Below are 113104 nucleotides of genomic sequence, written 5' to 3'. Positions count from 1 at the left end.
TGGCAGCCTGTAGCGCATGCTTTTGCCGACCACGCCGAGTACAGCGCGGCGACGTTGAATTTCATGCCGCCGCTGCCATTGGTCATGACTGAAAAGGATGCGGTGAAATGCCGGTCCTTCGCGGCACAAGACTGGTGGTACCTGGCGGTGGATGCGGTGCCATCACCGGCTTTCGTGGCCTGGTTCGATACGCAGCTGATGCGGCTATTACCCGCACGTCTTTTGCCTTAACACGCTTTATCCAGGGAGTTTTCATGGACACCAAACTGCTCGATATCCTTGCTTGCCCGGTCTGCAAAGGCCCGCTCAAGCTCAGCGCCGACAAAACCGAGCTGATCAGCAAAGGTGCCGGCCTGGCTTTCCCGATCCGTGATGGCATCCCGGTGATGCTCGAAAGCGAAGCCCGTACCCTGACGACCGAAGAGCGCCTGGACAAATGAGTACGGCTTTCACTGTGGTGATTCCGTCGCGTTTTGCGTCCACCCGCTTGCCGGGCAAGCCGCTGCAAATGATCGCCGGCAAGCCGATGGTCCAGCATGTCTGGGAACAGGCCAGCAAAAGCGGTGCCGAGCGTGTCGTGGTGGCCACTGATGATGTGCGCATCGAAGAGGCCTGCAAGGCCTTTGGCGCCGAAGTGGTGATGACCCGGGTCGATCACAACTCCGGCACCGATCGCCTGGCCGAAGTCGCCACCCTGTTGGGGCTTGCGCCGGACGCCATTGTGGTCAACGTGCAGGGTGACGAGCCGCTGATTCCGCCGAGTGTGATCGATCAGGTCGCCGCCAATCTGGCGGCCCACACCGAGGCCCGCATGGCCACCCTCGCCGAACCGATTGAAGACGCCGAAACCCTGTTCAACCCTAACGTGGTCAAGGTCGTCAGCGACCTGGACGGCCTGGCGCTGACGTTCAGTCGTGCGACCTTGCCATGGGCGCGTGACGCCTTTGCCAAGAGCCAGGACCACTTGCCGGCCGGTGTACCGTACCGCCGTCATATCGGTATCTATGCCTACCGCGCCGGTTTCCTGCACGACTTCGTCAGTTGGGGTCCGTGCTGGCTGGAAGACACCGAGTGCCTGGAGCAGTTGCGCGCCCTGTGGCACGGCGTGCGGATCCATGTCGCCGATGCATTGATTGCCCCACCGCCGGGGGTCGACACGCTTGAAGACCTCGAGCGCGTTCGTCGCCTGCTGGAGGCCTGATGCGGGTTTTGTTTGTCTGCCTGGGCAACATCTGTCGTTCGCCCACGGCCGAGGGTGTGCTGCGGCACAAACTGCGTGCAACGGGGCTGGCCGATCAGGTCGAAGTGGCTTCCGCGGGCACGGGTGACTGGCATGTCGGCAAGGCGCCGGACAAGCGAAGCCAGGCAGCAGCCTTGCGCCGTGGCTATGACCTGTCCGTGCAGCGCGCCCGGCTGGTGACGCGCGCGGATTTCTCCAGCTACGACCTGATCCTGGCCATGGACAGCAGCAACCTGCGCAACCTCAAGGCCTTGCAGCCGGCAAAGGGCAGGGCGGAGCTGGATCTGTTCCTGCGCCGTTATGAGTCGAGCGTGGACGACGTGCCGGATCCTTATTACGACGGCGAGCAAGGCTTCGAGCAGGTGCTGGACCTGATCGAGCAAGCCTGCGATTTGCTGGTGATTGAATTGAAGGGACGCTTATGACTTTGCACCTGCAGCCGCAGGTTTCGCTCAAGCCGTTCAACAGCTTTGGCGTGGATGTTCGTGCGCAGCTGTTCGCGCAAGCGCACAGCGATGCCGATGTGCGCGAAGCGCTGGCGTATTCGCACGCGCAGGCGATACCGCTGCTGGTCATCGGCGGTGGCAGTAACCTGTTGCTGACGGCGGATATCCCGGCGTTGGTGCTGCGCATGGCCACCCGGGGCATTCGTCAAGTGAGCGACGATGGCCGTCGGGTAGTGATCGAGGCCGAGGCGGGTGAAACCTGGCACCCATTCGTGCAGTGGACCCTGGCACAGGGGTTGTCGGGCCTTGAGAATCTCAGCCTGATTCCCGGGACGGTCGGTGCGGCGCCGATGCAGAACATTGGCGCCTACGGTGTGGAGATCAAGGACGTGTTTGCCGGTTTGACCGCACTGGATCGCCAGACTGGCGAGTTGCGGGATTTCACCCTGGCCGACTGCAACTTTGCCTACCGGGACAGCCTGTTCAAGCAGCAGGTTGGCCGCTGGCTGATTTTGCGGGTGCGCTTTGCCCTGGATCGCGTCGAGCATTTGCACCTGGAATACGGTCCGGTGCGTCAGCGGCTGACCGAGCAAGGGATCGAACACCCGACCGCGACGGATGTCAGCCAGGCGATCTGCAGCATTCGCAATGAAAAGCTGCCCGATCCCGCGGTACTGGGCAATGCCGGCAGCTTCTTCAAGAATCCGTTGGTCCCGGCCGCGCTTGCTGCCGAACTTCGACTCGCCCATCCGGGCCTGATCGGTTATCCGCAAGCCGACGGTCAGGTCAAGCTGGCGGCCGGCTGGCTGATCGAGCAAGCGGGCTGGAAGGGCTTTCGCGAGGGGGATGCGGGTGTGCATCGCTTGCAGTCGCTGGTGCTGGTCAACTATGGCGCCGCCACCGGGCTTGAATTGCTCGGCCTGGCCCGGCGCATTCAGAAAGACATTGCCGAGCGCTTCAACGTCGCGCTGGAAATGGAACCCAACCAGTATTGAGGCAGGCTTCAAGTTTCAAGCTTCAAGCCGAACGCCGACCTATGTAGGAGCGAGCACGCTCGCGATGTATTCAAGAGCAACGCGTTCAATCAGAAGGTACGCGTTATCGTTAGCGTCCATCGCGAGCACGCTCGCTCCTACATACGCATGCCAAAGCGGGGCTTTTTTGGCTGATGTCGGGCTAACCTGGCCTGCTGGCGAAGCCACGGCTTCGCAAGAGTGCCCGTTAGCCAGAGTCAATCTGCGCGTACCGAACCGTTGCAGTGCTGCGGTGGATTGCTCTATCCCATAACCCTTCCGATAGGCAGGCGTGCCCATGATTACCCTGAAGCTCAATGGTCAAGATCCTCAACAGGATGTCGTCGAGGAGGTGTCGTTGCTCTGGGCAATCCGTGACGCGTCCGGATGCAGTGGTCCCCGGTTTGGCCGACGGCAGGCTGAAGCCTGATGGTGGGCGCAATCATTCTCGCGGCCGGACAGGGCAGTCGTTACCGTCAGGTGGCGGGTGCCGATCAGGACAAGCTGTTGGCGCTGTGCCAGGGGCGCGACGGTGTTGTCCGGCCGGTGATCGAGCAAGCGCTGCGCAATGTGCCTGCACGTGTCGGAAGGCGGGTGCTGGTGACTACCCCGGATCGCCCTGAGGTGGCGCGACTGGCGCGAGCGTATGGCTGTGAAGTACTGCTGCTGGCGTCGACCGGAATGGGGGACAGCCTGGCGGCGGCCGTGGCTGTTTGTCCGGCGCTTGAGGGCTGGCTGGTGGTGTTGGGGGATATGCCGTTTATCTTGCCATCGAGCATCGAGCGGATTGTTGACGGCGTTGCAGTCGACACCATCAGTGTGCCGGTGCAGGGGGGCGAGTTTGGGCATCCCGTGGGATTCGGGCGGACGTTCGGCAAGGCGTTGATGGCGTTGTCCGGGGATCGTGGAGCCAAGCCGTTGTTTGCTTCGGCGAAGGTGGTGGAGGTGGCGGTGGAGGATCCTGGAGTGCTTTGGGATGTTGATGTGCCAGGGGCTCTGGTCTTCAAGTAGTCCCGGCGCTGTTTCATTGAAGGTCGGCGGTGACGTATAAAAAAGCCCCGCCTGGGTTACCAGGCGGGGCTTTTCAGTGGTGGACGGAATCAGGCGAGCGGTTTAGGCTCGTGCTCTTTTTCCAGGGCCTCGGGTTGTTGCTCTGCCGCTTCTTCGAAGGAGCGCAGGTTTTCGTCGATGGTCGGGGCGGCGGGTTCGGCAGTGACTTCGGCGGCCGGAGCAGGTGCTGCTTCCACCACTTCAGCCACGACGGCCGGTGCAGCAGCGGCTGCCAGTTCGGCTTCCTTCTGCAGGCGCTCGGCTTCACGCTTGCGACGACGCACTTCACGTGGGTCGTTCGGCGCACGACCATTTTCGGTCAGGGCGCTGACAGGGGCAGCTTCGACAACCGGTGCGGCCACTTCGGCAACCACTGGTGCCTCTACTGGCGCAGGTTCGGCAGCAGCGGCCACTTCGGCAACCACTTCAGCAACCGGTGCCGGTGCTTCGACGGCAACAGGCTCGGCAACCCAGTTGAATGCGGTTTGCTCTTCACGAACTTCCGGTGCCTGTTCAGCGACTGGCGCTTCAACGGCGGTAGGAGCTTCAACCGCAGGCTCTGCAATCGCGACGGGGGCTTCAGCCGCAGCTTGCACTTCAGGCTGGGCTTCAACCACTGGAGCAACTTCTACAGCAGGAGCGGCTGGCGCTTCGACTGGAGTGGTGGCTTCCACGACTGGCGCTTCAACCTGGGCCGTTTCTTCCTGGGCGGGTGCTTCAGTCGCGGCGGCAGTCGCACGTTCAGCCTGTTGGTGAGCCTGGGCTTCAGCAGGCGCGCTGATTACAGTGCTGGCAACGGCGGCGGTCACGGCCAGGCCGGCAGCCAGTTCAGTGCCCGTTGGCTCTTCGCTGCCTTCGGTCTCTTCCGGGCCTTCGATCACGTTGCCGTTGGCATCACGCTGACGCTCGCGACGGTTGCTGCGACGACGCTGACCGCGGGAGCGGCGGCGTGGACGATCGCCTTCGGCGTTTTCCTGGCCATCTTCCTGCAGTTGCTCTTCGTTGGTCGGCAGCTCTTCTTCGGCAGCAGCGGCGACAGCCTGTTCAGCACGTGGTTGACGCTCTTCACGCGGTGGGCGTGGCGCGCGTTCTTCGCGTGGCGGACGAGCCGGACGCTCTTCAGCGACAGCAGCAGCGGCTGGCGCGGCTGGCACGGCATCCAGCGGTTCGCGCAGTTCACGCACCGGGCGCTCTTCGCGCTCGCCACGTGGCTTGCGGTCTTCGCGCGGAGCGCGTGGTGCACGCTCTTCACGAGGTGGGCGAGGTGCGCGTTCTTCGCGAGCGACCACCGGGGCCTCTTCGCGGGCTTCGCGTGGCTGGCGTTCTTCGCGTGGCTCACGTGGTGCGCGCTCTTCGCGCGGTGCACGTTCTTCACGTGGCTTGCGCTCTTCATCGCGGCGGCCGTTACGGCTGCGGCTCTGCTGGCGACCGGTGCGACGTTCTTCGTTGCGTGCCGGACGCTCGGCAGCAGGCTTTTCAACCACAACCGGAGCCGCTGGCTCTTCCTTGGTGGCGAACAGGCTGACCAGCGACTTCACCAGGCCTTTGAACAGGCTTGGTTCAGGGACGGCAACCGGCGTAGGGGCTGGGGCCGGAGCAGCTACTTCGGTTGGAACCGGAGCATTGGCGCGGGCCGGAGCAGTTTTCACTGCCGCTTCCTGGCGAACCAGGGTGCGGGTTGCAGCGGCCGGCTGGACGTCTTCGACTTCGGCGGCAGCAGCGGCGATTTCATAGCTCGACTGGCCGGTAGCGGCTTCCGGGCTGTCATCGCGCAGGCGCTGAACTTCGAAGTGCGGCGTTTCGAGGTGATCGTTCGGCAGAATGACGATGCGGGCACGGGTGCGCAGTTCGATCTTGGTGATCGAGTTGCGTTTTTCGTTGAGCAGGAACGCAGCCACCGGGATCGGCACCTGGGCGCGAACTTCGGCGGTGCGGTCTTTCAGGGCTTCTTCTTCGATCAGGCGCAGGATCGCCAGCGACAGCGATTCGACGTCACGGATGATGCCGGTGCCGCTGCAGCGCGGGCAGACGATGCCGCTGCTTTCACCCAGGGATGGACGCAGGCGCTGACGGGACATTTCCAGCAGGCCGAAGCGCGAGATGCGACCGATCTGCACGCGTGCGCGGTCGGCTTCCAGGCATTCGCGGACTTTTTCTTCCACGGCGCGCTGGTTCTTGGCAGGGGTCATGTCGATGAAGTCGATGACGATCAGGCCGCCGATGTCGCGCAGGCGCAACTGACGGGCGATTTCTTCGGCAGCTTCAAGGTTGGTCTGCAGGGCGGTTTCTTCGATATCGCTGCCTTTGGTAGCGCGCGCCGAGTTGATGTCGATGGACACCAGGGCTTCGGTCGGATCGATAACGATGGAGCCGCCGGAAGGCAGTTCAACGACGCGCTGGAAGGCGGTCTCGATCTGGCTTTCGATCTGGAAACGGTTGAACAGCGGAACGCTGTCTTCGTACAGCTTGATCTTGCTGGCGTACTGCGGCATCACCTGGCGGATGAAGGTCAGGGCTTCGTCCTGGGCTTCAACGCTGTCGATCAGCACTTCGCCGATGTCCTGGCGCAGGTAGTCGCGGATCGCGCGGATGATCACGTTGCTTTCCTGATAGATCAGGAACGGCGCGGAACGATCCAGGGACGCTTCCTTGATGGCGGTCCACAGTTGCAGCAGGTAATCGAGGTCCCACTGCATTTCTTCGCTGCTGCGGCCAAGGCCGGCAGTGCGCACGATCAGGCCCATGTCGGCCGGGGCAACCAGGCCGTTCAGGGCTTCGCGCAGTTCATTGCGTTCTTCACCCTCGATGCGACGGGAGATACCGCCAGCACGCGGGTTGTTCGGCATCAGTACCAGGTAGCGACCGGCCAGGCTGATGAAGGTGGTCAGGGCGGCGCCCTTGTTGCCACGTTCTTCTTTTTCCACCTGAACGATGACTTCCTGGCCTTCGCTCAGGACGTCCTTGATGTTGACGCGGCCTTCAGGGGTCTTCTTGAAGTATTCGCGGGAGATTTCTTTGAGGGGCAGGAAGCCGTGGCGCTCAGAGCCGAAATCGACAAAGGCAGCCTCAAGGCTTGGTTCGATGCGAGTAATCCGGCCTTTATAGATGTTGGCCTTCTTCTGCTCGCGTGCACCGGATTCGATGTCCAGGTCGTAGAGGCGCTGGCCATCTACCAGTGCAACACGCAACTCTTCGGGTTGAGTTGCGTTAATCAGCATTCTTTTCATGTAGTACCGTCGGTTTCCGGGCTGCCGGAAACGGCGTTCGGCACACACGACTTCTCACGGTCGGTGTCAGGTGCGTCGGGAGTGGTTGGCCATTCCCGTGTCCAGCGATGTCCGGCCAATGTGGGCCTTCGTCGCGACGTACGCGTCCTGCTTGCTGTGGCTACTTAAGCACTCAGTCAGGAGGAGGAATCAACCGGCGACTGTGGACGAGATGAAGCGTCTAAATATAAGCCTAGTGCTACACGGTCCGACGGTTGTGCATCTCCACCCTACACGTATCCCTGATAATTCGGGTGCTGCCGCGCGCAGAATCCGCAGCGGGTTGGCATTTACCGTGTTCTCCAAAGGGGAGTCCACGCTCATGGCTACTCAAGACCGGGTGAGGGCGTTTTCGCCAGCACCCGGCTGTAACAGGCGTTGTTTCCGAAGCATTCGCTCAAGGTCTGATTCGAGACTGACTGCACTTTGTGAACTGGCCGTAAATATCGGCGTAACTGACGAATGGTACCGTCTGGTTGCGCTCGCTTCAGGCCTCATGTCACCTGCGCTTGTTACAATCACGAACCTTCCGATCGATGCGAAAGCCCCGTAGGACGGCCTCGCGTCCTGATGAATTGCGTTGGTCAGGGCCGGCAACTTGCCGTTTGTCCTCTGTCCAGGCCGCTTTTGGCGGCGTTCGCGACTATAGCAGCAATGATTAAGTGCTTCAATTCCATAAAAAATTGTTATCATTCCCGCCATGACGACTACAGCCCCCTCGACCCCAGCCGTACAACTGCTTGAGGTCTCGCCGGAATATGCCGGCCAACGTATTGATAACTTCCTTCTTGCTCGGCTCAAAGGCGTGCCCAAGACCTTGATTTACCGCATTTTGCGTAAAGGCGAAGTGCGAGTGAACAAGGGGCGGATCAAGCCCGAGTACAAGCTGCAGGCGGGCGACATTGTGCGCGTTCCGCCGGTTCGCGTGCCTGAGCGCGACGAGCCGGTGCCGCTGGCGCAAGGTCTGTTACAGCGCCTGGAAGCCTCGATTGTCTTCGAAGACAAGGCGCTGATCGTGATCAACAAGCCTTGCGGTATCGCTGTGCACGGTGGCAGCGGCCTGAGTTTCGGAGTGATTGAAGCCTTTCGTCAGTTGCGCCCGGATGCCAAGGAGCTGGAACTGGTCCACCGGTTGGACCGCGACACCTCCGGGCTGCTGATGATTGCCAAGAAGCGCAGCATGTTGCGCCATCTGCATACCGCCTTGCGCGGTGACGGCGTGGACAAGCGCTACATGGCGCTGGTGCGTGGCAATTGGGCGTCCTCCATCAAGAGTGTTCGTGCGCCGTTGCAAAAGAGCAACCTGCGCTCCGGCGAGCGCATGGTGGAAGTGGATGAGGAGGGCAAGGAAGCGCTGACCTTGTTCAAGGTACTGCGTCGCTTCGGTGATTTCGCCACCCTGGTCGAGGCCAAGCCGGTTACCGGGCGTACCCATCAGATTCGCGTCCATACCCTGCACGCTGGCCACTCGATCGCCGGAGACAGCAAGTACGGCGACGAGGATTTTTCCAAGGAGATTCGCGACCTGGGCGGCAAGCGCCTGTTTCTCCATGCCTACATGCTGACCGTGCCGTTGCCCGATGGTGGCGAGCTCAAGCTGCAGGCGCCTGTGGATGAGATGTGGGCCAAGACCGTGGAGCGCCTGAGTGCACCCTGACTACTCGCTGCTGATCTTTGACTGGGACGGCACGCTGGCCGACTCCATCGGGCGGATTGTCGAGGCGATGCATGTCGCCTCCGAGCGGTCGGGTTTTGCATTGTGTGATGACCTGGCGGTCAAGGGAATTATCGGTCTGGGTTTGCCGGAGGCGATTCGCACCTTGTATCCAGAGATCGGCGATGCCGAACTGGTGGCCTTTCGTCAGCACTATGCCGATCACTACGTCGCCCTGGAGTCCGAGCCTTCACCGTTGTTTGAAGGTGTCGCCGAGTCGCTTGAAGCGTTTCGGGCCGAGGGCTATCAATTGGCGGTCGCCACCGGCAAGGCGCGGCGCGGACTCGATCGAGTGCTCAAGTCCCATGGCTGGGAGGCGTATTTCGATATCACCCGCGCCGCCGACGAGACGGCCAGCAAGCCGCACCCATTGATGCTTGAGCAGATTCTGGCGCATTGTGGTGTTGGTGCCGGGCGGGCGTTGATGGTCGGGGATTCGTCATTCGACCTGCAGATGGCGCGTAATGCTGGCATGGCGTCCGTGGCGGTCAGTTATGGGGCTCAATCCATCGAGGCGTTGCGCGCGTTCGAGCCGCGACTGGCCATAGATCATTTTTCGCAATTGCGCGCCTGGCTGGGTCAGCGGGCCAATTAAGTTTGTGTTGGGGTGGATGCAATGACTGACGAATGGAAAGCGCCCGACAAGGCCAAGTCTGAAGGCGGCGAAGACAAGAGCTGGAAGTTGCTGGAGAAGACCCTGCTTGCGGGTGTGCAGGAGCAGCGTCGTTCGCGGCGCTGGGGGATTTTCTTCAAGTTGTTGACCTTTGTTTATCTGTTTGTCGCGCTGATTCTGTTCACGCCGCTGATGGATATGGAGAAGTCCGCGGCGCGTGGTCCGGGCTATACCGCGTTGATCGATATTGCTGGCGTGATAGCCGACAAGGAACCGGCCAGCGCTGACAACATCGTCAGCAGTCTGCGGGCGGCGTTCGAGGACACGAAGGTCAAGGGTGTTGTGTTGCGCATCAACAGCCCGGGCGGCAGTCCGGTGCAGTCGGGTTACGTGTATGACGAGATTCACCGCCTGCGTGGCTTGCACCCGGATACCAAGGTGTATGCGGTGATTTCCGATATTGGTGCCTCGGGCGCTTATTACATTGCCAGTGCTGCGGATGCGATTTATGCCGACAAGGCCAGTCTGGTGGGTTCCATTGGAGTGACGGCGGCTGGTTATGGGTTTGTCGGTACCATGGAGAAGCTGGGTGTCGAGCGTCGCACCTACAATTCGGGTGAGCACAAATCGTTCCTTGATCCGTTCCAGCCGCAAAAAGCTGAAGAGACTAAATTCTGGCAGGGCGTGCTGGATACGACGCACCAGCAGTTCATTGCCAGCGTGAAAAAAGGGCGTGGTGATCGCCTGAAGGACAAGGAGCATCCGGAGCTGTTTTCCGGCTTGGTCTGGTCGGGCGAGCAGGCGTTGCCGCTGGGGCTGATCGATGGCCTGGGCAGTGCCAGTTCGGTGGCGCGGGACGTGATTGGCGAAAAAGAACTGGTCGACTTCACCATCGAGGAGTCGCCGTTTGATCGCTTCTCGAAAAAGCTGGGGGCGAGCGTGGCTGCGCAACTGGCCATGTGGATGGGCTTTCAAGGTCCTGCATTGCGCTGATCGCTGTTTTGTAAAGGAAACCGGCCTCGATGGCCGGTTTTTTTTGCATTGGTCTCAGGGGATTTGCACGCCCTCTGCCAGCAGCATGTCCACCAGGCGTATCAGTGGCAAACCCACCAGGCTGGTGGCGTCCGGGCCCTCGGTGCTTTGAAACAGGCTGACGCCCAGTCCTTCGGCCTTGAAGCTGCCTGCGCAGTCATAGGGCTGCTCGGCGTGCAGGTAGTGCTCGATGCGCTGCGGGTTGAGGGTGCGCATGTGTACGGTGAAGGGGATGCAGTCGAGCTGGCACAGGCCTGTCTGGCTGTTGAAGAGGGCCAGGCCGGTGAGGAAGGTCACGCTGGTGCCGCTGGCGGCCAGTAGCTGCTCGCGGGCCTTCTCGAAGGTGTGGGGCTTGCCGATGATGCGTCCATCCAGTACGGCGACCTGGTCCGAGCCGATAATCAGGTGTGCGGGGTGGCTGTCGGCCAGCGCTCGGGCTTTTTCCTCGGCCAGGCGTTTTACCAGTTCGATGGCGGGCTCGCCAGGCTGGTGGCTTTCGTCGATATCCGGCGACTGGCAGGTGAATGGCAGCTGCAGGCGAGCCAGTAATTCACGGCGATAAACCGAGCTTGAAGCGAGTAATAAAGGCAGCATGCGGCTCTCCAGAAGTCAGCCGATAATTCTAGCGGGGCTTCCAAGTGACGGACAGGGCTGAATTTCCTTTGACATGGGCGGGGGCATCCCTATAATGCTGCGCCTATGTTGAATGACCCGATTCCACCTCACGTTGACCCGCGCAAATTGGCTGATCGTGGCACCACCCTCCAGGGTGAAATGCTGCTAGCCGATTTGGAGAGACTCTGCGACCCGCTTTCCGACACTGTCGGTACGGTGCAGGCTAAATTCGTTTTTGAACGAGATGAACGTAAATCTGTGGTGATCCACAGCTTTATCGACACCGAGGTCAAAATGGTTTGCCAGCGTTGTCTTGAGCTGGTCACCCTGCCGATTCACAGCGAATGCAGTTATGCTGTGGTAAAGGAGGGTGCGAATACCCAGTCGTTGCCGAAAGGTTATGACGTGCTGGAACTGGGCGAAGATCCTTTGGATCTGCAGTCACTGATCGAGGAGGAGCTTTTGCTCGCCTTGCCCATTGTGCCTGCTCATCATCCGGAAGAATGCCAGCAGCCGGCGGGTCTCGATGAGCCCGAACCGAGCGAGGACGAGGTAACGCGGTCCAACCCGTTCAGTGTATTGGCGCAGTTAAAGCGTGACCCAAACGTTTAGGAGTTAATCAATTATGGCTGTTCAGCAGAACAAAAAATCCCGCTCCGCCCGTGACATGCGTCGTTCGCACGATGCTCTCGAGGCAAGCACCCTGTCCGTAGAAAAGACCACTGGTGAAGTTCACCTGCGTCACCACGTATCGCCAGAAGGCGTATACCGTGGCCGTAAAGTGATCGACAAGGGCGCTGACGAGTAATCCTTGTCCGCTCAAGTTATCGCGATTGACGCAATGGGCGGGGACTTCGGTCCCCGCAGCATTGTTCAGGCCAGCCTTGCTTGTCTGTCTACTACGCCCTCGCTGCACCTGACCCTTGTCGGTCAACCCTCCCTCCTTGAAGAATTGATCGCCAGCCAGTCGGCTGTGGATCGCGCACGCCTGACGATTGTGCCGGCCCTTGACGTCATCGGCATGGATGAAAAACCTTCCCAGGCCCTGCGTGGCAAGCCGGACTCCTCGATGCGCGTGGCCCTCGAGCTGTTGCGTGATGGCAAGGTCCAGGCGTGTGTCAGTGCCGGCAATACCGGTGCGCTAATGGCGCTGTCACGTTATGTGCTCAAGACGTTGCCGGGTATTGATCGTCCGGCCATGATCGCGGCGATTCCGACCCAGCGTGGTTATTGCCAGTTGCTTGACCTGGGCGCCAACGTCGATTGCAGTGCCGAGCACCTGCTCCAGTTCGCCGTGATGGGGTCGGTAGCGGCGCAGACTCTGGGTATCGCTCGCCCGAAGGTGGCGTTGCTCAACATCGGTACCGAAGACATCAAGGGCAATCAACAGGTCAAGCTCGCCGCTACGCTGCTGCAAAACGCCCGGGGCCTGAACTACATCGGATTCATCGAAGGCGATGGCTTGTATCGTGGCGAGGCGGATGTGGTGGTGTGTGACGGCTTTGTCGGCAACATCCTGCTCAAGTCCAGCGAAGGTCTGGCGACCATGATTGCCGGGCGCATCGAGGCGCTGTTCAGGAAAAACCTGGCCTCCAGAGTGGTCGGTGCCTTGGCGTTGCCGCTGATGAAACGCTTGCGGGCCGAGCTCGCGCCGGCCACGCACAATGGTGCGAGCTTCCTTGGTTTGCAGGGGATTGTCGTCAAGAGTCACGGCTCGGCGGGTGTGCAGGGGTTCCAGAGTGCCATCCAGCGCGCCTTGATCGAGATTCAGGAAAACCTGCCTGAGCGCCTTCACGGTCGTCTCGAGGATTTGTTGCCTTAGGCATTTTCGTCGGACAATGCTTAAATGTGACCGCTCGGTTCAATTGGCCATCCAACTGTCAGTTTCTTGCGTCCCTCAAATGGGGCGTCAACTCTCCGACGACAAGATCATTAGGGGCTTGTTACATGTCTGCTTCCCTCGCATTCGTCTTTCCAGGACAGGGTTCGCAGTCCCTCGGCATGCTGGCCGAGTTGGGCGCGCAACATCCATTGATCCTCGAAACCTTCAAAGAAGCTTCCGATGCTCTGGGTTACGACCTGTGGGCACTGACCCAGCAGGGGCCGGAAGAGCAGCTCAATCAAACCGACAAGACCCAGCCGGCCATTCTGACCGCTTCGATCGCCCTGTGGCGCCTGTGGCTGGCTGAAGGCGGTGCACGTCCGGCCTACGTTGCCGGTCACAGCCTGGGCGAGTACAGCGCGCTGGTTGCCGCTGGCAGCCTGAGCCTGGGGGCCGCCGTCAAGCTGGTAGAGCGTCGCGGCCAGTTGATGCAGGAGGCCGTACCGGCCGGGCAGGGCGGCATGGCCGCCATTCTCGGCCTGGATGATGCCGACGTGCTGGCAGCCTGTGCTGAAGCGGCGCAAGGCGAGGTGGTCAGTGCGGTCAACTTCAACTCGCCGGGCCAGGTGGTGATCGCCGGTGCCAAGGCGGCTGTCGAGCGCGCCATCGAAGGCTGCAAGGCGCGTGGCGCCAAGCGTGCGATGCCGTTGCCGGTCAGCGTGCCGTCGCACTGCGAACTGATGCGTCCGGCTGCCGAGCGATTCGCCGAGTCCATTGCCGCGATCGACTGGCAGGCTCCGCAGATTCCTGTGGTGCAAAACGTCAGTGCTGCGGTGCCAACTGACCTGGAAACCCTCAAGCGCGACCTGCTCGAGCAACTCTACAAGCCGGTTCGCTGGGTCGAGTCCGTCCAGACACTGGCTGCCAAGGGTGCGACCCAACTGGTCGAGTGCGGTCCGGGTAAAGTCCTGGCTGGCCTGAACAAGCGTTGCGCCGAAGGCGTGTCGACCTCTAACCTCAATACCCCAGATGCCTTCGCTGCCGCCCGTGCAGCGCTGGCCTGAATTAGGAGAAGCTTGCATGAGTCTGCAAGGTAAAGTTGCACTGGTGACCGGTGCCAGCCGCGGTATTGGCCAGGCCATCGCCCTGGAGCTGGGTCGTCAGGGTGCTATCGTGGTTGGTACCGCGACTTCCGCTTCCGGTGCCGAGCGCATCGCGGCAACCCTGAAGGAAAACGGCATTCAAGGCACCGGCCTTGAGCTCAATGTCACCAGCGACGAGTCCGTGGCGGCCGTGCTGGCGAGCATTCAGGAGCAGTTCGGTGCGCCGGCGATTCTGGTCAATAACGCCGGCATCACCCGCGATAACCTGATGATGCGCATGAAAGATGACGAATGGCATGATGTTGTCGATACCAACCTGAACAGTCTGTTTCGCCTGTCCAAGGGTGTTTTGCGCGGCATGACCAAGGCGCGTTGGGGCCGAATTATCAGTATTGGTTCGGTTGTGGGTGCCATGGGCAACGCAGGCCAAGTAAACTATGCAGCCGCCAAGGCGGGTCTGGAAGGTTTCAGCCGCGCGTTGGCGCGTGAAGTGGGCTCGCGCTCGATCACGGTCAACTCGGTGGCTCCGGGGTTCATCGATACCGATATGACCCGTGAGCTGCCTGAAGCGCAGCGTGAAGCCCTGCAGACGCAAATTCCGCTGGGCCGACTGGGGCAAGCTCAAGAGATCGCGTCCGTGGTCGCTTTTCTTGCGTCGGACGGTGCGGCTTACGTTACTGGGGCTACAATCCCGGTGAACGGCGGGATGTACATGAGTTAAATGTGACGGATTGCTTCAAAAAAATGTCATACGAGCTGTCTAAAATCCGTTATAAAGCTGCACTTTATTTATAGGCAGCGGGTCATCAGGGTTTGAGGAGTGAAGCTTTCAGTTGAAAAACCGAAAAGCCTTTCTATACACTTACCCACTGGCCAGCTGCCTGAATTTGTCCATTAGGAGTGAAAACAAGGTATGAGCACCATCGAAGAGCGCGTCAAGAAAATCGTTGCTGAGCAACTGGGCGTTAAAGAAGAAGAAGTTGTGAACACTGCTTCCTTCGTAGAAGACCTGGGTGCCGACTCCCTTGACACCGTTGAGCTGGTGATGGCTCTGGAAGAGGAATTCGAGACCGAAATCCCTGACGAAGAAGCTGAGAAGATCACTACTGTACAAGCTGCCATCGACTACGTTACTAGCCATCAGGCGTAATAGTTTGTAATCGTTGTTCGCTGTCATGGAAAAACCGCACTGCCATCATGGCGTGCGGTTTTTTCTTTAGGTCCGATGCAAAGTCGTCATTTGAAAAAAGGAGAGTGCTGTGTCGCGTAGACGCGTCGTAGTCACCGGTATGGGTATGTTGTCGCCACTGGGCACGGATGTGCCGAGCAGCTGGCAGGGCATTCTGGCTGGCCGCAGTGGCATTGGTCTGATCGAACACACCGACCTTTCTGCCTATTCCACCCGTTTTGGCGGCTCGGTAAAGGGCTTCAATGTCGAGGAATATCTGTCGGTCAAGGAAGCTCGCAAACTCGACCTGTTCATTCAATACGGTCTGGCGGCCGGGTTTCAGGCGGTGCGTAATGCCGGCCTGGAAGTGACCGATGCCAACCGTGATCGCATTGGCGTGGCCATGGGTTCGGGTATTGGCGGTCTGACCAATATCGAAGAAACCAGCCGCACCTTGCATGATTCGGGGCCGCGACGGATTTCTCCGTTTTTCGTGCCGGGCTCGATCATCAATATGATTTCCGGCTTCCTGTCCATCCATCTGGGGACACAGGGGCCGAACTACGCCATCTCGACAGCGTGTACCACCGGTACTCACTGCATCGGCATGGCGGCGCGCAACATTGCCTACGGCGAAGCCGATGTGATGATTGCCGGCGGTTCCGAAATGGCGGCGTGCGGCCTGGGCATGGGCGGCTTCGGTGCCGCGCGTGCACTGTCGACCCGCAACGACGAGCCGACCCGCGCCAGTCGTCCATGGGACAAGGGCCGTGATGGCTTCGTCTTGTCCGATGGTGCCGGTGCGTTGGTGCTCGAAGAGCTTGAGCACGCCAAGGCCCGTGGTGCGACCATCTATGCCGAGCTGATCGGTTTCGGCATGAGCGGTGACGCCTATCACATGACCTCGCCGCCAGCTGACGGTGCGGGGGCTGCGCGCTGCATCACCAACGCGTTGCGCGATGCGCAGATCAACGGCGATCAGGTGCAGTACATCAACGCCCACGGTACCTCGACCTCTGCCGGCGACCTCGCCGAAGCCCAGGCGATCAAGACCGTGTTCGGCGATCACGCCTATAAGCTGGCGGTCAGTTCGACCAAGTCCATGACCGGTCACCTGCTGGGTGCGGCGGGCGCTGTCGAGGCGATCTTCAGTGTGCTGGCCATCAATGGCCAAGTGGCGCCGCCGACCATCAACCTTGATGAGCCGGGCGAAGGTTGCGATCTCGATTTCGTGCCGCACACGGCGCGCAACATGGACATCGACGTGGTGCTGTCCAACTCGTTCGGCTTTGGTGGCACCAATGGCTCCCTGGTGTTTCGCCGGTTCGTCGGTTGATGGACAGCTGGGTCGACGGTCGGCCGGGTGACTCACTGTCGCTGAAAGACCGCGGCCTGGCTTATGGTGACGGCCTGTTCGAGACCATAGCGGTCAAGGGTGGGCAGCCACTGTTGCTGGATCGACACCTGCAGCGTCTGGCTGAGGGGTGTTCGCGCCTGGCAATGGCTGCGGATCACGGGTTGATCCGCAGCGAACTGCTGGCATACGCCGCCGCCCTGGGCGAGGGTGTGCTCAAGCTAATGCTCACGCGTGGTGACAGTCTGCGCGGTTATGCCGCCGACCCCGCGGCTGCGCCCCGGCGAATCCTGCAAGGCAATCCCCCGGTGGTTTACCCGCCTGCCCATGGACAGCAAGGTGTACGGTTGTTTCCTTGCGCGACGCGCCTTTCGATCCAGCCGGCCCTGGCCGGTCTCAAGCATCTCAATCGCCTTGAACAGGTCATTGCCCGTGCCGAATGGCAGGGGGGTGATTGTGCCGAGGGCTTGATGCTGGACCTTGAGGGGCGAGTCATTGAGGGGGTCTTCAGTAATCTGTTCCTGGTGCGTAATGGCGTTTTGGTCACTGCCGATTTGAGTCGCTGTGGCGTTGCCGGCGTGATGCGTGCCGAATTATTGTTTCAAGCCAAGTCTTTGGGAATCCCCACTGAAATCACCGATATCAGTCTCGAACACCTGCAACAGGCTGATGAAGTCTTCGTCTGCAACAGCGTATACGGCATTTGGCCGGTATGCGCTTGTGCTGCGCTGAGCTGGCCGGTTGGGCCGCTCACCCGTAAACTGCAAGGCATTGCCCGCGCGCTACTGGATGCTTGATTCGTGAGACGTAAACTCTTGCTGCTGCTGGAAACCGGACTGGTTCTGGCGGGGCTGCTGCTGGGCGCTTCGGCCTGGAAAATCAATTCGGCGCTGGAGCAGCCGCTCAACATTACTCAGGAAGAGTTGCTGGACGTACCTAATGGAACCACGCCGTCCGGGACGTTCAAGCGTATGGAAGCAGACGGTATCCTCGAGGATGCCTTCTGGTTGCGCCTATACTGGCGCCTCAACCTCGCTACCCAGCCTCTGCACAGCGGTGAATACCGCATGCTACCCGGTATGACTGCGCAAGGCCTGATCGGCCTTTGGCAGCGCGGCGAAGTGGTTCAGTACAGCCTGACCCTGGTGGAGGGCTGGAACTTCCGTCAGGTTCGTGCCGCGTTGGCGAAAACCGACAAGCTGGAACAGACCCTCGATGGCTTGAGCGACGGCGAGCTGATGGAGAAGCTTGGACATGCCGGCGTGTTTCCGGAGGGGCGGTTTTTTCCGGACACTTACCGCTTCGTGCGTGGCATGACCGACGCGCAGGTGCTGGCAAAAGCCTATGACCGACTGGATGAAGTCCTGGCCGCGGAGTGGGGCAAGCGTTCTCCTGATGCACCGTACACCGAACCCTATCAGGCGCTGATCATGGCCTCACTGGTGGAGAAGGAGACCGGTGTACCCCAGGAGCGCGGGCAGATTGCCGGCGTGTTCGTGCGTCGCCTGCAGTTGGGCATGCTGTTGCAAACCGACCCGACCGTGATCTACGGGATGGGTGAGCGTTACAACGGCAAGCTGACGCGGGCGTATCTCCGGGAGCCGACGCCGTACAATACCTACGTGATTTCCGGATTGCCGCCGACGCCGATTGCGATGGTCGGCCGTGAAGCGATTCATGCGGCATTGAACCCTGTTCCTGGCAGCAGTTTGTACTTCGTGGCACGGGGCGATGGCAGTCATGTGTTCTCCGATGACCTGGATGCCCACAACAATGCCGTGCGCGAGTATCAGATCAAGCGTCGCGCGGACTATCGTTCCAGTCCTGCGCCGGACAATGGCGCGGCAGCACCCGATGCGGACGCGCCTGATACTGCCCCAGAGATGGGGCTCGAAGTGCCATCAGCGCTGCCGGCACCTGATGTGCAAGCACCGCAAAGCCCGCAATGACTCTGACTAAGGACTGCCTGTGACTGGCTTGTTTATAACTCTGGAAGGCCCGGAAGGCGCTGGCAAAAGCACCAATCGCGAGTACCTGGCCGAACGCCTGCGTGCCGAGGGGATCGAGGTCGTGCTGACTCGCGAACCTGGCGGTACGCCGCTGGCCGAGCGCATTCGCGATGTCTTGCTGGCACCCGTCGACGAAGTCATGAACCCGGATACCGAGCTGTTGCTGGTGTTTGCCGCGCGTGCGCAGCACCTGGCCGAGGTGATTCGCCCGGCGCTGGCTCGCGGGGCCGTGGTGCTGTGCGATCGCTTTACCGACTCCACTTACGCCTATCAGGGTGGCGGCCGTGGGTTGTCCCTGGAGCGAATTGCTGCCCTGGAAACCTTTGTCCAGGGTGACCTGCGTCCAGACCTGACGCTGGTGTTCGACTTGCCGATTGAAATCGGTATGGCACGCGCCAGTGCCCGTGGTCGGCTGGATCGTTTCGAGCTGGAAGGCCGGGTGTTTTTCGACGCCGTGCGCAATGCGTTTCTCAAGCGTGCGGCAGCCGATCCTGCGCGTTACCTGTTGGTGGATGCTTCACAGCCATTGGCCCAGGTCCAGCGGGCGCTGGACGCGCTGATGCCGCAACTGCTGGAGCGTCATCGTGGCTGAAGCCTATCCGTGGCAAGACAGCCTCTGGCAGCAACTGGCTGGACGTGCGCAGCACGCTCATGCCTACCTGCTCCATGGTCCTGCGGGTATTGGCAAGCGAGCCTTGGCCGAACGCCTGATGGCGCGTTTGCTGTGCCAGCGGCCTGAAGGTCTGGATGCGTGCGGGCAGTGTAAGTCCTGCCTGTTGCTCAAGGCGGGCAGCCACCCGGATAACTACATCCTGGAGCCGGAAGAGGCGGACAAGGCGATCAAGGTCGACCAGGTCCGCGAGCTGGTGAGTTTCGTGGTGCAGACCGCACAGTTGGGCGGGCGCAAGGTGGTGTTGATCGAGCCGGCAGAGTCGATGAACATCAACGCGGCCAACGCCTTGCTCAAAAGCCTCGAAGAGCCTTCGGGCGATACCGTGTTGTTGTTGGTCAGTCACCAGACCAGCCGGTTGCTGCCGACGATCAAGAGTCGTTGTGTGCAGCAAGCCTGTCCGCTGCCAAGCGAGGCCATGAGCCTTGCGTGGCTGGCCACGGCCTTGCCCGGCTGTAGCGAAGACGAGCGCGTCGAACTGCTGACCCTGGCGGCGGGTTCGCCCCTGGCGGCGGTCACCTTGCAGGCCCAGGGTGTGCGCGAGCAGCGTGCGCTGGTGGTCGACGGTGTCAAGAAGTTGCTCAAGCAGCAGCAGTCGCCCACGCAGCTGGCTGAAGGCTGGAATGCGATCCCGCTGTTACTGCTGTTCGACTGGTTCTGTGATTGGTCGAACCTGATTCTGCGTTATCAATTGACCCAGGATGAGGCCGGGCTTGGCCTGGCCGACATGCGCAAGGTGGTGCAGTACCTGGCGCAGAAGTCCTCGAAGGACAAGGTCCTGACTATTCAGGACTGGATCCTTGCCCAGCGACAGAAAGTGCTGAGCAAGGCTAATCTCAATCGTGTGCTGCTGCTTGAAGCCTTGCTGGTGCAGTGGACAGGTTTGCCTGGTCAGCGATGATCGGGGCACCTGCATGAATGAACACCGTCCGGTCGCCATACCCAGGTCGACCGTCCCCTCTCACAGGATGTAGTTTCAGCCTTTTATGCTCGTAGATTCCCATTGCCATCTCGACCGTCTCGATCTCGCCGCACATGACGGCTCCCTGGATGCCGCACTTGAAGCGGCACGCCAGCGTGGGGTCGGGCATTTCCTGTGCATCGGCGTCAGTGTCGATAACGCCGCCGACGTCAAGGCGCTCGCTGAGCGCTATGACGACGTCGACTGTTCGGTGGGGGTTCATCCCCTGGATGTGCAGCCGGACGCGGCTCCCGCGCTGGACTGGCTGCTGCAGGAGCTCAACCACCCGCGGGTAGTGGCCATCGGCGAAACCGGCCTGGACTACCACTACGAGCCTGAGGCGGCCCATTTGCAGCAGGCGTCCTTCCGGCTGCACCTGCACGCCGCGCAACAGACGGGCAAGCCGGTGATCGTCCACACCCGCGGCGCACGTGCCGATACGTTGGCGTTGTTGCGTGAAGCCGCGCTGCCCCAGGCCGGCGTACTGCATTGCTTCACTGAAGACTGGGACATGGCCAAGGCCGCGCTGGACCTGGGCTTCTACATTTCGCTGTCGGGGATCGTGACCTTTCGCAATGCCGATGCCCTGCGCGATGTGGCCAGCAAGGTGCCCGCAGACCGGCTGCTGGTCGAGACCGATTCGCCGTACCTGGCGCCGATTCCGTATCGTGGCAAGCCAAACCTGCCGCAGTACGTGCGGGAAGTGGCAGAGTTCCTGGCGATGCTGCGCGGCGAGTCTTATGAGCGTTTCGCCGAGCAGACCACCGAGAACTTCAGGCGGCTGTTTCCGTTGGCGCACGTCAGGTCGGCTGGCTAAAGGACGCTCTGGGGCGCTCAAATTGCAGGCAAAAAAAACCCGGGTTCTGGGGGGTGAATCCGGGTTAAGACCATTAGGAGTAAAACAAAGGCACGCAGTCCATTGGTACCTATATCGACACGCCACTTGGGGGAGATGACGCGTCGACATTTCAAGTATTGATCAGTATTGCGCCTCGTCCAGTTTGCCCCCTGCGTTTCTTAAACAAATTTGGAATACCGGCGCTTCGCTTGAGTTCTCACTGCCTGGCGATGGACGCAATAATGGCAATAGTTTCGTCGATCACGCGCTTTTCTGTGTAGAAGTGCGGAGAGAAACGAATGCCGGGGCCGCGTGGAATACACACCACTTGCTGGGCTTTCAGGGTCTCGTAAAGCACCTGATTATCGATGCCGTCGATACTGAACGAGAAAATCCCGCCGCGCCGGGCCGGATTCAACGGACTGTGCAGTTTCACGCCGGCAATGGTGCTGAGCCCCTCCTGTAGCCATTGCACCCGCTCGGCAATCAGGGCGGCAACCTGTTCCATGCCGACTTCTTCCAGTAATGACAGGCTGGCCTCCAGGGCCATGGCTCCGAGCATGTTCGGGCTGCCGCACTCAAAGCGTCGGGCACTTTTGGCCGGTTCCCAGGTGGTGCGATTGTAATCGCCCATGTGTTCGAGCATGTGCCAGCCGAATTCATGCAGCTTCAACTGTTCGCGCAGGTCGCTACGCACGTAGAACACCCCAAGGCCTTCTGGCCCCAGCATCCATTTGTGGCCGTCGGCCATGGCGAAGTCGCATTGATAACTCTGGACATCGAAGGGCAGGGCGCCCAGTTGCTGGATGGCGTCGATGCAGAACAGCACATCCTGCTGCTTGCAACCGGCGCCCAGGCGCTGCAGGTCCAGGCGCAGGCCGCTGGCGAACTGCACCGCGCTGACCGACATCAGGCGGGTTCGAGGACCGCAAGCAGTCAACAAGGCACCTTCTGGGTCGTCGCCCTTGAGGCTGACCTGGACCACTTCCACGCCTTGGGCGGTCAAGGCCTCCCAGACGATACGGTTGGAAGGAAATTCTTCATCGCTGATGACAATCTGGTCACCACTGGCCCAGCTCAGTCCGAAGGCGACAAAAGACAATGCCTCGGAAGTATTTTTGACCAATGCGATATCATCCGTCGACGGCGCGTTTAGCAGTCGTTTCAGGCGTTCGCGCAGGCGTTGCTCCAATGCCATCCAGTCCGGATAGTCACGTGCACCCAGTAAAACGTTCTCTTGGGCGAAGCGCGACACGGCTGTTGCGGCGCGGTTTGGCCAGGGTGCGACGGCCGCATGATTCAAATAACGCAGGCCCGGAGCCTGTACAAATTCATCAAGAAACGTAGTCATGGTCGGATGATCCGTGCAATTTGGCGCAATTTAGGCATAATACGCGGCTTCGAATTTTGACCCCTACAGACCTTTTTCTTATGCATAAAGAACCTCGTAAGGTCCGTGAGTTTCGTCGCCGCGAGCAAGAAATTCTCGACACCGCGCTCAAGCTGTTCCTCGAACAAGGTGAAGACAGTGTCACCGTCGAGATGATCGCTGATGCCGTGGGTATCGGCAAAGGCACCATCTACAAGCACTTCAAGTCCAAGGCGGAGATCTATCTGCGCCTGATGCTCGACTACGAGCGTGACCTGAACGAGCTGCTGCACTCTGCCGATGTCGACAAGGATAAGGAAGCCCTGTCCCGGGCCTACTTCGAATTCCGCATGCGCGATCCGCAGCGCTACCGGTTGTTCGATCGCCTGGAAGAGAAGGTGGTCAAGGGCAACCAGGTGCCGGAGATGGTCGAGGAACTGCACAAGATTCGCGCCTCCAATTTCGATCGCCTGACCTTGTTGATCAAGGGCCGCATCAGCGAAGGCAAACTGGAAGACGTGCCGCCGTATTTCCACTTCTGCGCATCCTGGGCGCTGGTGCATGGCGCCGTGGCGCTGTATCACTCGCCGTTCTGGAGCAATGTGCTGGAAGATCAGGAAGGTTTCTTCCAGTTCCTGATGGATATCGGCGTGCGCATGGGTAACAAGCGCAAGCGCGATACCGACACGCCAGGCAGCTGATCCATTCAGCAGCCTTATTGCGCCATGTTTCCCTGTATGGCGCAGTGCCCCGGGAATATACTCAGGCTTAGGTATTGCTAAAACTTGATTTGTGAGTCAAGTTTTAGCTTTTCCGCATCGACTTCCGCCGGAGTGATCCATGATCGTTGACCGACAAGGCAGGCGCTTCCGCAATTTGCGGGTCAGCCTGACTTCCGCCTGCAACTACGCCTGTACCTACTGTGTGCCTAATGGCAAGCGGTTGGTGGCTGCGCAGGATGAACTGTCGGCCGAAGCCATGGCGCGCGGCGTTGCCTATCTGATCGAAGCCGCCGGCATCGAGCGTCTGCGCATTACCGGTGGCGAGCCGTTGGTGAGCCCCAAGCTGGAAGCCTTCATGACGGCGGTGGGGCAGATGGGGCTTGAAGACATCAGCCTGACCACCAACGGACAATTGCTGGCCAGGAAGCTGCCTCTGCTGGTGGATGCCGGCATTCGGCGGATCAACGTTTCCCTTGATACCCTGGACGCTGCCGCGTTTCGCGGTATTGCCCGTGGCGGCGATCTGGCTACCGTGCTCGATGGCATGGGGCAGGCCCGTGCGGCCGGCATCAAGATCAAGGTCAACATGGTGCCGTTGCGTGGGCAGAACCTCGATCAAGTGCTGCCATTGCTCGATTATTGCCTGGAGCGTGGCTATGAGTTGCGTTTCATCGAGCTGATGCGCATGGGCCATTTGGCCAGTGATTCAAACGCGTTCCTGCAACAATTCGTCAGCCTTCAGCAGTTGCTCAGCCTGATTGGCGAGCGGTACGAGTACCTGCAGGCCGACGCCCCTGTGGATGCCACGGCGGTGCGTTATGAAATCCCTGGCCATGGCCACTTCGGCGTGATCGCCAACGAAAGCGTACCATTCTGCCGCACCTGTTCGCGTTTGCGCCTGTCGTCCACGGGCTGGCTGCACGGTTGCCTGTCATCGAGCAACCGCCACTACGTGGGCGACTTGCTGGACAAGCCGCGTCACCAGGCATTGCCCGCGCTCCAGCGCCTGCTGGTAAAAGCCTTGGGCGACAAGCAGGAAGTGGCGTTTTCCGGTGGGGCCACGGTGATGAAGATCATCGGTGGCTGATACAGACCCGAGTGGTAAAAACCCTCATTGATCCTCTGCAAGTGTGCGTGGACTCAAGGACTGGCGCGGAAGCTGCATCCTGCAAAGATTCGCCGGTTTTCCGTCACCGGCTTCTGGAGGGTAGGATGCGTAGCCTGGTTTTGCTGCTGGCCGTTTTGGCACTTGGCGGCTGCATGAATGTCAGCGACATGGGCGAAGAGGCTCGCTATCACATGAGCGATGCGGGTTTGCTCGATCACAGCGACAGCCGTCGCGTGAATAACCTGCGTATTCAGCCAGACTCGTTCATCTACATTGCCCAAGGCCCGTTCGCGCCGCCGGGCAGTGCCGAGCCACGACAGAATGTGGTCGCCGAAGAGGCCTTCAAGGGCTTTATCGAATATTTCCCGATGGTGCGTCGTGCCGCAGGCCCTGAAGGCCTGGATGCCGCCATGGGCGAGGCCCGCGGCCTTGGTGCCCATTACCTGCTGTACACCCGCTTCGCCAGTGCCGATGACCGTATCGGCAACTCGGATGAGTGGCTTGACCAGGAGGCCGTGGACCGCCTGGGGGTCGACAGTGGGGTGATTCAGATCATGTTGATCGAGACCAGCACCCGGTATTTGATTGATACTGCACGGATCAAGAGTCGTGGCGGTTTGCTGACGTTCCATGACAACAGGCCAGAAGATCTGCTGGGCCCGCCGCTTGCGCAATACGCTCGCAGCCTGCTGGGCCTGAGCGATCAGTAGTTCACCGGGAGAGCAACATGAGTGGTTCGCAAAAAGCTAACGATCTGCTGGGGCAAATCCCCAAGTCCAAAGGCTTGCCGCCCGTTCATTTGTGGAACCCCGACTTCTGCGGCGACATTGACATGCGCATCGCCCGTGATGGCACCTGGTTTTACCTGGGCACGCCGATCGGGCGCAAGCCGATGGTCAAGCTGTTCTCCACCATCATTCGCCGTGACGGCGATGATTACTTCCTGATCACTCCGGTGGAGAAGGTCGGGATCAAGGTCGACGACGCCCCCTTCGTGGCGGTGACGCTGGACGTCGAAGGTGAGGGGCAGGCCCAGGTGCTGCGCTTCACCACCAACGTCGATGAACTGACAGAGGCCGGGCCTGAGCATCCGTTGCACGTCGTGATCGACCCGGTCACTCAGGAGCCCGCGCCCTATGTGCATGTGCGCACCAATCTGCAAGCCCTGATCCATCGCAACGTGTTCTATCAGTTGGTCGAGCTGGCCGTGACTCGCGAGATTGACGGCCAGCGCTGGTTGGGTGTGTGGAGTGGCGGCGAGTTCTTCCGTATCGGCCTGGAGCCCTGATTCGGGCGCTGTTTCAGTGCCGCGCCCCGGTTCCGGAACCGCGCGGCGCCAATCAGGCTGGCCAACGCGGTGCTGTTTTGGCACTGGCGGCCAAACCGATTTCTTCGAGTAGGTCGTCGCGAAAACGTTGCAGGCGTTCGTGACGCAGGCGCGCCAGACGCTGGCCGGAGGGCGTCTGAAAGCCGTCGGCAAGGTGCAGCAGCTTGGTCTGGAAGTGATCGAGACAAAAACGCTTGTCGTCGTAGTCCCGTGTGCGGGCCAAGGGGTCCGTGGCATCGTAAAGCGTGCTGCCCATGCGCCCGGCGATGTAAAACGTGCGCGCCACGCCGAGCATGCCGAGGGAGTCGAGGCGGTCGGCGTCCTGAAGGATTTTCGCTTCCAGGGTGACGGGAGTGATGTTCGCCGAAAAACTGTGGGCCTCAATGACGTGGGCAACGGCTCGTACCCTGGGCTCTGGCCAGTCCAGTTGGCACAGGAGGGGCATGGCTTTTTCTGCCGCCAGCCGCGAGGCCTGTGAGCGCAGCGGCGAGTTCTTCTCCACCGCGACGCAGTCGTGCAGCAGTACGCCGGCCAACAGTATCTCAAGATCGCCGCCTTCTTCGGCTTGAATCCTTTGGGCGTTGTGCCATACCCGCTGTAAGTGTGCGAGGTCGTGGGCGCCGTCCTGTGAGGGTTCCAGTGCATGGGGCAGGAGGCTTGAGGCGAGTGTTTGCAGTGGGGCGAAGGCGCTGGCGTGCATGGCTATCCTTTTGGGTGAAGGGCATCGTTCCCTGAACAAAGTTTTGCAGCGACATGTGACGAACGTTGATTGCCGACATAGTATGGCGTTTTCAATCGTTCTCAAGGGACGTTCATGTCGATCGAGATCCGCCCGGCCACACCCAGCGATGCCCCCCAAATCCTGGCCTTCATCACCGAGCTTGCCGACTTCGAGCGGGCCCGCCATGAAGTCATCGCCAGTGTGGCCGACATCGAGCGCAGCCTGTTCAGTGAGGGGGCCACCGCCCATGGCCTGATCTGCCTGCGCGACGGATTGCCGATCGGCTTCGCGGTGTTTTTCTTCAGCTACTCGACCTGGCTGGGCAGTAACTGCCTGTACCTCGAAGACCTGTACATCACTCCCGAGCAGCGCGGTGGTGGCGCCGGCAAACTGTTGCTGCGCCACTTGGCGAAAATCGCCTGCGCCAACGACTGCGGCCGTTTCGAGTGGAGTGTGCTGGAGTGGAACAAGCCGGCGATCGAGTTCTACGAATCCCTCGGCGCGCAGCCACAGGAAGAGTGGGTGCGCTATCGCATGGATGGCAACGTGTTGCGCGACTTCGCCGAGGGTCGTTGATTATCGGCGGCGCAGGTCGCGCATCGGGTGGCGTGAAACCCGGCAAGCCCGGTCAATACAGGGCCGTCCAACGAAAAAGGGCCCCCGTTCGGGAGCCCTTCTTGTTCAAGCGTACGACTTACATGTTCGGGTAAGTCGGGCCGCCGGCACCTTCCGGTGCCACCCAGGTGATGTTCTGCGCAGGGTCCTTGATGTCGCAGGTCTTGCAGTGCACACAGTTCTGGGCGTTGATCTGGAAGCGTTTTTCGCCGTCTTCCTGGGTGATCACTTCATACACGCCCGCCGGGCAGTAGCGCTGCGCCGGCTCGTCGTACAGCGGCAGGTTCTTGCTGATCGGGATGCTCGCGTCGGCCAGCTTCAGGTGGCAAGGCTGTTCTTCTTCGTGGTTGGTCCCCGAGATGAATACCGAGCTGAGCTTGTCGAAGCTGAGTTTGCCGTCCGGTTTCGGGTAGTCGATCTTCTTGCTGTCGGCCGCCAGCTTCAGGCAAGCGTAATCCGGCTTGGTGTCGTGAAGGGTGAACGGCAGTTTGCCGCCGAAGATGTTCTGGTCGATCCAGTTGAAGCCGCCACCGACGATGGCGCCGTACTTGTGGATCGCCGGGCCGAAGTTACGGCTGGCGAACAGTTCTTCGTAGAGCCAGCTGGACTTGAACGACTCCACGTAGCTGGTCAGTTCGTCCGCGCCTTCGGAACCTGCGAACAGGGCATCGGCCACCGAATCGGCGGCGAGCATGCCGGATTTCATGGCAGTGTGGCTGCCTTTGATCTTGGCGAAGTTCAGGGTGCCCAGGTCGCAACCGATCAGTGCGCCGCCCTTGAACACCATTTTCGGCAACGAGTTCAGGCCGCCTTTGCAGATGGCGCGCGCGCCGTAGCTGATGCGCTTGCCGCCTTCCAGGTATTGCTTGAGCACCGGGTGGTGCTTGAGGCGCTGGAATTCGTCGAACGGCGACAGGTAGGTGTTGCTGTAGGACAGGTCGACGATCAGGCCGACCACCACCTGGTTGTTTTCCAGGTGATAGAGGAAGGAGCCGCCGGTGTTTTCGGTGCCCATGATGTCCAGCGGCCAGCCAGCGGTGTGCACCACCAGGCCTGGTTGATGCTTGGCCGGGTCGATTTCCCAGATTTCCTTCAGGCCAATGCCGTAGTGCTGGGCGTCGGCGTCGCTGTCGAGGTTGAAGCGCTTGATCAGTTGCTTGCCAATGTGGCCACGGCAACCTTCGGCGAACAGCGTGTACTTGCCGCGCAGTTCCATGCCCGGGGTGTACAGGCCTTCTTTCGGATTGCCTTCACGGTCAACGCCCAAGTCGCCGGTGATGATCCCGCGAACCACGCCGTTTTCGTCGAACAGGGCTTCCTGGGCGGCGAAGCCCGGGTAGATCTCTACGCCCAGGTTCTCGGCCTGCTGGGCCAGCCAGCGGCACAGGTTGCCCAGGGAGATGATGTAGTTGCCTTCGTTGTGCATGGTCTTGGGCACAAAGAGGTCTGGAACCTTGATCGCGCCATCTTCATTCTTCAGGACGAAGATGTCATCGCGGGTGACCGGAGTGTTCAGCGGTGCGCCGAGCGCTTTCCAATCAGGGAACAATTCATTCAGGGCCCGAGGTTCGAACACCGCGCCGGAAAGAATGTGAGCGCCGACTTCGGAGCCTTTTTCGACCACGCAGACGCTAATTTCCTTACCGGCTTCGGCGGCCTTCTGCTTCAATCGGCAGGCGGCGGAAAGACCAGCGGGGCCGGCACCGACGATGACCACGTCGAATTCCATGTATTCGCGTTCCACAGGTTATCTCCTACTCAAGGCTCAACAGTTTTTTTTCTAATTGGAGGTTTGGCGTCGCATCGATGAATTGCTCCGCATTGCGGGGCAGGGGACAATCGATCCACCACCTTTCTCTCTAGGTGGCGCATTATATCTACACCACTCCCAGCGTCCAATACAAACGTTTGTTTGAATTTGCTGAAAGCCAGATAAATCAAAGAAGCGCGGCTTATAACTGACCATTTTGCCGTATTGACCAGAATAGGCGTTCCGGTCAAGATACGGGCGGTTTTGCGCTCGCCGTAGGCTGACTGTTGGTTTCAAGAGCACCTCTAAAGACAGGGCGAAGGCTGTACAAGGTGACGCGCAACGAGGGTTCGGTGCGAAGTTTACACGCTGCGAAAAGACCTGGCCGATCAGTCGTCGCTGACGAACGGTCATCCCTCTCGTGAGCAGGGTCACCCATTCACATGCCGGCGTTTTTAGAGGTGCCCTTGCGCCGTTGAGCATCAACCGCCAGGTTCGCCTAGGCGACTTTCTTTTCACCGGAGAGTAACGAGGAATCCATGAAGGTTCTTGTAGCTGTCAAACGAGTGGTCGACTATAACGTCAAGGTTCGCGTCAAAGCGGACAACTCCGGCGTCGATCTCGCTAACGTCAAGATGTCGATGAACCCTTTCTGCGAAATCGCAGTGGAAGAAGCCGTACGCCTGAAAGAGAAAGGTGTTGCGACTGAAATCGTCGTCGTCTCCATCGGCCCGTCCACCGCTCAAGAGCAACTGCGCACCGCGCTGGCTCTGGGTGCCGACCGCGCCATCCTCGTCGAATCCGCCGAAGACCTGACTTCCCTGGCCGTTGCCAAACTGTTGAAAGCGGTTGTCGACAAGGAACAGCCTTCGCTGGTGATCCTTGGCAAACAAGCCATCGACAGCGACAACAACCAAACCGGCCAGATGCTGGCTGCCTTGAGCGGCTACGGTCAGGGCACTTTCGCCTCGAAAGTCGAAGTCGCTGGCGACTCCGTTGCCGTGACGCGCGAAATCGACGGCGGTGCACAGACGGTTTCCCTGAAACTGCCGGCCATTGTTACCACCGACCTGCGTTTGAACGAGCCGCGCTACGCGTCCCTGCCAAACATCATGAAAGCCAAGAAGAAGCCGCTTGAAGTGCTGACTCCTGAAGCTTTGGGCGTTTCCACCGCCTCCACCAACAAGACCCTGAAAGTCGAAGCGCCGGCTGCACGCAGCGCGGGTATCAAGGTCAAGTCGGTGGCTGAACTGGTCGAGAAACTGAAAAACGAAGCGAAGGTAATCTAATTATGACTATCTTGGTAATCGCTGAACACGACAACAAGGTTGTGGCCCCGGCCACCCTGAACACCGTGGCTGCCGCTGCGAAAATCGGTGGCGACATCCACGTCCTGGTCTCTGGCCAGAACGTTGGCGCGGTGGCTGAAGCCGCTGCAAAAATCGCTGGTGTGAGCAAAGTATTGGTCGCCGACAACGCGGCTTACGCTCACCAGCTGCCGGAAAACGTCGCGCCGCTGGTGGCCGAGCTGGGCGCTGGCTACAGCCACATCCTGGCTGCCGCCACTTCCAACGGCAAAAACATCCTGCCGCGCGTTGCCGCTGCACTGGACGTTGACCAGATCTCCGAGATCATCTCGGTTGAAAGCGCCGATACCTTCAAGCGCCCGATCTATGCCGGTAACGCCATTGCTACCGTGCAGTCCAACGCCGCCGTAAAAGTGATCACCGTGCGTGCCACCGGTTTCGACCCGGTTGCCGCTGAAGGTGGTTCGGCTGCTGTTGAAGCGGTTGCTGCTGCTCACGATGCTGGCACCTCCAGCTTCGTTGGCGAAGAGCTGGCCAAGTCCGATCGTCCGGAGCTGACCGCTGCCAAGATCGTCGTTTCCGGCGGTCGTGGCATGCAGAACGGTGACAACTTCAAACACCTGTACGCCTTGGCCGACAAGCTGGGCGCTGCTGTTGGCGCTTCCCGCGCCGCGGTCGACGCAGGTTTCGTACCCAACGACATGCAGGTCGGCCAGACCGGTAAGATCGTTGCACCACAGCTGTACATCGCCGTCGGTATCTCCGGCGCGATCCAGCACCTGGCCGGCATGAAAGACTCCAAAGTGATCGTTGCGATCAACAAGGACGAAGAAGCGCCGATCTTCCAGGTGGCCGATTACGGCCTGGTGGCGGACTTGTTCGAAGCCATCCCTGAGCTGGAGAAGCTGGTCTAATCCAGCGGCTTCACTTATAAAGAGCCCGGCCTTCTGGCCGGGTTTTTTATTGTCTGCGATTTACAGAGTGGGGAAACATGCCATGGAGATGCATCGCTTGAGCGGTTGGTCGATGCTGGTGAGCCTGTTGTTATGGCCGGCGCTGTCGGTCGCAGCCGGCAAGTGCGAACGCCTGGTGGTGACCGGCAGCCCGGATGCGCCACCGTATCTGTGGCAGGACCCGCAGGATCCCGCGCACTTGATCGGCAGCAACGCCGACCTGCTGCAGCAGGTGGCGGGGGAGTTGGGGCTCACCGTCGAGCTGCGCTACGCCGGCAAGCGCTCACAGGCAATCGAGGAGGTGCGCAGCGGACGCATCGACATGCTGGCGGACGCGTCATTGATGACCCAGCAGCTGGAGTCGCTTGATTACATTCATCCTGCGCTGGCAGGCAACGACTACCTGGTGTGGACTCGCAATGGCTCGACCCTGGACTACATCGAGGCGAAGGACTTGAGCGGGCACATGGGCGCGGTGTCACAACAGGCGCGGTTGACCCAGGCCTTCGAGGCGTTCGCACGGTCGCAATTGACCCTGGTGAGTACGCCAAACCTGACCCAGGCCTTTCAGAAGCTGGTGTTGGGTGAAGTGGAGTACGTCCTGGCCGGACGCTATGCCGGGATGGCCATGGCACAGACATTGAGCATCGCCAACGATGTGCAGGCTGACCCACAACCGATCGACAAACCAGGGCTGTTCCTGGCCATTTCTCACAACTCGGCCTGCAACGATCCATGGTTGCGCGGACAGTTGGCCAAAAAGATGACAGAATTGCCCGCGTCCGGTCTGACGGAGGCTGTGCTACAGCGCAATCTGGAGCGCTGGAAAGCACATTTGAAACAGCCCGTCAGCACCCCAAAACAGTAGGGATTTTTAGTGACTATTCGACCTCTTTTCGCTGCCCTGGCCGTTACGGCTCTGGCGGGTTGTGCAGCCGATCCGGCGCCGAATGAACAAATGCGTCTGACCGGGCAGGCCCTGGAACAGGCTGCCGCCGTCGGGGCAACCGCCGGGGAAGTGCCTGAGCTGAAACTGGCTGAAGACAAGTACACCCGGGCCAAGGCCGATATGGCCGATCAGTCGTTCAAGGATGCCCGTATGCAGGCCGAACAGGCCGAGCTGGATGCGCGCCTGGCAGAGGCCAAGGTCCTGACCCTGAAAAGCCAGGAACAACTCAACGTGCTCAATACCCGCATCGCTCGCCTGCGCAAGCAGCTGGGAGACGCCCAATGAACCTGAAGAGCGGAGTATTGGGTGGGGTGTTGTTGGTCGGCCTTTACGGTTGCGCGGGCCAGCACAGTGACGTTGCGTTGCAACAGGCCAGCGCTGACTTCCAGAAGGTCAAGGAAGACTCGAACGTATTGCGCATTGCCCCCAAAGACGTGATTCGTGCCGGTGAGTCCCTGGCGCGGGCCGATCGCCTGTCCAGCTACTGGGGCAGTGGTGCCGATGTGCAGCACTACGCCTACCTGAGTCAGCGCTACAGCGAAATTGCCCGCCAGCACAGCGAGAAAGTGCTCAATGAGGAGCGGGCGGCCAAGCTTGAGCTGGAGCGTCAGCGCCTGCAACTGGCGTTGCGCGAAGCCAAGTTGCTCAGTGTGCAGCAACAGGGCAAATGGCTGGAGGAGCAAATCATCAGCCTGGCGACCACCCAGACCGATCGCGGCCTGGTGATGACGCTCGGGGATGTGTTGTTCGACACCGGTGAGGCGGAGCTGAAGAGTTCGGCCAACCGTACCGTATTGAAGATCGTCCAGTTCCTGCAGCTCAATCCCAAGCGCGTGGTCCGCATCGAGGGCTACGCCGACAGCACGGGAGGCAAGCAGGAGAACCGTAAACTGTCCCGCGATCGCGCCCAGGCGGTGGCGAACATGCTGATGGACCTGGGGATTGACGATAAACGCATTCAGGTCGAAGGCTACGGCGATGAATACCCGGTAGAGGCCAACGCGTCCGAGCGCGGCCGCGCGCAGAACCGTCGGGTTGAAATTGTCTTCTCCGATGAAAAAGGCCAGCTAGGCGCCGCCCGCTAAGGTCAGCGTCACTGGAAAACCCGGCCCCCTCAGAGGTGCCGGGTTTTTTTATGCCTGCGAAAGGCTCCACAAAACAGTACAGTTTTTGCTGACACTGCACTGTATGGTCGACTATTGTAGTAACTGTCCCAGTACACTTCCAAACTGTTCCGGTAGTGTTTCACACAAGAATAAAATGCCCGTGAAATCGAGTGCTGCGTCATGACCAATCTTTTGCTCTATCAACGTATCGCTCAGCAGCTCGCTGAGGATATCCGGCGCGGCGTCTATCAGCCCGGCGAACGCGTTCCCTCGGTACGCAAGATGAGTTCGCAGCTCAATGTCAGCCATGCGACCGTGCTTCAGGCGTATGCCAATCTCGAAGATCAGGGGCTGATTCGCGCGCGTCCGCAATCGGGCTATTACGTGCACCAGACACCGGCACTGACAGCGCCGACCCCGGATATCGCCCGTGTCGAGCGTCCTGGTCTGGTGACCCGCAGCAGCATCATCCAGCAAGTGTTGGTGGAATCGCGCCGCGAAGGGGTGTTCCCGCTAGGGGCCGCGGTGCCCAGTGTCGACTACCTGCCGGTGCGGGCGCTGCACCAGCAATTGGCCAAGGTCACGCGCTTTCACAGCCCGCGGGCGTTCAGTTACATGTTCAGCCCGGGCTTCGAGCCGCTGCGGCGCCAGGTGGCGATCCGCATGCGCGATGCCGGGGTGGTGGTCGATCCTAGCGAAGTGGTGATTACCCACGGCTGTGTCGATGCCTTGCAGATGTCCCTGCGGGTACTGACCCGTCCCGGCGACTTGATCGCCGCGGAGTCGCCGACCTACTACGGTTTGTTGCAACTGGCCGACCTGCTCGGGCTCAAGGTGATCGAGATCCCCAGCGACCCGGCCACGGGCATGAGCCTGGAAGCGCTTCAGCTGGCCGCCAACCAGTGGTCGATCAAGGCGTTGGTGCTGACCACGCGCCTGAGCAACCCATTGGGCGGCACCATGCCCGAAGAGCGGCAGAAACAACTGCTGCGTCTGGCGTCGGATTTCGATATCCAGGTGGTCGAAGACGATATCTACGGCGAATTGATGTTCGAGCAGGGGCGCACCAAGTCCCTGAAGGCCTATGACCGGCTGGATCGGGTGATCTACTGCTCGAGCTTTTCCAAGACCTTGTCGCCGGGCGTGCGCATCGGCTGGATGATTGCCGGCAAGTATCAGCAGGAAATCCAGCGCTTGCAGACCTTCAGCACACACTCGGCGTGCAGCGTGACGCAGATGGGGATCGCGGCTTATCTGGAGAACGGCGGTTACGATCGGCACCTGCGTTACATTCGCCAGGAATACCGCAAGAACCTCAGCGCCTTCCAGTTGGCCGTGCAGCAGTATTTTCCGGAAGGCACGCAGATGACCCGGCCCACGGGCGGATTCATCCTGTGGGTCAGCCTGCCGGGGCGGGTCAATACCCAGGAACTGCATGTGCGGGCGCTGCAGCAGGGGATCAGCATCGCGCCAGGGCTGATCTTCAGCAACACCGAGCAGTTCAACCACTGCATCCGCCTCAATTGCGGGACGCCTTGGAACCGTGAGGCCGAGCGCGCGCTGATGACGCTCGGCATGCTTGCCACCCAGCTTTGCCAGGAAACCGCCAGCGGCTTTTGAGGGGGCGGACCGGGTCAATCGCGATGGGCGCTTGTCAGCGACCTTGCAACAAGCGAGCATATGGCCCTCTGCCGTTAGTGCTGTAGGGTCATGAACGCGATTTTTCCTGCTGGTCTGGTGTTGGCTTGCCTGTTGAGTGTCTTGAGCCCGGACGAGGCGCTGGCGGCATCCGCTGCGCAAAGTACCGTGAACCCTGTTGTAACGACGGTTGAGCCGGTGAACCAGGCGCATGTGGCGAAGAAACCGGCACCGCAGAAAGAGCGCCCGCCTATTGCCTCCAAATCCAGGGCCGCCAGTGAGGTGGTCAGGACCACCGAGCTGCCATCGGCCAATGTGGATTTGAGTCTGCCATCCGATATGGTCAGGCAATTGCAGCCGATTGGCAGCCTGCCTCTGGTCAGGCGAGCCCCCTTGCTGCCGCCGCTGTTTGGTGAAAAACCCAAGGAAGAAAGCAAATTTCAGCTCAATGGCCGGCTGATTACCAACGAACTGCAATTGCAGATGCGCAATGAGGATCGGCGGGAAGTCGAGGGCGCGGCGCTGGAATTTCAGTTCAATCAGTGAACGGTGTGACCCCGCACCCCGGCACTTTGTCGCACGACTGACCGGTCACGCGCAGTTGCGTGAAAAACCGCGATCGAGCCAATTTCAAACGACTGTTTTAGCGGTTACTCTAGCCCATGTCATTCAACACATTAGCCGTCGCGAGGAGCTTGACGTCATGAAATGCCGAGAAGGCTGTGGCGCCTGCTGCATTGCCCCTTCCATCAGTACCCCGATTCCCGGCATGCCAAATGGCAAGGCTGCGGGAGAACGCTGTGTGCAACTGTCTGTCGATAATCTGTGCAGCATTTTCGGCCAGCCCGAACGACCCGCAGTGTGCGGTTCGTTTCAGGCGGATGTTGAAGTCTGTGGTGCCAGCAGTGAAGAGGCGATCAGGTTGCTCGGTTGGTGGGAGCAAATGACGGCGGCGTAGTGTGTTCAACGAACGGAACTTCAACAATAAGGAATAAGACTATGGGTTCGCTGCATCGTATCGCTGTGTTGTGTGGTTTGACCGCCGTACTGGCCTCGACCGCCGCTCAGGCCGAAAGCTGGACGGTCGCCAAGAACGAAGATGGCATCAAGATCTCCCTGAGTGAAATACCCGGTTCCGACTACAAGTCCTATCAGGGGGTCACCCTGATGAAGACCACCGTCGCCAAGCTGCGCGCACTGCAGGATGACGTGTCAGGCGCCTGTTCCTGGATTCACGAGTGCAAGACCCAGAAACTGCTCAAGCACGAAGGCGATCAGAGTTGGACCTACACCCAGTTCAATACACCTTGGCCGGTCACCCCGCGTGACTCGGTACTGCAGGTCACTACCGTCGAGAGCGCCGATGGCAGCCTGACCCGTAACCTTGAAGGTATGCCGAAGTACATTCCCGAAGAAAAAGGCTTTGTCCGGGTCGCCCAGGTCAAGGGGTTCTGGAAGTTTGTCCCCAAAGGCGATCAAGTCGAAGTGACCTATCAGGTGCATACCGAGCCGGGTGGCAGCGTGCCGGCGATGGTGGCCAACAAGTTCGTGGTCGATGCGCCCTTCAATACCTTGAAGTCCCTGAAAGAGCGCGCCGAGAAGTGAGGACTGGGAGGTAGGAGCGAGCACGTTCGCTCCTATCGCCGTCGGCAGCGGGAACGATTGCCGGCGATTCGGTGTCGAGATGGTAGTAAGCCCATATGAGGGGTTTATCGAGGAGGCACCGATGCAAAAGTGGGAAATCACCTTCGTTGATAATCATGGTGTGCAAACCGTCGAGCATTTTGACTGTGAGCAAAAGCCTGATATGGAAAAGGCGGCGCAATTGATCCGCACCAGACTCCTCCCGGTCCCGGCTGAACTGGACCTCAATGATCTGGAGGGGCGTATCGAGGATCCCACGCTCAAAAGCCTGAAAGAGCAGAACAGCATCCAAATCCTCAGCATCTCCCTGATTTCTTGAACCCTTCCCGCAACCAGGCCTTGGCAGGCGCTCTGACTTGAGGCTACTCTGCAATCGAGATCAGCGAATGGATCGCTAAGGTCTGGTCTTGTCAGCTACATGCTTGTTTCCCGGCGGCATTTTCTTGCCGTATCGCTCTCACCATTCGGTTGCGGGCGCAGGGAGTACGGAAAGTCTATCCATGGTTTAAGGAGGACGTTTCATGAGCACAGCCTATCAAGAAGACATCAGCAGCAGCGTGCTGCGCCGCATGAAAGAAGGCGGTTTTGATTTTTCCCGGTTCCATCCCATCGAGTTCTACGCCATTTTCCCGGACGAGGAGCGGGCGCGCAGGGCGGCAGGACATTTTCGCGGTGAATCCTTGAATGCACAGATCAGTGTGCGCGACGACGGCGCCTGGCATCTGGAGCTGAGCAAGGTGATGTACGCCACCTATGGCGGTATCGGTGATTTCGAACAGGACTTCGAGGCGGTGGTCGGGCCATTGGGCGGCATTATCGAGGGTTGGGGCGTCAAGCAGGAGGTACGAGGGCTACTCGCATAACACTATGAACAGCGACAACACTCAGCGACGGCTGACCTCAGGGTCGGCCGTTTTCATTTGCCGTTACGGTGTCACCTTCCGTCCCGCCATATGCTTCAGATAGTCCACCAGCATCGTCAGCTCCTCATCGGTCAATACACTGGCCGAAAACCCCGGCATTTTCGCCTGTGGCCATTGACGCAGGCTTTGCGGGTCGCGGATATAGCGCTTGAGGAAGTCCGTGCCAAAGTACTCGGTCGGGCTGTAGGGAATGTTCAGGTCCGGGCCGAACTGCGCATCACCAGCGCCATTGAGGCGATGGCAGGCCAGGCAGTTCTTCTGGAACAGCGCGAAGCCCCGGTTCACCGGGTCACTGGTAGCCAGCGCGGGATCCGGCAGCAGGGCAGGGAAGCGTTGTGCGACCGGCGCCAGGCGCTGGATGCGGGCCACCTGGAAAGGCCACTGCTCGGGGCTGATATGCCCGGCCTCAGGGTCGGTCCACACCAGGTAGAACGGACCGGCGCCCGGTTTGCCCTCCGACAATGCCGGCCACGGCTCGGCCGGGTCTTCGATCGCCAGCCACGCCCGCGCGCCGGTGGTGCCGAGCAGGGGCGCTGCCGACAGTTCGGCGGCGAAACCGTCCAGGGCCACCGCCTGCACATGGTCGTTGGCCTGTACGCCGGTCAACAACGCTGCCAGCGGCACCGCGCGATAATTCATGGTGCGCTTGTAGGAGACATCGTCAGCGATCGTGATGGTTTGCACCCGAGGATGCTTGAGCAGCTCCTCGGTTTTCCAGGTGCGACTGCCGGAGCCCAGGTCGAGCACCAGTTGCGCGGCATACAAGGGCGTGCTGAGCAGCAAGGCCCCAAGCAAAAGAAGCGCTCTCAAGTGATCGCCATCCGGTTGTGGTCATGTCGCCAAGGTTGGCACACGCACACGGAGCCGGAAAGCGAGCACTTCGGTTTTTTCAGAAAGGTACCGCAAATAATCCTGCCCGATTATCCGATGACCTTGGTCAGGTTCGGCAAAATGAGGAGCAGCGTGGTGGCGAATAGAATGAGCCCGGCTTGACGCACTTTCGATTGTTTGAACATGGCTGACCGCCTTTTTTTGTTATTTCCTGAGCGTCGAATGCTTGCCTGCATTTCTCCATGACGGCAAAGCGCTGTAATTCCCTTCATCACGGGTGCCTCGGCAAAACCCGACGACAACCTCGTACGTTTTACCTTAGGGGCCACGCCGACTGTGGTTTAGATCCATTTCGTATCAAACAAGTACAAGTTGCTACTAAAAAAGCATGAGGCCTATTGCCAGCTGCTTTGCCGCCCTTTTGCTAGACAGTTCGGTGACCTGAAACGGTTAATCCGATAGCAGACTACCGTCCGTCTGAGCGTGACCGTCAAGGCCGTTGAGCGCTTCGGTCATTGAATCCGCCGCTGCTGAGCCTAAGGTGAGGACTCGCTGATCTTTTACCTGCCCGGCAGTACGAGGATGTCATGACCCAAGCTTTGATTTTCGATGCAATACGCACGCCCCGTGGCCGTGGCAAGGCGGATGGCGCCTTGCACGGTGTCAAACCGGTGAACCTGGTGGCCGGCCTGCTGGGGGCCTTGCAGCAGCGTACACAACTCGACACCAGCCAGGTCGATGACATCGTGCTGGGCTGCGTCACGCCGGTGGGCGACCAGGGTGCCGACATCGCCAAGACCGCGGCGCTGGTGGCGGACTGGGATGTCAGCGTCGCCGGGGTGCAGATCAACCGATTCTGCGCGTCGGGCCTCGAGGCGGTGAACCTCGGCGCGATGAAAGTGCGCTCCGGTTTCGAGGACCTGGTGGTGGTCGGCGGTGTCGAATCCATGTCCCGCGTGCCGATGGGCAGTGATGGCGGTGCCTGGGCGCTGGACCCGCAGACCAACCTGCACACCCATTTCACCCCGCAAGGCGTGGGCGCCGACCTGATCGCCACGCTCGAGGGCTTCAGCCGGCATGACGTCGACACCTTTGCCCTGCATTCCCAGCAGAAGGCTGCACGGGCGCGGGCAGACGGCTCGTTCAGCAAGTCCCTGGTGCCCGTACAGGATCAGAATGGCATTGTCCTGCTCGATCACGACGAGTTCATCCGCGCCGACTCGACCCTCGAAGGCCTGGGCAAGCTCAAGCCGAGTTTCGAGATGATCGGGCAGATGGGCTTCGATGCCACGGCGTTGCGGGTTTACAGCCACGTGGAGCGCATCCACCACGTGCATACACCGGGCAACAGTTCCGGGATTGTCGACGGTGCGGCACTGATGCTGATTGGCTCCGAAGCCTGTGGGCGGGCACTGGGGTTGCAGCCGCGAGCGCGAATCGTCGCCACGGCCGTCACCAGCACCGACCCGACCATCATGCTCACCGGCCCCGCGCCGGCCACCCGCAAGGCGTTGGCCAAGGCCGGGCTGCGGGTAGAGGACATCGACCTGTTCGAGGTCAATGAAGCCTTCGCCTCGGTGGTGCTCAAGTTCATCAAGGACATGGCCATTGATCCGGCCAGGGTCAACGTCAACGGAGGCTCTATCGCCATGGGCCACCCGTTGGGCGCCACCGGCTGCGCGATTCTCGGCACTTTGCTCGATGAGCTGGAAGTGCGTCAGCAACGTTACGGCCTGGCAACCCTCTGTGTGGGCGGCGGCATGGGCATTGCCACCATCATCGAACGCTACTGAGCCCCCGACTTCAAGGAAACCTGTTCATGACTGATGCCATTCGTTACGAAAAGGGGCCGGACCGGATTGTGGTCCTGACCATCGACATGCCGGGCCAGAGCGCCAACACCATGAACGCGGTGTACCGCGAGGCCATGGCCGACTGCGTCCAGCGTTTGTTGGCCGACAAGGATTCCATCGCCGGGGTGATCATCACCTCCGGGAAAAAAACCTTCTTTGCCGGCGGCGATCTCAACGAACTGATCAAGGTTGGCAAGCCTGAAGCCAAGGCCTTCTACGACAGTGTGCTGCAGCTTAAAGGCCAGTTGCGCGCCCTGGAAACCCTCGGCAAACCGGTGGTAGCGGCGATCAATGGTGCAGCGCTGGGGGGTGGCTGGGAGATCTGCCTGGCCTGCCATCACCGTGTGGCCCTGGACCACGGCTCGGTGCAGATCGGGTTGCCGGAAGTGACCCTCGGCCTGCTGCCGGGCGGTGGCGGGGTGGTGCGCATGGTGCGCATGCTGGGCCTGGAAAAGGCGCTGCCTTACCTGCTCGAAGGCAAGAAAGTCCGACCGTCGCAAGCCCTGCAAGCCGGGTTGGTCGATGAACTGGCGGCGGATCATGCTGAATTGCTGGCCAAGTCCCGGGCCTGGATTCTCGCCAACCCGGCGGCGGTGCAGCGTTGGGATGTGAAGGGCTACCAAATCCCGGGTGGCACGCCATCGCACCCTAAAGTCGCGCAAATGCTGGCCATCGCACCGTCGATCCTGCGCAGCAAGACCCAGGGTTGCATGCCGGCGCCAGAGAAAATCCTCTGTGCGGCGGTCGAGGGCGCCCAGGTTGATTTCGACACCGCGCAGTTGATTGAGGCCCGTTATTTCACCGAACTGACCACCGGCCAGGTGGCGAAAAACATGATCGGCACCTTTTGGTTCCAGCTCAACGAAATCAACGCCGGTGGTTCGCGCCCAGCAGGGTTTGCGCCGCACGTGACGAAAAAGCTCGGGGTGCTGGGTGCCGGCATGATGGGCGCCGGGATTGCCTATGTCAGCGCAGTGGCCGGGATAGACGTGGTGCTCAAGGACATCAGCCTGGCGGCGGCCGAGAAGGGCAAGGCTCATTCGGCGGCGTTGCTGGACAAGAAAGTTGCCCGTGGTCAACTGAGCGCCGAGCAACGAGACGCCACCCTGGCGCGGATCCAGACCACCGAGCAGGATACCGACCTGGCCGGTTGCGACCTGGTCATCGAGGCGGTATTCGAAGACCGTGAACTCAAGGCCCGCGTGTCGTCGGCCGCGCAAAGTGTCGTCGGTACGGACGCGGTGATCGCCTCGAACACCTCGACCTTGCCCATCAGCGGCCTGGCGACCGCGGTCCCGGATCAGTCGAAATTCATCGGTCTGCATTTCTTCAGTCCGGTGGAAAAAATGCCACTGGTGGAGATCATTAAGGGTGCCAACACCAGCGATGAAACCCTGGCCCGTGGTTTCGATTTCGTCCTGCAGATCAAGAAAACCCCGATTGTGGTCAACGACAGCCGGGGTTTCTTCACTTCGCGGGTGTTCGGCACGTTTACCAACGAAGGGATCGCCATGCTCGGCGAAGGCATAGCGGCGCCGATGATCGAAACCGAAGCGCGCAAGGCCGGAATGCCCATTGGTCCATTGGCGATTTCCGACGAGGTTTCCCTTAGTCTGATGAGCCACATCCGGCAGCAGACTGCCAAGGACCTGCAAGCCGAAGGCAAACCGTTGACGGAGCATCCGGCGTTTGCCGTGATCGATCTGCTGCTCAACGAGTACAAGCGTCCGGGCAAGGCGGCGGGTGGCGGTTTCTACGAGTACCCGGCGGGTGCCCAGAAGCACTTGTGGCCGGGACTCAAAGCGCGTTTCGAGCAGGCTGACGGGCAGATTTCGCCACAGGACGTGCGTGATCGCCTGCTGTTCGTACAGGCCATCGAAACCGTGCGCTGCGTGGAGGAGGGCGTGCTGCTGTCGACCGCCGACGCGAACATCGGCTCGATCTTCGGCATCGGCTTCGCCGCCTGGACGGGTGGCGCGCTGCAGTTCATCAACCAGTACGGTGTGCAAGACTTCGTCGCCCGCGCCCGGTATCTGGCACAACAATATGGCGAGCGCTTCACACCGCCGGCCCTGTTGCTGGAAAAAGCGGCCAGCGGCGAACGATTCTGACCGGTTAGCGGCATGCGCCGGGCTTGCCTTGACCCCGGGTTTCAAGGCAGGCTCTGGTGTGTGCGCTATTGCCTTTATCGTGTCAGGTACTTTCTATGTCGTTACGCATCTGCATTCTGGAAACCGACATCCTGCGTCCGGAACTGGTCGATCAATATCAGGGTTACGGGCAGATGTTCCAGCGTCTGTTTTCGCAGCAACCCATCGCTGCCGAGTTCACGGTCTACAACGTAATGCAGGGCCAGTACCCAAGCGACGAGCTGAGTTTCGACGCTTATCTGGTCACCGGCAGCAAGGCCGATTCGTTTGGCACCGATCCCTGGATCCAGACCCTCAAGACTTACCTGCTGACGCGCTATGAGCGCGGCGACAAACTGCTGGGCGTGTGCTTCGGTCATCAACTGCTGGCCCTGTTGCTGGGCGGCAAGAGTGAGCGGGCAACTCAGGGCTGGGGCGTTGGCACCCACAACTACAAACTGGCGGCCAAGGCGCCCTGGATGAACCCGGTGAGGGAAGAGCTGACGCTGTTGATCAGCCACCAGGACCAGGTCACCGCGCTACCGGAAAACGCCACGGTGATCGCGTCCAGCGATTTTTGCCCGTACGCGGCGTACCACATCAACGACCAGGTGCTGTGCTTCCAGGGGCATCCGGAGTTCATTCACGACTACTCGCGGGCGTTGCTGGACATCCGTCAGCAGAACCTTGGCGAGCAGATCTACCAGCAGGGCGTGGCCAGCCTGGCCCATGACCACCATGGCACGACCGTTGCGGAGTGGATGATGCGCTTTGTCGCACACAAGCCCGACGCCGCCACTTCCTGAGGTATCAACTCCTCGCGGGCTTGCCCGCGAGGGGGGCTACGGCCTGAATCTGAACCCGTGCTGAACGCCACCGATATTAATACTCGGGTTGTTGTATACAGGTTTGCTCTTGGTGTACCTGCGGCGTAAGCTGCGCGCGTTTTCATCCTGTTCGGAGGCCCACAATGGCCACGTGTTCCAGTGACAGTTGTCGGCCGGTTTCGATAGCCGGCCACTCCCCGGCAAGATAACGCGCAACGTTCTGTGCCGTTGTCTCGCCACCCAAGCGAGCAGCGGCATCCCGCTCACGGCCTATGCCGGCCGTCCCCGATGCCCCTCTCATCGACAGTCTTGATTGTCGACACCCCAGTTGTTCATGACCGTTCCCCACACTGCGGATGGAACCGTCGTGGGCGCTCAGCGTCCGCTCCCGGGCATGACGCGAAACGAGAAGGGAATACCCCATGCAAGCCATCAATAACATCAACATGACCTCGATGGTCGACACCCTGGTCAGCCTCAGTGCCGCGTTCATTCTGGGCGGGCTGATCGGTTTCGAACGTCAGTACCGCCAGCGTACCGCCGGCCTGCGCACCAATGTACTGGTCGCCGTGGGCGCGGCGATTTTCGTCGACACGGCCAACCGACTCGGTGGCGCCGACGGGGCGGTCAGGGTGATCGCCTACGTGGTGTCCGGTATCGGATTCCTCGGCGCGGGGGTGATCATGCGCGAAGAGGGTAACGTTCGCGGTCTGAATACCGCCGCCACCCTCTGGGCTTCGGCAGCGGTCGGCGCCTGCGCCGGTGCCGACCTGGTGCTGGAAGCCTTGCTCGGCACCTTGTTTGTGTTGGCGGCAAACACCTTGCTGCGACCGATCGTCAACAACATCAACCGCCAGCCGCTGGACGTCATTTCGGCCGAGGTGACCAACATTGTCTATGTGATTGCCCAACGCTCGCGGCAAAAAGCGGTGTTTGCCTTGCTTGAGGCTGAGCTTGAGCGCAGCAACTATCCGGCCAGCGATGTCGACGTACATGCCTTTGGCAGCGAAGAAGTGGAAATCGAAGCCACCCTCGCCACGACATCGGTGGATGGCGATGAGCTGGATGCTCTGGTGGCGCGGTTGAGCCTCTCGCCGTTGGTGCAACAAGCGTTCTGGAGCCCGAGTACCACGGACTGATGTATTTCTTGGGAAATTTCCTACGTTGCTGTGGGACAGATCCTTCCTGTGAATAGGGTTCACATTGCCAGTATTTGCACATTCGATTTTCAATGTGTTTTAGGCCTATGGACCCTCCCAGGGTGCTGGTGCTGGACAATCAAGGGTTTCAACGTGACGCGCTCACCCACATGCTGCATCGGTTGGGGGTGGGCGAGGTATTGCACGCTAGCGCCGCAGAGCAGGCATGGCGACAGCTCCATGAGGCGGGCGGCGTGGACCTGGTCTTATGTGATGTGAGCAACCGGGCGCTGGAGCGTTTGGAGTTCCTGCATGGCGCCAGTGCCTCGGGCCGGGTCCGCGCGCTGGCCTTGTACGGTGAGCTGCCATTGGAGCTGCACCGCGCCGTCGGGCAAATGGTTTCGCTGTCCGGCCTGAAAATGCTCGGCGTGCTGGGGCAGCCCATGCTGTTGCGGGAGCTGCAGGCGGTGTTGCATCGCTACAGCCTCGGTCGGCGGATACCCTTGTCTGCATGGCGGCCGGAACCGGCACTGCCCAGCGAATCCGAGGTCAGGCATGGCCTGGACCAGGGTCAGTTTCGCGCCTGGTATCAACCTAAGGTGATGTTGAGCAGCGGTGCCCTGGTCGGGGTCGAGGCATTGGCGCGCTGGGAGCACCCTTCGCGAGGGGTGCTGCTGCCAGGGGATTTTCTGGCGGCCATGCTGGCGTACGACCTGATCGACGATATGTTCAAGCAACTGTTCGATCAAGGCTTGAGCCTGCTCAACACCTTGCGTGCTCAAGGCCGGGCACTTGAACTGGCGTTCAACCTGCATGCCTCGCAACTGGCCAGTGGTGAGTTGATCGAGCATGTCCGGCGAGCCTTGCAACGCCATCGGCTTCCAGGTGCTTCATTGACGTTCGAGCTGGCCGAAAATGGCTTGCTCGATTTGCCAGCGAGCATCGAGCACAGCCTGTTGCAATTGCGTGGCCTGGGCTGTGGCCTGGCGATCGATGATTTTGGCTCGGGGTTCTCTTCGCTCAAACAGTTATGCCATCTGCCGTTCAACCAGATCAAACTGGACGGTGAGTGTGTGCAACAGCCTCTGGAGCCACACAACCGGGCAATCATTGCCAGCACCATGGCACTGGGCCGCTCACTGGAGATGGACCTGGTCATCGAAGGGGTCAGCAGTCCGGGTATTTGTGACGCCCTGATCGCGATGGGCTGTCAGACCGGTCAAGGCTACTTTCTGGCGCGTCCCATGACCTGCCAGGCGTTTGAACAATGGTCAGCGCGTTGCACGTTGGCATCGAGACGCGAGCGATGGGCTCGCTGAAAAAAATCCCGAAACTTCCTACACTGCACTTAGGAAGGTCCTTCGAGATCATGCATGATGGGTGGTTTTTCAGCCGGGAACGTTTCCCTTTGGTCTGATCCGGCCAGTTTTACAGAGGTTTGTATGTATAAAGCGATGGTTGTGGACGATCATCCGTTCATTCGTTCTTCGGTCAGGATGCTGTTGGAGCAAGTGCATTTCGACGTGGTCGCCGAGGCGGATAATGGTGCCGATGCCGTGCAACTGGCTCGCGAGCATGCTCCGGATCTGATAATCCTCGACATCGCCATGCCCAAACTGGACGGTCTGGAAGTCATCAGCCGGATCAGCGCATTGCGCCTGTCTGGCAAGATTCTCGTGCTGACGTCACAGTCGCCGCAGTTTTTTGCCATGCGCTGCATGAAGGCGGGCGCCGCAGGCTATATCTCCAAGACCGAGGATGCGGACGAACTGCGCAGGGCCATTTCGGCGATCATGGATGGCTACAGCTTTTTCCCGAACCTGCCCTGCAGTTCGGTCCGTCGCAGCGATATCCAGGCCACCGATCTTGAGTTGATCCAGAGTCTGACCGACCGGGAACTGACCATTCTGCAGCAGCTGTCGAACGGTCTGAGCAACAAGCAGATCGGGGACGCCATGCTGCTGAGCAACAAGACCATCAGCACCTACAAAACCCGATTGATCGAGAAGCTCAACGTCAAGTCGGTGGTCTACCTGGCCGACTTCGCCAAACGTAACAACCTGATCTAGATGCCTTCCCTTAGAAAGTGTCTTCCGGTTGCCGTACTTGTGCTCTTGTCGCTGTGGACCAGCCTGTTGCAGGCCGGACCGCAGACCTACAACCTGGTGGGCCGTTCCAGTGTCGACGGTTATCACGTTGTGCTCGATGACAGCGACTGGCTCTGGTTGCGCAGCAAAGGAACGCTGGTGCTGGGTGCATCGGCCCCGGAGTACCCACCGTTCGGTATTACCAACAATGGCAATGACTACGAAGGCCTGAGCGCTGACTATGCGCAGTTGCTCGGCCAGTTACTGCAGGTTGACATCAAGGTGCAGCGCTACAGCTCCCGTGAAGACGTGATCAAGGCGCTGAAAACGCAGCAGATCGACTTTCTCGGGACCTCCAACAATTTCGAGGCCGAAGATCCGCAACTGGTACTGTCCAGTGCCTATGCCGATGACCAGCCAACGCTGGTCAGTCGCACTGACGACACTCAGGACGTCACGCAGGATCTGGCGGGCAAACGCCTGGCGATGGTCTATTACTACCTGCCCCCGACGCAGGTGCAGGCCTTCTATCCCAAGGCTCGGCTGCAACTGTACCCATCGACCCTGAGCGCCATCGGTGCAGTCGCGTTTGGCCAGGCGGATGTGTACATCGGTGATGCCATCGGTGCGAATTACCTGATTCTCAAAAACTACCTGAACAACGTCCAGTTGGTTGATTTCTCGCGCATGGAAGCCAACGATTTTTCCTTTGCCTTGCGGCGCGATGATCAACGCTTGCTGCGAATCATCAATGCAGCGCTGGCAGCCATCCCCACGGAGGAGCGGCTGAATATCCTGCGCCGCTGGAACGCCGGTGGCGCCAGCCTCTCAGGAAAAAATCGGGTGCAGTTCACCGCCAGCGAACAGCGTTGGCTGAACGCCCATCCCCGGGTGCGCGTGGCCGTGGATGGCAGCTTTGTGCCTTTTTCATTCTTTACTCGTGAAGGCGAGTTCCGAGGGGTTGCGGCCGATGTGCTGGCCAGGTTGACGCTACGCACCGGCTTGAAGTTCGATGTTCAGCAAGGCTCTTCCGTGCCCGAGCTCATCGACCGGATCGAATCGAAGCAAGCGGACTTGCTGGTCTCCCTGACCCCCAGTATCGAACGTGAACACACGTTGCGTTTCACTCGTCCTTACCTGAACACACCGTACGTACTGGTGAGCCGAATCATTGCCGACGCCCCGCCCACTCTGGATGAAATGACCGGTCGGCGACTGGTACTGACCCGCGGTAGTGCGATCAAAGACATGGTTGCCGAGCGCTATCCCGGCATTCGCTTGTTGGTCGCGGATAATGCCCAGATAGCCATGAACATGGTAGCCAGTGGTGAGGCTGATGCGGCGGTCAGTTCTCTGATCAGTGCGCGCTACATGATTTCCCGGCAATTTCGCGATCAGTTGCAGATCACCAGCACTGTGGGCACTTCGTCGGCCCATATGGCCTTTGCCACGGCCCGCGACTCGCCAGAGCTGTTCTCGATTCTGGACAAGGCGATGTTCAGCATTCCGCCGGAGGAGATGGACGAACTGACCAATCGCTGGCGCAGTGAAGCGGTGATCGAAGACAGCTATTGGTTGCGCTACCGATCGACGATCATCCAGGGTTTTGCGATTGCCGGGTTGCTGTTGCTGGTTGCATTGGGCTGGATTGGCTACCTGCGTGTATTGATACGCAAGCGCGAGCAGGCCGAGCGTGCACTCAACGATCAACTGGAATTCATGCGTGTACTGATCGATGGCACGCCTCATCCGATCTATGTGCGGGACCGGCAAGGGCGCATGATGGCCTGCAATCATGGTTATCTGGAAGTGTTCGGGGTTGAGCGCGACGCGGTGATCGGCCAAACGGTGATTTGCGGCCAGCTCAAGAGCGTGGTCGAAGCCAAGGCTTTTCACGAAGAGTACCTGCAGGTGATGGAGGAGGGGCTGCCGCGCGTGCGGGACCGCCAATTGACCTTGTCTGAACACGACGTGCGCACGATTTATCACTGGATGTTGCCGTATCGCGGCAGCGACGGTCGGGTCAGCGGCATGATCGGCGGCTGGATCGACGTCAGCGAGCGCCAGCAGCTACTGGAACAATTGCGTGAAGCCAAGGATGAAGCCGACGAGGCCAACCGTGCCAAGACCACGTTCCTGGCCACCATGAGCCACGAAATCCGCACGCCCATGAATGCGGTGATCGGCATGCTTGAGCTGGCCATGAAAAAAGCCGATCAAGGGGTCATGGATCGTTTCGCCATCGAGGTGGCGTCGGGGGCGGCGCGGGGACTGCTGGAGCTGATCGGCGATATTCTGGACATCTCCCGCATCGAATCGGGCCATCTGTCGCTGGCACCTGAACGTGCCAACCTGCGTTCACTGGTGGAGTCGGCGGCAAGGATTTTCGACGGGCTAGCCCGACAGAAACAGCTGCACTTGCACCTGGAGGTGGATGCCATCGCCAACCAGGATGTGTTGATTGACCCGCTGCGTTTCAAACAAGTCGTGTCCAACCTGTTGAGCAACGCCATCAAATTCACGGCAGAGGGTCAGGTGCGCCTGAGTGTGAGGGGCCAACCGGTTGGCGATGCGCAACGCCTGCAGGTAGTTGTGCGTGTCGAGGACTCGGGCAGCGGGATATGCGAAGCAGATCAGCAACGGCTGTTCAATCCATTCAGCCAGGCCAGTAACAACATTCAATCGGCCCGCAGTGGCTGTGGCCTGGGGCTGATGATCAGTCGCACCTTGTGCGACATGATGGGTGGGACGCTGGAACTGTCCAGTGTGTTGGGCCAGGGCACACAAATTGAAGTGACGCTGGAGTTGCCCATCCTGGAACCCCTGGTCCGAAGCGTTCAACCCATGAGCCAGCTCCCCCCACAGGGTCAGATGCTGAATATCCTGGTCATCGATGACTACCCGGCCAATCGCCTGCTGGTGTCGCAGCAGCTGACTTACCTGGGGCACCGGGTCAAGGAGGCGCAGGATGGTGCCCACGGCCTACGGGCCTGGCGCGGCCAGCATTTCGATGTGGTCATCACCGACTGCAATATGCCTGTCATGAACGGCTATGAGCTGGCGCGGGCGATTCGCAGCGAAGAACGCGCGCGGGGAATTACGCCGGGGCTGATTCTGGGGTTTACCGCCAACGCACAACCGCAAGAGAAACAACGCTGTCGCGAAGCCGGCATGGATGGTTGTCTGTTCAAGCCCATCAGCCTGCGCGATTTGAGCGCCTTCCTGGCATGCGTTGCGCCGGACACCGTCCCGGTCCCAACCAAAGAAGAGCGTCGCACGCCGGCAGACGCCATCGACCTGACCAACCTCGAGCAGCTGACGCGCGGCGATGAGGCGTTGATCAAAAGCCTGTTGGGGGATCTGGCCAGCAGCAATGAAGAAGACATATCGCGGCTCCTCAGTCTGTTCACCCACCATGATGTTTTGGGGCTTGCTGACCTGGCTCATCGGGTAAAAGGGGGCGCACGGATCATCAAGGCCCAAGGGCTGATCCACTGTTGCGAACGCCTGGAGAGCGCCTGCGAAGAGGGAGGTGGCGAGCAACTGACGGCGGCGGTGGATGCGTTGCAACAGGCCATGGAGCGGCTGGCCGATACACTTGAGCAACGGGCTGGCTGAGAGGGTGTCAAGGGAGCGTGGGGTCAATTGTTCCAGTAATCGGCAGCTCTGGGAAAATTCCTACAAGCTTTAGGACGTTTCCTAAATCAGTTTGGCTGGCATGCCGGGATAATTGCGTCATCTTTCTACGACGCGGGCCGCCAAAATGATACTGCCGATCAGGGTGCTGGTGCTTGAAGATCATGCCTTTGTGCGAGCTGTGGCGGTCAAGACGCTCCAGCAGATGGGGTGCGAGGAAGTGTTCCAGGCCAGTGACGGGGCTCAGGCGCTGGCCCTGCTGCAAACGGTCGGCGCGGTCGACATTGCCCTGTGCGACCTGTGTATGGACGGCATGGACGGCCTGGAGTTCTTTCAGCGCGCAGGACGCTCGGGGCTGGTCGGGTCGATCATCATCAGCAGTTCGTTGTCAGCCGATGTGCGTCGTGCCGTCCGCCAGATTGTTTCGCTGTCGGGGCTCAGGCTGCTGGGGGATGTCGGTAAACCCTTGTACGCACAAGCGCTGGGACTGTTGCTGGAAAAACACCTTGCGGGGCCTCGTGATGACGTGATTGCACTGCCCGTGCCTGAGCCTGCCAGTGAAAGCGAGGTGCGCAGTGCCTTGCGGGAAGGGCAATTGCAGCCGTTCTACCAGCCCAAGTTCAATCTGCTGACCGGCGAAGTCTGCGGCGTGGAAGTGCTGGCCCGCTGGCTCCATCCTTTTCGCGGGATCCTGTCGCCGGCCGTGTTCATGCCGGTGCTGGAGCGCTTTGGGCTGCTGGATGAGTTGCTGTTTACGCAAATGGACCAGGTCCTGACCTTGCTGCGGCTAATGCGTGAGCAAGGCTCCACGCTCAATGTCGCCTTCAACCTGCACGCCATGCAGTTGGCCAACCCCGAGCTGGTTTCTACCATCAGGGGTATTCTTGCGTTGCACGATACCCCCGGCAGTTGCCTGACGTTCGAACTGACCGAGAGTGGCTTGCTGGAGGCTCCGGCCACCAGTCTTGAAAGCCTGGTACGCCTGCGCATGATGGGCAGTCGCTTGTCCATCGATGACTTCGGTGCCGGCTTTTCATCGTTGCAGCGCCTGTGCCAGTTGCCGTTCAACGAAATCAAGCTGGACGGTGAGTTCGTCCGCACACTGGACGACGAGCCACGTTGCCGCGCAGTGATCGGCAGCACCCTGGCGCTGGGCGAGGCATTGGGCATGTCGGTGGTGATCGAAGGCATTGAAACCGAAGCACAGCGCCAGCAACTGCTGGCATTGAACTGCCGCCAGGGGCAGGGTTATCTGTTTGCCCGGCCCATGAGCGGCCCTGACTTACTGCGCTGGCTGCAAATGTCATCGGTCCCGCAGAAAAAAAGTTAAATGGAAATGGAACTGTTTCTTTCAGAATAGTCCTACATAAACCCTGCGCTGTTGTCCTTAGTCTCACAGGCTCTTGAAATGGCTAAGTGCAGACTGGCCGCATTGTTATTGCAGAGTTGATCAACTATGCCGAATAAAGCCTTACGTATACTGATTGCCGATGAGCAGCATTTTCATCGGATGAAAGTCGAGCGCCGCCTGAATCAGCTCGGTTACTACCGAATTGCTCCCGTGCATTCACTCGACGAGTTGCTCAGTGTCGTTGAGTACGGGTGTGAACCCTTTGACCTGGTGATCATCAATGCCTCCCTGACGACAGGCACCGGACTGGATCCCCTGGCATTCTGTCAGGACAACCAGCAGATTCGTCATGCGCTGATTTACGATGCCCAGCAGGCCGGGTTGCCAGCGTTGTTTGTCGCGCAGCCGGGTAACGTGCGGATCAGTCAGGACCGGGTTCCGGATCAGGAAACCCTCGAGAGCCTGATGAGCCGCGTGGATCTGCCCATCCCCCTTTCCGAACGTCCTCATCCCTGGCATCAGGGTGGTCTGCGCGCCTGAAAAATCTCCAGGTGACGTAGTACCGTTCGTCTGAACTGTCATATCTGACAGGTAGTCGGTCCGCTATTCCCGTGCAATAGTCATTGCGCGGCCGTTTCTATTCGGCCCATGATTTTGCCGTGGGCGATACATTTACAGGAGTTGCCATGAGTTCACTGTTGATCGCAGACGATCATCCGGTTGTTCGGGCGGCTCTGAAAATGGTGCTTGGGGCACTCAAGGACGCTAATAACAGGCCGCTGTTCCAGACTATCGCGCAGTCATCCACTGCCATTGATGCCCTGCTAGCGATTCGCGAGCATTCGCCCAGCCTGGTGGTGCTGGACCTGCAGATGCCCGGGCTCAGCGGACTGGAGTTTCTTGCTCGTCTGCAGCGCGAGCGCTTGCCCTCGCGCATTGTGGTCTTCACCTCCCATGAGCCCAGGTTCTATGTCGAGCGTTGCATGCGGGGTGGGGCCATGGGGTTTGTCGAAAAATCCAACGACCTCGATGAGCTGTGTAAAGCCGTCAAGGCGTTGATGTCTGGCTACACCTACTTCCCTCGACTGGACACCAGCTCGGTGAACCAGAGCCTGCTACAGATGGATGAGCAGAAAATGATCGACAGGCTCTCCGACCGCGAGTTGACCATTTTCCAGCACCTGGCACGTGGCTCCAGCAACAAGGAAATTGCCGAGCGCATGCACCTGAGCCACAAAACCGTCAGCACCTACAAAACCCGCTTGATCGAAAAGCTCAACGTGAAGTCCCTGGTTCATCTGCGGGATTTCGCCCAACGCAACCATCTGCTCTGAATCCCCGTGAGCACGCGCGCCTGGCGGGTCGTGTTGACAGGGGTCAGCCTGTGTTGGGCGCTGAGCTGCCTTGGTTCCACGCCGGAACCCCTGCGGCTGCAGGGGCGATCGAGTGTCGAGGGCTACCGGGTCAACCTGGATGAAGCGGATTGGCGCTGGCTGAGGGAGAAAGGTCGCTTGCACCTCGGCGCCTCGGCACCAGACTACCCACCCTTCGAAAACACCATCAATGATCAGTACTTTGAGGGTATCACCGCTGACTTTGCCGGGCTGATCGCCCAATTGCTGCATATCAAGGTGGAAGTGGCGCGTTATGACTCTCGCGAGGCAGTGATTGATGCGTTAAAGCAGGGGGAGATTGATCTGTTGGGGGCGGCCAACGGATTCGAAGCCGCCGATTCGCAATTGTTGATGTCACGTGCCTATGCCGAGGACGCGCCCATCCTGGTCACGCGGGTGGGCGACAGTGCGCGTTTGTCACCTGATCTGGGCAACCTGCGGGTGGCGATGCTGGATCACTACGTGCGGCCGGACACCGTCAAGGCAGCTTACCCCGATGTCCGGCTTGAGCTGTATCGCTCGACCTTGAGCGCCATGGGGGCTGTGGCCTTTGGTGGTGCGGATGCTTACCTGGGCGACTCCATCAGTGCCAACTACCTGATCAATAACAACTACCTGAGCAATGTGCAGCTGACGCAGTTCGCCCGGATGGAGGTCAACCCGTTCGGCTTTGCCGTCAGTGCCGACAACCTCCGCTTGCGGGGCATCATCGATGCTGCGCTGGCGGCGATTCCAGAGCAGGAGCGCACGACCATTCTGCGCCGCTGGAGCTCCGGCAGCAGTTTCAGCAACACCCAGCGGGTGCAACTGAGCTCCCGCGAGCAGCGCTGGCTGGATCAGCATCCTCGGATCAAAGTCGGCTTCATGCGCGACTTTGCGCCTTTGTCGTTCGAGGACGAAAACGCCCGGTTCACTGGGCTCAGCGCCGAGGTACTGAACCGGATCAGCCTGCGTACGGGTTTGCGTTTCGAAGCGATACGCGGCGAGTCGCTGAACCAGCAGATTGACCAGTTGAAGCGTGGCGAGATCGACCTGATGGCCGTGCTCACCCCAAGCATTGAGCGCCAGGCCGAGATCCGCTTCACCCGACCGTATCTGATCAACCCCTTTGTGCTGGTCTGTGCCATTGGCAACAAGGCCCCGGTGACCCTGGATGATTTGGCGGGTAAACGCGTGGCGGTGGTCGGACGCAATGCGTTGCGCGAACTCATTAGCGCCCATGCGCGGGATGTGCGTTTCATCGAAGTCGACAGTCCTGCCCAGGCCATGACCATGGTGGCGAACAAGGAGGCCGATGCTGCGATGCCTTCGTTGATCAGTGCGCGTTACATCATTGCCCGACAGTACCGTGACACCCTGCAGGTCGCCAGTACCGTAGGCACTGAACTGACGCACATCGGTTTTGCGACCAACCGTGGCGAGCGTGAGCTCTACTCCATCCTGAACAAGGCCCTGTTGAGCATTTCCCCGCAGGAACTGGACGAACTGGCCAGTCGCTGGCGTAACGAAGTGCCTGTCGACGGCAGCTACTGGTCACGCCACCGCACCACCATCATTCAGGGGTTCGCCGCGGCAGGCCTGCTGTTGTTACTCGCGTTGGCCTGGATCGCATACCAGCGCAATCAGATTCGCAAACGCCAGCAACTGCTGCAACAGGTTCAGCAGGCCAAGGATGCCGCTGACGATGCCAACCGTGCCAAGACCACGTTTCTGGCCACCATGAGCCATGAAATTCGCACCCCCATGAATGCGCTGATCGGCATGCTGGAATTGGCGATGACCCGGGCGCAACAGGGGGTGACCGACCGTTTCGCGATTGAAGTCGCGTCCAGTGCGGCACAACAACTGCTGGAGTTGATCGGCGATATTCTGGACATCTCGCGGATAGAGTCCGGGCATTTGTCCCTCGCCCCGGAACGGGCCAACCTGGGGGGATTGGTCGAGTCGGTGAGCAAGGTGTTCGAAGGCCTGGTGCGGGAAAAGAACCTGCAGTGGTTGGTTGAACTGGACGCTCGCAGCCAGCGCGACGTGCTGATCGACCCGATGCGCTTCAAACAGATCGTCTCCAATCTGCTGAGCAATGCCATCAAATTCACTCGTGCCGGACACATTCGCATGACGTTGCAGGTTGAGCCCGGTACGGTGCCGGGACACGTGGCCGTCAGGCTGCTGATCGAAGACACCGGGATAGGTATCAGCAATGCCGACCAGCAGCGCTTGTTCAGCCCTTTTGTACAGGCGGCCAATAGCCCTCAGGACGGACGCAGTGGCTCGGGGCTCGGCCTGGTCATCAGTCGCTCGCTGTGCGAGATGATGGGAGGGAGTCTGCAGCTCAACAGTGTGCTGGGGAGCGGTACCCGGGTCGAGGTCCAGCTTGATGTAGCAGTCTTGCAACCGTTGACCGAGGTACCGCCAGCACCGGGTGCTGCGCTCGGACCAGGGCGTTCGTTGCAGGTACTGGTGGTGGATGACTACGCGGCCAACCGCCTGTTGCTGGCACAGCAATTGAGCCACCTGGGGCATCGGGTACAGGACGCCAGAGACGGGGAGGAGGGGCTGGGTTTTTGGCGTGAGCATGTGTACGACGTGGTCATCACCGATTGCAACATGCCGGCTCTCAGCGGCTATGAACTGGCGAGGGCGATCCGTGAGGAGGAGCGAATCCACGGATTGAAACCTTGCCTGATCCTCGGCTTCACCGCCAACGCCCAGCACGAAGAAAAGATCCGCTGCCGGGAAGCCGGGATGGACGATTGCCTGTTCAAACCCATCAACCTCAAGGACCTGAATGCCGGACTGACAGGGGCTCCGGTGTTGGCGAATGCATCGGTGTCGGTCGAAACACCCGCGGATCCCGGCGTCGAGTTCGACTTAGGTGGCCTTGAGCAACTGGCCGGGGATGATCGCCACCTGATCGATCATCTGCTGGCCGACCTGACGGCCAGCAATGCCGAGGACAGGGTGCGTCTACAGGCGCTTCATGCCGACAGTGATCGCATCGGTTTGCGGGATCTGGCCCATCGGATCAAGGGTGGTGCGCGAATGATCAAGGCACAGCGCCTGATCCTTTGGTGCGAACAACTGGAGACCGCGTGCCGCGAGCACGACAGCCACTCCCTGAACCAGGCCGTGCAAGGGTTGCACGACGCCATGCAGCGGCTGGATCGGTATCTCAAGCGCTAGACGCTCAGTGGCCAGCTACGCGCTATAAGCTTCTTGCAGCTTACGGCTTACAACTTGCAACTGCCCTTAAGCAATATCGCTCTGGCTGAACTCCGCACCCAGAAAATCGATCAGCGTGCGCACCGACGGTAGCAGGCCACGGCGCGAAGGGAAGATGGCGTGGACGATCCCGCACTTGGGCGCCCAGCCCGGCACCAGTTCCACCAGACGCCCCGCAGCAAGATCGTCACGCACCACCACGGCCGGCAGGTGGGCGACGCCCAACCCCGCCAGTACGGCGGTGCGCAAGGCAATCAGGTCGTCGGTCACCAACCTTGGATGATGGCGGATCACTGCGCTGGCGGCGTCCGGGCCGAACAGCTCCCATTGGTACTCCCGTTGCGCGGCGCCCCAATGCAGGCTCGGCAATCCGCTCAGGTCCGCAGGTGAGGCGGGGGTCGACAAGCGTTCGACAAAAGCCGGGGCGCCCACCAGGCTTTGGGTGCTGTTACCCAGTACTTTCATCACTAGGTCGGTGTTTTCCAGCGGCGGAAAACGCACCCGCAGAGCAATGTCGAAGCCTTCGTGGATCAAGTCCACGCGGCGGTTGGTACTCTCGATGAACAGCTCCACCAACGGGTACTTGAGCATGTAGCGCGTCAGCATCGGCCCGACCCAGGAGTTGAGCAGCGCCGTCGGGCAACTGATGCGCACCAGTCCCTGGGGTTCGGAGCGATTGCGTTCAATCAGTTCGGCGGCGCTTTCGGCTTCCACACGCATCGCCAGGCAGCGCTGGTAGTAGGCCTGACCGATTTCAGTGAGCGAACAATGCCGGCTGGTACGGTGGATCAAACGCACCCCGAGGCGTTCTTCGAGCTGGGCAATGCGTCGGCTGAGTTTCGATTTGGGCATGTCCAGCGCCCGTCCTGCCGCGGCGAAACCGCCGTGTTCGACCACTTGGGTGAAGTAGTACAGGGTGTTCAGGTCTTCCACTATCGTTCTCCAAATAGAACGCTAAGGGTGATTTTTGCAGTCTACCGGATCAAAGGTGTCGGATTTAAGCTTTGTCCATGTTCTGACTCACCCCACATTCGGAGGCACCATGAAAAACATCATCGGTATCTACACCAGCCCAAGGGCGCACTGGGTGGGCGACGGTTTTCCGGTCCGCACGCTGTTTTCCTACGACAGCTTGGGCAAACACATCAGCCCGTTCCTGTTGCTCGACCATGCCGGCCCCGCTGAATTCACCCCGACCACCGCACGACGCGGCGTGGGTCAGCATCCGCACCGCGGGTTTGAAACCGTAACCATCGTCTACAAGGGCGAACTGGAGCACCGGGACTCCACGGGTAGCGGCGGCAAGATCGGCCCTGGCGATGTGCAATGGATGACCGCGGCGTCCGGGATCCTGCACGAGGAGTACCACTCCGAGGCATTCGCCAAGACGGGCGGCACCCTGGAAATGGTCCAGCTGTGGGTCAACCTGCCCGCCAAGGACAAAATGGCCGAGGCCGGCTACCAGACCCTCCTCGATGGCGATATCCCGAGCATCGCCCTGGAGAACAAGGCCGGTAGCCTGCGTCTGATTGCCGGTGAACTCGACGGTCACAAGGGGCCGGCGCGCACCTTCACCCCGATCGATGTCTGGGACATCCGCCTCAATGCCGGCAAGGTGCTCAACCTGGACCTGCACGAAGGTCGCAACACCGCCCTGGTGGTACTGCGCGGCACGGTTCAGGTCAATGGCCTGGAGCTGGTGCGCGAAGGACAACTGGCGCTGTTCGAACGCCATGGCGACCAGTTGAGCCTGGAAGCGAACAACGATGCTGTGGTCCTGCTGCTCAGCGGTGAGCCGATCGACGAGCCGATCGTCGGTCACGGCCCGTTCGTGATGAACACCGAGCAGGAGATTCACCAGGCTTTTGCCGATTTTCAATCCGGTCGGTTCGGCCGGATGCACGGTTAAGCCGTATCGGTTCAATCACCCGCTCTACACAGGATGCGTAGGCCGGTTCCCAGGCCAGGGATGGCTGTTGCCTAAACGAAAGAGGAAACGCACATGAGCACCCACAACGCGGCCAACTTCAACGGCCTGAAACCGACCATCGACCCCAACGACAGCGCGCTGCTGTTGATCGACCACCAGAGCGGCCTGTTCCAGATCGTCAAGGACATGGACGTGCCGCAATTGCGCGCCAACGCCATTGCCCTGGCCAAGGCCGCGACCTTGTTGAAGATGCCGGTGATCACCACTGCCTCGGTACCTCAGGGTCCGAACGGGCCGCTGATTCCAGAGATTCACCAGGAAGCACCGCACGCCCGATACGTGGCGCGTAAAGGTGAAATCAACGCCTGGGACAATCCTGAATTCCGCGCGGCGGTCGAAGCCACCGGCAAGAAAACCCTGGTCATTGCGGGCACCTTGACCAGCGTTTGCCTGGCGTTCCCGTCGATTGCGGCGGTGCATGAGGGCTACAAGGTGTTTGCGGTGGTCGACGCCTCCGGTAACCACTCGAAACTGGCCACTGATCTGACCATTGCCCGTTTGGCACAAGCCGGGGTGGTGCCGATCGACATCATGGCTACGCTATCTGAGCTGCAAGGCTCCTGGAACCGTCCAGATGCCGAGCAGTGGGCTGCTGTCTACGCCCAGGCCATGCCGCATTATCAATTGCTGATCGAGAGCTATCTCAAGGCTCAACAAGTGGCGAACGAACACGAAGTGCTGGACTCCCAGCGCTAACCGGGTACCCCACGCCGACATTCACTCGGCATCGATAACACGCGAGGACTACTGCAATGACTACTTCTTACAAGCGTCTGGACAAGGATAACGCCGCCGTTCTGTTGGTTGATCATCAGGCGGGCCTGCTGTCGCTGGTACGCGACATCGAACCGGATCGTTTCAAGAACAACGTGCTGGCGCTGGCCGACCTGGCCAAGTACTTCAAACTGCCGACTATCCTGACCACCAGCTTTGAAACCGGCCCCAACGGCCCGCTGGTACCCGAGCTCAAGGCAATGTTCCCCGAGGCGCCGTACATCGCTCGCCCTGGCCAGATCAATGCCTGGGACAACGAAGACTTCGTCAAGGCCATCAAGGCCACCGGCAAGAAGCAACTGATCATTGCCGGTGTGGTGACTGAAGTGTGCGTGGCCTTCCCGGCACTCTCGGCCCTGGCCGAAGGGTTTGAGGTGTTCGTGGTCACGGATGCTTCCGGTACCTTCAACGAACTGACTCGTCAGTCGGCCTGGGATCGCATGTCGTCCTCCGGCGCCCAACTGATGACCTGGTTCGGCTTGGCCTGTGAGCTGCACCGCGACTGGCGCAACGACATCGAAGGCTTGGGGACCTTGTTCTCCAACCACATTCCGGACTACCGCAACCTGATCACCAGCTACAACACCTTGACCGCCGGCAAGTAAGCCGGGTCCGGTGGTGTACACAGCCTCTGTGCACACCACCCATCAACTGCGGGAGCGGGCTGGGCAAGCCCGCTCCCGCATTGGTTTTCCAGTGTTTTGCAGGCGGCGTTTATCCCGCAAAAACAATTGCTCCTACACTGTTGCCAATGTGTGCGATCTTCCGTTCATCGGCCTTCGCTGGAGTTGCTTGATGCTGTCACTGCTCACCGACCATCCCCTGTACGCCGCCTTGGCGCTGATGCTGTTCGACCTGTTGCTGTGGCGCGTGATCAGCAGCAGCGGCAGTCAATGGAAGCTGTTGGTGCGGCTGCTGATGTTCTCGTTGTTCAGCGCCGTGCTGTTCAATGAGGGGTTGAACCCGATGCAGGCGGCGCCCTGGCCGGAGAACGTGCCGCTGCACCTGGCGGCGACCGGTTTGCAGATCGCCTGGTGGCTGTTCGCGGCGCGCACCCTGACCGTGCTGATCGGTGCGGTGATGATGCCGCGGGTAGGGCACACCGGCCGGCTGTTGCAGGACCTGCTGGGGGCTGTGATTTTCCTGATCGCGATCATTGCCGCGTTGGCCTATGTCCTCGATCTGCCGGTCAAGGGCGTGCTGGCGACGTCCGGTGCGGTAGCAATCATCGTCGGCCTGGCCTTGCAAAGCACCCTCAGTGACGTGTTTTCCGGCATCGTGCTCAACACCACCAAACCCTATCAACTCGATGACTGGATTTCCATCGACGGCACCGAAGGCCGGGTCATCGACATCGACTGGCGCGCCACGCGCCTGCAAACCGCCCAGGGCAGCATGGCGGTGATTCCCAACTCGCTGGCGGCCAAGGCCAAGATCATCAACTTCAGCCGGCCCAGTGATATTTTCGGCATTGGCGTCAGCTTGCAGTTGAGTCCCCATGCGCGGCCGCAAACCGTGATCGAGGCGCTGGAGCGGGCAATGCAGGGGTGCCGGCCATTGCTCGGCCAGCCAGCGCCGAGCGTCGCCTTGAAAAGCGCCAGCAGCAGCGGCGTGGAGTACGAGATCAGTGGTTTTGTCAGTTCGATGGCGCAAAAACGTGAAGCGCGCAATGCGTTGTTCGACTTGGCGTTCCGCCATTTACAGGCGTCGGGCGTCCGCCTGTTGTCGACGGCCGAGGGCGATGCCCCGGTGAACCTGTCGCGGCCACGAGCGTTGCTGGAAAGCTCGACCATTTTCTCGACCCTGCATCAGGATGAAAAGGACACCTTCAGCCAGAACATGGAGCTGATCACCTTCCGCGCGGGCGAGATGATCTTGCCCGCGGGCCAGGTCAGCGATCATTTGCTCATCATCGAATCGGGCGTGGTCTCGGTGACCCTGAGCCGGGCGGGCAACAAGTTCGAAGCCGGGCGCATGGGGCCGGGGGAGGTGATTGGCGAAGCCGGGATTCTGTCCGACGACTCGGTGCCGGCGGACTTCTACGCCAAGACCTACTGCACCCTGTACCGCATCGAGAAGGAGTACCTCAAACCCTGTCTCGACGCTCGCCACGACATCAATGAGGCGATGAAGGCCTTGCTCGACTTCCGCCAGCAAACGGCGCAGACCTTGACCCGCGAAGTGCCGGCGGTTGCGGTGAAAAAGGGCTTCTTGCAGTGGCTGCGTAGCCGCCGCTAGCGCGTGGCAGGCGCTACGGGATCACACGAACCCTGTGGTGAGGGCGCCTGTTCTTTCCCCAGGTCCGGAAAACGGATCAATCGGCAAGCGCCGAATTGGCTTCCTCAACTTCGCAACTATTGGTCATTTGTCGTCGGCCCGGGCGGGGCTACTGTATGCCTCAACCACTTGTTATGGAGCAGACCATGCAACCTCGTATCGACTTCTACACCGCTTCTCCGGAGGCCCTCAAAGCCATGATCACCCTGGAAGGGGCGGTCTCGAAACTGCCGCTGGAAAAGTCCCTGATCGAATTGGTCAAACTGCGAGCCTCACAAGTCAACGGCTGCGCCTTTTGCGTTGACATGCACACCGCCGATGCGCGCAAGTCCGGGGAGACCGAGCGTCGCTTGTACGCTGTGTCGGTATGGCGTGAGACGCCGTTTTTCACCCCCCGAGAACGCGCGGCCCTGGCCTGGACAGAGTCCTTGACCCTGTTGAGTCAGACCCATGCCCCGGATGAAGACTACGAACAACTGAGCGCCGAGTTCGATGCCAGGGAAATGGTCGACCTGACCGTCGCGATCACCACCATCAATGCCTGGAACCGCCTGGCCGTGGGCTTTCGCAAAATGCCCCAGGCCTGATCAGTGAGCGTCTGCTGAAGGGGCCGCCGGTTGTTGCACCTTGCGCATCAGGGGCACCATCAGCGTCGCCACGATGAAGCAGACCATGATCATCAGGAAGGCGTCGCCGTAAGTCTGCGTCTGGGCTTCACGGTAAGTCAGCAGCCACAGTTCACCGAGGCGGTTACCGACAAGCCTGGACGTAGATGACCGAGCACGCCGTCAGCGGGGTCCAGCAGGATGCGTACCGGCACCCGCTGCACGATCTTGGTGAAGTTGCCGGTGGCGTTTTCCGGCGGCAGCACACTGAACTGCGAACCGGTGGCCGGAGCCAGGCTGTCGAGTCGGCCATGGAATTGCTGTCCGACGAGCACGTCGGCGTGAATGCTGACCCGTTGGCCGGGCACCATATGCGCCAGTTGATCCTCCTTGAAGTTGGCATCCACCCACAGTCCGCTGGCCGGTACCACCGAGAGCAGTTGCGCGCCCGCCTGGGCGTAGGCGCCGCCCCGTGCCCGGCGATTGCCGATCACACCGTCCACCGGTGCGCGCAGTTCGGTGCAGTCAAGGTTCAACTGCGCCAGATCACGTTCGGCACGCGCCTGTACCAGTGCAGCCCTGGACTGTTGTTTCTGGGTGGCGATGACATCCAGTTGCCGCTGGGTCGCGAGTAACTCGGCCTGCGCCCGGGCGCTCGTCAGTTGCCGGTGGGCAGGTGATCGGTGTCTTGATGGTTACTGCGGGTCGACGATTTTCCACCAGTCGGGTTGGCCGTCCGCAAAGGCGTGATGCGTCGGTGTGAATGCCGGGTCTTCAACGTGATCGAAACCACCGAGCAACAGGGCGATGGTGGGCGCGTCATCGATGGCGCCGATCGAACTTCCGCACCGAGGACAGAACGCGCGGCTGGAATAGTTCGATGACCTGAAGGTGGCTGGCAGGCCGCCGGTCCCGGTCCAGGTGACATTGTCGCGGGGAAATTCAACCCACGCAGCCGTCGGTGCGCCCGTGTGCTGCTGGCAGTGGCGGCAGGAGCAGGTATGGGGATTTTCGGCCGGGCCCTGGGCCGCATAGCGAATCCAGCCGCACAGACAGCGGCCGTTATAAGTCGTCTCGCTCATTGCCAGTCTCCGTGGCTGGGGTGTTCGTCAGGCGATCGGTGAACAGACTTCCACCAGTGTTCCGTCCGGGCAGCGCACGTAGGAAACGATCTGGCCCCAGGGTTTGCTGGCAGGCTCGGCGATTTCACTGGCGCCGGCGGCCAGCGCTCTGGCGTGAGCCGCGTGAACGTCGTCGGTGACCAGGGCGACTTCCATGCCCAGTGGTTTGGCGCTGGCGTGGGCTGATACGTGGCCGGTACTGAAATTCATGGCGGCCAGTTCATCGGCGGCGAAGGCCAGGGCGGTCTCACCGGTTTCCAGTTCGCCATAGGTGCCCGACTCATGGACAAAGCGCACGGCGAACCCGAAGGCTGCGGAGAAAAAATCGAGCGACGCGCTAACGTCGGGGACGTAGATGATCAGGTAGCCGAACTTCATCAGTGAACACTCCTTGTCGTGCCGATTGAAGCGCGAATCTAGCACGTTGCTTCGCGGGCCTGCGAGGTTCTTGCTGATGCCGTAGCGCGGCAGCAGGTTGGCGACGGCGTAGCTGCTCCGGGTGAAAGAGTGCAGGTCGCTGCCGCCATTTGCCGTTCTAGTGTGCAACTCCCGTAATCGGCAACACCTACGCTTGCGACTGTCCCGTTATCGGAAATAGACGCCAGGTGTCGTGCCGGTCATGGCTTTGAAAAAAGCAATGAACGCGCTGTCGCTGGCAAACCCCAACTCGAAAGCGCTGTAGCTGATGTTGCGACCGGTGGCGAGCAGTTCGATGGCGCGCATCAGACGCCACTGCTGGCGCCATTGCTGATAACCCATGCCTGTTTCCCGCTGGAATATCCGTCCAATGGTTTTGCTACTGGCACCAACTCTCGTGGCCAATACGTCTAGCTGTGGCGGCAGGTCTTCGAGCGTGGTCAGCAAGGGCGCCAAACGATGATCCCGAGGCAGGGGCAATAGCATAGGCTGGAGGCTGGCCTCACGGATTTCACCCAGACACAATTCCAGCAGATGCATGAACTTGCCCTGTTGCCAGTCGGTGTCGAACGGGGCCATGGCAATCGGTTCCAGCACCGCCTGCAGCAACGGGCTGACCTCGATCACGCAGACCTTACGGGGTAACGATGCAGACAGTTGCGGTGTCAGGTAAACGGATCGGTAGTCGACGCTTTGTTGCATGACTGCGCGATGGCTAACCCTTGGCGGGATCCATGCCGCGCGCGATGGGGGCAACAGGCACAACTGTCCGGCCAGGGTGATTCGGGTGCAACCCTGGCGGGTGAACAGCAACTGCCCGCGCTCGTGCTCATGCAGGCCTGAGTCATGGTTGCCCAGGCAGGCTGCAATGCCAATGACCTCGGCGGCATATACGTCCGGGTCGAAAGACGCCTGAGCTTCAAGCCATGCCATACATTGTCCGATTCTAGTGGTTTGTTGTCTTGATCAAGATAATACGTCAATAACAGTTCTTTAAAATCACCACCCTTCTTTTAGGTGAGTGAGCCCTCATGAACACCAGTAACCTGCTACGCCTGGCCATTGCCCTGTTGATGTTTGGGCAGGTCGCACAAACCCTCTACAGTCCGGCGTTAACCGATATCGGACAAGTATTTCGGGTGACGCCTGCCGTCGCCGCCCAGCTTCTATCAGTGTACTTTCTGGCATTCGCCGCCGGCGTGGTGGTGTGGGGGCGAGCCTGTGACCAGATCGGTCGACGACCCACGATGCTCGCGGGCCTGGCAGTGTATGTCGTCGCCTCGGTCATGGCTCTGGGGGCCAGCACCTTCAGTGTTCTGCTGGCGGTGCAAGCGCTGGCAGCCTTCGGTGCTGCGGTTGGTTCGGTGGGGACACAAACAGTGTTGCGGGATCTTTTCGAGGGGGCGGCGTTGGCACGCGTGTTCTCCCTGGTCGGCATGGCCCTGGCAATCAGTCCGGCGCTGGGTCTCTTTGCCGGTATGACGCTGGTTAGCGAATTTGGTTATCGAGGTGTGCAGGTTTGTCTTTTGATGTTGGCATTGGCCCTGGTCGCCTGGTGTGCCTGGACTTTACCCGAGACGCGACCTGAGCGCCGTTGCGCACCCCCCCTGTTCGCGACCTTGTGGCTGATGCTCAAGGACATCGCGATCTGGCGTTCAGCATTGTTGGTGGCGGTATTCAACATTGCGATTTTCAGCTACTACAGCCTCGCGCCCTTCGAGTTTCAACGCTTGGGACTGAGTCCGGAACTGTTTGGCTATAGCGGAGTGATTCTTGCCCTTGGATCGGGACTGGGGGCGGTGTTGAACACGCAGTTGCTCAAACGCTCTGTAAAGGGACCACACCTGATCGCGCTGGCTGGGGTTGCGGCGTTGCTGGGGGCGATAGGGGTACAAGGACTGCACGCCAGTGTCTGGTTCCTCGCGCCGATGCTGTTGGTGGTTATGGCGTTTGGCATAGCGATCCCCAATATCCTGGGTTCAGCACTGGCGGCTTATCGCGATCGTTTGGGGACTGCCGGCGCCTTGTTTGGCTTGATGTATTACATTTTGATAGGCAGTGGCCTGATGCTCGCGGGCTGGAGTCAAAACCTGGGCGGCACGTTGCTGGTCTGCGCTGGGGTGGCGGTACTGTTGAGCTGGCAGGCCCAACCGCTTGGCCTGATCTACGACCGATAGCACCTGTTTTTACTGGTCCGTGGGGGGATGAAGCGGCAATTGGTCAAAGCTCCGAGGAATGAATTGCCGGCCTTAATAGGAAGCATTACTATTCGCGCTCTCGCCACCACAGCACGCCGTGATGACCCCCAAGCTGCCCCGCACAAGCGGATTTTTCGAGCATTACGAAGAGTTGGTCGGAACCTGGACGCGCCGGTTGAGAAATCGCCAGCAAGCCGAGGACCTGGCCCACGACACCTTCGTGCGGGTGCTTGAATCCGACTCGGTGGCGGTACAGCAGCCGCGGGCCTATTTGCATCAGACCGCTCGCAATATCGCGGTGGACGGTTATCGGCGTGAGGATCGGCGAGGTGCCATGGAGTCCGAGGCGGTCGATCTCAGTGTGTCGTCGGTAGATGACCCGGAGCATTACATGCACGCGATCCAGCTGGCTGACTCCATCGAGCGGGCGCTCACAGAACTGCCTGCCAACTGTCGCAAGGTGTTCGTCTGGCAGAAGCTCGAGGGGCTGACCCAGGCCGAAATCGCCGAACGCCTGGGCCTGTCTAAAAACATGGTGGAAAAGTATATGATCCGCACCCTGCGGCATTTACGTGACCGCCTGGACGGTGCCGCCCAATGATCGGCCGCCTTGTTCCAGCCACAGCCAGACAGGACCTTCCATGATGGATACTCGTGATTGCGCGTGCGGGCGAACGACGGTTCGCGACGAGGCGGCGCTGTGGTTCACGCGCTTGCAAGATGCACCGCTTGGCGATAATGATCAGCACCGCTTCGACGCCTGGCTGGATGAGCACCCTCAACACCGCGACGAACTCCAGTTGCTGCAAACCCTGTGGAGCGTCGCTGACCTGCTGCCCAAGGCACGGTTGCAAGCATTGTGCGAGGCCCCGCCCATGCGGACCAAACGCCGCCCGCTGGTGCGTTATGCCGTGGCCGCCAGTGTGCTGGCACTGGCGGTTGGCATTGGCCTGTTCAGTGGCCTGAATCAGCCGGGTCGCTACACCGCGGAGTTTTCCACGGCCTCCGGCGAGCGCCGCCAGGTGAGCTTGCCGGATGGCTCGCTGATGGATTTGAACAGCCGCAGTCGGGTCCAGGTGCATTTTGAAAACAACCGTCGTGGGATCGAACTGATCCAGGGCGAGGCCATGTTCAGTGTCGAACACGACAGCCATCGACCCTTTGTGGTCGAGGCGGGTGCCGGCAAGGTCACGGTCACCGGCACGCGCTTTGATGTGCGCCGCGACAACACTGAAACCCGGGTGGCGGTCGAGCAGGGCACGGTCAGGGTGCAGGGCCGCGAGGCGCCCGACAACGAATTCGTCAACCTCACTGCCGGTCTGGGGACTCGGATTGATGCCAGCGGGCAGGTCGCCCAGGCCCGGGCGGTCGATACCCAGGCCCTGACGGCGTGGCGCAGCGGCAAGCTGGTGTTCAACGATGCCAGCCTCAGCGAAGTGGCCGAGGAAGTGTCGCGCTATCGGGACACGCCGCTGAGGGTGAGCGACGCGACGGTGGGCAATCTGCGCCTGACCAGCGTGTTCAAGTCCGACAACACAGAGGCCTTGCTCAAGGCCCTGCCGAGCATCCTACCAGTGGCCATCCGCACGCTCGATGACGGCAGCCAGGAAATAATTGCGCGATAGATTCAGGTTTTTTTCGAGTTCTTCGTCTTCTTGTCCAACTGCAACTGGTTTGCATTAACAGACGCACTTCTTTGCGATCAACAGGACAACGTTCGACGTGAAAAATACCCGCGCTAAAAACAACAAATCCGCCACGTGTTCCTCCCGTTGGCTGCCACTGGCCCTTGCCCTGGCCGTCAACGCCGCCATGCCTTCGGCGTACGCCGAGCAGGCCGCCGGCGACATCCACATTCAGGCGCAACCGTTGGGCGAGGCCTTGACGCAGCTGGGGCAGCAGACGTCCCTGCAGGTATTTTTCAACCCGGAACTGGTGGCCGGAAAACAGGCGCCCGCGGTGGACGGCAACCTGTCGCCGGAGCAAGCCCTGCGTCAGCTGTTGCAGGGTAGCGGCCTGGACTACCGGATCGATGAAGGTTCGGTGACCTTGAGTCCTGCCGCGTCATCCGCGACGGGCGTAACCGATGGTCCGCTGGAGTTGGGGGTGACCGACATCAAAGTGGTGGGGGACTGGCTCGGCGATGCCGATGCCGCCGTGGTGCAGAACCACCCGGGCGCGCGTACGGTGATCCGTCGCGAGGCCATGGTAGAGCAGGGCGCGATGAACGTCGGCGATGTGCTCAAACGCGTGCCTGGTGTACAGGTGCAGGACGCCAACGGCACCGGTGGCAGCGACATTTCCCTGAATGTTGGCGTGCGTGGCCTGACCTCGCGCCTGTCACCGCGTTCCACCGTACTGATTGATGGCGTACCGGCCGCGTTTGCGCCGTACGGCCAGCCGCAACTGTCCATGGCACCGATTTCTTCCGGCAACCTGGACAGCATTGATGTGGTGCGAGGGGCCGGCTCCGTGCGTTACGGACCGCAGAACGTTGGCGGGGTGATCAACTTCGTGACCCGGGCGATCCCGGAAAAAGCCACGGGTGAAATCGGCACGACCCTGGAAACCTCCCAGTACGGTGGCTGGAAGCATATCGACACGGCGTTTCTGGGCGGCACCGCCGACAACGGTATCGGCATGGCGCTGTTGTATTCGGGGGTCAACGGCAATGGCTACCGTGAGAGCAACAACGACAACGACATCGATGACGTGATCCTCAAGACGCACTGGGCACCGACCGACTTCGACGACTTCTCGCTGAACTTCCACTATTACGATGCCGAGGCCGACATGCCCGGCGGCCTGACCCAAAAACAGTACGATGAAGACCCGTTCCAGTCGGTGCGCGACTATGACAAATTCAGTGGCCGGCGCAAGGATGTGTCCTTCAAGTGGATCCGCGAGATCGACGAGCGCACCCAGGCCGAGGTGCTGACTTACTACTCCGACAGCTACCGTGGCAGCACCATTGCCGCGCGTGATCAGAAGACCCTCAGCTCCTATCCGCGCACCTACTACACCTTCGGCATCGAGCCGCGGGTTTCTCATGTGTTCGACGCCGGCCCCACGACCCAGGAAGTCAGTGTGGGTTACCGCTACCTGAAGGAAGGCATGCACGAGCAGGCCAGTCGCGTGGCGCTGGTGAACAACCAGCCGGTGCAGACCCCGAGCTCGGACGGTCATGTGTATCAGGACCGCACCGGTGGCACCGAGGCCAATGCGTTCTATGTGGACAACAAGATCGATGTCGGTAACTGGACCCTCACGCCGGGCATCCGCTTCGAGGACATCAGCACCGAATGGCATGACCGCCCGGTCCTCGATACGTCGGGCAAACCGGTCCAGGAAAAGCGCCGCAGCATCGACAGTCACGAGCCGTTGCCGGCCCTGAGCGTGATGTACCACATGTCCGATGCCTGGAAGCTGTTTGCCAACTACGAAACCTCCTTTGGCGCCTTGCAGTACTTCCAACTGGGGCAGGGCGGCTCGGGTGACCAGACCGCTAGCGGGCTGAACCCGGAAAAGGCCAAGACCTACGAAATCGGTACCCGCTACAACGATGACGCGTGGGGCGGTGAAGTGACGTTGTTCTACATCGACTTCGACGATGAACTGCAATACATCAGCAACGATGTGGGTTGGACCAACATGGGTGCCACCACGCACCGTGGAGTGGAAGCGTCGGTGCACTACAACATGGCCGCGCTTGATCCACGGCTTGATGGCCTGACCGCCAATGCCGGCTTCACCTACACCCGCGCGGTGTACGAAGGCGATATTCCAGGGTTCAAGGGACAAGACCTGCCGTTCTACTCCCGCCAGGTCGCCACGGCCGGCCTGCGCTACGACATCAACCGCTGGACCTATAACCTCGATGCGTTCGCCCAGTCCAAGCAGCATTCACCGGGCACCGGGATCAATGCCGATGGCAGCTTCAACGGCGACTACATCACCGAAGGCACGGCCGATGGTCAGTACGGCGACATCCCGGGTTATGTGCTCTGGAATGCACGTGCCGGTTATGACTTCGGCGCGCAATTGTCGAACCTCAAGCTCGGTGCCGGGGTCAAGAACATCTTCGACAAGCAGTACTTCACCCGTTCCAGCGACAACAACTCAGGGATCTACGTCGGCGCCCCGCGCACGTTCTTCGTGCAGGCCAGCGTCGGCTTCTGACAGGCCCTGCGGTCATGCTGTTCAGTCAAGCGGGGGTACACCCCGCCGGGCTGCATGGCAGGCCCAAGGAGCGTCGTCGGGTTTTTTCTGAAAGGCCACAATGGCTTTGTCGGGGGTGCTTCGTTTCCCTGCGCAAGTCGAGGACAGCCACTTACCGATGTACTCCTGCTTACTGGCGATGCAAGGGGCGTCGATTATCGAGCGGGTCAAACTGGAAGGCTTGTCCCGCGACAAGGTGTGCCTGCTTGCATTTATCGGCGCATCGCTTAAGTTTCGTGGTGCCGACGTCGCGCCGATTTGCCCGGTGGCGTTGCCGATCAACTCGCCGCATGCCCTCGGACAGGAGCCTATTGATGACGTGTTTTTTTGATGCTCGCGGCAATATCTATGGGGTTGTCAGCCCGGTTGAGTTGCGCCGGCGAGGGGTCGAGTTGCCTGCGGACCCGCACCAGGCGGCGCAACAGCGTGCGCTCTGGGCCGTGGCCGCGATCGAGGCGTGCTGCAATTGGGCCCCCGGCACCCAACCGGCCGGGGGCAAGCAGCACCGTTCGGACGGGTTGCTGGTCGGCCCGTTTCAGGCCGCGCCGCCGTATGACCTGCTGATCGTCAATACCGACGGCACACTGGCGGAACGCAGTGGTAACGGCCTGACGATTTTCTCCCAGGCGCTGACCGAGCAGGGCTTGATGCCGACGCAGGGGCATTGCGTGCTCAAGGTTCATCACGACAAGCACGATACGTCGTCGCCCGTTGCCACCTCGGTCGAGCCGGCACAGGTCGAGGGTGTGCAGGGTTTCTGGCTGGACTTGGGCAAACCGGCGTTCGGAGCGGACGCAGTGGGGGCCAGGGCGGTGCAGACCCGGATGCTCGATCGACATGAACTGAGCCATGTGCCGGGGCTCGCCGGGCTGAATCCACAATGGGCCCACAGCCGCTTCGTGCGCATCGGCAACCCTCATTGCGTCACGCTGGTGGCGGATGGCAGCGGGTTGCCGAGCCATCGGCAGATGGTCGAACCGGTGCTGTTGGCCGGGTTGACCCGAATCGCCTTTGCTCAACCCGTTGGTGCGGGCGAGCCCTGTGGGGCGGGCGTCAACCTGCAATGGGCAACACTGGAATCGGCCAACCGGATTGCCGCACGGGTGTTCGAACGGGGCGAAGGGCCGACCGCATCGTCCGGCACCAGTGCCAGCGCAGTCGCCTGCGCGGCATGGAGCGTGGGTTGGGTAACAGCAGGCGCGGTGGCGGTGGTCATGCCGGGCGGCACGGCCCCGGTGTTGCTCGAAGAACGAGGCGGTGAGTTGCAGCGGGTCCGATTGTTCGGGACCGCGCGATCGATGGCGTGAGCTTGAGGCCTGCCGGGTCACTGCCGCTATAGGGCCGATCCGAACAGGTCAACCACCGGCATCTGGCGCTTCATCAACACCTTGCCATCGCGAATCGAATACAGCGCCGAGCCCTGGCTGCGAATCACCTCATAATCGCTGTCGGCCGACAGGATCAGCAGGTTCGCCGAGCGTCCCGGTTCCAGCCCGTAGCGCTCACCCAGGGCCATGGCCTTGGCGCTGTTGTCGGTCACCAGGTCCAGGGCGCTTTGCAGGTTACGGTAGCCGAGCATATGGCAGATGTGCAGGCCGGCTTCGAGCACCCGCAGGATGTTGCCGTTGCCCAATGGGTACCAGGGGTCGACGATGGAGTCCTGACCGAAGCACACGTTCATGCCGGCCTCCAGCAATTCGTTGACCCGGGTCACGCCCCGGCGTTTCGGGAAGGTGTCGAAACGCCCTTGCAAGTGAATGCTTTCGGTCGGGCAGGAGACAAAACTGATCCCCGAGTGTCCGAGCAGGCGAAACAGCTTGGCGCAGTAGGCGTTGTCGTAGGAGCCCATGGCCGTGGTGTGGCTGGCGGTGACCCGTGAGCCCATGTCGCGGCTGCGAGCCTCTTCGGCCAGCACTTCCAGAAAGCGCGAATGGGGGTCGTCGGTTTCGTCGCAATGCACGTCCACCAGGCAGCCGGTGCGTTCGGCCAGGTCCATCAGGAATTTCACCGAGCTGACACCTTGGTCGCGGGTGTACTCGAAGTGGGGAATCCCGCCGACCACATCGGCGCCCAGGCCAATCGCTTCCTCCATCAGCTCACGACCCTTGCGAAAGGACTCGATGCCTTCCTGCGGGAAGGCGACGATTTGCAGGTCGATCAGGTGCCGGCTTTCCTCGCGCAATTCCAGCATGGCCTTGAGCGCGGTCAGTTGCGGGTCGGTGACGTCGACGTGGGTGCGCACATGCTGGATGCCGTGGGCGGCGAGGGCGTTGATGGTTTTTTTCGCCCGGCTCTTGGTGTCTTCCAGAGTGATGGTCGCCTTGCGCTCGCCCCAGCGCTCGATGCCCTCGAATAGCGTGCCGCTCATGTTCCAGCGTGGCTCACCGGCCGTCAGCGTGGCGTCGAGGTGGATGTGCGGCTCGACAAAGGGGGGCACCACCAGGTTACCGCCAGCGTCGAGGTCTTCAGGGCCGAGGGTCGGCGCCTCGGTCTGACGGGCAATGCTGGCGATCAGGCCGTTTTCCAGGTGCAGTTCATGCAAACCTTCACGGTTGCGCAGGCGGGCGTTGATGATGTGCATGGCGAGTCCTTTTGTCGGTCGATAGCGCCGGGCGATTCCTGAATCATAGGCATAAAAAAACCACCGGTCTCGGTGGTTTTCTCGATAGCGCCGGCTTACTCGCCGTGGTAGATGCAACCACTGGTGCAGGTCTCGTGGATGCGGATCGCGCTGAGCTCCGGCAGCAGGGGCTTCAATTCGTTCCAGATGAACTTGGCCAGGACTTCGCTGGTTGGATTTTCCAGGCCGGGAATGTCGTTCAGGTAATTGTGGTCCAGGCGCTCGTAGAGCGGCTTGAAGATCGCCTTGATCTCGGAGAAGTCACGGATCCAGCCGGTGTGCGGGTCGAGGTCGCCACTCAGGTGAATCGCCACCTTGAACGAGTGACCGTGCAGGCGACCGCATTTGTGGCCTTCCGGCACATGGGGCAGGCGGTGGGCGGATTCGAACGTAAACTCTTTGAAAATTTCCACGGTGGTTTGAGCTCTGTCAGGTGGCTATCGCCCGCGGCGATGGGGCAGGCCGCGAGTTTAACAGCTTGAAATAACGCTTGCGGGAAAACACTGACTAAAGGGTCAACAGACGGTCGCCCAGGCGTCCACTGGCGCACAGTTCGAGGAATTCGTCGCCCAGGCGCTGGCTCTCGTCCATGGCGGTCTTCCAGTAGTGCTGGCGGCCGGCCGGATCGCCCATGAAGCGCTTGAAATCGTTCCTGTCAGGCAGCTTGCCGTAGGGCAGGCGTGACAGGTAATGCCTGGATGGTGCCAGCAGCAGGACATCCTGCAAGCGCACAGGGCAGGCCCGACGCCAGGGCAGCGTTTTATCGAACCAGCCGGGAATGACCCGGTCGGTGAAGTGCGGGTAGAGCACGATGTCGGTGCCGCTGTAGGGCAGGTCGAGGTGGTAATCGAGCAAGCCGCCGTCACGGAAAGTGCCGGCTCCGGCGCCTGGCAGGTCACGCACACCTTCCATGACCATCGGGATCGAGCCCGAGGCGAGCAGCGCCTGGCGCAGGTTGCCGGCGTTCAGTGGCACAAAGCGCGAGGGGAAGTCGTCGAGCGCGTTGAGCGGTGGAGCCAGGCGTGGGTCATGGACAATCAGTCGTTCGAAATGTCGAGACAGGCGCGAGCGGCCGCGCAGGTTGTCGGCGATCACCGAGGACAGGCCCAGCCCGAGCCGGCCGCGATGGTCATCGGCCAACAGGCCATGACTTTTCACCACCATGATGTTCAACCGATAGAAGGGGTTGTCCAGCAGCAAGGCATCGCGCCCGTCGAGCAGGTCATCGAGCATGCGCTGGGAGCTCTGGCTGATCTGCGCCATGCTCACGCCCTTGGCAAAACGCTGGGCGTTGTACAGCTCGCCCAGACGCCTGATGCCTTCGGCGGCGTCCGGCAGGCAGGCACTGGCGAAGCGCCAGGAACCCACGGACGCGCCGATCAACGAGCGCTCGCGGGGCGCGGCCGGTAGCCATTCGCCGAACAGCGCCAGGTCCAGGCCTTGAATGCCCAGGGCCTTGGGCCCTCCGGCGGCACCGGGCAGGGTGCCGACATCGTGCGCCTTCAAGCCGTCCTGGCGAATCCGGGCGAAGGCCCGTGGGCCTGCCTTGAGGGTCAGTGCCGGGAATTTGATGTGGATAGCGGTCATGCCGGCCTCTGTACTGGCGAGTGGGGGATTATATGCCTGTGTGACGGGACAACGCGTTACGACTATCGACGAGGGCGATTCAGGTTGAATTAAGTTCACAGGGTTAGGCTGATGCCCATACTGACTCGGAGACGCTCCATGAAAACCCTGACCGCAGCGTTCGCCGCCGCCCTCGTCAGCCTGACCGCCAGCCTTGCTCACGCCCGCGACCTGGGGCCTGATGAAGCCCTGAGACTGCGCGACGCTGGTACCATTCAATCTTTCGAAACACTCAACGCCACAGCCCTGGCCTTGCATCCTGGAGCAAGCGTGCAGGAAACCGAACTGGAAGAGGCCTATGGCAAGTACCTCTACCAGGTCGAGTTGCGCGACCAGCAAGGCATCGAATGGGATCTGGAATTGGACGCCGTCAGTGGGCAAGTACTCAAGGATCATCAGGATACGTAATGAAGGTTAATTTGCGCGCTTATGGCCTGACGGCCCTGACGCTGGTGTTTTTTTGCTCCGTGGGCGTGGCCCGTGACCTGGATCAGGACGAAGCCTTGAGCCTGCGTCAGAAGGGCGTGATCCTGCCGCTGGAGCAGCTGTTGCAGCAGGCGCTGGACCGCCATCCCGGCGCCAAGTTGTTGGAAGCGGAGCTTGAGGAGAAACGCGGCCTCTACATCTATGAAGTTGAACTGCTCACCCCCGAAGGCGTGGTGCGCGAGCTGGACCTTGACGCCGCTACCGGCCGTTTACTCGAAGACAAGGAAGATTGATCGATGCGTTTGCTTCTGGTGGAAGACCACGTGCCGCTGGCCGACGAGTTGCTGGCCGGCCTCAATCGCCAGGGTTATGCCGTGGACTGGTTGGCCGATGGCCGCGATGCGGTGCATCAGGGCAGCACCGAACCCTATGATCTGATCGTCCTCGATCTGGGGCTGCCGGGACTGCCGGGGCTTGAAGTGCTCAGCCGCTGGCGCGCCGCGGGCCTGGCCACGCCGGTGCTGGTGCTGACCGCACGCGACTCCTGGGCCGAACGCATCGAAGGCCTCAAGGCCGGGGCCGATGACTACCTGACCAAGCCCTTTCACCCGGAAGAACTGCACCTGCGGATTCAGGCACTGCTGCGCCGCGCCCACGGCCAAGCCAACCAGCCGACACTCAACGCCGCCGGGTTGCAGCTCGATGAGGGCCGCCAGTGTGTGATGCGTGACGGTGCCGACATTCAGCTGACCGCCGCCGAGTTCCGCCTGCTGCGCTATTTTATGCTGCACCCCGAGCAGATCCTGTCCAAGAGCCATCTCGCCGAACACCTCTACGACGGTGAAACCGAGCGCGACTCCAACGTCCTGGAAGTTCACGTTAATCATCTGCGGCGCAAGCTGGGGCGCAGCGTGATTGAAACCCGTCGTGGCCAGGGTTACCTGTTCGGTGGGCAAGCCCGGTGAAATCGATCCAGCGGCGTTTGAGCCTGGGGTTGATCAGCGTGATGCTGGTCGTCGGCCTGGTGCTGGCGCACACCAGCCTGTGGTTGTTTGAAGAGAGCATGCAACGTTATCTGGAAGCGGGCCTGCGCAACGACAGTGAGAACCTGCTGGTGGCGCTGGTTCGAGGCCCGCAGGGGTTGCAGCTGGATGAGCGACGGCTGTCGCCGGCTTATCAGCGGCCCTTTTCCGGGCAGTATTTCCGCATCGACTTTGGCGATACCCATTGGCGTTCACGCTCGCTGTGGGATCAGGAATTACCGCTGCTCGATAAACCGGGGTTGCACGACAACCTGCAACTGGGCCCCGATGGTCAGCAGCTACTGGTATTGCGTTCGGACTACCGGCGCCTGGGGCAATCGATTTCCATCAGCGTGGCCCTGGATTACACCCCGGTGCGCGCGAGCTTCCAACGCATGCGCCAGGTTGGCCTGGGGCTGGGGCTGGCGGGGCTGTTGGTGATTTTGCTGTTGCAGCGCGTCACGGTGCGGCGAGCCTTGCGCCCGCTGGAAAGTGCCCGCGAGCAGATCGCCCAGTTGCAACAAGGCCAGCGTTCGCAACTGGACGCGCACGTGCCCCGGGAGCTGGAGCCTTTGGTGGCGCAGATCAACCATTTGCTGGCGCATACCGAAGACAGCCTCAAGCGCTCGCGCAATGCCTTGGGCAACCTCGGCCATGCGTTGAAGACGCCGCTGGCGGTGCTGTTGAGCCTGGCATCGAGCGAAAAACTCGACGCCCATCCAGACCTGCGCAGGATTCTGCAAACGCAATTGGAGCAGGTGCAGCAGCGCCTGCACCGGGAACTCAACCGTGCGCGGCTGGCCGGTGATGCCTTGCCCGGCGCACAGTTCGATTGCGCTGCCGAACTGCCGGGGCTGTTGGCCACCCTGAACATGATCCATGGCGAACACCTGCATCTGAGCTACACCGCCGCCCCGGGCCTGCAACTGCCGTGGGACCGGGAAGACTTGCTGGAGTTGCTCGGCAACCTGCTGGACAACGCCTGTAAATGGGCCGACGCCGAGGTGCGTTTGAGCGTGGTGCAAGTGGGCGAAGGTTTTGTGCTGGCCGTGGAAGACGACGGTCCGGGGATTCCCGAAGCGCAACGCGACCAGGTATTCAGTCGCGGTACTCGCCTCGATGAGCAAACCCATGGGCATGGCCTGGGGTTGGGCATCGTGCGCGATATCGTCGACGCCTGGGGTGGGCAATTGCGGCTGGAGGAAAGCGAGTGGGGCGGGTTGAAGGTGACGATCGAGTTGCCCGGGTAGTGATCAGTGTGGCGAGGGAGCAAGCTCCCTCGCCACACAAGTAACATTCAGACGCGGAACTGATCCATCAGGCTCTGTTGCTGATTGGCCAGAGTGTTGAGCGACTGGCTGACCCGCGCCGATTCATTGGCCTGGCCCGACAGCGACTCCGTCACGTCACGGATGGTTGCCACGTTGTTGTTGATTTCCTCGGCCACGGCGCTCTGCTCTTCGGCAGCGCTGGCGATCTGCAGGTTCATGTCGCTGATCACTGTCACCGCATCGCCAATCTGCCGCAGGGCGGTGACCGCCTGGCCGACTTGCTCGACACTGCCTTGTGCCTGGCGATGACTGTTGCTCATGGAGCCGACCACCTCCTGGGTGCCGCTTTGCAGCTGCTCGATCACCTGGCGGGTTTCTTCCACCGACTCCTGGGTACGGCGTGCCAGGTTGCGCACTTCATCGGCCACTACGGCAAAACCACGACCGGCTTCCCCGGCGCGGGCCGCTTCGATGGCAGCGTTGAGCGCCAGCAGGTTGGTCTGTTCGGCGATGGCGCGAATTACTTCCAGCACCGAGCCGATCTTCTCGCTGTTGGCGGCCAGGCCTTCGACCTGCGTCATGGCGGTGCTCATGTCGGCGGCCAGACTGTCGATGCTGTGGGTGGTCCGGTCGATCACGGTCAGGCCCTGGCGGGTGGCCTGATCGGCTTCCCGTGCGGCCTGCGCGGCCTGGGCGGCGCTGCGGGCGACGTCCTGTGCGGTCGCACTCATCTCGTGGGAGGCGGTGGCCACCTGGTCGACCTGACGGTACTGCTGCTCCATACCGGCACTGGTCTGGGTGGCGATGGCCGATGATTGATCGGCGGTGCTGCGCGCGTCCTGCACCGAGCGTTTGACCTCGGCGATGATCGGCTGCAGTTTGTCGAGGAAGCGGTTGAACCAGCCGGCCAACTGACCGAGTTCGTCGTGCTTGTCGTAGACCAGGCGGCGGGTCAGGTCGCCTTCGCCGCTGGCGATGTCTTCGAGCATGTGCGCCACGCCGAGAATCGGCCGGGTGACGCTGCGCGCCATCAGCCACACCAGCAACAGGCCGATGACCGCCGCCATCAGGCCCAGGCTCAGTTCAATCAAGGTGCCGGTGGTGGTGCGTTCATCGAGTTCGTTCTTGAGAGCCTCCGCCGGGCCTACCAGCACTTTCTCCGGCACGTCGAGCAATACGCCCCAGGCATTGCCGCCTGGAATCGGCTCGAACGGCGACAGCACTTTGAGTTGGCCGTTGCTGTGCAGGCTGTGGGTCTCGCGGCTGCCGCCGAGCATGCGCAGCAATTCAGTACCGCTGGTCTTATCCACCATGTCCAGGCGCTGGCTGAGCTTGCTGGCGTCGGGGCTGTAACCGGCGATCAGGCCCACGGGGCTCAAGATGCTGACGCTGGTCTGGCCATCGTAGAGCTTGTGGCTGGCTTGCTGGCTGATCGCCTGCAGGCTGTTGAGGTTGATGTCAACCGACAGCGAGGCGATGACCTTGCCGTTCACCATCAGCGGGAAGACGATGCTGGTCATCAGCACGTTCTGGCCATCGATCACATAAAAATACGGCTCGATCACACAGGGCTTGAGGGTGGCGCGAGGGCAGGTGAACCAGGCATTGGCCGGCTCGCCGCTAGGGCCGGTGCGGGTGTCGGCCATGTCGCTTTCGGGCAGCGACATCGAGTTCAGCTTGCCGGCGGTCGGTTGCGACCAGTACAGGGCAAAGCGCCCCTTGTCGTTGCTGCCCAGTTCATCCTGGCCGATGAACAGCTCGTCCTTGCCGTCCAGGGCATTGGCTTCGAACACCAGCGACAGGCCGAGCAACTGTGGGTTGGCCTGCAGCGCCGACTTGACCTGCCGGGTCAGGTCTTCACGCAGGTCGAAGGCATCCAGGAAGCGCTTCTCGGCCTGTTCGCGCAGGAACAGCACCTGACGCGAGAACCCGTGACCATATTGATAGGCGTCCATGAACTGCTGACGAATCCCCAACGCCTGGACTTCACCCTGGGCCTCGATGCGTGCCTGGGCGGCTTCGGTGAGCATGGTCATGCTCGACGCCTTGACCAGTTGCGAGCTGTGCTCCATGCGGTACAGCGAAAGACCCACCAGCAGGGTCACGATGCCGGCCAGGCACAGCCCGGCGAGCAGCGTGATTTTCCATTGAATGGAAAGTTGTCTGAGCGACATGGACGCATCCTTATTCGATAAATATCTGCGACTTTGCACTGTAACGGCATCAAAGCCGCTTTCTTGAGCGACCGGCGTGAGGCGACCGGTGACGAAAAAGCTTGCCGCTCAACACTTGCAGCTTGCCGCTGCTTGCTTCACAGTGCGCGCCCTCTAATAAAACCTCCTTCCATCCGACGTCGGCACCTGCAGCCGGCTGGCCGGACTCATTCCGTTTGCGCAGGTTTTACCTGCGACTGTGCTCTGAGGTAACGATGATTAATGCTGTAATTGCCGCGGTCGGCATCATGCTGGTACTCAGCCTGTCCCGCGTGCATGTGGTGATCGCGCTGATCGTGGGGGCGCTGGTGGGTGGTCTGACCGGCGGCCTGGGGATGGAGGGGACGCTCAAGGCCTTCAATGGCGGCCTGGGTGGCGGTGCCACCGTGGCGTTGTCCTACGCCTTGCTCGGCGCTTTCGCGGTGGCGATTGCCAAGTCGGGGCTGGCCCACGCCCTGGCCGACAAGGCCCTGGCCCTGGTCGACCGTCAGGACGCCAACGGCGGCGGTCAGGTCAAGTGGCTGTTGATCGGCCTGCTCTGGGTGGTGGCCATCGCCTCGCAGAACATCCTGCCGATCCATATCGCCTTCATCCCGTTGCTGGTACCGCCGTTGCTGTACGTGCTGACCAAGCTGCAACTGGATCGCCGGTTGATTGCCTGTGTCATGACCTTTGGCCTGATCACGCCGTACATGTTTCTGCCGGTGGGGTTCGGCAATATCTTCCTGAACGAGATTCTGCTGGCCAACGTGGCCAAGAGCGGTGTCGACATCAGTGGCATCAACGTCACCCATGCCATGGGCATTCCGGCCCTGGGCATGGTCTTCGGCTTGTTGATGGCGTTTGTCAGCTACCGTAAGAAACGCGTGTATGACCTGGAGAAAATCGAGCGGGTCGAACAGGTCACGGTGCAATACAACCCGTTGACCCTGATGGTTGCCGGGCTCGCCATCGCCGCGGCGTTCATCATTCAGCTGCTGCTGGATTCGATGATTATCGGCGCGCTGGCCGGGTTTCTGATCTTCTCGGTGTCGGGCGTGGTGCGCTGGCGCGAGACGGACGACCTGTTTACCGAAGGCATGAAAATGATGGCGATGATCGGCTTCATCATGATCGCCGCCTCGGGGTTTGCCGAGGTCATGAAGGCCACGGGTGAAGTGCAGACTCTGGTACAAACCTCGGCCGCGTGGATCGGCCACAGTAAGGGGGTTGGCGCGTTGTTGATGCTGCTGGTCGGCCTGCTGGTGACCATGGGTATCGGCTCATCGTTTTCCACGGTGCCGATTCTCGCCGCGATCTTCGTGCCGCTGTGCGTGCAACTGGGGTTCAGCCCGCTGGCCATCGTCTGCATTGTCGGCACCGCAGGGGCGCTGGGCGATGCCGGCTCACCGGCCTCCGATTCGACCCTGGGCCCGACCTCCGGCCTGAACATCGACGGTCAGCATCACCACATCTGGGACACCGTGGTCCCGACCTTCCTCCACTACAACCTGCCATTGCTGGCGTTTGGTTGGGTGGCGGCGATGGTCTTGTAAGCGCATAGCACAGACCTTTCTCGCCTTGATCGTTCCCGCGTGGGGACGATCAAGCGCGGTGGCGACGCTCACGAAACTGCCCCCGGCTTCACCCCTCGCGCACATCGCGCATCAACAACCCGAACTGTAGATCCACCGCATCCGGAATCGGCAGGTAGACGGTGTGCCCGTCGCCGGGCGCCACATCAATGGCTTCACCCTTGGTGTTCTGCAGTTGCTGCAGGTCGAAGTGGAAGTTGCCCTTGGGGGTCATCAGTTCCATGTGATCGCCCAGGGCGAAGCGGTTCTTCACCTTGACCTCGGCCAGGCGCTCGTGGCGCTTGCCGGTCAGTTCGCCGACGAACTGCTGGCGTTCCGAGACGGAGCTGCCGTTCTGGTAGTTCTGGTATTCGTCGTGCACGTGACGGCGCAGGAAACCTTCGGTGTAACCACGTTGGGCCAGGGACTCCAGGTCAGTCATCAGGTTGCGGTCGAACGGCCGGCCGGCCACGGCATCGTCGATCGCACGGCGATACACCTGAGTGGTGCGGGCGCAGTAGAAGTGGGATTTGGTCCGACCCTCGATCTTCAGCGAATGCACGCCCATCCGGGTCAGCCGTTCAACGTGCTGTACCGCGCGCAGGTCCTTGGCGTTCATGATGTAGGTGCCGTGTTCGTCTTCGAAGGCGGGCATCAGTTCATCCGGACGGTTGGCTTCCTGCAACAGGAATACCTGGTCGGTCGGCGCGCCAATGCCCAGCACCGGCTCCGGCACAAAGCTCTGGACGATGTCCCCCGTGGCATTTTCCGTGGCCGGTTGCGCCGAGTACTTCCAGCGGCAGGCGTTGGTGCAGGTGCCCTGATTGGCGTCGCGCTTGTTCATGTACCCCGACAGCAGGCAGCGCCCGGAGTAGGCCATGCACAGCGCGCCGTGCACGAACACTTCCAGCTCCATGGCCGGTACGTGCTGGCGGATCTCGGCGATCTCTTCCAGCGACAATTCCCGGGACAGGATGATTCGGCTCAGGCCTTGCTGCTGCCAGAACTCCACGCTCGCCCAGTTCACTGTGTTGGCTTGCACGGACAGGTGGATCGGCATCTGGGGGAAGTGTCGGCGCACCAGCATGATCAGCCCGGGGTCGGACATGATCAGCGCGTCCGGGGCCATGGCGATGACCGGTTCCAGGTCCTTGAGGAAGGTTTTCAGCTTGGCGTTGTGCGGGGCAATGTTCACCACCACGTAAAAACGCTTGCCCTGGGCCTGGGCCTCGCGAATGCCGAGGGCCAGGTTGGCGTGATCGAACTCGTTGTTACGCACCCGCAAGCTGTAGCGCGGCTGCCCGGCATAGACCGCGTCGGCGCCGTAGGCGAAGGCATAGCGCATGTTTTTCAGGGTGCCGGCAGGGGCGAGCAGTTCAGGCGTGGCGAGGGTCATGGCGGCATCGATCGCAAAAGCTCGCGAGGGTAAAGCAGATGCGTCAGGTGATTATTGATCTGGATCTATGCCGGGCGAACAAAACAGGGCATTTGGGCGTGTCGCGGCAGACTAACCTTTAAGGCGTAGCGGTCGTCTGCATCTACCTGACCTGGACCGGACATGAACCATTCCTCTGTGCAGAATAAATCGTTGCTGGTGTTATTGGTGCTGGTGACCCTCGCGTTCATCTGGATTCTGCTGCCGTTCTACGGCGCGGTGTTCTGGGCGGTGATACTGGGCATCGTCTTTACGCCCCTGCAGCGCCGGTTGCAACTGAAGTTTGGCTGGCAACGCAACCTGACCGCCCTGTGTACCCTGAGCATCTGCCTGGCGATTGCCATTTTACCGGTGATTATCATCAGCGCGTTGCTGGTCCAGGAGGGTACAGTGCTCTACAAGAGCCTCGAGAGTGGCGAGCTGGACATTGCCGGCTACCTGGCACAGTTCAAGCACGGCCTGCCATTGTATGTTCAGCAGTGGCTGGACCGCGTGGGCATGGGCGAGTTGAGCGGCCTACGTGAGAAAATCGTCAAGAGTGCGATGCAGGGCAGCCAGTTTTTCGCCAGTCAGGCATTCAGTTTCGGTCAGGGCACCTTCGAATTTGTGGTGAGTTTTTTCATCATGCTGTACCTGCTGTTCTTCTTTTTGCGCGATGGCGCCGAACTGGCGCGCAAGATCCGGGCGGCGGTGCCGTTGGCTGAGGATCAAAAGCGCCGTCTGCAGCTCAAGTTCAACCGCGTGGTACGGGCCACGGTCAAGGGCAACCTGCTGGTGGCTGTCACGCAGGGGGCGTTGGGCGGTTTGATTTTCTGGTTTCTGGACATTCCCAGTGCGTTGCTCTGGGCGGTGTTGATGGCGTTTTTGTCGCTGTTGCCCGCAGTGGGGGCCGGGCTTGTCTGGGTGCCGGTGGCGGCCTGGTTCCTGCTCAGCGGCGCGGTCTGGCAGGGCGTGGTGCTGGGCCTGTATGGGGTGTTCGTGATCGGGTTGGTGGACAACGTCCTGCGCCCCATACTGGTGGGTAAGGACACGAAGATGCCGGACTATCTGATCCTGATCTCGACCCTGGGTGGTCTGGCAGTTTTCGGCCTCAATGGTTTTGTCATCGGGCCGTTGATTGCCGCGCTGTTCATCTCAAGCTGGGCGTTGTACGTGGAAACCAAGCCCCGGGTGCAGTTGCCTTAGGCGTTCAGCGCGTAAGTGTCCATGCGTTGCGACAGGGCCTGGGCGGCGGGCAACGACGTGAGCGGGCCGCTGATCGGCTCGCCGTCGCGCACCAGGTACCAGCAGGCGAGCAACCCCAGCTCCCTGAGCGAGGGGGGAACGGCACTCCCTACAACGGACATGATCTGGACCCTGGACATAAGCACCTCCATCAATCGATGGCGCTACCTTACGGGCCTGCGGGTCCGACGGAAAATCAACGCGCTCGATAATGGACATCGACGCCCTTGACGTGGGCATCTCGTCAGTCGACGACCTGATCGAGCATGTGCATCACTTCATGGTCGTTGAGCAGGCCTTTGCGCACCAGGTTTTCGGCCAGCAGCGAAAGAAACTTGGCACTGCGGTGACCCTCAAGGTGCTTGAGTTCGGTCAGCGCGCTATAGACCTTGCTTGAGGTGCAGAGGCCAACAATGCGGTGCGGGTTTTGCGTGGGCATGGGCGTCGTCCTTGTTTTTATGAACCGTTTGTGCCGGACAGATCAGAGCTTGCGGTGCACTCATGACATAAATATGACAGTTGTGCGCGCGCCAAGGCTTGGGTTGGATCAATCATGTCAAATTTACACGCAGTCACTGTCCCGGCAGCGACCTTGGCGAGATTTATTCAGACATAGGGCACACCACGGCAGGCCGCCGGTGCGAGTCAGGGGGCCGTTTACGGTAAAGCGCGGGCGCTTACCAGCGTCGACCGTAGTACCCGCGGTGTGGGCCGTAGTAACCACGCGGCGGGCCGTAATACACAGGTGCCGGGCGGTAGTAGACGGGTTGTTGCATGTAGATAGGTTGAGGCTGGTAGTAGACCGGCGGCGGGCTGTAATAAACAGGTGGCGGGCTGTAATAGACCGGTTGCTGGATGTACACCGGGCGCTGCGAGTTGGCGATGACCGAGCCTGCTACCACGGCGCCAACCACGGCACCGACGGCGATCGGGGCACCCCAGCCGTAGCCACCACCCCCACCATGAGCCTGCACCTGTCCAGCGACAACGAAAGCACCGATCAACAAGGCAACTGCGGGTAGTTTACGGATCATGATCAATCCTCGGCACTTCGCCCCGGCGCTTGTGTCTGCGATAGACCCAAGGAGTGTCGCGGGGATATCTCTAAGACAGCATTTTTTGCCGAATCTGCGAGGCGTCCGAGTAAATTTTGTGTAAGGTCTGTACCACCGTATTTACCCCGCAACGCCAGCAGGAACGGGCACCTTGTCATGATTGATCAAACCCTGCGGGCTGGCTATTCCCGTCTATCAGAACGTGCGAACGCAAGGAGAACCCTATGCAGATGAACCCGAACAAAGACACCCAATTGTGCATGTCCTTGTCTGGGCGCCCCGGGAATTTCGGTCTGCGATTCCATAACCACCTGTATGAGCAGTTGGGCCTGAATTTTTACTACAAGGCCTTCAGCAGCCAGGATTTACCGGGTGCCGTGGGCGGGATTCGTGCCCTCGGTATTCGCGGTTGCGGCATCTCGATGCCGTTCAAGGAGGCCTGCATTGCCCTGGTCGATGAGCTGGATGCCTCGGCGGCGGCCATTGCGTCGATCAACACCATCGTCAACACCCATGGCCACCTCAAGGCCTACAACACCGACTACATGGCCATCGAGCAACTGCTCAAGACCCATGCCGTGCCTAAGGAAACAACATTCGCCCTGCGTGGTAGCGGTGGGATGGCCAAGGCGGTGGCCAGCGCCTTGCGTGATGGCGGCTATCGCAACGGCCTGATCGTGGCCCGCAACGAAAGCGCCGGTCGAGCCCTGGCGGACGCCCTGGGTTATCGCTGGCAAGCAGAACCGGGCGATGAGCGCCCGCAGATGCTGGTCAATGTCACGCCAATCGGCATGGCCGGGGGCCGCGAAGCCGATCAGTTGGCGTTTGAGAGCGCTGTCATCGATACTGCAGAGATCGTCTTTGATGTGGTGGCGATTCCATCGGAAACGCCGCTGATCGTGCGCGCTCGTGAGGCTGGTAAACACGTGATCACCGGACTGGAGGTGATCGCCCTCCAGGCCCTCGAGCAGTTTGTGCTCTACACCGGCGTGCGCCCCAGTGATGAGCAGTTTCGCAAGGCGGTCGCGTTCGCTCGCAGTTGATCGTCCGTGGTGGCTGGGCAGGAAAGGGAGTCTCGGGATGGGCTGCAAAACCGTGCCTATACTTGGCCCTTCACGCATGCAAAGACGTGCTGACCGATAACCCCGTGATCGAGGTTCCCCATGCCCCCTGCCATTATCAATCTGGACCAGGCTGAACTTCAGCCGCTGCCCGACGGCTTTGCCCCGACCGGCGCTACGGCCCTGCGCTATGCCCCACGCATTGCCCGCCTGGGTCAGCAACTGCATTCACAGAAACTTGGCTACAGCCTGATTGCACTGCCACCGGGCATGCGTGGGTTTCCATTCCATAGCCATCGGGTCAATGAGGAGATGTTTTACGTGGTAGCTGGGGAGGGCGAGGTGCGTCTGGGGGATCAGGTGTTCGCCATCCGTGCCGGCGACGTGATTGCCTGCCCGGCAGGTGGCCCGGAAACGGCGCACCAGATCATCAACACCAGTTCGGGCGAGTTGAGGTACCTGGCGGTCAGTACTCAGCAATCACCGGAAATTTGCCAATACCCGGATACCGGGAAATACACGGTCATGGATGATTTCAGGGTCGATACCGAAGGCAATGCCACAGGGTTTGTCGCCGTCGCCAACGAGGCCGACGGCGTGGATTACTGGGAGCGCGAATGACTCAGGTCGGGCCTGCAAGCAGCTTGTGGCTTGCACCTACTCTGTGAAGAAGTGGCTTGCCCTGATGCCGTTCACTCTTGACTGAACGGCGTCAGGGTGTGCCCGCGATGCATCGCGCCGGGGCGTCATCGTTCATCGCTGGCAACCAGCGGTGTGTTATTCGAGGCGTGCGAGGCGCTCTTCAAGCGCGGCAATTCTGGCCTCCAGCTCTTCGATGCGTTCCACTGACACAGCGCTGCCGCCACGCTCCACCGGGTTCTGGCGCGCGGCGAGTATCGCCTCAAAGTCCGCTGGGTCGCCCAAGGTATGCACATAGCGGTCTTCACGCTGGCCCGACTGACGTGGCAGCAGCATCGCAAGGCCGCGGGCAATCAGGCGTTCCAGTTGATGGACCACCTGCTCGGCGTCTTCGAAGTCATGCATGCGGCCACTACGGGTCAGCAGTTCATTGACCGTCTGCGGGCCACGCAGGAACAGCAGGCCGCTCAGGATCACTTGGGCGGGCACCAGTTCCAGCGCCTTGTCGAGGCGATGTTCCCAGCGGTCGGCACGGCTGCCCATGACCAGTCGGGTGAAACCACGCCCTTCCAGGGCACGCAGGCTTTGCCCGACCTGGCCCTGGCTCAGGTTCATCACCGGTTCACGGCTGGTTTTCTGATTGCAGGCGATGACCAGCGCATTGAGGGTCAGCGGATAGGTTTCCGGGCTGGTGGCCTGTTTCTCGATCAAGGAGCCGAGAATGCGCAGCTCGGTGCTGCTCAGGCGCAGTGCTTCGGTGGACGTCTCTTGTTCAGTGCTCATCGCGCTTTCCCTATGCAGTCGAAGCCGCCTAGCCTAATCCTTGCACGATAAAAGACAAGCCGCGCCGCGCCTCAAGCATGGCTATAATCGCGCCACGTTCCACTCCCTTCACAGCACCCTCCACCCAGCGAGACTGCCATGACTATTTCTCTGTACGCTGCATCCGTTCCGGTCTTCAAGCAAATGCTCAACGCGTTGAGCGATGTGCTGAACAAGGCTGAAGCCCACGCAGTTGCCAAAAACATCGACCCCAATGCCCTGTTGCAGGCCCGACTGTTCCCGGACATGTTCCCGCTGGTGCGTCAGGTACAGATCGCCGTTGATTTCGCCAAGGGCGTTTCTGCCCGTCTAGCGCAAGTCGAGTTGCCGACGTACGACGACAGCGAAGTGACCTTTGCCGAACTGCAAGCGCTGATCGCCAAAGTGCTGTCCTTCATCGACGGTATTGCCCCCGCGCAAATCGACGGCAAGGAAGGCATCGAGATCGTGACCCGTCCCGGCACGCCGAAAGAAAAGCGTTTCACGGGCCAGTCCTACCTGCTGACCTACGGCCTGCCGCAGTTCTTCTTCCACATCACCACCACCTACGCCATCCTGCGCCACAACGGTGTGGAAGTCGGCAAACGCGACTACATGGGCGCGTTCTAAACCCGCAGGCAAAAAGAAGCCCGCCAAGGTGTGAACCTTGGCGGGCTTTTTAACGGGTGTGATTGTTACGCGGTTTGTTCGACTTTCTCTTCCTGGGCCAGGCAGGCCGCAGCGGTGAAGAGCACGTCGGTGGAGGAGTTCAGCGCGGTTTCCGCCGAGTCCTGCAGCACGCCGATGATGAAGCCCACGGCGACCACTTGCATGGCGATCTCGCTAGGAATGCCGAACAGGCTGCACGCCAGCGGAATCAGCAATAACGAGCCACCGGCTACGCCCGAGGCGCCACAGGCACAAATCGCCGCGACCACGCTCAGCAGCACGGCGGTCGGCAGGTCCACGGCAATACCCAAGGTGTGAACCGCAGCCAGGGTCAGCACGGTGATGGTGATGGCCGCGCCGGCCATGTTGATGGTCGCGCCCAGGGGAATCGAGACCGAGTAGGTGTCTTCATGCAGGCCCAGGCGCTTGCTCAACTCCAGGTTGACCGGAATGTTCGCCGCCGAGCTGCGGGTGAAGAACGCGGTGATGCCGCTTTCGCGCAGGCAGGTCAGTACCAGCGGGTAAGGGTTGCGGCGCAGTTTCCAGAACACGATGACCGGGTTCATCACCAGGGCCACGAACAGCATGCAGCCCAGCAGCACGGCCAGCAGGTGCATGTAGCCCAGCAGCGCGTCGAAGCCCGAGGTGGCCAGGGTCGAAGCCACCAGGCCGAAAATGCCCAGCGGTGCAAAGCGAATCACCACGTGCACGATCAGGGTCACGCCGTTGGACAGGTCACCGAGCACTTCACGGGTGGTTGCGCCGGCATGGCGGATGGCCACGCCCATGCCGATCGCCCACGCCAGGATACCGATGAAGTTCGCATTCATCAGGGCGCTGACCGGGTTGTCGACCACGCTCAGCAACAGGCTTTGCAGGACTTCGCCAATGCCGCCGGGCGCGCTGATGGCCACGTCGTGGGTGGAGAGCACAAGGCTGGAAGGGAACAGGGTGCTGGCGACCACCGCAACGGCGGCGGCACTGAAGGTGCCGAGCAGGTACAGGAACAGAATCGGTCGGATATGGGTTTCCTGGCCGTGCTTGTGGTTGGCGATCGAGGCCATGACCAGTACGAACACCAGAATCGGCGCGACGGCTTTGAGTGCGCTGACAAACACTTTGCCGATGAATGCGGTGGACTTCGCCACTTCAGGCGCGAGCAGCGCCAGGACGATACCGGCAATCAGGCCAATCACGATCTGGGTGACCAGGCTGGTGCGTTTGAGTCGTTGCAGGAGAGAAAGCGGTGCTGCAGTCATAGCGGTATCTCTGATTTTTTTAAGGTGCTGTGAATCCAGGGAGGCTGTCCGTCGAGATCGAGAAGGCGGGCAAAACGGATAAGCGCGCGAATTCAGCCTTGGCTGAGGAGCATCCAGTCTTTCGCGGGGGGCGGACTTTATCACAGCGTGGGCGTTATCCTTCAGTCCTGTGACGATCTGCCACCTGGGGTCCACCCTCCGGGATCCGGTTCCCGCCAGCATGATCAGGCGCACTCTGATAAGATTCGCCATCCTCTATTTTCATCTCTCCTCAGTGAGCCTTCGGGCAGTCGCTGGCGTTGTCGTTTTCTGGAGTTACCCATGTTGTTTCCCATCCTGCTGTTGTCAGCCGCCGGTTTCACGGTGCTGACCACGGAGTTCATCATTGTCGGCCTGTTGCCCTCGATTGCTCGCGACCTTGATGTCAGCGTTTCCCAGGCGGGGCTGCTGGTGACCTTGTTCGCGTTTACCGTGGCGGCGTTCGGGCCATTCCTGACGGCGTACTTCGCGCGCTTTGAACGCCGCCGGCTGTTTATCAGCGTGTTGATCCTGTTCGGGCTGGCCAACACCCTGGCGGCCCTGGCGCCCAACATTGGCGTGATGGCAGTGGCCCGGCTGATACCGGCGCTGGGGCTGCCGGTGTTCTGGGCGCTGGCCAGTGAAACGGCGGTGGACATCGTAGGGCCGGACTATGCCGGGCGGGCGATTGCCAAGATCGGCTTCGGGATCGTCTGTGCCACGGTCTTCGGGATTCCCGTCGGCACGCTGATCTCTGATGCGTTCGGGTGGCGCAGTGCCTTCGGCATTCTGGCGCTGATTGCCTTCGCCAAGGCCTTGCTGCTGTTTATCTACTTGCCGAAAACCGATCTGCACAACCAGCAGGTGAGTTTCGCTTCGCAGTTCAGGATTCTGCGCAGTCCGTTGATGCAAGGGCACGTGCTGTTGTCGATTCTGGTATTTAGCGGCATGTTCACCGCCTACACCTACCTGGCCGATATCCTGGAGCGACTGGCCGGTTTCAATGGCACGGTGGTGGGGTGGTGCCTGATGGGGTTTGGTGCGGTCGGCCTGATTGGAAACTCGCTGGGCGGGCGCATGGTTGACCGCCACCCGCTGATTGCATCGATGGTGTTCTGCGCGTTTATGATCGGCGGCATGCTCGCCCTGGTGCCGAGTATCCATTCGACCTTGGGGTTGGCGGCGGCGATGGGCATCTGGGGCGTGACCCAGGCGGCATTGTTTCTGGTCTGCCATGTGCGCCTGATGAAGGCAGCACCGCAAGCGCCGGCGTTTGCCGCCTCACTGAACATTGCCGGGGGGAACCTGGGAATTGGCCTGGGAGCGCTGGTGGGCGGACGGGTGATCGACACCCTGGGCCTGGCCAGCCTGGGCGTTGCCGCGGCCGGTTTTATCCTGGTGTCGATCCTGTTGGCGCTGCTGTTGATGAAGCTCAAGGCGCCGGTCGTCTGCGCCTCTACAGTGCGGTAAACAGTGCCCGGCGGGCACCTTCGGTAATGGCGACAATGCCCGGGTGCTTGACCTTGCGCTCCACCGAGATGGCGTAGAACGACTCGCTGACCGCATCGGTCTGGCCAATCAACTCGACGCCGTACTGGCGTCTTACCTCATCGGCAATCACGCTGGGGCCGATGAAGATTCCACTGCCGGATTGGCCAAACGCCTGCATCAAGGCGCTGTCATCGAACTCGCCGACGATCCGCGGCTGGATCCGCTGTTCGGCAAACCAGCGTTGAAGACGGCTGCGCACCACGGTTTCCTGGCCGGGAATCAGCAGGGGGGCGCCATGCAGGCAGCGCGGGAAGTCGCTGCCGTAGCGTTCGGCCAGTTCCCGGGTGGCGAAGAAGCTGATCCCGCACTCACCGAGTTTCTGGCTGTAGCCCTTGATGTCCAGGTGCGAGGGCATCGGGCTATCGGAAATCACCAGGTCCAGCCGTTGAATCGCCAGGTCGGCCAGCAGGCGTTCCAGCTTGTCCTCGCGACAGGTAATGCGCAGCGGTTCGTGCAGCTCCATGGTCGGTGCAATCAGGCGATAGACGATGGATTTGGGCACCACGTCCGCGACCCCGACCCGAAACAGGATCTGTTGCTCGTTGGGCTGGGCTCGCAGCAGGGCTTCCAGTTCGCCTCCCAGCTGAAACATTTGCTCGGCGTAGGTCAGGGTCTGGCGACCGGCCTCGGTCAGTTCCAGTTGCCGCCCAACCCGTTGGAACAGTTCGATCCCGTAGGTCTGCTCCAGCAGGCTGATCTGCCCGCTGATGGTCTGGGGCGTCAGGTTCAGTTGCTCGCAGGCACGCACAATGCTGCCGGTTTTGGCCACGACCCAGAAGTAATGCAGTTGCCGATAATTGAGCATGGGCACTCGCCGATTCGTAAAAACCGAAGTATAGCTGCTAAAAATACGAATTTTCCTGAAGTATTCCCTTCCTTAGAATGCCTCGCTATCGACGGGCCACTACTTCGGCCGAGTCTGTTCTAACGAGGAAAGCATGATGAAACTCAAATCCCTGACTGCGGTTTCGTTGCTGGCTGTTTCTGCGCTGTTGCTCACTGGCTGTGACCAGGCGGAAAAAAGTGCCCAGCAATTGATGGGCAAGGCCGCCGAATCGGCCAAGCAGGCGATCGACGACACCCACAAAGCGGCGGAGCAGGCCCTGAGCGACGCCACCGGGAACATCATCAATAAAAAGGACCCTTCCGCCGACGACGACAAGCAAGACAGTTCGTCGCAGGAAATCTAATCCGTCTAACACCGAGTCAGGACTGACCCATGGAATACCTTTTACAACTCGCTGCAAGCCCCACTGCCTGGGTCGCCCTGGCCACCTTGATCGTCATGGAGATCGTGCTCGGCATCGATAACCTGATTTTTATCTCGATCCTGACCAACAAGCTGCCGGAACAGCACCGGGCCAAGGCGCGCCGGATCGGTATCAGCATGGCGCTGGTCCTGCGTCTGGGCCTGTTGAGCACCATTGCTTTCATCGTGCAACTGACGGAGCCGGTGATCGAGGTGTTCGGTCACGCGTTCTCGTGGAAAGACATGATCCTGATTGCCGGTGGCCTGTTCCTGTTGTGGAAGGCGACCACGGAAATCCACCACAGCATGGATCCGTCGCCGGATGACCCGACGTCGAAAACGTCGACGGTGACCTTGGGTTTTGCGGCGGCCATCGGTCAGATCCTGATGCTCGACCTGGTGTTCTCCATCGACAGCATCATTACCGCGGTCGGCATGACCGAGCATTTGCCGATCATGATCATCGCGGTCCTGGTGTCGGTGCTGGTGATGTTGTTGGCGGCCGAGCCTCTGGCCAAATTCATCAACGACAACCCGACGGTGGTGATGCTGGCGCTGGGCTTCCTGATCATGATCGGCATGACCCTGATCGCCGAAGGCTTCGGCGCTCACGTACCGAAAGGCTACGTCTATGCGGCCATGGCGTTCTCGGCGGCGATCGAAACGCTGAACATGTTGTCGCGCCGAGCCAGGCAGAAGCAGCTTACTGAGCAGGCTTAAGCCTTAACGGCAGTACCCGACGGTCGTCTGCGCTCGAAAGCGTGCAGACGGCCGTTTTGCTTGATGAGGATAGAGATGGCGTCGCTCAATGAACGGAAGCGTGACGCGGTGCAGGTTTCTCGTGTTTGGCGGCGGCTTGCGGTGCTCTGTAGGCATGATGGTGTCTGCGGGTGATGCGCAATACACCCCACAGCATGGCGGCTGCAACGGCCAGCCAGCCACCTATCAGCATCAGGATTATTGCCATCAGGCTCATCGGTGCCTCCTCTTTGCCCAGCTTCGGGCACTTACGCTTTGCAGGTGTCAGTCTAGCCGCAGATGTGTTGCAGGCTATTGACCAATAGTCGTGAGCCTCCAACCTGTTCGTTCTATCGGCTGCAGGTGACTGCCGTTTACCGCTATAGCGCTGCTATGATCAGTGCTCAAGCCGGAAGATTGCTGACCGGCACCTGAACAAGTGAGTGATTGATGTTGCCGGTACTTCCTCGATTTCGCTTCGCCTTGCTGGCTGCGGCCTGCGTCTTGAGCCTGGCCGGTTGTGCCGGGAGCGTGCAACCTGAAATCAAGCGCCTGCCCGAGCGTGTCGAGCTCAACGGCAGGTTCTACCGTGGCGAGGCTTACCAGGGTGGGCCGCAAACCCTGGCCAGCCTGCTGTTTCAGCAGGGTGTCGTGATCACGCCGGGGTTGCTCGACAAACCGTTGCATTTGCCGGGTGCCGAAGCGCAGCTGCAGCAGAACATGTCGAAGCTGGCGCGTGAATACGGCATGGTCGTGTACCCGCTGGACAGCAACTTGCCGGCGCTGTTGACCCAGGTCGCGGCGGGTTATCCGGTGTTGTTGCGCTATACCGAGGGTTCGGCCTTCTGGAAAGAGCCCAGGTACGCCATTCTTGCCGGGTACAACCGCCAGAAGCAGACTGTGCTGCTGCGCTCGGGCATGAACCGTCGCCTATTGCTGGACTTCAACACCTTTGAGTCGGCCTTCAAGGAGGCGGGCGGCTGGGCCGTACTGATTCAGGCGCCGACTCAGGTGCCAGCCAGTGTCGACCGGCAGCGTTGGCTGAGCGCGGCCAATGACCTGGCCCAGGCGGGACAGGAGCAGGCCGCTGCCCGGGCGACCAGGGCGTTGAACACCCAGCCATGAGAAACGGCGCCCTGAGGCGCCGTTTTCGATAAAGGTCCTGACGGGTGTCGGGGCCTTGATGAGTGCGTTACTCGGCGGTCTGGGCCACGCCGGTCTGGCGGCTTTTCAGGTTCTTGTTCGCTTTGTAGTGCAGGGCCGCTGCCGGCACCGGGCTGCTCTTGCCCGTTTCGACCCACTGGCGGATGCGGGTGGCGTCGGCGAAGTGGGTGTATTTGCCGAAGGCGTCGAGAATCACCAGCGACACCGGGCGATCCCCCATGCGGGTAACCAGTACCAGGCAGTGCCCCGCCTTGTTGGTGAAGCCGGTCTTGGTCAGCTGGATATCCCAATTGTCCTTGCGGACCAGGTGATCGGTGTTGCGAAAGCCCAAGGTATAGCTGGGCTTGCGGAACGCCACGGTTTTTTCCTTGGTGCTGCTTAACTCGCTCAACATCGGGTACTTGCGTGCCGCTTGCAGCAATTTGCTTAGGTCGCGTGCCGTGGACACGTTACTGGTGGACAGACCGGTCGGCTCGACGTAGTGGGTGCTGGTCATGCCCAGCGCCTTGGCCTTGGCGTTCATGGCGGCAATAAAGGCGGCATAGCCACCCGGGTAGTGGTGGGCCAGGCTCGCGGCCGCGCGGTTTTCCGAGGACATCAGGGTGATCAGCAGCATTTCCTTGCGCGACAGCTCGCTATTGAGCTTGACCCTCGAGAACACGCCTTTCATTTCCGGGGTGTTGCTGATCGTCACGGAAATGTACTCATCCATATTCTGCTTGGCTTCCAGCACCACCAGGCCGGTCATCAGCTTGGTCACCGAGGCGATGGGCACCACGACATCGGGGTTGCTCGCATAGACGATTTTGTTGGTCTGCAAGTCGATCAGCATGGCGCTGCCCGAGGCGATATGCAGTTTCGAAGGGTCGCGAGGTGCCGCAGTGGTTTCACCAGCATCGACGTTCGACGTGATGGCAGTGCCTGAAAATGCAAACAAGAGACTCAGGATAGAAAGACGGATTTTCACGCGAGTAGGCTCGATAAATGTGGGTATGCCGTTGTGCAACGGGCTTTTTCCAGAAATACGTTACATTTTATGAGCGTAGTTGAGGAACTGTCGAATGTTCTTCGGGGGGCAGATGAAAGTCCTTGTTTTCGACTAAAAAACAGGGGTTTTCGACGAACAGCCTTAAGGCCGTCCATAAACGAGAAACCCCGCCGGATGGCGGGGTTTCTTGTACGGCATCAGTGGAACGCCACACTCAGCCGTGCAGGGTTTCCGCCGCGTAGAGCGTGTTTTCCAGCAGGCAGGCACGGGTCATCGGGCCAACGCCGCCAGGTACCGGGGTAATCCAGCCAGCGCGGGGCAGGGCGGTGTCGTAGATCACGTCGCCGACCAGCTTGCCATCTTCCTGGCGGTTGATGCCGACGTCGATGACGATGGCGCCTTCCTTGATCCACTCGCCCTTGACCAGGCCCGGCTTGCCGGCGGCCACGACCACCAGATCGGCGCGGCCGACGTGGCCGGCCAGGTCCTTGGTGAAGCGGTGGGTGACGGTGACGGTGCAGCCGGCCAGCAACAGTTCCATCGCCATCGGGCGACCGACAATGTTGGAGGCGCCGACCACCACTGCGTTCATGCCGTACAGGTCGGCACCGGTGCTTTCCAGCAAGGTCATGATGCCTTTAGGCGTGCATGGGCGCAGCAGGGGGATGCGTTGTGCCAGGCGGCCGACGTTATAAGGATGGAAACCATCGACGTCTTTGTCCGGGCGAATGCGCTCCAGCAGTTTGGAGGCATCCAGGTGTTCAGGTAGAGGCAGCTGCAGCAGCACGCCGTCGATGTTCGGGTCGTCATTAAGACGGTCGATCAGGTCGGTCAGGGCTTGCTGGGTGGTGTCAGCGGGCAGGTCATAGGCTTGGGAGAGGAAGCCGACCTCTTCACAGTCTTTACGCTTGTGCGAGACATAAACCTGAGAGGCGGGATCGCTGCCGACCAGGATCACCGCGAGGCCGGGCGTGCGCAGGCCTTGCTCGCGACGCTCGGCGACACGTTTGGCGATCTGCTGGCGCAGGCTGGCGGCGATCGATTTGCCGTCGATTAGTTGTGCTGTCATTGCGCGTGATTAACCATCGAGAGGGGGAAGAAAAGAGAGCGCATTCTCGCATGTCAGGGCGTGAGGGCAAAGGCGCTTGGTCTGCAAATTCCCCTAACCCCTTAAATAAAATGAATTTTTTTTAAAAAAGAGTTGACGACCTTCGGACTCACCTATAACATTCGTCGCACTTGTCGGGCACAGCCTAGCACTGGTTAAGAAGGTTGATCAGAATTGATGTTTGATTCGGTGAGACTGAAAGCACTTAGTTTGTAATCGTCCAAGAATACAGATTAACAAGGCGCCCGTAGCTCAGCTGGATAGAGCATCCGCCTTCTAAGCGGATGGTCGCAGGTTCGAGTCCTGCCGGGTGCGCCAATTAGGCAGCTTTGGCACAAGTAACGCAACATGGCAATATGGTGGGCGTAGCTCAGTTGGTAGAGCACGGGATTGTGACTCCCGTTGTCGAGGGTTCGATCCCCTTCGTCCACCCCATATTTAGAAAGGCGCCAGATTAATAGTCTGGCGCCTTTGCTTTAAAAGCTTGATACGCGGATGTGGTGGAATTGGTAGACACACTGGATTTAGGTTCCAGCGCCGCAAGGTGTGAGAGTTCGAGTCTCTCCGTCCGCACCAAACAAGTATTCGCAGTGATTCACCATAGTCCGCGAAACCCAACAGAAAGCCGCCTAGTGCGGCTTTTTTGTTGCCTGGACGTTCCTTGGTCGTTCGCCACGATCCGCAAAACTCTAGTGCATTCATCGGTGCCTCTTATTGTGTGACCTTGTGGTGAGGTACTAATGCCTCTCACTGACACTGCCGTCAGGCAAGCAAAACCCAAAGAAAAAGACTACAGCTTCAGCGACACGGGCGGTCTGTCCCTGTTCGTAGCCAGCAAAGGCTCGAAAGCGTGGCACTTCCGTTTTTCATGGTGCGGATAGCAACCACGCATATCCCTGAGCACCTACCCAGATGTTTCCCTCAAAGATGCGCTAGAGCTCCGTGACGGAGTTCGTGAGCTGGTTGCCAAAAGCATTGAACGCTCGGAGCGACGTCAGTTCCAGCAGACTACCGGCGCCGACGTGACCAACACCTTCGCCGCAGTGGCTGAACGCTGGTACATCTTCAAGCGTCCACGCCTGACTGAGCAGCCAAGGGCAGCGCGAAGCAGTCCCGCCTGTACCTGGAAAGACCTTCTGCTTGCTCTCGGCAAAATCCCCATCTGCGAAGTGAGGCGCGCCGATCTACTGATCGTGATCCGCCGCATCGAAAAGCGTGGCGCCCTCCATGTAGCCGAGAACTGCCGGACATGGATGAAGCAGATCTTCAGCTTCGCCGTTGCCGAGGGCATCATCGACGCGAGCCCCGCAACTGACCTGGAAGCTCTTGCTGCGATTCAGCCACCGGTTAGTCATGCCCTGATTCTTCGCGGTGACTATGAGCTTAAGTTCTTCCTCGCAAAGCTTCGTGAGTTCCGCGGGCGCATGTTCACCGGCGGCGCGATTAGCCTTCTTCTATTAACAGGCGTCCGGGCGGGCGCGCTCCGCAATGCGTCCCTCGAGCCAGTTCGATCTCGAAAACGCACTCTGGACCCATTCCGGCCGAGGTCGTGAAGCGGTTGCGCAGTAGGGTGAGATTGGAGGGGGGGGCAAGGTTTCGCCGTACCTGGCACCGCTTTCGCGCCAGGCCGTGGAAGAAGTGAAAAAGGTCATGGCGATGACCGGCCGCTTCAAGTTGTGTGGTCGCCGGTACCGTGCTGGATCCTACCGGCGGCGTCACGCACTATTGCGCGACCACCATGCCCAAGGTTCCGGCTTGGGCGGTGAACTTTTCCTTGTGTAGCAATGGTGTTGCTTGTGGCCGGAGTGTTGTTCGGCGCCTGCCACCACGGCCTGTCGGTGAAGGGGCTCGAGTGGCCGGCCTGGTGGAGTGACCGCGACCCTAAGGGCGCCGAGCGTAACAAAGAGCAGCCCCGTCAACTCTCAATGAACAAGGTGAGTCAGGGTGGGCAAAAGATCATTGACCAGGTGGTTGCCGATGCTGTCGCTGCTCGCGCTGCTGCTGGTAGCCTGGGAACGCCCACCGACGACCTTGCTCGTCGCCTCTCAGCCAGTCAAGGCAGCGGCCATTCCTGCACTGCCGCCGCAAACCAGGCGGCTACCCACGCCGTCCTGGTGTTTGCTGACGTGTTCAAGCGCTGATGCAAGAGCGGGAGACCTTGGCGACAGATGCTGATCAAAGTCGGGGAAGAAGATTAGCGTGTGAGTGCACCTACATTTCGCTCGGAAAAAATTAACATGTTTCGGTGACCGAAAAACGATCACGCGGATTGAATGCCAATGCGTCGATTACAGCGGCTCAGGTCGTCTCCGCAGAGAGCTTGCTCGTTCTTTTGTTTAAAAGCACAGTTCTGAATAGTCTTGTTGCTGGCGCCTCAACTATCTTGTGCGCAGCTATGCCGCATATTGTGCAGAATGCACATGAGAAAACAACAAGCACGTAAATATTTGTGCTCTCAATGATTCCGGTTCTGGCGGCCACGAATTTAATGGCGCCGATTGTAAGGAAGTGGGTCAGATAAGTTGAGTATGATGCATCGCCTATAGCGTTGATGGCGGCTGCAATCCATTTTGTTTTGGATTGGCTGATATTGAGGAAGCAGAAGAAAATAACGGCAGCTGGAATTCCGTAGTAAATAACCCTGTTGTTGTCGGTTAGCGTTCTTTCGGTCACTGGGTAAGGTAATGTTAGTGCGAGTAATGCAAGGGAGGCGATCATCAGTGTCACAGCAATGGCTGCTGGGTACGTGATTGGCTTGTAATGGCTGCTTTTGAAATAAATGCAGATCAGAATACCTGCCATAAATTCAAGTGGCAGTGTAGACAGGAAAAATTCCATGATGTAATTGCTTGATGAGACTGTTGCCCCTCCGATGCCCCAGAAAAGCAGGGCTGCTACAGTCATAGCCAATCCTGCGTCGCGCCGAAACAGCAGGCATAAAGAGAATATAAGATAGAACACAACCTCAAAGGCCAGTGTCCAGGCTACGGCCAATATTAACGATGTGCCTGATCCGATTTGTGACGGTATAAAAAGCAAAGACTTTATTACAAGTAAATTGCTGTATTCCATTGCGTAGAATAGCTTCGGTGCGACGTAAAGAATGATGGCTGTCAATAGTGTGACAAGAAAGTACATTGGGTAGATGCGTATCACCCGCTTCTTTAAGAAGGTGCTTACTGATGTGACCCCTTTTCCAAAGTCGTCCCAGTGCGCAAAGGCCATAATAAATCCGCTTAACACAAAGAATAAATCTACACCGATATTGGTAAGCTCGAAATTTTTAGAGTAAGTATGTGAATACCCAAGAAATAGGAATGAATGAATAACCAGTACAAGCGTTGCAGCCAGCCCTCTAAGTGAAGTGATGCCGGCAAGTCCCTTTGGTGCTTTCATCTTGTGTCCTGATGGTTTTTATGGGTGGCCAAATGCTACATCAAGCGTCAGCGGCAATCCATTAAATGCCTTGCCGTCCGTAACGTTGAGGAGCACTTTGAGCGCCTTGGTCATTGGCCGCTCGTCGCGCTGTTCTGGAAAGGGGGGGCATCCCTTGGAAGCAGATCCATGTCACCAATCCGATTCGAGGCGACGTCGCGATCAATAGCGAGATGTGCGCGTTGATGAATCGGACGAACAACATTGCCAGGATGAGGCCGAATCTTCCGCTTAATGATTCCCTGCTTTGTCCGTTGATCGATGCGGTCATGTCTGGCATGGCCACGAACGCTTTTTCGCCGATCGGGTTGGAGGGGATCGGAGGCTGCCTCTGTGCGCAATCGTGGTAGTGCAGGGATAGGTTGGTTGTGTTCGGTCGGCAGGACGCCGGTGGAGGGGGCCACAAAGGCATTGAAATGCCCGTGTGTAGAAAACGTGAGTCACGCAATTGTACGCCGTGCATACTGTGGCGGCTTTTGGGATGGTGTGACCGATTGCTGTCGGCATAAGCTGTTAATTTATTTGGTGTTTAAGGTGCCTGATGTGATTTAGGTTCGAGCGCCGCAAGGTGTGAGTGTTCGAGTCTCTCCGTTCGTACCAAACAAGTATTCGTAGTGATTCACCTAGTCCGCGAAACCCAGCAGAAAGCCGCCTGGTGCGGCTTTTTTGTTGCCTGGACGTTCTTGGTCGTTCGCTAGCATCCGCAAAACTTTAGTACATCCGCCAGTGTGGCCTTCTGGTGATGTACGAATGCCCTTCACTGACACCGCCGTCAGGCAAGCAAATCAAGTGGGCACTCAGTTCGTGACAGGTACTCGAGTGGCAGAAGATGATCCGTCCCGAAACGCTATCTTGATAGCCGGCGCGCCGCCCGATCTATCTGCCTGCACCACATGACTTCGTCGGCAAGGTGTCCGGACAGGTCTTCGGCGCGCCACCACCCCATCGATCAACTTGCTGTGCATCGAAGAGAGTCTCTCGGTCGCATGGCAATATCTGTCCGGCACCTGCGTCGAGAATTTGCCCAGGCTTGAATGCACCGAGCGCTATGGCCGTGCCCATACCTTCCACTACGCGGATACGCGGGGTACGGGGTGGATTTTCGTTCGAGAACTGCGTGCGAATGGCCGATTTCATGCGCCGTTGCACGTGGTAGGGTGATGGTCAGCATCAACGACCACCCAAGCATCCGCCGGGTGTTTTTTGGGGGGGAGTACGTTGAGATGCTGGATACCCGATACACCAAGACCAGCCAGCGGCAGGGAAAGGCCGATGTCAGAAGTGAGCTGCTGATCATGAGCTGGGAGTCAGCAGCGTTGGGCGGGTCGTTTTGACGTCAGTGCTTTCGAGCTAAAACGGCCAGCGGCCGTTTAGCTCGTGTCATGTCACTTGCGCACGTTCTGGAACAGCATCAGCCTTGAAGTTTCATGCATGCCACGGGTCAGCAGCGTCAGGCGTTTGAACTCTTCAGGGTGTTTCTCGGCCACGTTGTCCCGTGGAGTCGTTGAGGCCAGGTCGTGGAGGGTTGGCGAGCTGCCATCGTGCTCCATCTGCACCATATAATGTTGAGTCACGCCCGCAATCAGCGGGAACGTTCCCTCGCGTAATACCAGTGGTACCACGCGTTCACCTTCGGGGGCGGGCTGCTGAATGTCGCGCCCCATGCCGCTGTTGCGAAACTCAAGACCGACCATGCCCGCCACGGTTGGCAGCAAGTCCGCCAGGCCAACCGCTTCCTCGACCGTGCGCGTCCCAAGCAAACCCGGCGCGTGTATGATCATGGGCACTGCATTGCTTTCCAGGCCCAGTTGCTCATAAGCCGGCGCCAGGAACGGAATCTGGGCGATTCGGGTGTTATGGTCGCCAAACAGCACGAAAATGGTGTTGTCGTAGTAGCCGCCAGCCTTGGCTATTTCCATCAGGCGCCCGATGTTGAAGTCCAGCAGGCGCACAGCGTTGTACTGTTCAACACTGCGCGATCCGGCGGCCTGGACTTCTGCCAGGGTTGGGTGCTTGACCTCGAATCCATCGTTGGTCTTGGGGATCGTGAAGGGGCGATGGTTGCCGGCCGTCTGCACATAGGCAAAGAAGGGTTTGTCCTTGGGCAGTGCTTGCAGGACTTTGTCGGTTTCCTTGAACAAGTCCAGGTCCGAGATCCCCCAGACATCCACTGCCGGAGATTTCCAATCCCGTTCTTCGAGCAGGCGAACGCCGTCGATGCTTTGCCGGATCAAGGCATTCATATTGGCCCAGCCGGAGTTACCGCCAATGGTGTAGATCTTCTCGTAGTCGGCGAAGGCATTGATCAGGGTGTGCTGATTGGTGATCAGCGGATTGCGCGTTGCGGTTTCCTGGCGCGTGACGTCAGGCACCCCGCTAATACTGGCCCAGACGGTTTTTGCGGTCCCCGTCACCGGCACATAGAAGTGCTTGAAAAACCAGCTCTGGGTGGCCAGGCGATCGAGATTGGGCGTCGGATTGATCGGGTTTCCGTAGGCCCCGACGGCGCTGGTGCCCAGCGATTCAAGCATGACAAACATCACGTTCGGTGGTCGCGAGCCCGGTACTTTGTAGGGTTGTGGTGCCTGGTGGCGTACGAAGTTCATGGTGTGTGGATCGGGCTGATCAACGCCCAGGTAGTTGGCCATGACCGCATAGTGCTCGCGCACCTGCGCTTCGTCATAGCGCGACTGACCGACCTTGACCGTGTCGTAGAGGAAAATCACGGGGTTCAGACCCAGCGCAGCGATCTGGTTGTTGCCCGAGAAGAAGGCATCGCTCCAGCGCAGTGGGACGGGGTTTTCCAGGTTAATGTTTTCGACGCGGCCCAAAATACCCAATAGCACCAGCACGACCATCAATGCGCTACCCCATGTGGCGGAGAACGGGTGAATGGTTTTGCTGGGGCGGTCAAGCGTCAAGCGTTCCAGGCGCACCAGGACCAGTGTCACCACCGCGACTGTTGTCAGCCAGCCTAGCGAAATCCAGATGACCGGGTAGGATTGCCAGATCATGCCACGGGATATTTGCGCATCATCGATGAAGCGCAGCACGGTAGCGTTGATCCTTACGCCCAGGTAGGCGTAGTGGCCAAAATCGATGATGTAGACCAGCAGCAGAGCGCTGAGGGTGGTGGCCAGATATACCCGTGCGATCCGGCGCACCAGGCGGCTGCTGACAAGGTTCCAGCGGGGGAGCCACGCCAGCAATGCCAGCGGCAGCATTATCAGGATGGCCAGGCGCAGGTCGAAACGAAAGCCGATGCCCAGGGTTTCCAGGATGGCTTGTTCGTCGATCAGGGCTCTGGCGTCGAAACCGGAAAAACCGAAAAAGAACACCGTCCGCAGCAGTGCAAACAGCGCAAACATAGTTGCCGTTGCGCCAAGCCAGTAATGCAGGCGTCTCGAATGCAGCCAACCCATCCATGCTCCCCTTATTGAATAATGTCGTTGAGTTTCAAACGGATCCGTTTGATGCGCAGCCGCGTAGCATGTTTAGCCGATCGTAGGTCCAGCGTGTGGCGCGTATCAACAGTGCCGTACAGCAATACAGGCCGAGCAGTGGATCAATCAGGTAATCCCAATAATTCTGCGAAGGCTTGATTTCGATGATGAAGGCGAGTGTCGCGCAGGCCAGCATCACGACGGCCAGGTAGTTACGCAGGTAAAACAGGCCCAGAGTGAGCAGTGCGACGAACAGCAGTAATGGGCGCGGGCTGAAGCCGAGTCGATAAGGGTCCAGGTCGCTCAATCCCAGGGTTGCTGGATACAGCGCCAGGGCCGCCGCGGCGAAGAGAATCAAGACGCTGCTTTGACCTTGCAGGGCAGGCGGCAAGACATCCAGTCGGCGCAAACACCCCCAGGCCAGGAGCACCAGGGTCGTAACCGCCAGGTCATCGATATGGCTGCGCAAGTACGCGGCCAGTGACAAGCCGTCAAGCGGTATGAAGCTGGCAGCCAGCAAGGCGAGCAAGAGCGTCAGACCGCCAACCCGCTTCAAGCCGAATGAGGGTAGCAGCAGGAAGATGATCATCGCGAAGCTGATATGGGCCTGCCAGAGATTGTTCAATGGGTACGCTCCGCCAGCCACGCTTCGTTGAAGGTGACGTGTTTGATAAAGGTGTTGTTCCAGGAATAAACCAGGTGATACAGCCCGTCTGGGCTGCGAATGAAGTAAGGGTACTCGTATTCAAAGTCACACCCTTGTTTTTTACAGACGCGGCCGTTGAGGTTGTTCAGGAACTGCGCCTCCAGCGGTTGGCGCAGCGCGCCACTGGAGTCGCGAAACTCTTTGCCAATGATTTCCTTGTAGGCCTCGGGTGAAAACGCGTCGCCCTCTGGGTCGGGGGATTTGTCCAGGTCTTGCAATGAATGCCAGTCGGCCATTTCGGCGTCGGTCCTGTAAAGGCTCAGCTTGAAGCGCCCCTCTTGCAGGTCATTGAGTGCGACCAGCAACCCATGTTCGGGCGTCGCGACGGCCGCCAGCGAGGAATTCGGATTCGATGGGTCGAGTGGGTAGGGTTCACTCCAGGTTTGCCCTGCATCTTCAGTGCGGGACGCCAGCACGCGGTGGTGGGTGTCACCGGCGTAACGCAGCATGGCGATACCGCGCTGGCCATCCAATGGAACCACCGTGGGTTGCAATGAATTATTGCCATGGCTGATGCGGTACTTGTCGATCACATTTCCGTCTGCGCTCAGGTACAGGTACTCGGCAAACTTGCCCAAAAACTCGTGGTATACCGGCAAGCCGATGGAACCGTCGGCATGAAATACCGGCGCTGAGCGGACCAGTGTGCTGATATTCAGAAAAGGTGACGTGATCAGTTGGCGTGGCGCGGACCACTGACGGCCAAAGTCATTCGAGACCATCACGTTGACCGCACTGCCGGCCCAGCCGCCCATGGACACCGACACGTAGAACAGCCAGAGGCGATTGTCCGGCGCGAGGGCAACAACCGGGTTGCCTAGTTTGCGAATGTGTTTTCGAGTGCCCTGTTCAGTCGAATCCCGGGTTACCAGTACCTGCTCGGCACCCCACTCGCCGGTTTTTGCGTCAAACCGGGCAGAGCGCACTTGCACATCGGCTGCGCCTTCGCGAGTGCCAGCGAACCAGACCGCCATCAGGCTGCCGTCAGGCAGGGCGGTTACTGCCGAAGAGTGCACGAAGTCCACCAGCCCGGAAGAGGCGAATCGGCTGGTGTAAATGGGCTTGGCGGCATCGGCCACGGCCGGCACCGGTTTCATCAAGGCAAACGTGGAATGCACCGGGGCGGGATGGGTGAACCATGCGGCGAAAAACAAGCAACAAAGGGCAAGGTAGCCACCGAAAACGGGGCTGGGGCGTTTGATGCGCATACTTAAGGCATCTCCTGGCCCGATAAAGCGCCGCAAAGTATCACGGCGGGACGCCAGTCTGATTGCATTGGGCTGTTACATTGTAAGTGAATGCTGCTGTTTCTTGACCGTTTTGCCGGAGCCGTGCGTCGGACGATACTGTCAGCGCGGGTTCAGACTGCTCAATTCCAGCCACCCTCCGACGTCGAGCGGGTAATCCATCTTCATGTGTGGTGTGGGGCATGGAGGTGCCTATGAAGCCGGGGTGGTTCATATGTCGAAAACCCTCCTTGAGATCTTCAGCGTAGCCGCATGGGCTGGGCGCAGCAGAGGGGGGCTGTTCGGTCGGCAGAATGTCGGAGCAGTAGCATCAATAAAAACCGAGCATTCTCAATACCTTGGCGGTAGAATCGCAGCCCGTTTCGGTTAAGTCGAACTGGTCCGGCGGTAACGGATCAGTACAGCTGTAAGTGTACTTGAGGGGGGCTTGCATTGTCAGGCCCAGCAACGGCGGGAGTTTTCGGGTTTATTTCGAGTCTCTCTGTCACCCTGTAAGTGGCTATTTGATAGCAGATAACGGCGCAGTACCTGAAAAGGGCTGCGCCGTTTTTGTTTCAGTCGTTCGAGTTTTTTCGATATGACGGTGGATTTTGTGCTGGTAGGGTGTGCGGCTCGTCGAAAACATGTTTCACGATGATGCCCGATTTGCCCGTCGGTCTCCTGGCGAGGCCGCAACCAGGGAGAAGCCGACCGGTTCCTTCTATATATAGAAGGGGTGGTGCAGAGCCCTGGCGTGATTCGCTGTATTTGCTCTCATGGCGAGGCTCAACCGTTTGTCCTCGCCGCTAAATGGCCTGCTGCGTTTTTACCCGTTTTCAGTAGGGTGACTTCTTGAGTTTGACCCACTAGAATGCATGCCCTTGATTCTGGGGTCGGAAACGGCCGGCTAACGTCTGTGCAACGAGGAATATCCATGCAAGTTTCTGTTGAAAATACTTCTGCTCTTGAGCGCCGCATGAGCATCACCGTGCCAGCTGAGCGCATTGAGACTCAAGTCAACAAGCGTCTGCAGCAGACTGCCCAAAAGGCCAAGATTGCAGGCTTCCGTCCTGGCAAAGTGCCGATGAGCGTGATCCGTCAGCGTTATGAAGCTGATGCGCGTCAGGAAGCTGTAGGCGACGTGATCCAGGCTTCTTTCTACGAAGCCATTGTCGAGCAAAAGCTGAACCCGGCTGGCGCTCCTTCGGTAGAGCCAAAAGTCCTGGAAAAGGGCAAGGATCTGGAATTCGTAGCAACGTTCGAAGTGTTCCCTGAGTTCACCGTTGCCGGTTTCGACTCCATCGCGGTCGAGCGCCAGAGCGCTGACGTGACTGACGCCGACCTGGATAAGATGCTGGACATCCTGCGCAAGCAGAACGTCCGTTTCGAAGCCGTTGAGCGTGCTGCTCAGAACGAAGACCAACTGAACATCGATTTCGTTGGCAAGGTTGACGGTGAAGTCTTCGCCGGTGGTTCGGCCAAAGGTACCCAGCTGGTCCTGGGTTCCGGCCGCATGATCCCTGGCTTCGAAGAAGGCCTGGTGGGTGCGAAGGCGGGCGAAGAGCGCGTTCTGAACCTGACCTTCCCGGAAAACTACCAGAACCTGGACCTGGCTAACAAAGCAGCCGAGTTCACCGTGACCGTCAACTCGGTTTCCGAGCCGAAGCTGCCTGAGCTGACCGAAGAATTCTTCGCCCAGTTCGGTATCAAGGAGTCGGGCATCGACGGTTTCCGCGCCGAAGTTCGCAAGAACATGGAGCGTGAGCTGCGTCAGGCGATCAAATCCAAGGTCAAGAATCAGGTAATGGACGGTCTGCTGGCCGCCAACCCGATCGAAGTGCCAAAGGCGCTGCTGGAGAACGAAGTGAACCGTCTGCGCGTGCAGGCTGTTCAGCAGTTCGGTGGCAACATCAAGCCTGATCAACTGCCGGCCGAGCTGTTCGAAGAACAAGCCAAGCGTCGCGTTGTGCTGGGTCTGGTCGTGGCTGAAGTGGTCAAGCAATACGACCTCAAGCCTGACGAAACCCGCGTTCGCGAACTGATCCAGGAAATGGCTTCGGCCTACCAGGAGCCAGAGCAAGTTGTGTCCTGGTACTACAAAAATGACCAGCAACTGAACGAAGTTCGTTCGGTTGTGCTGGAAGAGCAAGTTGTGGATACTGTTCTGCAGAAAGCTAGCGTGACCGACAAATCGGTCTCTTACGAAGAAGCGGTCAAGCCGGTAGAAGCTCCACAAGCCGACTGATTGTTTTTGCGTTAGAAGCACACACCATAAGCCAGCTCTCGAGCTGGCTTATGCGTATTCAAGACATAACTATTTGGGAGTGACTGCAGAGCATGTTCCGTAATTCGTATATTCAGCAGAACTCTGATATCCAGGCCGCAGGCGGTCTGGTCCCGATGGTTGTCGAGCAGTCCGCTCGTGGCGAGCGCGCCTACGACATTTACTCGCGCCTGCTCAAGGAGCGTGTGATCTTTCTGGTTGGCCCGGTAGAGGACTACATGGCCAACCTGATCTGTGCGCAACTGCTGTTCCTTGAAGCGGAAAATCCGGACAAGGACATCCATCTCTATATCAACTCCCCGGGCGGTTCGGTGACGGCGGGCATGTCGATCTACGACACCATGCAGTTCATCAAACCCAACGTGTCGACCACCTGTATCGGCCAGGCGTGCAGCATGGGCGCGTTCCTGCTGACGGCCGGTGCTCCTGGCAAGCGTTACTGCCTGCCGAACTCGCGAGTGATGATTCACCAGCCACTGGGCGGTTTCCAGGGCCAGGCGTCGGATATCGAAATCCATGCCAAGGAAATCCTCTTCATTCGTGAGCGCCTCAACACGTTGATGGCCAAGCACAGCGGGCGCACCCTTGAAGAAATCGAGCGCGATACCAACCGCGACAACTTCATGAGTGCAGACGCCGCGCGTGAGTACGGCTTGATCGATGAAGTGATCACCCAGCGCCCCGCTTAAAATAAGCAGCTCAAAACAGGCTGGTCGGCTGGTCTGATCACCGGCGGGCTTGAAAAAGCCCGCAATAGCCTTCATCTTGTGTTGCAAGCCTATCGGATTTGGATCGAACGAATGACTGACACCCGCAACGGCGAGGACAACGGCAAGCTGCTCTATTGCTCCTTCTGTGGCAAAAGCCAGCATGAAGTACGCAAATTGATTGCCGGCCCCTCGGTCTTTATCTGCGACGAGTGCGTCGACCTGTGCAACGACATCATCCGTGAGGAGGTGCAGGAAGCCCAGGCCGAGAGCAGCGCGCATAAATTGCCTTCGCCTAAAGAAATCAGCGGCATCCTTGACCAGTATGTGATTGGTCAGGAGCGTGCGAAAAAGGTTCTGGCCGTAGCGGTGTACAACCACTACAAGCGCCTGAACCAGCGTGACAAGAAGAGTGACGACGTCGAACTCGGCAAGAGCAACATTTTGCTGATCGGCCCGACAGGCTCGGGTAAGACCCTGCTAGCCGAAACACTGGCCCGCTTGCTGAACGTTCCGTTCACAATCGCCGACGCAACCACCCTCACCGAGGCGGGTTACGTGGGCGAGGACGTTGAAAACATCATTCAGAAGCTGTTGCAGAAGTGCGATTACGACGTGGAAAAAGCCCAGATGGGCATTGTCTATATCGATGAAATCGACAAGATTTCGCGCAAGTCCGACAACCCGTCGATCACTCGGGACGTTTCCGGTGAAGGCGTGCAGCAGGCCCTGCTCAAGTTGATCGAAGGTACGGTCGCTTCCGTTCCGCCACAAGGCGGTCGCAAGCACCCGCAACAGGAATTCCTTCAGGTCGACACCCGTAACATCCTGTTCATCTGCGGTGGTGCGTTCTCCGGTCTGGAAAAGGTTATTCAAAACCGTTCCACCAAGGGCGGCATTGGTTTCAGCGCGGAAGTGCGCAGCAAGGAAGAAGGCAAGAAGGTGGGTGAGTCCCTGCGTGAAGTCGAACCTGACGATCTGGTCAAGTTCGGTCTGATCCCGGAATTCGTCGGTCGTCTGCCGGTTCTTGCGACGCTGGACGAGCTCGACGAGGCTGCGCTGATGCAGATCCTCACCGAGCCGAAAAATGCTCTGACCAAACAGTATGCCAAGCTGTTCGAGATGGAAGGCGTAGACCTGGAGTTCCGCTCCGACGCCCTGAAATCGGTCGCCAAGCGCGCACTGGAACGCAAGACCGGTGCTCGTGGATTGCGTTCGATCCTCGAAGGCGTACTGCTCGACACTATGTATGAAATCCCCTCGCAGTCCGAGGTGAGTAAAGTAGTGATCGATGAAAGCGTTATAGAAGGCAAGTCCAAGCCACTGTTTATCTACGAAAACAGTGAGCCGGCTGCCAAGGCAGCGCCAGACGCGTAAGCGTCGCACTGCTGGTTTAAAGAAGGGGCCTTCGGGCCCCTTTGCTTTTAGCGGGTTCAGTGCCTTCTTTGAGCTTGTTTTTTTTCAAGGCAGCCCCCATCTTGGTTTCAAGCTTACTTCCATCTGTTTACGGCCTTATGGCCGCCGTAGAGGCGAAATCATGAAGACAACCATCGAATTGCCTCTCCTGCCATTGCGTGATGTCGTGGTTTATCCGCACATGGTTATCCCGCTGTTCGTGGGGCGCGAGAAATCCATCGAAGCCCTCGAGGCCGCGATGACGGGCGAGAAGCAGATCCTTCTGCTGGCCCAGAGAAACCCTGCTGACGACGATCCCGGTGAAGACGCACTTTACCGTGTAGGTACCATCGCGACCGTTCTGCAGTTGCTCAAGTTGCCTGACGGCACCGTCAAGGTGCTGGTCGAAGGCGAGCAGCGCGGCGCCGTCGAGCGTTTCATGGAAGTGGACGGCCACTGCCGTGCCGAAGTTTCGCTGATTGACGAGGTCGACGCGCCCGAGCGCGAGTCGGAAGTGTTTGTCCGCAGTTTGCTGTCGCAGTTCGAACAATACGTTCAATTGGGCAAGAAGGTTCCCGCCGAAGTCCTGTCGTCGCTCAACAGCATCGATGAGCCTGGCCGCCTGGTCGATACCATGGCCGCCCATATGGCGCTGAAAATCGAGCAGAAGCAGGAAATCCTCGAGATTCTCGATTTGTCGGCCCGGGTCGAGCACGTCCTGGCATTGCTGGATGCCGAAATCGACCTGCTGCAAGTCGAAAAACGTATTCGTGGCCGCGTCAAAAAGCAAATGGAGCGCAGTCAGCGCGAGTACTACCTGAATGAGCAGATGAAGGCCATTCAGAAAGAGCTCGGCGACAGCGAGGAAGGCCACAACGAAGTCGAAGAGCTGAAAAAGCGCATCGATGCCGCAGGCCTGCCAAAGGATGCCCTGGCCAAAGCCCAGGCTGAGCTGAACAAACTCAAGCAAATGTCGCCGATGTCGGCTGAAGCGACCGTGGTGCGCTCCTACATCGACTGGCTGGTGCAGGTGCCGTGGAAGGCACAGAGCAAGGTGCGTCTGGACCTGGCCCGCGCAGAAGACATTCTCGATGCCGACCACTATGGTCTGGAAGAAGTCAAAGAGCGGATTCTCGAATACCTCGCCGTGCAAAAGCGCGTGAAGAAAATTCGCGGTCCGGTGTTGTGCCTGGTTGGCCCTCCGGGTGTAGGCAAGACCTCCCTGGCGGAGTCGATTGCCCACGCGACCAACCGTAAATTTGTCCGCATGGCCTTGGGTGGCGTGCGTGACGAAGCGGAAATTCGTGGTCATCGCCGTACTTACATCGGTTCGATGCCAGGAAGATTGATTCAAAAAATGACAAAGGTGGGCGTGCGCAACCCGCTGTTCCTGCTCGACGAAATCGACAAGATGGGCAGCGACATGCGTGGTGATCCGGCGTCGGCGTTGCTGGAAGTGCTCGATCCCGAGCAGAACCACAATTTCAACGATCACTATCTGGAAGTCGACTACGACTTGTCCGATGTGATGTTCCTGTGCACCTCGAACTCGATGAACATCCCACCGGCATTGCTGGACCGGATGGAAGTGATCCGTCTGCCGGGCTACACCGAAGACGAGAAGATCAACATTGCCGTCAAATACCTTTCGCCTAAACAGATTCAGGCCAACGGCCTGAAAAAAGGCGAGCTGGAATTCGACGCTGAAGCGATCCGCGACATCATTCGCTACTACACCCGCGAAGCCGGTGTACGTGGCCTTGAGCGCCAGATTGCCAAGGTGTGCCGCAAGACGGTCAAAGAGCATGCGCTGGAAAAACGCTTCTCGGTGAAAGTGACCGCCGACATGCTCGAGCACTTCCTCGGTGTGCGCAAATTCCGTTACGGCCTGGCCGAGCAGCAGGATCAGGTGGGCCAGGTCACGGGCCTGGCCTGGACCCAGGTGGGCGGCGAATTGCTGACCATCGAAGCGGCCGTGGTGCCTGGCAAGGGGCAGTTGATCAAGACCGGTTCGCTGGGCGATGTCATGGTCGAATCGATCACTGCGGCCCTGACGGTGGTACGCAGCCGAGCGAAGAGCCTGGGGATCCCGCTGGACTTCCATGAGAAGCGCGACACCCACATCCATATGCCGGAAGGGGCGACGCCCAAGGATGGCCCTAGCGCGGGTGTAGGCATGTGCACGGCGCTGGTATCGGCCCTGACCGGGATTCCGGTGCGCGCCGATGTTGCCATGACCGGTGAAATCACCTTGCGTGGCCAGGTGCTGGCGATCGGTGGCCTGAAGGAAAAACTGTTGGCGGCACACCGTGGCGGGATCAAGACGGTGATCATTCCTGAAGAGAACGTACGCGATTTGAAGGAAATTCCGGACAATATCAAGCAGGATCTGCAGATTAAACCGGTTAAATGGATTGACGAGGTCCTGCAAATTGCGCTGCAATACGCGCCGGAGCCCTTGCCGGATGTGGCTCCCGAGATAGTCGCGAAGGATGAAAAACGCGAGTCTGACTCTAAGGAAAGAATTAGCACGCATTAATACGTATTTGCCTGGGGGGCTTCCTTGACAGTTTTTTAGAGCCCTTGTTATAAAGCGGCTCTTAAGTGTCTGTAGGCCATTCAGCACTCGTTTTTGCTTTCACCAAAAAACTTAGAATCATCTCAAATAGATATAAGGGGACTTAGAGTGAACAAGTCGGAACTGATTGATGCTATCGCTGCATCCGCTGATATCCCGAAAGCTGCTGCTGGCCGTGCGCTGGACGCTGTAATCGAATCCGTCACTGGCGCTCTGAAGGCCGGCGACTCTGTTGTTCTGGTGGGTTTCGGTACTTTCTCCGTCACTGATCGTCCAGCTCGTATCGGCCGTAACCCTCAGACCGGTAAGACTCTGGAAATCGCAGCCGCCAAAAAGCCAGGTTTCAAAGCCGGTAAAGCACTGAAAGAAGCTGTTAACTAAGCCTCACTCGGTTTTTTGCCTATCCGGGTCGGGTCTATGCCTGACTTGGCAGCGGAGCGGTAGTTCGGTCGGCCAGAATACTGGCCTGTCACGCCGGGGGTCGCAGGTTCGAGCCCCGTGTCCGCTCCGCCAGTTACGAGAAGGCGCATCCTCGGATGCGCCTTTCTTCTATCCGGATTCTACCCACGCTCCACGGTTGCCTAATTTTTGAAGTTCAACCGTTTCTGGGGGACGCATGCTGCAGAATATCAGGGACAATTCACAAGGCTGGATTGCCAAGACCATTATCGGGATCATCGTTGTACTGATGGCGTTCACCGGTATCGAGGCCATTTTCCAGGCGACGACCAACAGCCAGGACGCGGCCAAGGTCAATGGTGAAGTCATCAGTCAAAGCGAGCTGAGCCAGGCGGTCGACATGCAACGCCGCCAGCTTATGCAACAACTGGGCAAGGACTTCGATGCTTCCTTGCTCGACGAAAAAATGCTGCGTGAATCGGCGCTCAAGGGCCTGATCGATCGCAAGCTGCTGCTGCAGGGCGCGCAAGATTCGAAATTCGCTTTCTCCGAAGCGGCTTTGGACCAGGTGATCCTGCAAACGCCTGAGTTCCAGGTGGACGGCAAGTTCAACAGCGATCGCTTCGACCAAGTGATCCGTCAGCTGGGTTACAGCCGTATGCAATTCCGCCAGATGCTGGCTCAGGAAATGCTGATTGGCCAGCTGCGCGCGGGCCTGGCGGGCAGCGGTTTTGTCACCGATGCACAGGTACTGGCTTTCGCCCGTCTGGAAAAACAGACCCGCGACTTCGCGACCCTGAACGTCAAGGCAGACCCTGCGGCCGTGAAACTGACCGACGAAGAGGTCAAGGCTTACTACGACGAGCACGCCAAGGAGTTCATGACGCCCGATCAGGTGGTCATCGATTACCTTGAATTGAAGAAGGCCTCCTTCTTTGACCAGGTGACTGTCAACGACGAAGAGCTGCAGGCGGCGTATCAGAAAGAGATTGCCAACCTGGCCGAGCAACGTCGGGCTGCGCACATCCTGATCGAAGTCAACGACAAGGTGAACGAGGCGCAAGCCAAGGCCAAAATCGAGGAAGTTCAGGCACGCCTGGCCAAAGGTGAAAGCTTCGAGGCGCTGGCCAAGGAGTTCTCCCAGGACCCGGGTTCGGCTGGCAACGGCGGTGACCTGGGTTACGCAGGCCAGGGTGTCTACGATCCGGCCTTTGAAACAGCGCTGTATGCGCTGAACAAGGACCAGGTATCGGCGCCGGTTCGTACGGACTACGGTTTCCACCTGATCAAGCTGCTGGGCGTTGAAGCGCCTGAAGTCCCCAGCTTCGACAGCCTGAAAGGCAAGCTGACCCGCGAGGCGAAAACCCAGCAGGTCGAGCAGCGTTTCGTGGAAGTGACCAAGCAACTGGAAGACGCGTCCTTTGAAGCCTCTGATCTGGCGCAGCCTGCGGCGGACCTGAAATTGACCGTCCACACGTCTGCGCCATTCGGCCGTGAAGGCGGTGAGGGTGTGACGGCCAACCGTGCCGTGATCGCTGCGGCGTTCAGCCCGGAAGTGCTGGATGAAGGTGCCAACAGCACCGCCATCGAGCTGGACCCGGAAACGGTCATCGTGCTGCGTGCCAAGGAGCATCGCAAGCCTGAGCAACTGCCGCTGGCCAGCGTCGATGCCGCTATCCGCGGGCAATTGGTCAAGGAGCACGCCAGTGCAGCCGCCAAGACCAAGTCCGATGAGCTGGTTGCCAGCCTGCGCGACGGCAAGACGGCGCTCGACAGCCTGAGCTGGAAAGTCACCGAAGCGGCCACCCGAGGCCAGGAAGGTGTTGACCCGGCCGTGCTGCAAGCCTTGTTCCGCATGCCAAAGCCTGCGGCCAAGGACAAGCCGTCCTTCAGCAGCGTGACCCTGCCTGATGGCAGCCTGGTGATTGTGCGCCTCAATGGCGTGAACGAAGCCGCCGCACCGACTGAAGAAGAGAAGGCTCAGTACCGTCGCTTCCTGGCATCGCGTGTGGGTCAGCAAGACTTTGCTGCCTACCGCAAGCAGCTGGAAAGCGAGGCAGACGTCAAGCGCTTCTGATGCCTGACGTACTGGCTGAGTAACCCGCGAAGACCCCGGCAGTGATGCC

The 113104-nt window shown here is 59.9% G+C and carries 109 protein-coding genes, 4 tRNA genes and 4 pseudogenes (1 of these 117 only partly in view); 87 read left to right on the top strand and 30 right to left on the bottom strand.

Going from position 1 to position 113104, the window contains the following annotated elements:
- From lpxK to CKW07_RS04250, 7 genes and pseudogenes are all read left to right on the top strand, one after another.
- A protein-coding gene (gene lpxK, locus CKW07_RS04280) for a tetraacyldisaccharide 4'-kinase (RefSeq protein WP_095143748.1) crosses the window boundary here: on the top strand, positions 1-231 show its end. The gene continues 780 nt to the left of window position 1, outside the view; the window shows 231 of its 1011 coding nt (coding positions 781-1011); the start codon falls outside the window, past its left edge; its stop codon occupies positions 229-231.
- 23 nt (positions 232-254) lie between these two features.
- Positions 255-440, top strand: coding sequence for a Trm112 family protein (locus tag CKW07_RS04275; RefSeq protein ID WP_095078806.1), 186 nt, complete (start codon positions 255-257; stop codon positions 438-440).
- Entirely contained in the window at positions 437-1201 is a 765-nt protein-coding gene (gene kdsB, locus CKW07_RS04270) for a 3-deoxy-manno-octulosonate cytidylyltransferase (protein ID WP_095143747.1), read from the top strand. The genes CKW07_RS04275 and kdsB overlap by 4 nt, the downstream gene beginning before the upstream one ends.
- Entirely contained in the window at positions 1201-1665 is a 465-nt protein-coding gene (locus tag CKW07_RS04265) for a low molecular weight protein-tyrosine-phosphatase (RefSeq protein ID WP_095143746.1), read from the top strand. Before kdsB ends, CKW07_RS04265 begins: the two co-directional genes overlap by 1 nt.
- Positions 1662-2681, top strand: coding sequence for a UDP-N-acetylmuramate dehydrogenase (gene murB, locus CKW07_RS04260; RefSeq protein WP_095143745.1), 1020 nt, complete (start codon positions 1662-1664; stop codon positions 2679-2681). Before CKW07_RS04265 ends, murB begins: the two co-directional genes overlap by 4 nt.
- Before the next feature lie 316 nt (positions 2682-2997).
- Positions 2998-3108 (top strand): annotated as a pseudogene (locus tag CKW07_RS25625) ((2Fe-2S)-binding protein); the annotation flags it as partial.
- Positions 3109-3128: 20 nt separating this feature from the next.
- Positions 3129-3710, top strand: coding sequence for an NTP transferase domain-containing protein (locus tag CKW07_RS04250; RefSeq protein ID WP_095143744.1), 582 nt, complete (start codon positions 3129-3131; stop codon positions 3708-3710).
- An 89-nt stretch (positions 3711-3799) separates the two neighbouring features.
- Here the strand turns inward: CKW07_RS04250 and rne are convergent, their stop codons facing one another.
- The gene (gene rne / locus CKW07_RS04245) at positions 3800-6976 is read right to left on the bottom strand and encodes a ribonuclease E (protein WP_095143743.1); all 3177 of its coding nucleotides are present in this window, start codon (positions 6974-6976) and stop codon (positions 3800-3802) included.
- 739 nt (positions 6977-7715) lie between these two features.
- Here rne and rluC point away from each other — a divergent pair.
- Genes rluC through CKW07_RS04230 form a run of 3 tightly spaced genes read left to right on the top strand, consistent with a single transcriptional unit; the run spans position 7716 to position 10335 of the window.
- On the top strand, positions 7716-8672 hold the full coding sequence (gene rluC, locus CKW07_RS04240) for a 23S rRNA pseudouridine(955/2504/2580) synthase RluC (RefSeq protein WP_095143742.1): 957 nt from the start codon (positions 7716-7718) through the stop codon (positions 8670-8672).
- A complete protein-coding gene (locus tag CKW07_RS04235; protein WP_095143741.1) occupies positions 8662-9324 on the top strand; it encodes an HAD-IA family hydrolase in 663 nt (220 codons plus the stop codon). Before rluC ends, CKW07_RS04235 begins: the two co-directional genes overlap by 11 nt.
- Before the next feature lie 21 nt (positions 9325-9345).
- Positions 9346-10335 (top strand): S49 family peptidase, encoded by a 990-nt coding sequence (locus tag CKW07_RS04230; RefSeq protein ID WP_095143740.1) that lies wholly within the window; start codon positions 9346-9348, stop codon positions 10333-10335.
- Between the two features lie 54 nt (positions 10336-10389).
- On the opposite strand, the gene CKW07_RS04225 is transcribed toward CKW07_RS04230, so the two are convergent.
- Positions 10390-10968, bottom strand: coding sequence for a nucleoside triphosphate pyrophosphatase (locus CKW07_RS04225; RefSeq protein WP_095143739.1), 579 nt, complete (start codon positions 10966-10968; stop codon positions 10390-10392).
- Between the two features lie 105 nt (positions 10969-11073).
- On the opposite strand from CKW07_RS04225, the gene CKW07_RS04220 reads away from it, so the two are divergent.
- The 12 genes from CKW07_RS04220 (at position 11074) to CKW07_RS04165 (ending at position 20893) form a co-directional block, all read left to right on the top strand.
- Positions 11074-11601: a YceD family protein gene (locus CKW07_RS04220; RefSeq protein WP_008152342.1), complete on the top strand. Its 528-nt coding sequence runs from the start codon at positions 11074-11076 to the stop codon at positions 11599-11601.
- Positions 11602-11614: 13 nt separating this feature from the next.
- Complete coding sequence (gene rpmF, locus CKW07_RS04215) at positions 11615-11797, top strand: 50S ribosomal protein L32 (RefSeq protein ID WP_003179396.1); 183 nt, start codon at positions 11615-11617, stop codon at positions 11795-11797.
- A gap of 3 nt (positions 11798-11800) precedes the next feature.
- Positions 11801-12811 (top strand): phosphate acyltransferase PlsX, encoded by a 1011-nt coding sequence (plsX, locus tag CKW07_RS04210; RefSeq protein WP_095143738.1) that lies wholly within the window; start codon positions 11801-11803, stop codon positions 12809-12811.
- A gap of 125 nt (positions 12812-12936) precedes the next feature.
- Positions 12937-13875 carry an ACP S-malonyltransferase gene (fabD, locus tag CKW07_RS04205; RefSeq protein ID WP_095143737.1) on the top strand — a complete coding sequence of 313 codons (939 nt, stop codon included), beginning with the start codon at positions 12937-12939 and terminating at the stop codon, positions 13873-13875.
- Between the two features lie 16 nt (positions 13876-13891).
- Positions 13892-14635, top strand: coding sequence for a 3-oxoacyl-ACP reductase FabG (fabG, locus tag CKW07_RS04200; RefSeq protein WP_007942004.1), 744 nt, complete (start codon positions 13892-13894; stop codon positions 14633-14635).
- A 192-nt stretch (positions 14636-14827) separates the two neighbouring features.
- A complete protein-coding gene (gene acpP / locus CKW07_RS04195) occupies positions 14828-15064 on the top strand; it encodes an acyl carrier protein (RefSeq protein ID WP_003175607.1) in 237 nt (78 codons plus the stop codon).
- A 109-nt stretch (positions 15065-15173) separates the two neighbouring features.
- Positions 15174-16418 carry a beta-ketoacyl-ACP synthase II gene (fabF, locus tag CKW07_RS04190; RefSeq protein WP_095143736.1) on the top strand — a complete coding sequence of 415 codons (1245 nt, stop codon included), beginning with the start codon at positions 15174-15176 and terminating at the stop codon, positions 16416-16418.
- Positions 16418-17233 (top strand): aminodeoxychorismate lyase, encoded by an 816-nt coding sequence (pabC, locus tag CKW07_RS04185; protein WP_095143735.1) that lies wholly within the window; start codon positions 16418-16420, stop codon positions 17231-17233. Before fabF ends, pabC begins: the two co-directional genes overlap by 1 nt.
- Before the next feature lie 3 nt (positions 17234-17236).
- On the top strand, positions 17237-18385 hold the full coding sequence (mltG, locus tag CKW07_RS04180) for an endolytic transglycosylase MltG (protein ID WP_095143734.1): 1149 nt from the start codon (positions 17237-17239) through the stop codon (positions 18383-18385).
- Between the two features lie 19 nt (positions 18386-18404).
- Positions 18405-19037, top strand: coding sequence for a dTMP kinase (gene tmk, locus CKW07_RS04175; protein ID WP_095143733.1), 633 nt, complete (start codon positions 18405-18407; stop codon positions 19035-19037).
- Positions 19030-20016, top strand: a complete 987-nt coding sequence (locus CKW07_RS04170) for a DNA polymerase III subunit delta' (RefSeq protein WP_095143732.1) — start codon at positions 19030-19032, stop codon at positions 20014-20016. The genes tmk and CKW07_RS04170 overlap by 8 nt, the downstream gene beginning before the upstream one ends.
- A gap of 85 nt (positions 20017-20101) precedes the next feature.
- Positions 20102-20893, top strand: a complete 792-nt coding sequence (locus tag CKW07_RS04165) for a TatD family hydrolase (protein WP_095143731.1) — start codon at positions 20102-20104, stop codon at positions 20891-20893.
- A gap of 238 nt (positions 20894-21131) precedes the next feature.
- On the opposite strand, the gene CKW07_RS04160 is transcribed toward CKW07_RS04165, so the two are convergent.
- Complete coding sequence (locus tag CKW07_RS04160) at positions 21132-22265, bottom strand: aminotransferase class V-fold PLP-dependent enzyme (protein ID WP_095143730.1); 1134 nt, start codon at positions 22263-22265, stop codon at positions 21132-21134.
- 80 nt (positions 22266-22345) lie between these two features.
- On the opposite strand from CKW07_RS04160, the gene CKW07_RS04155 reads away from it, so the two are divergent.
- The 4 genes from CKW07_RS04155 (at position 22346) to CKW07_RS04140 (ending at position 25401) form a co-directional block, all read left to right on the top strand.
- Positions 22346-22984, top strand: coding sequence for a TetR/AcrR family transcriptional regulator (locus CKW07_RS04155; RefSeq protein ID WP_095078828.1), 639 nt, complete (start codon positions 22346-22348; stop codon positions 22982-22984).
- Between the two features lie 139 nt (positions 22985-23123).
- Positions 23124-24092, top strand: coding sequence for a GTP 3',8-cyclase MoaA (locus CKW07_RS04150; protein ID WP_095143729.1), 969 nt, complete (start codon positions 23124-23126; stop codon positions 24090-24092).
- 125 nt (positions 24093-24217) lie between these two features.
- Complete coding sequence (locus CKW07_RS04145) at positions 24218-24823, top strand: DUF4823 domain-containing protein (protein ID WP_095143728.1); 606 nt, start codon at positions 24218-24220, stop codon at positions 24821-24823.
- A 17-nt stretch (positions 24824-24840) separates the two neighbouring features.
- Positions 24841-25401 carry a DUF1285 domain-containing protein gene (locus CKW07_RS04140; protein WP_095078831.1) on the top strand — a complete coding sequence of 187 codons (561 nt, stop codon included), beginning with the start codon at positions 24841-24843 and terminating at the stop codon, positions 25399-25401.
- A 52-nt stretch (positions 25402-25453) separates the two neighbouring features.
- Here the strand turns inward: CKW07_RS04140 and CKW07_RS04135 are convergent, their stop codons facing one another.
- Positions 25454-26140, bottom strand: coding sequence for an HD domain-containing protein (locus CKW07_RS04135; RefSeq protein ID WP_095143727.1), 687 nt, complete (start codon positions 26138-26140; stop codon positions 25454-25456).
- A gap of 114 nt (positions 26141-26254) precedes the next feature.
- Between CKW07_RS04135 and CKW07_RS04130 the strand changes: the two genes are divergently transcribed.
- Positions 26255-26737 carry a GNAT family N-acetyltransferase gene (locus tag CKW07_RS04130; protein ID WP_095078834.1) on the top strand — a complete coding sequence of 161 codons (483 nt, stop codon included), beginning with the start codon at positions 26255-26257 and terminating at the stop codon, positions 26735-26737.
- 118 nt (positions 26738-26855) lie between these two features.
- On the opposite strand, the gene CKW07_RS04125 is transcribed toward CKW07_RS04130, so the two are convergent.
- A complete protein-coding gene (locus tag CKW07_RS04125) occupies positions 26856-28520 on the bottom strand; it encodes an electron transfer flavoprotein-ubiquinone oxidoreductase (RefSeq protein WP_095143726.1) in 1665 nt (554 codons plus the stop codon).
- 545 nt (positions 28521-29065) lie between these two features.
- Here CKW07_RS04125 and CKW07_RS04120 point away from each other — a divergent pair.
- The 11 genes from CKW07_RS04120 (at position 29066) to CKW07_RS04070 (ending at position 36986) form a co-directional block, all read left to right on the top strand.
- A complete protein-coding gene (locus CKW07_RS04120) occupies positions 29066-29815 on the top strand; it encodes an electron transfer flavoprotein subunit beta/FixA family protein (RefSeq protein WP_095143725.1) in 750 nt (249 codons plus the stop codon).
- A gap of 2 nt (positions 29816-29817) precedes the next feature.
- Complete coding sequence (locus tag CKW07_RS04115) at positions 29818-30747, top strand: electron transfer flavoprotein subunit alpha/FixB family protein (protein WP_095143724.1); 930 nt, start codon at positions 29818-29820, stop codon at positions 30745-30747.
- Positions 30748-30829: 82 nt separating this feature from the next.
- Positions 30830-31654, top strand: coding sequence for an ABC transporter substrate-binding protein (locus CKW07_RS04110; RefSeq protein ID WP_095143723.1), 825 nt, complete (start codon positions 30830-30832; stop codon positions 31652-31654).
- A gap of 9 nt (positions 31655-31663) precedes the next feature.
- Positions 31664-32020 (top strand): DUF4398 domain-containing protein, encoded by a 357-nt coding sequence (locus CKW07_RS04105; protein ID WP_095143722.1) that lies wholly within the window; start codon positions 31664-31666, stop codon positions 32018-32020.
- Positions 32017-32820, top strand: coding sequence for an OmpA family protein (locus tag CKW07_RS04100; protein ID WP_095078840.1), 804 nt, complete (start codon positions 32017-32019; stop codon positions 32818-32820). The genes CKW07_RS04105 and CKW07_RS04100 overlap by 4 nt, the downstream gene beginning before the upstream one ends.
- A 201-nt stretch (positions 32821-33021) precedes the next feature.
- Entirely contained in the window at positions 33022-34461 is a 1440-nt protein-coding gene (locus CKW07_RS04095; RefSeq protein ID WP_095078841.1) for a PLP-dependent aminotransferase family protein, read from the top strand.
- Between the two features lie 90 nt (positions 34462-34551).
- A complete protein-coding gene (locus CKW07_RS04090; protein ID WP_095143721.1) occupies positions 34552-35025 on the top strand; it encodes a translation initiation factor 2 in 474 nt (157 codons plus the stop codon).
- Between the two features lie 157 nt (positions 35026-35182).
- Positions 35183-35437 carry a YkgJ family cysteine cluster protein gene (locus CKW07_RS04085; protein ID WP_095143720.1) on the top strand — a complete coding sequence of 85 codons (255 nt, stop codon included), beginning with the start codon at positions 35183-35185 and terminating at the stop codon, positions 35435-35437.
- A 41-nt stretch (positions 35438-35478) separates the two neighbouring features.
- On the top strand, positions 35479-36084 hold the full coding sequence (locus CKW07_RS04080; protein ID WP_095143719.1) for an START domain-containing protein: 606 nt from the start codon (positions 35479-35481) through the stop codon (positions 36082-36084).
- A gap of 121 nt (positions 36085-36205) precedes the next feature.
- A complete protein-coding gene (locus CKW07_RS04075) occupies positions 36206-36442 on the top strand; it encodes a hypothetical protein (RefSeq protein WP_095143718.1) in 237 nt (78 codons plus the stop codon).
- Between the two features lie 202 nt (positions 36443-36644).
- Positions 36645-36986 (top strand): ribonuclease E inhibitor RraB, encoded by a 342-nt coding sequence (locus CKW07_RS04070; RefSeq protein ID WP_095078845.1) that lies wholly within the window; start codon positions 36645-36647, stop codon positions 36984-36986.
- Positions 36987-37049: 63 nt separating this feature from the next.
- On the opposite strand, the gene CKW07_RS04065 is transcribed toward CKW07_RS04070, so the two are convergent.
- Complete coding sequence (locus CKW07_RS04065) at positions 37050-37856, bottom strand: cytochrome c (protein WP_095143717.1); 807 nt, start codon at positions 37854-37856, stop codon at positions 37050-37052.
- A 608-nt stretch (positions 37857-38464) separates the two neighbouring features.
- On the opposite strand from CKW07_RS04065, the gene CKW07_RS04060 reads away from it, so the two are divergent.
- The 11 genes from CKW07_RS04060 to CKW07_RS04010 all read left to right on the top strand — a co-directional run bounded on the left by CKW07_RS04060 (position 38465) and on the right by CKW07_RS04010 (position 55476).
- Positions 38465-39670 carry an acetyl-CoA C-acetyltransferase gene (locus tag CKW07_RS04060; protein ID WP_095143716.1) on the top strand — a complete coding sequence of 402 codons (1206 nt, stop codon included), beginning with the start codon at positions 38465-38467 and terminating at the stop codon, positions 39668-39670.
- A 26-nt stretch (positions 39671-39696) separates the two neighbouring features.
- On the top strand, positions 39697-41841 hold the full coding sequence (locus CKW07_RS04055) for a 3-hydroxyacyl-CoA dehydrogenase NAD-binding domain-containing protein (protein ID WP_095143715.1): 2145 nt from the start codon (positions 39697-39699) through the stop codon (positions 41839-41841).
- Positions 41842-41936: 95 nt separating this feature from the next.
- Entirely contained in the window at positions 41937-42665 is a 729-nt protein-coding gene (locus tag CKW07_RS04050) for an amidotransferase (protein WP_095143714.1), read from the top strand.
- Between the two features lie 443 nt (positions 42666-43108).
- On the top strand, positions 43109-43825 hold the full coding sequence (locus CKW07_RS04045) for an MgtC/SapB family protein (protein ID WP_095143713.1): 717 nt from the start codon (positions 43109-43111) through the stop codon (positions 43823-43825).
- Positions 43826-43932: 107 nt separating this feature from the next.
- A complete protein-coding gene (locus CKW07_RS04040) occupies positions 43933-45144 on the top strand; it encodes an EAL domain-containing protein (RefSeq protein WP_256577020.1) in 1212 nt (403 codons plus the stop codon).
- A 123-nt stretch (positions 45145-45267) separates the two neighbouring features.
- A complete protein-coding gene (locus tag CKW07_RS04035) occupies positions 45268-45894 on the top strand; it encodes a response regulator transcription factor (RefSeq protein WP_095143712.1) in 627 nt (208 codons plus the stop codon).
- A complete protein-coding gene (locus CKW07_RS04030) occupies positions 45895-49530 on the top strand; it encodes a transporter substrate-binding domain-containing protein (RefSeq protein WP_095143711.1) in 3636 nt (1211 codons plus the stop codon).
- 145 nt (positions 49531-49675) lie between these two features.
- Positions 49676-50878: an EAL domain-containing protein gene (locus CKW07_RS04025; RefSeq protein ID WP_095143710.1), complete on the top strand. Its 1203-nt coding sequence runs from the start codon at positions 49676-49678 to the stop codon at positions 50876-50878.
- 126 nt (positions 50879-51004) lie between these two features.
- Complete coding sequence (locus CKW07_RS04020; protein WP_095143709.1) at positions 51005-51439, top strand: chemotaxis protein CheY; 435 nt, start codon at positions 51005-51007, stop codon at positions 51437-51439.
- 146 nt (positions 51440-51585) lie between these two features.
- Positions 51586-52233, top strand: a complete 648-nt coding sequence (locus tag CKW07_RS04015; RefSeq protein WP_095143708.1) for a response regulator transcription factor — start codon at positions 51586-51588, stop codon at positions 52231-52233.
- 6 nt (positions 52234-52239) lie between these two features.
- Positions 52240-55476: a transporter substrate-binding domain-containing protein gene (locus CKW07_RS04010; protein WP_095143707.1), complete on the top strand. Its 3237-nt coding sequence runs from the start codon at positions 52240-52242 to the stop codon at positions 55474-55476.
- Positions 55477-55542: 66 nt separating this feature from the next.
- On the opposite strand, the gene CKW07_RS04005 is transcribed toward CKW07_RS04010, so the two are convergent.
- The gene (locus CKW07_RS04005) at positions 55543-56451 is read right to left on the bottom strand and encodes a LysR substrate-binding domain-containing protein (RefSeq protein WP_095143706.1); all 909 of its coding nucleotides are present in this window, start codon (positions 56449-56451) and stop codon (positions 55543-55545) included.
- A gap of 106 nt (positions 56452-56557) precedes the next feature.
- On the opposite strand from CKW07_RS04005, the gene CKW07_RS04000 reads away from it, so the two are divergent.
- The 5 genes from CKW07_RS04000 to CKW07_RS03980 all read left to right on the top strand — a co-directional run bounded on the left by CKW07_RS04000 (position 56558) and on the right by CKW07_RS03980 (position 61143).
- Positions 56558-57424, top strand: a complete 867-nt coding sequence (locus tag CKW07_RS04000; protein ID WP_095143705.1) for a pirin family protein — start codon at positions 56558-56560, stop codon at positions 57422-57424.
- Positions 57425-57517: 93 nt separating this feature from the next.
- On the top strand, positions 57518-58201 hold the full coding sequence (locus CKW07_RS03995; RefSeq protein ID WP_095143704.1) for an isochorismatase family protein: 684 nt from the start codon (positions 57518-57520) through the stop codon (positions 58199-58201).
- Positions 58202-58257: 56 nt separating this feature from the next.
- Positions 58258-58884, top strand: a complete 627-nt coding sequence (ycaC, locus tag CKW07_RS03990; RefSeq protein WP_095143703.1) for an isochorismate family cysteine hydrolase YcaC — start codon at positions 58258-58260, stop codon at positions 58882-58884.
- A 190-nt stretch (positions 58885-59074) separates the two neighbouring features.
- Positions 59075-60517: a mechanosensitive ion channel family protein gene (locus tag CKW07_RS03985; protein ID WP_095143702.1), complete on the top strand. Its 1443-nt coding sequence runs from the start codon at positions 59075-59077 to the stop codon at positions 60515-60517.
- A 185-nt stretch (positions 60518-60702) separates the two neighbouring features.
- Positions 60703-61143, top strand: a complete 441-nt coding sequence (locus CKW07_RS03980) for a carboxymuconolactone decarboxylase family protein (RefSeq protein WP_095143701.1) — start codon at positions 60703-60705, stop codon at positions 61141-61143.
- A gap of 137 nt (positions 61144-61280) precedes the next feature.
- On the opposite strand, the pseudogene CKW07_RS03975 reads toward CKW07_RS03980, so the two are convergent.
- The 4 genes and pseudogenes from CKW07_RS03975 to CKW07_RS03960 all read right to left on the bottom strand — a co-directional run.
- Positions 61281-61826, bottom strand: a pseudogene (locus CKW07_RS03975) (efflux RND transporter periplasmic adaptor subunit); the annotation flags it as partial.
- A gap of 30 nt (positions 61827-61856) precedes the next feature.
- Positions 61857-62243 (bottom strand): GFA family protein, encoded by a 387-nt coding sequence (locus CKW07_RS03970; RefSeq protein ID WP_095143700.1) that lies wholly within the window; start codon positions 62241-62243, stop codon positions 61857-61859.
- Positions 62244-62270: 27 nt separating this feature from the next.
- Positions 62271-62660: a VOC family protein gene (locus CKW07_RS03965; RefSeq protein ID WP_095143699.1), complete on the bottom strand. Its 390-nt coding sequence runs from the start codon at positions 62658-62660 to the stop codon at positions 62271-62273.
- Positions 62661-62867: 207 nt separating this feature from the next.
- Positions 62868-63632 (bottom strand): helix-turn-helix transcriptional regulator, encoded by a 765-nt coding sequence (locus CKW07_RS03960; RefSeq protein WP_095143698.1) that lies wholly within the window; start codon positions 63630-63632, stop codon positions 62868-62870.
- Between the two features lie 98 nt (positions 63633-63730).
- Between CKW07_RS03960 and CKW07_RS03955 the strand changes: the two genes are divergently transcribed.
- From CKW07_RS03955 to CKW07_RS03930, 6 genes are all read left to right on the top strand, one after another.
- On the top strand, positions 63731-64876 hold the full coding sequence (locus tag CKW07_RS03955; RefSeq protein WP_095143697.1) for an MFS transporter: 1146 nt from the start codon (positions 63731-63733) through the stop codon (positions 64874-64876).
- Positions 64877-64997: 121 nt separating this feature from the next.
- Entirely contained in the window at positions 64998-65498 is a 501-nt protein-coding gene (locus CKW07_RS03950) for a sigma-70 family RNA polymerase sigma factor (protein WP_095143696.1), read from the top strand.
- 40 nt (positions 65499-65538) lie between these two features.
- Complete coding sequence (locus tag CKW07_RS03945) at positions 65539-66522, top strand: FecR family protein (RefSeq protein WP_095143695.1); 984 nt, start codon at positions 65539-65541, stop codon at positions 66520-66522.
- A 97-nt stretch (positions 66523-66619) separates the two neighbouring features.
- Complete coding sequence (locus CKW07_RS03940; protein ID WP_095143694.1) at positions 66620-69076, top strand: TonB-dependent receptor; 2457 nt, start codon at positions 66620-66622, stop codon at positions 69074-69076.
- A gap of 115 nt (positions 69077-69191) precedes the next feature.
- Positions 69192-69446: a hypothetical protein gene (locus CKW07_RS03935; RefSeq protein WP_218192025.1), complete on the top strand. Its 255-nt coding sequence runs from the start codon at positions 69192-69194 to the stop codon at positions 69444-69446.
- Positions 69430-70422, top strand: a complete 993-nt coding sequence (locus tag CKW07_RS03930) for a diaminopimelate epimerase (RefSeq protein WP_095143692.1) — start codon at positions 69430-69432, stop codon at positions 70420-70422. Before CKW07_RS03935 ends, CKW07_RS03930 begins: the two co-directional genes overlap by 17 nt.
- Positions 70423-70448: 26 nt before the next feature.
- Here the strand turns inward: CKW07_RS03930 and codA are convergent, their stop codons facing one another.
- The 3 genes from codA to CKW07_RS03915 form a co-directional block, all read right to left on the bottom strand.
- Positions 70449-71696 carry a cytosine deaminase gene (codA, locus tag CKW07_RS03925; RefSeq protein WP_095143691.1) on the bottom strand — a complete coding sequence of 416 codons (1248 nt, stop codon included), beginning with the start codon at positions 71694-71696 and terminating at the stop codon, positions 70449-70451.
- Positions 71697-71791: 95 nt separating this feature from the next.
- Complete coding sequence (gene queD / locus CKW07_RS03920; RefSeq protein ID WP_081744008.1) at positions 71792-72148, bottom strand: 6-carboxytetrahydropterin synthase QueD; 357 nt, start codon at positions 72146-72148, stop codon at positions 71792-71794.
- A 94-nt stretch (positions 72149-72242) separates the two neighbouring features.
- Positions 72243-73322: a hypothetical protein gene (locus CKW07_RS03915; protein ID WP_095143690.1), complete on the bottom strand. Its 1080-nt coding sequence runs from the start codon at positions 73320-73322 to the stop codon at positions 72243-72245.
- 138 nt (positions 73323-73460) lie between these two features.
- Here CKW07_RS03915 and CKW07_RS03910 point away from each other — a divergent pair, with 138 nt between their 5' ends.
- From CKW07_RS03910 to CKW07_RS03895, 4 genes are read left to right on the top strand one after another with little or no spacing between them, the layout of a single operon-like run.
- Positions 73461-73769, top strand: coding sequence for a PepSY domain-containing protein (locus CKW07_RS03910; protein ID WP_095143689.1), 309 nt, complete (start codon positions 73461-73463; stop codon positions 73767-73769).
- Complete coding sequence (locus tag CKW07_RS03905) at positions 73769-74080, top strand: PepSY domain-containing protein (RefSeq protein WP_095143688.1); 312 nt, start codon at positions 73769-73771, stop codon at positions 74078-74080. Before CKW07_RS03910 ends, CKW07_RS03905 begins: the two co-directional genes overlap by 1 nt.
- A gap of 3 nt (positions 74081-74083) precedes the next feature.
- The gene (locus CKW07_RS03900; protein ID WP_095143687.1) at positions 74084-74752 is read left to right on the top strand and encodes a response regulator transcription factor; all 669 of its coding nucleotides are present in this window, start codon (positions 74084-74086) and stop codon (positions 74750-74752) included.
- Positions 74749-76059, top strand: coding sequence for a sensor histidine kinase (locus CKW07_RS03895; RefSeq protein ID WP_095143686.1), 1311 nt, complete (start codon positions 74749-74751; stop codon positions 76057-76059). The genes CKW07_RS03900 and CKW07_RS03895 overlap by 4 nt, the downstream gene beginning before the upstream one ends.
- Before the next feature lie 47 nt (positions 76060-76106).
- Here the strand turns inward: CKW07_RS03895 and CKW07_RS25890 are convergent, their stop codons facing one another.
- On the bottom strand, positions 76107-76862 hold the full coding sequence (locus CKW07_RS25890; protein ID WP_371850639.1) for a methyl-accepting chemotaxis protein: 756 nt from the start codon (positions 76860-76862) through the stop codon (positions 76107-76109).
- Between the two features lie 102 nt (positions 76863-76964).
- Positions 76965-77111, bottom strand: a pseudogene (locus tag CKW07_RS25885) (HAMP domain-containing protein); the annotation flags it as partial.
- Positions 77112-78511: 1400 nt separating this feature from the next.
- On the opposite strand from CKW07_RS25885, the gene CKW07_RS03885 reads away from it, so the two are divergent.
- Entirely contained in the window at positions 78512-79828 is a 1317-nt protein-coding gene (locus CKW07_RS03885) for a Na+/H+ antiporter family protein (RefSeq protein ID WP_172736476.1), read from the top strand.
- Between the two features lie 88 nt (positions 79829-79916).
- Here CKW07_RS03885 and yegQ read toward each other — a convergent pair whose 3' ends face one another.
- Positions 79917-81242 carry a tRNA 5-hydroxyuridine modification protein YegQ gene (gene yegQ, locus CKW07_RS03880; RefSeq protein WP_095143684.1) on the bottom strand — a complete coding sequence of 442 codons (1326 nt, stop codon included), beginning with the start codon at positions 81240-81242 and terminating at the stop codon, positions 79917-79919.
- A 162-nt stretch (positions 81243-81404) separates the two neighbouring features.
- Here yegQ and CKW07_RS03875 point away from each other — a divergent pair, with 162 nt between their 5' ends.
- The gene (locus CKW07_RS03875) at positions 81405-82466 is read left to right on the top strand and encodes an AI-2E family transporter (protein ID WP_095143683.1); all 1062 of its coding nucleotides are present in this window, start codon (positions 81405-81407) and stop codon (positions 82464-82466) included.
- Here the strand turns inward: CKW07_RS03875 and CKW07_RS03870 are convergent.
- From CKW07_RS03870 to CKW07_RS03860, 3 genes are all read right to left on the bottom strand, one after another.
- Positions 82463-82645, bottom strand: a complete 183-nt coding sequence (locus CKW07_RS03870) for a hypothetical protein (RefSeq protein WP_095143682.1) — start codon at positions 82643-82645, stop codon at positions 82463-82465. The genes CKW07_RS03875 and CKW07_RS03870 overlap by 4 nt on opposite strands.
- Positions 82646-82749: 104 nt before the next feature.
- Positions 82750-82944, bottom strand: a complete 195-nt coding sequence (locus tag CKW07_RS03865; RefSeq protein ID WP_095078877.1) for a hypothetical protein — start codon at positions 82942-82944, stop codon at positions 82750-82752.
- A 238-nt stretch (positions 82945-83182) separates the two neighbouring features.
- Positions 83183-83539: a hypothetical protein gene (locus CKW07_RS03860; RefSeq protein WP_095143681.1), complete on the bottom strand. Its 357-nt coding sequence runs from the start codon at positions 83537-83539 to the stop codon at positions 83183-83185.
- Positions 83540-83784: 245 nt separating this feature from the next.
- Between CKW07_RS03860 and CKW07_RS03855 the strand changes: the two genes are divergently transcribed.
- Together CKW07_RS03855 and CKW07_RS03850 are read left to right on the top strand one after the other, a co-directional pair.
- Positions 83785-84603 (top strand): shikimate 5-dehydrogenase, encoded by an 819-nt coding sequence (locus CKW07_RS03855; protein ID WP_095143680.1) that lies wholly within the window; start codon positions 83785-83787, stop codon positions 84601-84603.
- 120 nt (positions 84604-84723) lie between these two features.
- Positions 84724-85242, top strand: coding sequence for a cupin domain-containing protein (locus CKW07_RS03850; protein ID WP_095143679.1), 519 nt, complete (start codon positions 84724-84726; stop codon positions 85240-85242).
- Between the two features lie 156 nt (positions 85243-85398).
- Here CKW07_RS03850 and CKW07_RS03845 read toward each other — a convergent pair whose 3' ends face one another.
- Positions 85399-86043 carry a YceH family protein gene (locus CKW07_RS03845; RefSeq protein WP_095143678.1) on the bottom strand — a complete coding sequence of 215 codons (645 nt, stop codon included), beginning with the start codon at positions 86041-86043 and terminating at the stop codon, positions 85399-85401.
- A gap of 138 nt (positions 86044-86181) precedes the next feature.
- Between CKW07_RS03845 and CKW07_RS03840 the strand changes: the two genes are divergently transcribed.
- Positions 86182-86691, top strand: coding sequence for a DUF1993 family protein (locus CKW07_RS03840; RefSeq protein ID WP_095143677.1), 510 nt, complete (start codon positions 86182-86184; stop codon positions 86689-86691).
- 65 nt (positions 86692-86756) lie between these two features.
- Here the strand turns inward: CKW07_RS03840 and sstT are convergent, their stop codons facing one another.
- Positions 86757-87989 (bottom strand): serine/threonine transporter SstT, encoded by a 1233-nt coding sequence (gene sstT, locus CKW07_RS03835; protein WP_095143676.1) that lies wholly within the window; start codon positions 87987-87989, stop codon positions 86757-86759.
- 321 nt (positions 87990-88310) lie between these two features.
- On the opposite strand from sstT, the gene CKW07_RS03830 reads away from it, so the two are divergent.
- Entirely contained in the window at positions 88311-89477 is a 1167-nt protein-coding gene (locus CKW07_RS03830; protein WP_095143675.1) for an MFS transporter, read from the top strand.
- Here CKW07_RS03830 and nhaR read toward each other — a convergent pair.
- Positions 89464-90363 carry a transcriptional activator NhaR gene (gene nhaR / locus CKW07_RS03825; protein WP_095143674.1) on the bottom strand — a complete coding sequence of 300 codons (900 nt, stop codon included), beginning with the start codon at positions 90361-90363 and terminating at the stop codon, positions 89464-89466. The genes CKW07_RS03830 and nhaR overlap by 14 nt on opposite strands.
- A gap of 136 nt (positions 90364-90499) precedes the next feature.
- Between nhaR and CKW07_RS03820 the strand changes: the two genes are divergently transcribed.
- Together CKW07_RS03820 and CKW07_RS03815 are read left to right on the top strand one after the other, a co-directional pair.
- Entirely contained in the window at positions 90500-90748 is a 249-nt protein-coding gene (locus CKW07_RS03820; RefSeq protein WP_095144062.1) for a hypothetical protein, read from the top strand.
- A 29-nt stretch (positions 90749-90777) separates the two neighbouring features.
- The gene (locus CKW07_RS03815; RefSeq protein ID WP_095143673.1) at positions 90778-91527 is read left to right on the top strand and encodes a TerC family protein; all 750 of its coding nucleotides are present in this window, start codon (positions 90778-90780) and stop codon (positions 91525-91527) included.
- 85 nt (positions 91528-91612) lie between these two features.
- Here the strand turns inward: CKW07_RS03815 and CKW07_RS25405 are convergent, their stop codons facing one another.
- A complete protein-coding gene (locus CKW07_RS25405; protein ID WP_176465267.1) occupies positions 91613-91783 on the bottom strand; it encodes a hypothetical protein in 171 nt (56 codons plus the stop codon).
- A 212-nt stretch (positions 91784-91995) separates the two neighbouring features.
- On the opposite strand from CKW07_RS25405, the gene CKW07_RS03810 reads away from it, so the two are divergent.
- Positions 91996-92670: a peptidase C39 family protein gene (locus CKW07_RS03810; RefSeq protein ID WP_095143672.1), complete on the top strand. Its 675-nt coding sequence runs from the start codon at positions 91996-91998 to the stop codon at positions 92668-92670.
- A gap of 67 nt (positions 92671-92737) precedes the next feature.
- Here the strand turns inward: CKW07_RS03810 and pbpG are convergent, their stop codons facing one another.
- Together pbpG and folD are read right to left on the bottom strand one after the other, a co-directional pair.
- Positions 92738-93676 (bottom strand): D-alanyl-D-alanine endopeptidase, encoded by a 939-nt coding sequence (pbpG, locus tag CKW07_RS03805; RefSeq protein ID WP_095143671.1) that lies wholly within the window; start codon positions 93674-93676, stop codon positions 92738-92740.
- A gap of 235 nt (positions 93677-93911) precedes the next feature.
- Positions 93912-94766, bottom strand: a complete 855-nt coding sequence (gene folD, locus CKW07_RS03800; protein WP_095078887.1) for a bifunctional methylenetetrahydrofolate dehydrogenase/methenyltetrahydrofolate cyclohydrolase FolD — start codon at positions 94764-94766, stop codon at positions 93912-93914.
- A 280-nt stretch (positions 94767-95046) separates the two neighbouring features.
- Here folD and CKW07_RS03795 point away from each other — a divergent pair.
- The 6 genes from CKW07_RS03795 (at position 95047) to CKW07_RS03770 (ending at position 96946) form a co-directional block, all read left to right on the top strand.
- Positions 95047-95123 (top strand) — tRNA-Arg (locus CKW07_RS03795).
- Positions 95124-95164: 41 nt separating this feature from the next.
- A tRNA-His gene (locus CKW07_RS03790) sits at positions 95165-95240 on the top strand.
- 56 nt (positions 95241-95296) lie between these two features.
- Positions 95297-95381, top strand: a tRNA-Leu gene (locus tag CKW07_RS03785).
- 164 nt (positions 95382-95545) lie between these two features.
- Complete coding sequence (locus tag CKW07_RS25880; protein WP_371850636.1) at positions 95546-95686, top strand: integrase arm-type DNA-binding domain-containing protein; 141 nt, start codon at positions 95546-95548, stop codon at positions 95684-95686.
- 141 nt (positions 95687-95827) lie between these two features.
- Positions 95828-96358, top strand: a complete 531-nt coding sequence (locus CKW07_RS03780) for a hypothetical protein (protein ID WP_095143670.1) — start codon at positions 95828-95830, stop codon at positions 96356-96358.
- Positions 96359-96601: 243 nt separating this feature from the next.
- The gene (locus CKW07_RS03770; protein WP_256577019.1) at positions 96602-96946 is read left to right on the top strand and encodes a DUF2514 family protein; all 345 of its coding nucleotides are present in this window, start codon (positions 96602-96604) and stop codon (positions 96944-96946) included.
- Positions 96947-97103: 157 nt separating this feature from the next.
- Here CKW07_RS03770 and CKW07_RS03765 read toward each other — a convergent pair whose 3' ends face one another.
- Positions 97104-98201: an acyltransferase gene (locus CKW07_RS03765; protein WP_095143669.1), complete on the bottom strand. Its 1098-nt coding sequence runs from the start codon at positions 98199-98201 to the stop codon at positions 97104-97106.
- Positions 98202-99018: 817 nt separating this feature from the next.
- Here CKW07_RS03765 and CKW07_RS25615 point away from each other — a divergent pair.
- Positions 99019-99574, top strand: a pseudogene (locus CKW07_RS25615) (DNA adenine methylase); the annotation flags it as partial.
- Between the two features lie 51 nt (positions 99575-99625).
- Here CKW07_RS25615 and CKW07_RS03750 read toward each other — a convergent pair.
- The 3 genes from CKW07_RS03750 to CKW07_RS03740 are packed head-to-tail and all read right to left on the bottom strand — an operon-like array spanning position 99626 to position 103597.
- On the bottom strand, positions 99626-101662 hold the full coding sequence (locus CKW07_RS03750; protein ID WP_095143667.1) for an LTA synthase family protein: 2037 nt from the start codon (positions 101660-101662) through the stop codon (positions 99626-99628).
- Between the two features lie 34 nt (positions 101663-101696).
- Positions 101697-102308, bottom strand: a complete 612-nt coding sequence (locus CKW07_RS03745) for a hypothetical protein (RefSeq protein WP_095143666.1) — start codon at positions 102306-102308, stop codon at positions 101697-101699.
- Positions 102305-103597 carry an exo-alpha-sialidase gene (locus CKW07_RS03740; RefSeq protein WP_095143665.1) on the bottom strand — a complete coding sequence of 431 codons (1293 nt, stop codon included), beginning with the start codon at positions 103595-103597 and terminating at the stop codon, positions 102305-102307. The genes CKW07_RS03745 and CKW07_RS03740 overlap by 4 nt, the downstream gene beginning before the upstream one ends.
- Positions 103598-104549: 952 nt before the next feature.
- Here CKW07_RS03740 and tig point away from each other — a divergent pair.
- The 7 genes from tig (at position 104550) to CKW07_RS03705 (ending at position 113055) form a co-directional block, all read left to right on the top strand.
- The gene (gene tig, locus CKW07_RS03735) at positions 104550-105860 is read left to right on the top strand and encodes a trigger factor (RefSeq protein WP_095143664.1); all 1311 of its coding nucleotides are present in this window, start codon (positions 104550-104552) and stop codon (positions 105858-105860) included.
- 92 nt (positions 105861-105952) lie between these two features.
- On the top strand, positions 105953-106588 hold the full coding sequence (clpP, locus tag CKW07_RS03730; RefSeq protein WP_090456702.1) for an ATP-dependent Clp endopeptidase proteolytic subunit ClpP: 636 nt from the start codon (positions 105953-105955) through the stop codon (positions 106586-106588).
- Between the two features lie 111 nt (positions 106589-106699).
- Positions 106700-107983 carry an ATP-dependent Clp protease ATP-binding subunit ClpX gene (clpX, locus tag CKW07_RS03725; protein WP_095143663.1) on the top strand — a complete coding sequence of 428 codons (1284 nt, stop codon included), beginning with the start codon at positions 106700-106702 and terminating at the stop codon, positions 107981-107983.
- Between the two features lie 160 nt (positions 107984-108143).
- Positions 108144-110540, top strand: a complete 2397-nt coding sequence (gene lon / locus CKW07_RS03720) for an endopeptidase La (RefSeq protein WP_095143662.1) — start codon at positions 108144-108146, stop codon at positions 110538-110540.
- Between the two features lie 147 nt (positions 110541-110687).
- Positions 110688-110960 (top strand): HU family DNA-binding protein, encoded by a 273-nt coding sequence (locus CKW07_RS03715; protein ID WP_002552737.1) that lies wholly within the window; start codon positions 110688-110690, stop codon positions 110958-110960.
- Positions 110961-111013: 53 nt separating this feature from the next.
- Positions 111014-111092 (top strand) — tRNA-Asp (locus tag CKW07_RS03710).
- A gap of 103 nt (positions 111093-111195) precedes the next feature.
- Positions 111196-113055 carry a SurA N-terminal domain-containing protein gene (locus CKW07_RS03705; protein ID WP_095143661.1) on the top strand — a complete coding sequence of 620 codons (1860 nt, stop codon included), beginning with the start codon at positions 111196-111198 and terminating at the stop codon, positions 113053-113055.
- Positions 113056-113104: the final 49 nt, after the last annotated feature.

Source organism: Pseudomonas sp. Irchel s3b6, from assembly GCF_900187415.1.
Taxonomy (GTDB): Bacteria; Pseudomonadota; Gammaproteobacteria; order Pseudomonadales; family Pseudomonadaceae; genus Aquipseudomonas.
The sequence above is the reverse complement of the archived record's forward strand: the minus strand, read 5'-3'. Positions and strand labels throughout refer to the sequence as shown.

Excerpts from the sequence above, each read along its gene's own strand:
- CKW07_RS04275 (WP_095078806.1), top strand. The coding sequence starts at position 255 with ATGGACACCAAACTGCTCGATATCCTTGCTTGCCCGGTCTGCAAAGGC.
- kdsB (WP_095143747.1), top strand. The coding sequence starts at position 437 with ATGAGTACGGCTTTCACTGTGGTGATTCCGTCGCGTTTTGCGTCCACC.
- CKW07_RS04265 (WP_095143746.1), top strand. The coding sequence starts at position 1,201 with ATGCGGGTTTTGTTTGTCTGCCTGGGCAACATCTGTCGTTCGCCCACG.
- murB (WP_095143745.1), top strand. The coding sequence starts at position 1,662 with ATGACTTTGCACCTGCAGCCGCAGGTTTCGCTCAAGCCGTTCAACAGC.
- CKW07_RS04250 (WP_095143744.1), top strand. The coding sequence starts at position 3,129 with ATGGTGGGCGCAATCATTCTCGCGGCCGGACAGGGCAGTCGTTACCGT.
- rne (WP_095143743.1), bottom strand. The coding sequence starts at position 6,976 with ATGAAAAGAATGCTGATTAACGCAACTCAACCCGAAGAGTTGCGTGTT.
- rluC (WP_095143742.1), top strand. The coding sequence starts at position 7,716 with ATGACGACTACAGCCCCCTCGACCCCAGCCGTACAACTGCTTGAGGTC.
- CKW07_RS04230 (WP_095143740.1), top strand. The coding sequence starts at position 9,346 with ATGACTGACGAATGGAAAGCGCCCGACAAGGCCAAGTCTGAAGGCGGC.
- CKW07_RS04225 (WP_095143739.1), bottom strand. The coding sequence starts at position 10,968 with ATGCTGCCTTTATTACTCGCTTCAAGCTCGGTTTATCGCCGTGAATTA.
- CKW07_RS04220 (WP_008152342.1), top strand. The coding sequence starts at position 11,074 with ATGTTGAATGACCCGATTCCACCTCACGTTGACCCGCGCAAATTGGCT.
- rpmF (WP_003179396.1), top strand. The coding sequence starts at position 11,615 with ATGGCTGTTCAGCAGAACAAAAAATCCCGCTCCGCCCGTGACATGCGT.
- fabD (WP_095143737.1), top strand. The coding sequence starts at position 12,937 with ATGTCTGCTTCCCTCGCATTCGTCTTTCCAGGACAGGGTTCGCAGTCC.
- fabG (WP_007942004.1), top strand. The coding sequence starts at position 13,892 with ATGAGTCTGCAAGGTAAAGTTGCACTGGTGACCGGTGCCAGCCGCGGT.
- acpP (WP_003175607.1), top strand. The coding sequence starts at position 14,828 with ATGAGCACCATCGAAGAGCGCGTCAAGAAAATCGTTGCTGAGCAACTG.
- pabC (WP_095143735.1), top strand. The coding sequence starts at position 16,418 with ATGGACAGCTGGGTCGACGGTCGGCCGGGTGACTCACTGTCGCTGAAA.
- CKW07_RS04165 (WP_095143731.1), top strand. The coding sequence starts at position 20,102 with ATGCTCGTAGATTCCCATTGCCATCTCGACCGTCTCGATCTCGCCGCA.
- CKW07_RS04160 (WP_095143730.1), bottom strand. The coding sequence starts at position 22,265 with ATGACTACGTTTCTTGATGAATTTGTACAGGCTCCGGGCCTGCGTTAT.
- CKW07_RS04155 (WP_095078828.1), top strand. The coding sequence starts at position 22,346 with ATGCATAAAGAACCTCGTAAGGTCCGTGAGTTTCGTCGCCGCGAGCAA.
- CKW07_RS04150 (WP_095143729.1), top strand. The coding sequence starts at position 23,124 with ATGATCGTTGACCGACAAGGCAGGCGCTTCCGCAATTTGCGGGTCAGC.
- CKW07_RS04145 (WP_095143728.1), top strand. The coding sequence starts at position 24,218 with ATGCGTAGCCTGGTTTTGCTGCTGGCCGTTTTGGCACTTGGCGGCTGC.
- CKW07_RS04140 (WP_095078831.1), top strand. The coding sequence starts at position 24,841 with ATGAGTGGTTCGCAAAAAGCTAACGATCTGCTGGGGCAAATCCCCAAG.
- CKW07_RS04135 (WP_095143727.1), bottom strand. The coding sequence starts at position 26,140 with ATGCACGCCAGCGCCTTCGCCCCACTGCAAACACTCGCCTCAAGCCTC.
- CKW07_RS04130 (WP_095078834.1), top strand. The coding sequence starts at position 26,255 with ATGTCGATCGAGATCCGCCCGGCCACACCCAGCGATGCCCCCCAAATC.
- CKW07_RS04120 (WP_095143725.1), top strand. The coding sequence starts at position 29,066 with ATGAAGGTTCTTGTAGCTGTCAAACGAGTGGTCGACTATAACGTCAAG.
- CKW07_RS04115 (WP_095143724.1), top strand. The coding sequence starts at position 29,818 with ATGACTATCTTGGTAATCGCTGAACACGACAACAAGGTTGTGGCCCCG.
- CKW07_RS04110 (WP_095143723.1), top strand. The coding sequence starts at position 30,830 with ATGGAGATGCATCGCTTGAGCGGTTGGTCGATGCTGGTGAGCCTGTTG.
- CKW07_RS04100 (WP_095078840.1), top strand. The coding sequence starts at position 32,017 with ATGAACCTGAAGAGCGGAGTATTGGGTGGGGTGTTGTTGGTCGGCCTT.
- CKW07_RS04095 (WP_095078841.1), top strand. The coding sequence starts at position 33,022 with ATGACCAATCTTTTGCTCTATCAACGTATCGCTCAGCAGCTCGCTGAG.
- CKW07_RS04090 (WP_095143721.1), top strand. The coding sequence starts at position 34,552 with ATGAACGCGATTTTTCCTGCTGGTCTGGTGTTGGCTTGCCTGTTGAGT.
- CKW07_RS04085 (WP_095143720.1), top strand. The coding sequence starts at position 35,183 with ATGAAATGCCGAGAAGGCTGTGGCGCCTGCTGCATTGCCCCTTCCATC.
- CKW07_RS04080 (WP_095143719.1), top strand. The coding sequence starts at position 35,479 with ATGGGTTCGCTGCATCGTATCGCTGTGTTGTGTGGTTTGACCGCCGTA.
- CKW07_RS04075 (WP_095143718.1), top strand. The coding sequence starts at position 36,206 with ATGCAAAAGTGGGAAATCACCTTCGTTGATAATCATGGTGTGCAAACC.
- CKW07_RS04070 (WP_095078845.1), top strand. The coding sequence starts at position 36,645 with ATGAGCACAGCCTATCAAGAAGACATCAGCAGCAGCGTGCTGCGCCGC.
- CKW07_RS04060 (WP_095143716.1), top strand. The coding sequence starts at position 38,465 with ATGACCCAAGCTTTGATTTTCGATGCAATACGCACGCCCCGTGGCCGT.
- CKW07_RS04055 (WP_095143715.1), top strand. The coding sequence starts at position 39,697 with ATGACTGATGCCATTCGTTACGAAAAGGGGCCGGACCGGATTGTGGTC.
- CKW07_RS04050 (WP_095143714.1), top strand. The coding sequence starts at position 41,937 with ATGTCGTTACGCATCTGCATTCTGGAAACCGACATCCTGCGTCCGGAA.
- CKW07_RS04045 (WP_095143713.1), top strand. The coding sequence starts at position 43,109 with ATGCAAGCCATCAATAACATCAACATGACCTCGATGGTCGACACCCTG.
- CKW07_RS04040 (WP_256577020.1), top strand. The coding sequence starts at position 43,933 with ATGGACCCTCCCAGGGTGCTGGTGCTGGACAATCAAGGGTTTCAACGT.
- CKW07_RS04035 (WP_095143712.1), top strand. The coding sequence starts at position 45,268 with ATGTATAAAGCGATGGTTGTGGACGATCATCCGTTCATTCGTTCTTCG.
- CKW07_RS04030 (WP_095143711.1), top strand. The coding sequence starts at position 45,895 with ATGCCTTCCCTTAGAAAGTGTCTTCCGGTTGCCGTACTTGTGCTCTTG.
- CKW07_RS04025 (WP_095143710.1), top strand. The coding sequence starts at position 49,676 with ATGATACTGCCGATCAGGGTGCTGGTGCTTGAAGATCATGCCTTTGTG.
- CKW07_RS04020 (WP_095143709.1), top strand. The coding sequence starts at position 51,005 with ATGCCGAATAAAGCCTTACGTATACTGATTGCCGATGAGCAGCATTTT.
- CKW07_RS04015 (WP_095143708.1), top strand. The coding sequence starts at position 51,586 with ATGAGTTCACTGTTGATCGCAGACGATCATCCGGTTGTTCGGGCGGCT.
- CKW07_RS04000 (WP_095143705.1), top strand. The coding sequence starts at position 56,558 with ATGAAAAACATCATCGGTATCTACACCAGCCCAAGGGCGCACTGGGTG.
- CKW07_RS03995 (WP_095143704.1), top strand. The coding sequence starts at position 57,518 with ATGAGCACCCACAACGCGGCCAACTTCAACGGCCTGAAACCGACCATC.
- ycaC (WP_095143703.1), top strand. The coding sequence starts at position 58,258 with ATGACTACTTCTTACAAGCGTCTGGACAAGGATAACGCCGCCGTTCTG.
- CKW07_RS03985 (WP_095143702.1), top strand. The coding sequence starts at position 59,075 with ATGCTGTCACTGCTCACCGACCATCCCCTGTACGCCGCCTTGGCGCTG.
- CKW07_RS03980 (WP_095143701.1), top strand. The coding sequence starts at position 60,703 with ATGCAACCTCGTATCGACTTCTACACCGCTTCTCCGGAGGCCCTCAAA.
- CKW07_RS03970 (WP_095143700.1), bottom strand. The coding sequence starts at position 62,243 with ATGAGCGAGACGACTTATAACGGCCGCTGTCTGTGCGGCTGGATTCGC.
- CKW07_RS03965 (WP_095143699.1), bottom strand. The coding sequence starts at position 62,660 with ATGAAGTTCGGCTACCTGATCATCTACGTCCCCGACGTTAGCGCGTCG.
- CKW07_RS03960 (WP_095143698.1), bottom strand. The coding sequence starts at position 63,632 with ATGGCATGGCTTGAAGCTCAGGCGTCTTTCGACCCGGACGTATATGCC.
- CKW07_RS03955 (WP_095143697.1), top strand. The coding sequence starts at position 63,731 with ATGAACACCAGTAACCTGCTACGCCTGGCCATTGCCCTGTTGATGTTT.
- CKW07_RS03950 (WP_095143696.1), top strand. The coding sequence starts at position 64,998 with ATGACCCCCAAGCTGCCCCGCACAAGCGGATTTTTCGAGCATTACGAA.
- CKW07_RS03945 (WP_095143695.1), top strand. The coding sequence starts at position 65,539 with ATGATGGATACTCGTGATTGCGCGTGCGGGCGAACGACGGTTCGCGAC.
- CKW07_RS03930 (WP_095143692.1), top strand. The coding sequence starts at position 69,430 with ATGACGTGTTTTTTTGATGCTCGCGGCAATATCTATGGGGTTGTCAGC.
- codA (WP_095143691.1), bottom strand. The coding sequence starts at position 71,696 with ATGCACATCATCAACGCCCGCCTGCGCAACCGTGAAGGTTTGCATGAA.
- CKW07_RS03915 (WP_095143690.1), bottom strand. The coding sequence starts at position 73,322 with ATGACCGCTATCCACATCAAATTCCCGGCACTGACCCTCAAGGCAGGC.
- CKW07_RS03910 (WP_095143689.1), top strand. The coding sequence starts at position 73,461 with ATGAAAACCCTGACCGCAGCGTTCGCCGCCGCCCTCGTCAGCCTGACC.
- CKW07_RS03905 (WP_095143688.1), top strand. The coding sequence starts at position 73,769 with ATGAAGGTTAATTTGCGCGCTTATGGCCTGACGGCCCTGACGCTGGTG.
- CKW07_RS03900 (WP_095143687.1), top strand. The coding sequence starts at position 74,084 with ATGCGTTTGCTTCTGGTGGAAGACCACGTGCCGCTGGCCGACGAGTTG.
- CKW07_RS25890 (WP_371850639.1), bottom strand. The coding sequence starts at position 76,862 with ATGGAGCAGCAGTACCGTCAGGTCGACCAGGTGGCCACCGCCTCCCAC.
- yegQ (WP_095143684.1), bottom strand. The coding sequence starts at position 81,242 with ATGACCCTCGCCACGCCTGAACTGCTCGCCCCTGCCGGCACCCTGAAA.
- CKW07_RS03875 (WP_095143683.1), top strand. The coding sequence starts at position 81,405 with ATGAACCATTCCTCTGTGCAGAATAAATCGTTGCTGGTGTTATTGGTG.
- CKW07_RS03870 (WP_095143682.1), bottom strand. The coding sequence starts at position 82,645 with ATGTCCAGGGTCCAGATCATGTCCGTTGTAGGGAGTGCCGTTCCCCCC.
- CKW07_RS03865 (WP_095078877.1), bottom strand. The coding sequence starts at position 82,944 with ATGCCCACGCAAAACCCGCACCGCATTGTTGGCCTCTGCACCTCAAGC.
- CKW07_RS03860 (WP_095143681.1), bottom strand. The coding sequence starts at position 83,539 with ATGATCCGTAAACTACCCGCAGTTGCCTTGTTGATCGGTGCTTTCGTT.
- CKW07_RS03855 (WP_095143680.1), top strand. The coding sequence starts at position 83,785 with ATGCAGATGAACCCGAACAAAGACACCCAATTGTGCATGTCCTTGTCT.
- CKW07_RS03850 (WP_095143679.1), top strand. The coding sequence starts at position 84,724 with ATGCCCCCTGCCATTATCAATCTGGACCAGGCTGAACTTCAGCCGCTG.
- CKW07_RS03845 (WP_095143678.1), bottom strand. The coding sequence starts at position 86,043 with ATGAGCACTGAACAAGAGACGTCCACCGAAGCACTGCGCCTGAGCAGC.
- CKW07_RS03840 (WP_095143677.1), top strand. The coding sequence starts at position 86,182 with ATGACTATTTCTCTGTACGCTGCATCCGTTCCGGTCTTCAAGCAAATG.
- sstT (WP_095143676.1), bottom strand. The coding sequence starts at position 87,989 with ATGACTGCAGCACCGCTTTCTCTCCTGCAACGACTCAAACGCACCAGC.
- CKW07_RS03830 (WP_095143675.1), top strand. The coding sequence starts at position 88,311 with ATGTTGTTTCCCATCCTGCTGTTGTCAGCCGCCGGTTTCACGGTGCTG.
- nhaR (WP_095143674.1), bottom strand. The coding sequence starts at position 90,363 with ATGCTCAATTATCGGCAACTGCATTACTTCTGGGTCGTGGCCAAAACC.
- CKW07_RS03820 (WP_095144062.1), top strand. The coding sequence starts at position 90,500 with ATGAAACTCAAATCCCTGACTGCGGTTTCGTTGCTGGCTGTTTCTGCG.
- CKW07_RS03815 (WP_095143673.1), top strand. The coding sequence starts at position 90,778 with ATGGAATACCTTTTACAACTCGCTGCAAGCCCCACTGCCTGGGTCGCC.
- CKW07_RS25405 (WP_176465267.1), bottom strand. The coding sequence starts at position 91,783 with ATGAGCCTGATGGCAATAATCCTGATGCTGATAGGTGGCTGGCTGGCC.
- CKW07_RS03810 (WP_095143672.1), top strand. The coding sequence starts at position 91,996 with ATGTTGCCGGTACTTCCTCGATTTCGCTTCGCCTTGCTGGCTGCGGCC.
- folD (WP_095078887.1), bottom strand. The coding sequence starts at position 94,766 with ATGACAGCACAACTAATCGACGGCAAATCGATCGCCGCCAGCCTGCGC.
- CKW07_RS25880 (WP_371850636.1), top strand. The coding sequence starts at position 95,546 with ATGCCTCTCACTGACACTGCCGTCAGGCAAGCAAAACCCAAAGAAAAA.
- CKW07_RS03765 (WP_095143669.1), bottom strand. The coding sequence starts at position 98,201 with ATGAAAGCACCAAAGGGACTTGCCGGCATCACTTCACTTAGAGGGCTG.
- CKW07_RS03750 (WP_095143667.1), bottom strand. The coding sequence starts at position 101,662 with ATGGGTTGGCTGCATTCGAGACGCCTGCATTACTGGCTTGGCGCAACG.
- CKW07_RS03740 (WP_095143665.1), bottom strand. The coding sequence starts at position 103,597 with ATGCGCATCAAACGCCCCAGCCCCGTTTTCGGTGGCTACCTTGCCCTT.
- tig (WP_095143664.1), top strand. The coding sequence starts at position 104,550 with ATGCAAGTTTCTGTTGAAAATACTTCTGCTCTTGAGCGCCGCATGAGC.
- clpP (WP_090456702.1), top strand. The coding sequence starts at position 105,953 with ATGTTCCGTAATTCGTATATTCAGCAGAACTCTGATATCCAGGCCGCA.
- clpX (WP_095143663.1), top strand. The coding sequence starts at position 106,700 with ATGACTGACACCCGCAACGGCGAGGACAACGGCAAGCTGCTCTATTGC.
- lon (WP_095143662.1), top strand. The coding sequence starts at position 108,144 with ATGAAGACAACCATCGAATTGCCTCTCCTGCCATTGCGTGATGTCGTG.
- CKW07_RS03705 (WP_095143661.1), top strand. The coding sequence starts at position 111,196 with ATGCTGCAGAATATCAGGGACAATTCACAAGGCTGGATTGCCAAGACC.